Source organism: Acinetobacter sp. ASP199, assembly GCF_022700675.1.
Classification (GTDB): domain Bacteria; phylum Pseudomonadota; class Gammaproteobacteria; order Pseudomonadales; family Moraxellaceae; genus Acinetobacter.
Genome location: NZ_CP062182.1, coordinates 634386 through 749728, shown reverse-complemented (window position 1 = coordinate 749728; position 115343 = coordinate 634386). Strand labels below are relative to the sequence as shown.

109 protein-coding genes, 1 other RNA gene and 3 pseudogenes (2 of these 113 cut by a window edge) are annotated in these 115343 nt (G+C 43.3%); 49 read left to right on the top strand and 64 right to left on the bottom strand.

What is annotated here, in order from left to right; all coding sequences use genetic code 11:
* A protein-coding gene (locus IHE35_RS03515; RefSeq protein ID WP_180182461.1) for an IS30 family transposase crosses the window boundary here: on the top strand, positions 1-61 show its final stretch. It extends 902 nt beyond the left edge of the window; only the last 61 of its 963 coding nucleotides appear in the window; the start codon falls outside the window, past its left edge; it ends in the stop codon at positions 59-61.
* A 358-nt stretch (positions 62-419) separates the two neighbouring features.
* Here IHE35_RS03515 and bioD read toward each other — a convergent pair whose 3' ends face one another.
* The 7 genes from bioD to IHE35_RS03480 all read right to left on the bottom strand — a co-directional run bounded on the left by bioD (position 420) and on the right by IHE35_RS03480 (position 7141).
* On the bottom strand, positions 420-1070 hold the full coding sequence (gene bioD, locus IHE35_RS03510) for a dethiobiotin synthase (protein ID WP_242789327.1): 651 nt from the start codon (positions 1068-1070) through the stop codon (positions 420-422).
* Positions 1067-1819, bottom strand: coding sequence for a malonyl-ACP O-methyltransferase BioC (gene bioC, locus IHE35_RS03505; protein WP_242789326.1), 753 nt, complete (start codon positions 1817-1819; stop codon positions 1067-1069). Before bioC ends, bioD begins: the two co-directional genes overlap by 4 nt.
* A complete protein-coding gene (locus tag IHE35_RS03500; RefSeq protein ID WP_242789325.1) occupies positions 1816-2985 on the bottom strand; it encodes an 8-amino-7-oxononanoate synthase in 1170 nt (389 codons plus the stop codon). Before IHE35_RS03500 ends, bioC begins: the two co-directional genes overlap by 4 nt.
* A complete protein-coding gene (gene bioA, locus IHE35_RS03495; RefSeq protein WP_242789324.1) occupies positions 2982-4262 on the bottom strand; it encodes an adenosylmethionine--8-amino-7-oxononanoate transaminase in 1281 nt (426 codons plus the stop codon). The genes IHE35_RS03500 and bioA overlap by 4 nt, the downstream gene beginning before the upstream one ends.
* Before the next feature lie 72 nt (positions 4263-4334).
* Positions 4335-5072 (bottom strand): alpha/beta hydrolase, encoded by a 738-nt coding sequence (locus IHE35_RS03490; protein WP_242789323.1) that lies wholly within the window; start codon positions 5070-5072, stop codon positions 4335-4337.
* A 91-nt stretch (positions 5073-5163) separates the two neighbouring features.
* Positions 5164-6153, bottom strand: a complete 990-nt coding sequence (gene bioB / locus IHE35_RS03485; protein WP_008305604.1) for a biotin synthase BioB — start codon at positions 6151-6153, stop codon at positions 5164-5166.
* A gap of 505 nt (positions 6154-6658) precedes the next feature.
* A complete protein-coding gene (locus IHE35_RS03480; RefSeq protein WP_242789322.1) occupies positions 6659-7141 on the bottom strand; it encodes a VOC family protein in 483 nt (160 codons plus the stop codon).
* 276 nt (positions 7142-7417) lie between these two features.
* Between IHE35_RS03480 and IHE35_RS14695 the strand changes: the two are divergent.
* The 4 genes and pseudogenes from IHE35_RS14695 to IHE35_RS03465 form a co-directional block, all read left to right on the top strand.
* Positions 7418-7575 (top strand): annotated as a pseudogene (locus IHE35_RS14695) (MFS transporter); the annotation flags it as partial.
* A 505-nt stretch (positions 7576-8080) separates the two neighbouring features.
* The gene (gene hppD, locus IHE35_RS03475; protein WP_242789321.1) at positions 8081-9142 is read left to right on the top strand and encodes a 4-hydroxyphenylpyruvate dioxygenase; all 1062 of its coding nucleotides are present in this window, start codon (positions 8081-8083) and stop codon (positions 9140-9142) included.
* Positions 9143-9314: 172 nt separating this feature from the next.
* A complete protein-coding gene (locus IHE35_RS03470; RefSeq protein ID WP_242789320.1) occupies positions 9315-10715 on the top strand; it encodes an amino acid permease in 1401 nt (466 codons plus the stop codon).
* Positions 10716-10744: 29 nt separating this feature from the next.
* On the top strand, positions 10745-11971 hold the full coding sequence (locus IHE35_RS03465) for an amino acid aminotransferase (protein WP_242789319.1): 1227 nt from the start codon (positions 10745-10747) through the stop codon (positions 11969-11971).
* A 218-nt stretch (positions 11972-12189) separates the two neighbouring features.
* Here IHE35_RS03465 and IHE35_RS03460 read toward each other — a convergent pair whose 3' ends face one another.
* Entirely contained in the window at positions 12190-13011 is an 822-nt protein-coding gene (locus tag IHE35_RS03460; RefSeq protein WP_242789318.1) for an IclR family transcriptional regulator, read from the bottom strand.
* 188 nt (positions 13012-13199) lie between these two features.
* Here IHE35_RS03460 and fahA point away from each other — a divergent pair, with 188 nt between their 5' ends.
* The 7 genes from fahA (at position 13200) to IHE35_RS03425 (ending at position 19658) form a co-directional block, all read left to right on the top strand.
* Positions 13200-14483 (top strand): fumarylacetoacetase, encoded by a 1284-nt coding sequence (gene fahA / locus IHE35_RS03455; protein ID WP_242789317.1) that lies wholly within the window; start codon positions 13200-13202, stop codon positions 14481-14483.
* A gap of 20 nt (positions 14484-14503) precedes the next feature.
* Entirely contained in the window at positions 14504-15142 is a 639-nt protein-coding gene (gene maiA / locus IHE35_RS03450) for a maleylacetoacetate isomerase (protein WP_242789945.1), read from the top strand.
* Between the two features lie 20 nt (positions 15143-15162).
* Positions 15163-15738 (top strand): VOC family protein, encoded by a 576-nt coding sequence (locus IHE35_RS03445; protein WP_004893350.1) that lies wholly within the window; start codon positions 15163-15165, stop codon positions 15736-15738.
* Positions 15739-15761: 23 nt separating this feature from the next.
* A complete protein-coding gene (locus tag IHE35_RS03440; protein ID WP_242789316.1) occupies positions 15762-16463 on the top strand; it encodes a CoA transferase subunit A in 702 nt (233 codons plus the stop codon).
* A 2-nt stretch (positions 16464-16465) separates the two neighbouring features.
* Complete coding sequence (locus tag IHE35_RS03435) at positions 16466-17113, top strand: CoA transferase subunit B (protein ID WP_242789315.1); 648 nt, start codon at positions 16466-16468, stop codon at positions 17111-17113.
* Between the two features lie 692 nt (positions 17114-17805).
* The gene (locus IHE35_RS03430; protein WP_242789314.1) at positions 17806-18537 is read left to right on the top strand and encodes a Fic family protein; all 732 of its coding nucleotides are present in this window, start codon (positions 17806-17808) and stop codon (positions 18535-18537) included.
* Positions 18538-18917: 380 nt separating this feature from the next.
* Positions 18918-19658 carry a phosphatase PAP2 family protein gene (locus IHE35_RS03425; protein ID WP_242789313.1) on the top strand — a complete coding sequence of 247 codons (741 nt, stop codon included), beginning with the start codon at positions 18918-18920 and terminating at the stop codon, positions 19656-19658.
* A 44-nt stretch (positions 19659-19702) separates the two neighbouring features.
* On the opposite strand, the gene IHE35_RS03420 is transcribed toward IHE35_RS03425, so the two are convergent.
* From IHE35_RS03420 to ssrA, 4 genes and pseudogenes are all read right to left on the bottom strand, one after another.
* Positions 19703-21319, bottom strand: coding sequence for an alkaline phosphatase D family protein (locus IHE35_RS03420; RefSeq protein WP_242789312.1), 1617 nt, complete (start codon positions 21317-21319; stop codon positions 19703-19705).
* A gap of 25 nt (positions 21320-21344) precedes the next feature.
* On the bottom strand, positions 21345-22607 hold the full coding sequence (locus IHE35_RS03415; RefSeq protein ID WP_242789311.1) for an OprD family outer membrane porin: 1263 nt from the start codon (positions 22605-22607) through the stop codon (positions 21345-21347).
* 144 nt (positions 22608-22751) lie between these two features.
* Positions 22752-22964, bottom strand: a pseudogene (locus IHE35_RS03410) (Arm DNA-binding domain-containing protein); the annotation flags it as partial.
* A 183-nt stretch (positions 22965-23147) separates the two neighbouring features.
* Positions 23148-23508, bottom strand: a transfer-messenger RNA (tmRNA) gene (ssrA, locus tag IHE35_RS03405).
* Positions 23509-23638: 130 nt separating this feature from the next.
* Here ssrA and glpK point away from each other — a divergent pair.
* On the top strand, positions 23639-25123 hold the full coding sequence (glpK, locus tag IHE35_RS03400; RefSeq protein WP_242789310.1) for a glycerol kinase GlpK: 1485 nt from the start codon (positions 23639-23641) through the stop codon (positions 25121-25123).
* 52 nt (positions 25124-25175) lie between these two features.
* Here the strand turns inward: glpK and IHE35_RS03395 are convergent, their stop codons facing one another.
* Positions 25176-25667, bottom strand: coding sequence for a thioesterase family protein (locus IHE35_RS03395; protein WP_004893342.1), 492 nt, complete (start codon positions 25665-25667; stop codon positions 25176-25178).
* 107 nt (positions 25668-25774) lie between these two features.
* Between IHE35_RS03395 and hemB the strand changes: the two genes are divergently transcribed.
* Together hemB and thiO are read left to right on the top strand one after the other, a co-directional pair.
* Positions 25775-26788 carry a porphobilinogen synthase gene (hemB, locus tag IHE35_RS03390; RefSeq protein WP_242789309.1) on the top strand — a complete coding sequence of 338 codons (1014 nt, stop codon included), beginning with the start codon at positions 25775-25777 and terminating at the stop codon, positions 26786-26788.
* An 83-nt stretch (positions 26789-26871) separates the two neighbouring features.
* Entirely contained in the window at positions 26872-27993 is a 1122-nt protein-coding gene (thiO, locus tag IHE35_RS03385) for a glycine oxidase ThiO (RefSeq protein ID WP_242789308.1), read from the top strand.
* Here the strand turns inward: thiO and IHE35_RS03380 are convergent.
* Positions 27964-28884 carry a TIGR01777 family oxidoreductase gene (locus tag IHE35_RS03380; protein ID WP_242789307.1) on the bottom strand — a complete coding sequence of 307 codons (921 nt, stop codon included), beginning with the start codon at positions 28882-28884 and terminating at the stop codon, positions 27964-27966. The genes thiO and IHE35_RS03380 overlap by 30 nt on opposite strands.
* A gap of 180 nt (positions 28885-29064) precedes the next feature.
* Positions 29065-29520 (bottom strand): ABZJ_00895 family protein, encoded by a 456-nt coding sequence (locus IHE35_RS03375; RefSeq protein WP_242789944.1) that lies wholly within the window; start codon positions 29518-29520, stop codon positions 29065-29067.
* A 519-nt stretch (positions 29521-30039) separates the two neighbouring features.
* Between IHE35_RS03375 and IHE35_RS03370 the strand changes: the two genes are divergently transcribed.
* The 3 genes from IHE35_RS03370 to IHE35_RS03360 are packed head-to-tail and all read left to right on the top strand — an operon-like array spanning position 30040 to position 36017.
* A complete protein-coding gene (locus IHE35_RS03370; protein ID WP_242789306.1) occupies positions 30040-31290 on the top strand; it encodes an exonuclease SbcCD subunit D in 1251 nt (416 codons plus the stop codon).
* Positions 31291-31299: 9 nt separating this feature from the next.
* On the top strand, positions 31300-34905 hold the full coding sequence (locus tag IHE35_RS03365; RefSeq protein WP_242789305.1) for an AAA family ATPase: 3606 nt from the start codon (positions 31300-31302) through the stop codon (positions 34903-34905).
* Positions 34906-34910: 5 nt separating this feature from the next.
* Entirely contained in the window at positions 34911-36017 is a 1107-nt protein-coding gene (locus tag IHE35_RS03360; protein WP_242789304.1) for an acyltransferase, read from the top strand.
* A 35-nt stretch (positions 36018-36052) separates the two neighbouring features.
* Here the strand turns inward: IHE35_RS03360 and IHE35_RS03355 are convergent, their stop codons facing one another.
* Positions 36053-36739 carry a YggS family pyridoxal phosphate-dependent enzyme gene (locus IHE35_RS03355; RefSeq protein WP_242789943.1) on the bottom strand — a complete coding sequence of 229 codons (687 nt, stop codon included), beginning with the start codon at positions 36737-36739 and terminating at the stop codon, positions 36053-36055.
* 123 nt (positions 36740-36862) lie between these two features.
* On the opposite strand from IHE35_RS03355, the gene IHE35_RS03350 reads away from it, so the two are divergent.
* A complete protein-coding gene (locus tag IHE35_RS03350; protein WP_163168563.1) occupies positions 36863-37900 on the top strand; it encodes a type IV pilus twitching motility protein PilT in 1038 nt (345 codons plus the stop codon).
* 26 nt (positions 37901-37926) lie between these two features.
* Positions 37927-39048 carry a PilT/PilU family type 4a pilus ATPase gene (locus tag IHE35_RS03345; protein WP_242789303.1) on the top strand — a complete coding sequence of 374 codons (1122 nt, stop codon included), beginning with the start codon at positions 37927-37929 and terminating at the stop codon, positions 39046-39048.
* 76 nt (positions 39049-39124) lie between these two features.
* On the opposite strand, the gene fur is transcribed toward IHE35_RS03345, so the two are convergent.
* Positions 39125-39562 (bottom strand): ferric iron uptake transcriptional regulator, encoded by a 438-nt coding sequence (gene fur / locus IHE35_RS03340; RefSeq protein ID WP_004811125.1) that lies wholly within the window; start codon positions 39560-39562, stop codon positions 39125-39127.
* Between the two features lie 112 nt (positions 39563-39674).
* Here fur and bamE point away from each other — a divergent pair, with 112 nt between their 5' ends.
* Positions 39675-40073 carry an outer membrane protein assembly factor BamE gene (gene bamE / locus IHE35_RS03335; RefSeq protein WP_004811126.1) on the top strand — a complete coding sequence of 133 codons (399 nt, stop codon included), beginning with the start codon at positions 39675-39677 and terminating at the stop codon, positions 40071-40073.
* A 109-nt stretch (positions 40074-40182) separates the two neighbouring features.
* Here bamE and IHE35_RS03330 read toward each other — a convergent pair whose 3' ends face one another.
* The 9 genes from IHE35_RS03330 to IHE35_RS03290 all read right to left on the bottom strand — a co-directional run bounded on the left by IHE35_RS03330 (position 40183) and on the right by IHE35_RS03290 (position 49483).
* Positions 40183-40509, bottom strand: coding sequence for an RnfH family protein (locus IHE35_RS03330; protein WP_242789302.1), 327 nt, complete (start codon positions 40507-40509; stop codon positions 40183-40185).
* Positions 40509-41588, bottom strand: a complete 1080-nt coding sequence (locus tag IHE35_RS03325; RefSeq protein ID WP_242789301.1) for a hypothetical protein — start codon at positions 41586-41588, stop codon at positions 40509-40511. Before IHE35_RS03325 ends, IHE35_RS03330 begins: the two co-directional genes overlap by 1 nt.
* Positions 41589-41727: 139 nt before the next feature.
* A complete protein-coding gene (locus tag IHE35_RS03320; RefSeq protein ID WP_242789300.1) occupies positions 41728-42183 on the bottom strand; it encodes a bacteriohemerythrin in 456 nt (151 codons plus the stop codon).
* A gap of 276 nt (positions 42184-42459) precedes the next feature.
* A complete protein-coding gene (locus tag IHE35_RS03315) occupies positions 42460-43308 on the bottom strand; it encodes a class II glutamine amidotransferase (protein WP_048881344.1) in 849 nt (282 codons plus the stop codon).
* Positions 43309-43578: 270 nt separating this feature from the next.
* Positions 43579-44487 carry an acetylglutamate kinase gene (argB, locus tag IHE35_RS03310; RefSeq protein WP_242789299.1) on the bottom strand — a complete coding sequence of 303 codons (909 nt, stop codon included), beginning with the start codon at positions 44485-44487 and terminating at the stop codon, positions 43579-43581.
* A gap of 10 nt (positions 44488-44497) precedes the next feature.
* Positions 44498-45919: a phosphomannomutase/phosphoglucomutase gene (locus IHE35_RS03305; RefSeq protein WP_242789298.1), complete on the bottom strand. Its 1422-nt coding sequence runs from the start codon at positions 45917-45919 to the stop codon at positions 44498-44500.
* 237 nt (positions 45920-46156) lie between these two features.
* A complete protein-coding gene (dut, locus tag IHE35_RS03300) occupies positions 46157-46609 on the bottom strand; it encodes a dUTP diphosphatase (protein ID WP_242789942.1) in 453 nt (150 codons plus the stop codon).
* A gap of 46 nt (positions 46610-46655) precedes the next feature.
* Positions 46656-48695: a UvrD-helicase domain-containing protein gene (locus IHE35_RS03295; protein ID WP_242789297.1), complete on the bottom strand. Its 2040-nt coding sequence runs from the start codon at positions 48693-48695 to the stop codon at positions 46656-46658.
* A 134-nt stretch (positions 48696-48829) separates the two neighbouring features.
* A complete protein-coding gene (locus IHE35_RS03290; protein WP_242789296.1) occupies positions 48830-49483 on the bottom strand; it encodes an OmpA family protein in 654 nt (217 codons plus the stop codon).
* A gap of 250 nt (positions 49484-49733) precedes the next feature.
* Here IHE35_RS03290 and IHE35_RS03285 point away from each other — a divergent pair, with 250 nt between their 5' ends.
* The 6 genes from IHE35_RS03285 to IHE35_RS03260 all read left to right on the top strand — a co-directional run bounded on the left by IHE35_RS03285 (position 49734) and on the right by IHE35_RS03260 (position 54385).
* The gene (locus tag IHE35_RS03285; RefSeq protein ID WP_242789295.1) at positions 49734-50657 is read left to right on the top strand and encodes an acyltransferase; all 924 of its coding nucleotides are present in this window, start codon (positions 49734-49736) and stop codon (positions 50655-50657) included.
* 19 nt (positions 50658-50676) lie between these two features.
* Positions 50677-51744 (top strand): preprotein translocase subunit SecA, encoded by a 1068-nt coding sequence (locus IHE35_RS03280; protein WP_242789294.1) that lies wholly within the window; start codon positions 50677-50679, stop codon positions 51742-51744.
* Positions 51745-51902: 158 nt separating this feature from the next.
* Positions 51903-52622, top strand: coding sequence for a septum site-determining protein MinC (minC, locus tag IHE35_RS03275; RefSeq protein ID WP_242789293.1), 720 nt, complete (start codon positions 51903-51905; stop codon positions 52620-52622).
* A 65-nt stretch (positions 52623-52687) separates the two neighbouring features.
* A complete protein-coding gene (minD, locus tag IHE35_RS03270; RefSeq protein ID WP_242789292.1) occupies positions 52688-53500 on the top strand; it encodes a septum site-determining protein MinD in 813 nt (270 codons plus the stop codon).
* A gap of 2 nt (positions 53501-53502) precedes the next feature.
* Entirely contained in the window at positions 53503-53775 is a 273-nt protein-coding gene (gene minE, locus IHE35_RS03265) for a cell division topological specificity factor MinE (RefSeq protein ID WP_242789291.1), read from the top strand.
* A gap of 322 nt (positions 53776-54097) precedes the next feature.
* Positions 54098-54385, top strand: a complete 288-nt coding sequence (locus tag IHE35_RS03260) for a PA4642 family protein (protein WP_242789290.1) — start codon at positions 54098-54100, stop codon at positions 54383-54385.
* 68 nt (positions 54386-54453) lie between these two features.
* On the opposite strand, the gene IHE35_RS03255 is transcribed toward IHE35_RS03260, so the two are convergent.
* Positions 54454-57597, bottom strand: coding sequence for a DNA translocase FtsK (locus tag IHE35_RS03255; RefSeq protein ID WP_242789289.1), 3144 nt, complete (start codon positions 57595-57597; stop codon positions 54454-54456).
* Positions 57598-57858: 261 nt separating this feature from the next.
* On the opposite strand from IHE35_RS03255, the gene trxB reads away from it, so the two are divergent.
* The 3 genes from trxB (at position 57859) to IHE35_RS03240 (ending at position 60473) form a co-directional block, all read left to right on the top strand.
* Entirely contained in the window at positions 57859-58821 is a 963-nt protein-coding gene (trxB, locus tag IHE35_RS03250; protein ID WP_242789288.1) for a thioredoxin-disulfide reductase, read from the top strand.
* An 83-nt stretch (positions 58822-58904) separates the two neighbouring features.
* A complete protein-coding gene (gene aat, locus IHE35_RS03245) occupies positions 58905-59636 on the top strand; it encodes a leucyl/phenylalanyl-tRNA--protein transferase (protein WP_242789287.1) in 732 nt (243 codons plus the stop codon).
* 21 nt (positions 59637-59657) lie between these two features.
* Positions 59658-60473, top strand: a complete 816-nt coding sequence (locus tag IHE35_RS03240; RefSeq protein WP_242789286.1) for an arginyltransferase — start codon at positions 59658-59660, stop codon at positions 60471-60473.
* Between the two features lie 34 nt (positions 60474-60507).
* Here IHE35_RS03240 and rimI read toward each other — a convergent pair whose 3' ends face one another.
* The 7 genes from rimI to IHE35_RS03205 form a co-directional block, all read right to left on the bottom strand.
* On the bottom strand, positions 60508-60966 hold the full coding sequence (gene rimI / locus IHE35_RS03235) for a ribosomal protein S18-alanine N-acetyltransferase (protein WP_242789285.1): 459 nt from the start codon (positions 60964-60966) through the stop codon (positions 60508-60510).
* Positions 60967-61070: 104 nt separating this feature from the next.
* Positions 61071-61952 carry a metal-dependent hydrolase gene (locus tag IHE35_RS03230; RefSeq protein ID WP_242789284.1) on the bottom strand — a complete coding sequence of 294 codons (882 nt, stop codon included), beginning with the start codon at positions 61950-61952 and terminating at the stop codon, positions 61071-61073.
* Between the two features lie 350 nt (positions 61953-62302).
* Complete coding sequence (tuf, locus tag IHE35_RS03225) at positions 62303-63493, bottom strand: elongation factor Tu (protein ID WP_242788647.1); 1191 nt, start codon at positions 63491-63493, stop codon at positions 62303-62305.
* A 92-nt stretch (positions 63494-63585) separates the two neighbouring features.
* The gene (gene fusA / locus IHE35_RS03220) at positions 63586-65721 is read right to left on the bottom strand and encodes an elongation factor G (RefSeq protein ID WP_242789283.1); all 2136 of its coding nucleotides are present in this window, start codon (positions 65719-65721) and stop codon (positions 63586-63588) included.
* A gap of 130 nt (positions 65722-65851) precedes the next feature.
* The gene (gene rpsG / locus IHE35_RS03215; protein ID WP_064096978.1) at positions 65852-66322 is read right to left on the bottom strand and encodes a 30S ribosomal protein S7; all 471 of its coding nucleotides are present in this window, start codon (positions 66320-66322) and stop codon (positions 65852-65854) included.
* 179 nt (positions 66323-66501) lie between these two features.
* Positions 66502-66876, bottom strand: a complete 375-nt coding sequence (rpsL, locus tag IHE35_RS03210; RefSeq protein ID WP_092617921.1) for a 30S ribosomal protein S12 — start codon at positions 66874-66876, stop codon at positions 66502-66504.
* 169 nt (positions 66877-67045) lie between these two features.
* A complete protein-coding gene (locus tag IHE35_RS03205; RefSeq protein WP_242789282.1) occupies positions 67046-68548 on the bottom strand; it encodes an EcsC family protein in 1503 nt (500 codons plus the stop codon).
* Between the two features lie 276 nt (positions 68549-68824).
* Here IHE35_RS03205 and IHE35_RS03200 point away from each other — a divergent pair, with 276 nt between their 5' ends.
* Complete coding sequence (locus tag IHE35_RS03200; protein WP_242789281.1) at positions 68825-70054, top strand: beta-ketoacyl synthase N-terminal-like domain-containing protein; 1230 nt, start codon at positions 68825-68827, stop codon at positions 70052-70054.
* Positions 70055-70077: 23 nt separating this feature from the next.
* Positions 70078-70530, top strand: a complete 453-nt coding sequence (gene hemJ, locus IHE35_RS03195) for a protoporphyrinogen oxidase HemJ (RefSeq protein ID WP_242789280.1) — start codon at positions 70078-70080, stop codon at positions 70528-70530.
* A gap of 59 nt (positions 70531-70589) precedes the next feature.
* On the opposite strand, the gene IHE35_RS03190 is transcribed toward hemJ, so the two are convergent.
* The 5 genes from IHE35_RS03190 to IHE35_RS03170 form a co-directional block, all read right to left on the bottom strand.
* A complete protein-coding gene (locus IHE35_RS03190) occupies positions 70590-71879 on the bottom strand; it encodes a hypothetical protein (protein WP_242789279.1) in 1290 nt (429 codons plus the stop codon).
* Positions 71880-72001: 122 nt separating this feature from the next.
* Complete coding sequence (locus IHE35_RS03185) at positions 72002-73429, bottom strand: amino acid permease (RefSeq protein WP_242789278.1); 1428 nt, start codon at positions 73427-73429, stop codon at positions 72002-72004.
* A gap of 152 nt (positions 73430-73581) precedes the next feature.
* The gene (locus IHE35_RS03180; protein ID WP_242789277.1) at positions 73582-73944 is read right to left on the bottom strand and encodes a RidA family protein; all 363 of its coding nucleotides are present in this window, start codon (positions 73942-73944) and stop codon (positions 73582-73584) included.
* 46 nt (positions 73945-73990) lie between these two features.
* Complete coding sequence (gene alr / locus IHE35_RS03175) at positions 73991-75103, bottom strand: alanine racemase (RefSeq protein WP_242789276.1); 1113 nt, start codon at positions 75101-75103, stop codon at positions 73991-73993.
* A gap of 24 nt (positions 75104-75127) precedes the next feature.
* Positions 75128-76387 carry a D-amino acid dehydrogenase gene (locus IHE35_RS03170; protein WP_242789275.1) on the bottom strand — a complete coding sequence of 420 codons (1260 nt, stop codon included), beginning with the start codon at positions 76385-76387 and terminating at the stop codon, positions 75128-75130.
* Positions 76388-76526: 139 nt separating this feature from the next.
* On the opposite strand from IHE35_RS03170, the gene IHE35_RS03165 reads away from it, so the two are divergent.
* Positions 76527-76994: an Lrp/AsnC ligand binding domain-containing protein gene (locus IHE35_RS03165; protein WP_242789274.1), complete on the top strand. Its 468-nt coding sequence runs from the start codon at positions 76527-76529 to the stop codon at positions 76992-76994.
* 89 nt (positions 76995-77083) lie between these two features.
* Here the strand turns inward: IHE35_RS03165 and lysM are convergent, their stop codons facing one another.
* From lysM to IHE35_RS03135, 6 genes are all read right to left on the bottom strand, one after another.
* Positions 77084-77590 (bottom strand): peptidoglycan-binding protein LysM, encoded by a 507-nt coding sequence (gene lysM / locus IHE35_RS03160; RefSeq protein ID WP_242789273.1) that lies wholly within the window; start codon positions 77588-77590, stop codon positions 77084-77086.
* A gap of 185 nt (positions 77591-77775) precedes the next feature.
* Positions 77776-78012, bottom strand: a complete 237-nt coding sequence (gene acpP / locus IHE35_RS03155) for an acyl carrier protein (RefSeq protein WP_004646101.1) — start codon at positions 78010-78012, stop codon at positions 77776-77778.
* Positions 78013-78098: 86 nt separating this feature from the next.
* The gene (gene fabG / locus IHE35_RS03150; RefSeq protein ID WP_242789272.1) at positions 78099-78833 is read right to left on the bottom strand and encodes a 3-oxoacyl-ACP reductase FabG; all 735 of its coding nucleotides are present in this window, start codon (positions 78831-78833) and stop codon (positions 78099-78101) included.
* The gene (fabD, locus tag IHE35_RS03145; protein WP_242789271.1) at positions 78830-79816 is read right to left on the bottom strand and encodes an ACP S-malonyltransferase; all 987 of its coding nucleotides are present in this window, start codon (positions 79814-79816) and stop codon (positions 78830-78832) included. Before fabD ends, fabG begins: the two co-directional genes overlap by 4 nt.
* A 233-nt stretch (positions 79817-80049) precedes the next feature.
* Complete coding sequence (gene rpmF, locus IHE35_RS03140) at positions 80050-80232, bottom strand: 50S ribosomal protein L32 (RefSeq protein WP_004279227.1); 183 nt, start codon at positions 80230-80232, stop codon at positions 80050-80052.
* Between the two features lie 77 nt (positions 80233-80309).
* Positions 80310-80867, bottom strand: coding sequence for a YceD family protein (locus IHE35_RS03135; RefSeq protein ID WP_004811191.1), 558 nt, complete (start codon positions 80865-80867; stop codon positions 80310-80312).
* A gap of 99 nt (positions 80868-80966) precedes the next feature.
* Between IHE35_RS03135 and IHE35_RS03130 the strand changes: the two genes are divergently transcribed.
* The 3 genes from IHE35_RS03130 to IHE35_RS03120 all read left to right on the top strand — a co-directional run bounded on the left by IHE35_RS03130 (position 80967) and on the right by IHE35_RS03120 (position 82641).
* A complete protein-coding gene (locus tag IHE35_RS03130) occupies positions 80967-81629 on the top strand; it encodes an elongation factor P hydroxylase (protein WP_242789270.1) in 663 nt (220 codons plus the stop codon).
* An 86-nt stretch (positions 81630-81715) separates the two neighbouring features.
* Complete coding sequence (locus IHE35_RS03125; protein ID WP_242789269.1) at positions 81716-82333, top strand: L-threonylcarbamoyladenylate synthase; 618 nt, start codon at positions 81716-81718, stop codon at positions 82331-82333.
* 35 nt (positions 82334-82368) lie between these two features.
* Positions 82369-82641, top strand: coding sequence for a hypothetical protein (locus tag IHE35_RS03120; RefSeq protein ID WP_242789268.1), 273 nt, complete (start codon positions 82369-82371; stop codon positions 82639-82641).
* Between the two features lie 7 nt (positions 82642-82648).
* On the opposite strand, the gene IHE35_RS03115 is transcribed toward IHE35_RS03120, so the two are convergent.
* Both IHE35_RS03115 and IHE35_RS03110 read right to left on the bottom strand, forming a co-directional pair.
* Positions 82649-83110, bottom strand: a complete 462-nt coding sequence (locus IHE35_RS03115; RefSeq protein ID WP_242789267.1) for a hypothetical protein — start codon at positions 83108-83110, stop codon at positions 82649-82651.
* A gap of 19 nt (positions 83111-83129) precedes the next feature.
* Positions 83130-83699: a hypothetical protein gene (locus IHE35_RS03110; RefSeq protein WP_242789266.1), complete on the bottom strand. Its 570-nt coding sequence runs from the start codon at positions 83697-83699 to the stop codon at positions 83130-83132.
* A gap of 450 nt (positions 83700-84149) precedes the next feature.
* Between IHE35_RS03110 and IHE35_RS03105 the strand changes: the two genes are divergently transcribed.
* From IHE35_RS03105 to IHE35_RS03090, 4 genes and pseudogenes are all read left to right on the top strand, one after another.
* The gene (locus IHE35_RS03105; RefSeq protein ID WP_242789265.1) at positions 84150-84944 is read left to right on the top strand and encodes a segregation/condensation protein A; all 795 of its coding nucleotides are present in this window, start codon (positions 84150-84152) and stop codon (positions 84942-84944) included.
* The gene (gene scpB / locus IHE35_RS03100) at positions 84941-85531 is read left to right on the top strand and encodes an SMC-Scp complex subunit ScpB (protein ID WP_076753141.1); all 591 of its coding nucleotides are present in this window, start codon (positions 84941-84943) and stop codon (positions 85529-85531) included. The genes IHE35_RS03105 and scpB overlap by 4 nt, the downstream gene beginning before the upstream one ends.
* A gap of 41 nt (positions 85532-85572) precedes the next feature.
* Positions 85573-86475 (top strand): annotated as a pseudogene (gene rluB, locus IHE35_RS03095) (23S rRNA pseudouridine(2605) synthase RluB); the annotation flags it as partial.
* A 529-nt stretch (positions 86476-87004) separates the two neighbouring features.
* A complete protein-coding gene (locus IHE35_RS03090) occupies positions 87005-87253 on the top strand; it encodes a hypothetical protein (protein ID WP_242789264.1) in 249 nt (82 codons plus the stop codon).
* 34 nt (positions 87254-87287) lie between these two features.
* On the opposite strand, the gene bfr is transcribed toward IHE35_RS03090, so the two are convergent.
* The 7 genes from bfr to IHE35_RS03055 form a co-directional block, all read right to left on the bottom strand.
* The gene (gene bfr / locus IHE35_RS03085) at positions 87288-87752 is read right to left on the bottom strand and encodes a bacterioferritin (RefSeq protein WP_004811213.1); all 465 of its coding nucleotides are present in this window, start codon (positions 87750-87752) and stop codon (positions 87288-87290) included.
* A 355-nt stretch (positions 87753-88107) separates the two neighbouring features.
* Positions 88108-89082, bottom strand: coding sequence for a 23S rRNA (adenine(1618)-N(6))-methyltransferase RlmF (rlmF, locus tag IHE35_RS03080; RefSeq protein ID WP_242789263.1), 975 nt, complete (start codon positions 89080-89082; stop codon positions 88108-88110).
* A 170-nt stretch (positions 89083-89252) separates the two neighbouring features.
* Positions 89253-91292, bottom strand: coding sequence for an NAD-dependent DNA ligase LigA (gene ligA / locus IHE35_RS03075; RefSeq protein WP_242789262.1), 2040 nt, complete (start codon positions 91290-91292; stop codon positions 89253-89255).
* 94 nt (positions 91293-91386) lie between these two features.
* Entirely contained in the window at positions 91387-92373 is a 987-nt protein-coding gene (locus IHE35_RS03070; RefSeq protein WP_242789261.1) for a cell division protein ZipA C-terminal FtsZ-binding domain-containing protein, read from the bottom strand.
* A 1-nt stretch (position 92374) separates the two neighbouring features.
* Positions 92375-95827 carry a chromosome segregation protein SMC gene (gene smc, locus IHE35_RS03065; protein WP_242789941.1) on the bottom strand — a complete coding sequence of 1151 codons (3453 nt, stop codon included), beginning with the start codon at positions 95825-95827 and terminating at the stop codon, positions 92375-92377.
* A gap of 11 nt (positions 95828-95838) precedes the next feature.
* Positions 95839-96534 carry a GntR family transcriptional regulator gene (locus IHE35_RS03060; RefSeq protein WP_163167020.1) on the bottom strand — a complete coding sequence of 232 codons (696 nt, stop codon included), beginning with the start codon at positions 96532-96534 and terminating at the stop codon, positions 95839-95841.
* A gap of 260 nt (positions 96535-96794) precedes the next feature.
* On the bottom strand, positions 96795-97604 hold the full coding sequence (locus IHE35_RS03055; RefSeq protein WP_242789260.1) for a sulfite exporter TauE/SafE family protein: 810 nt from the start codon (positions 97602-97604) through the stop codon (positions 96795-96797).
* Between the two features lie 27 nt (positions 97605-97631).
* Here IHE35_RS03055 and IHE35_RS03050 point away from each other — a divergent pair, with 27 nt between their 5' ends.
* A complete protein-coding gene (locus IHE35_RS03050) occupies positions 97632-98387 on the top strand; it encodes a biotin--[acetyl-CoA-carboxylase] ligase (protein WP_242789259.1) in 756 nt (251 codons plus the stop codon).
* A 10-nt stretch (positions 98388-98397) separates the two neighbouring features.
* Positions 98398-99144, top strand: coding sequence for a type III pantothenate kinase (locus IHE35_RS03045; protein WP_242789258.1), 747 nt, complete (start codon positions 98398-98400; stop codon positions 99142-99144).
* Here IHE35_RS03045 and IHE35_RS03040 read toward each other — a convergent pair.
* From IHE35_RS03040 to ffh, 3 genes are all read right to left on the bottom strand, one after another.
* Positions 99092-99703: an alpha/beta hydrolase gene (locus IHE35_RS03040; RefSeq protein ID WP_242789257.1), complete on the bottom strand. Its 612-nt coding sequence runs from the start codon at positions 99701-99703 to the stop codon at positions 99092-99094. The two genes, IHE35_RS03045 and IHE35_RS03040, sit on opposite strands and share 53 nt — an antisense overlap.
* A gap of 121 nt (positions 99704-99824) precedes the next feature.
* Positions 99825-100397 carry an alpha/beta hydrolase gene (locus IHE35_RS03035; protein ID WP_242789256.1) on the bottom strand — a complete coding sequence of 191 codons (573 nt, stop codon included), beginning with the start codon at positions 100395-100397 and terminating at the stop codon, positions 99825-99827.
* Positions 100398-100537: 140 nt separating this feature from the next.
* Positions 100538-101941: a signal recognition particle protein gene (ffh, locus tag IHE35_RS03030; protein WP_242789255.1), complete on the bottom strand. Its 1404-nt coding sequence runs from the start codon at positions 101939-101941 to the stop codon at positions 100538-100540.
* A gap of 138 nt (positions 101942-102079) precedes the next feature.
* Here ffh and ccsA point away from each other — a divergent pair, with 138 nt between their 5' ends.
* The 7 genes from ccsA (at position 102080) to IHE35_RS02995 (ending at position 109422) form a co-directional block, all read left to right on the top strand.
* The gene (gene ccsA, locus IHE35_RS03025; protein ID WP_242789254.1) at positions 102080-102886 is read left to right on the top strand and encodes a cytochrome c biogenesis protein CcsA; all 807 of its coding nucleotides are present in this window, start codon (positions 102080-102082) and stop codon (positions 102884-102886) included.
* 571 nt (positions 102887-103457) lie between these two features.
* A complete protein-coding gene (locus IHE35_RS03020) occupies positions 103458-103874 on the top strand; it encodes a type IV pilin protein (protein WP_242789253.1) in 417 nt (138 codons plus the stop codon).
* Positions 103875-104378 carry a prepilin-type N-terminal cleavage/methylation domain-containing protein gene (locus tag IHE35_RS03015; protein WP_242789252.1) on the top strand — a complete coding sequence of 168 codons (504 nt, stop codon included), beginning with the start codon at positions 103875-103877 and terminating at the stop codon, positions 104376-104378. It begins immediately after the preceding gene.
* Entirely contained in the window at positions 104350-104769 is a 420-nt protein-coding gene (locus tag IHE35_RS03010; RefSeq protein ID WP_242789251.1) for a prepilin-type N-terminal cleavage/methylation domain-containing protein, read from the top strand. Before IHE35_RS03015 ends, IHE35_RS03010 begins: the two co-directional genes overlap by 29 nt.
* A gap of 2 nt (positions 104770-104771) precedes the next feature.
* Entirely contained in the window at positions 104772-105434 is a 663-nt protein-coding gene (locus IHE35_RS03005) for a prepilin-type N-terminal cleavage/methylation domain-containing protein (protein WP_242789250.1), read from the top strand.
* Between the two features lie 30 nt (positions 105435-105464).
* Positions 105465-108305 (top strand): hypothetical protein, encoded by a 2841-nt coding sequence (locus tag IHE35_RS03000; protein WP_242789249.1) that lies wholly within the window; start codon positions 105465-105467, stop codon positions 108303-108305.
* 181 nt (positions 108306-108486) lie between these two features.
* The gene (locus tag IHE35_RS02995) at positions 108487-109422 is read left to right on the top strand and encodes a tRNA-dihydrouridine synthase (protein WP_242789248.1); all 936 of its coding nucleotides are present in this window, start codon (positions 108487-108489) and stop codon (positions 109420-109422) included.
* A 30-nt stretch (positions 109423-109452) separates the two neighbouring features.
* Here the strand turns inward: IHE35_RS02995 and IHE35_RS02990 are convergent, their stop codons facing one another.
* The 7 genes from IHE35_RS02990 to fghA form a co-directional block, all read right to left on the bottom strand.
* Entirely contained in the window at positions 109453-110106 is a 654-nt protein-coding gene (locus tag IHE35_RS02990) for a nuclease-related domain-containing protein (protein ID WP_242789247.1), read from the bottom strand.
* 9 nt (positions 110107-110115) lie between these two features.
* Positions 110116-110625 (bottom strand): methylated-DNA--[protein]-cysteine S-methyltransferase, encoded by a 510-nt coding sequence (locus IHE35_RS02985; protein WP_242789940.1) that lies wholly within the window; start codon positions 110623-110625, stop codon positions 110116-110118.
* Positions 110626-110735: 110 nt separating this feature from the next.
* Complete coding sequence (gene sugE / locus IHE35_RS02980; RefSeq protein WP_242789939.1) at positions 110736-111053, bottom strand: quaternary ammonium compound efflux SMR transporter SugE; 318 nt, start codon at positions 111051-111053, stop codon at positions 110736-110738.
* A gap of 644 nt (positions 111054-111697) precedes the next feature.
* Positions 111698-112384 carry a ribulose-phosphate 3-epimerase gene (gene rpe / locus IHE35_RS02975; RefSeq protein WP_242789246.1) on the bottom strand — a complete coding sequence of 229 codons (687 nt, stop codon included), beginning with the start codon at positions 112382-112384 and terminating at the stop codon, positions 111698-111700.
* 190 nt (positions 112385-112574) lie between these two features.
* Entirely contained in the window at positions 112575-113606 is a 1032-nt protein-coding gene (locus IHE35_RS02970; protein WP_242789245.1) for a M48 family metallopeptidase, read from the bottom strand.
* Positions 113607-113618: 12 nt separating this feature from the next.
* Complete coding sequence (locus IHE35_RS02965) at positions 113619-114737, bottom strand: YjgN family protein (protein WP_242789244.1); 1119 nt, start codon at positions 114735-114737, stop codon at positions 113619-113621.
* A 115-nt stretch (positions 114738-114852) separates the two neighbouring features.
* A protein-coding gene (gene fghA, locus IHE35_RS02960; RefSeq protein ID WP_242789938.1) for an S-formylglutathione hydrolase crosses the window boundary here: on the bottom strand, positions 114853-115343 show its 3' portion. It continues 346 nt past the right edge of the window; 491 of the gene's 837 nt are visible here — the last part of the coding sequence; the start codon falls outside the window, past its right edge; it ends in the stop codon at positions 114853-114855.

The following is a 115343-nucleotide window of genomic DNA, read 5'->3' as shown; positions in this document are numbered from 1 at the left end:
AGGCTGGTATACGCCTAGTGAAGTTATGGCTGGTTTTTATACTGTTGCACTTGCTGCTTGAATCCGCCGTTTTTTGAATATAAGAAATTAATTTTCATAACCCAAAGGACATTCAATTCAGGACAAGTTCAACCGCCCGCTTTTAACTGCAATTGCCGAGTAACAGAAATAATATCCTAAAGCTTAGAATCTCAACTTATTACAATGCCAGGATCAGATAGGTCATGCCATGTTCCAACTTTAGAATACTTTCCATCAGAAAGATTTATCTGAATGACCAGCCTGATCAGATCAAACAGACTTTGGCTCCAGTATTATATAAATTCACATTCTCGACAGCTCAAGTCCGGCCAACAGGAATCTGTTCTGGATGAGTTTCTTTATTGCATAGCACCCTACTACCTGGCTAAAACAAAGCTTCAGATTTGCTGAAATACCGGAATATCCAGCCACTGTGCATCCGGAAAGTTCTTTTGTAAATCTTGCTGCAAATAATGAATGGTATCCTGTGCAATAACTTCATCCTGAGCATCATTGGCATGGTTAAATGCCAGCGCATACAATTCAATCTTACGCTGCTTAAGCAGTTCCAGACTGAGCAGCGTGTGGTTGATGCTACCAAGACGGCCTGAGGTCACTAAAATCACCGGGAATTGCTGTGCAGCAATATAGTCTACAGTGAGCATTTCTTCAGTCAGTGGCACCATCAGACCACCTGCTCCTTCCAGCAAAACACGATCAAACTGTCCAGCCAGTTGCTGTGTGGCCTGTTCAATTTTTTTGAAGTCTACTGGACGCTGGTCCAAACGTGCTGCCAGATGAGGGGATGCCGGATAGCTGTAAATTTCCGGCATGGTCAGCTTTTGCTGATCTTCTGACAGCAAGCCGCAGCCCATAATCTTGCGATGCTGTTCGATATCCTCGGACAGATCGGTATTACCAGTCTGGATCAGCTTCTGGGTAATGGTGTGAATGCCCTGCTCATTCCAGATCTTAGCCAGAAAACCGGTGGCATAAGTCTTGCCAATACCGGTATCAATACCACTGACAAAATAGATATTTGTGTTCATGGGTGCTTCCGTGCTATGAGATAAATCGGGTGATAGGTCAAAGGATATTGCTGGCTGTCTGGCAGCTGGAATTGTTGATATTGCTCATAAAAAAGCTGTAAAGAAGATTTGTTCCAACGAAAACCGGCGGCTGTCGCCTGTACGCCTGTGGCTTTGATATGTTTCAGTACATCACGAGGATGTTCAAACTCCAGAATCAGATGCTGTTCCTCCTGCATCAGGACCTCATAACCACAAGATTCCAGCAGTTCAACTATTTGTGAAAGGGAGCGATATTCCAGTCCCTGCCCAGTCAGTGCCTTAATTTCTTTTAAGTTGTCCTGTGCATAGCTGGCAAAGCACAACCAGCCCGATGGATTTAAAGCCTGATGAATTTTTACCAATAAAGCTTCTAGTTGCTGCACCCATTGCAAGGCAGAACAGGACACTACTAGATCCAGCGATTGTGGTAATGGCAAAGTTTCGACATTGCCAATGCCCCAGTAAATCTGGGCATCTTCCTCAAAATGCTGTTTAACTTCTGGATAGAGATCGTTCAGGAATAACTGGTCGAAACTGTAATGCTGCAACAGCTGGCGGGTAAACAGACCTGAACCACAACCAATTTCCAGAATACGCTGTAAATGTGGTGGGACATGCGACCGCATATCCTGGAGCAATTCAATTGTTACCCGACGCTGGGCAATCGCATGCTGTTCATAGCTGGACTGGGCCTGAGCAAAACGCTGCGCAACCTGATCGGTTTTCATCGTGGTAACTCCTGCAGGACATCCAGCAACTGTTGCAGCTGTGCCGGACTGACCTGTTGATGCAGGCAAATTCGTAATCTGGAAGTATTTTTTGGCACAGTCGGTGGACGTACTGGCAGCACATAAAAGCCTTTCTGCTGTACATATTCTGCGGCAGCCACAGTTTTGGCTGCATCGCCAATCATCATCGGCACGATTTGCGAACTAGATGGACAGGCATAACCCAGGGCCTGGACGCTTTGATGGCAACGGTTGGCCAGACTGGCAAGCTGCTGACGCTCCTCCTTCATGTGTTGCATTTTCTGGAAAATAAAATGCGTCCAGGCCATACAGATGGGTGGCTGTGCGGTACTAAAAATGAGTGGACGCATGCTGTTGATCAGATATTCACGAATAACTGGATGACAAACCAGATAGCCGCCCACCGAAGCCAGTGCCTTACCAAAAGTTCCGACCAACAGGTCAATTTGATCCAGCACCTGATACTGCTCGGCACAACCTAGTCCGCGTTCACCACGCACACCAATGGCATGGGCTTCATCCACATACAGCATGACTTTATCAAACTGCTGCTTGAGTGATACCAATGCGCCAAGATCAGTTTCATCACCATCCATACTGAAAATGGATTCGGTAACGACAATAATGCGCTGAATATTTTCATCTGTCTGATACTTTGCTAAAAGCTGCTGCAGATGCCCCAGTTCATTATGCCGGTAGCGTACATAACTGGCATTGGACAGGCGGATGCCATCAATGATGCTGGCATGCACCAGCTTGTCGGCAATAATCATGGTCTTACTATCCGCCAGTGCGGGCAGAATCCCGATATTCATATGATAGCCGCTGTTAAATAGCAATACGGATCGGCCAAATGCCTGTGCCATACTGGCTTCCAGCTGTTCATAGGCCGGGAAATTTCCAGTCAGCAATCGCGAAGAGCTGGCACTCATCTGCCGCTCAGCAAGCGAAGTCAGATCAAAAAATTCTTTACGCAGTTGCAGATTGGCCGCCAGACCAAGATAGTCATTGGATGCCAGATTCAGCATCTCAACCCCATTCAGCTGAAGATAAGGCTGGCTGGAAATATCCTGCTTAAACTGGCGGTACTGGCCTTGCTGTTTCAAATCATCCAGTTGCTGCTGAAAATGTGCCAGATGCTTCATGCTCTTGCTCCCATTGCCTGAATCATCTCGCACATATGCGTCAGTAAAGTTTGAAGTTGTTCCTCAGAAATCACAAATGGCGGCATCACATAGACCAGTTGGCCAAAGGGGCGAATCCATACACCACGGCGTACACATTCTGCCTGGAAGCAGGCCAGATCAACAGGTTGCTGTAGTTCTACCACGCCAATCGCGCCAAGAACGCGGATATCCGCAACCTGTGGCAATGCATTTAATGGCTGTAAATGGTCTTTTAACCGCTGTTCAATCTGTTGCACGCTTGCCTGCCAGTCCTGTGACAGCAAAAGCTGGGTGCTTTTGAGTGCCACTGCACAGGCCAGCGGATTCGCCATAAAGGTCGGGCCATGCATAAATACCCCGGCTTCACCGCTGGAAATGGTTTCTGCGACATGTGCAGTTGTCAGTGTGGCAGACAAGGTCATATAGCCGCCGGTTAACGCCTTACCCAGACACATGATATCCGGGCTAATAGCTGCATGTTCACAGGCAAACAGTTTGCCACTCCGACCAAAACCAGTCGCGATTTCATCCAGAATTAACAGAATATGGTAACGGTCGCACAGCTGACGTACCTGGCGCAGATATTCCGGATGATACAGGCGCATGCCGCCTGCCCCCTGCACGATCGGCTCAATAATCATGGCTGCGATCTGTTCATGCTTTTCTGCCAGCAGCTGTTGCAGTGGCTGGATATCTTCCGCGTGCCATTCACCGTCAAAACGACTTTGTGGTGCCGGAACAAAATAACGGTTCGGCAGACTGGAACCAAAGATCTGGTGCATACCCGTCACTGGATCGCAGACTGACATGGCATTCCAAGTATCACCATGATAGCCGGAACGTGTAGTCACAAAATTGCTTTTCTGTGCCTGATCACGGGCATGCCAGTATTGCACTGCCATTTTTAAGGCTACTTCCACAGCCACCGAACCAGAATCGGCATAGAAAATCCGATCCAGCGGCTCTGGAGTAATTTCGATCAGCAGTTTGGCCAGATCAATCGCCGGCTGATGGGTTAGGCCACCAAACATGACATGTGACATGGATTGCAACTGGGTCTGCACCGCCTGATTCAGCTCTGGATGGTTATAACCATGAATCGTGCACCACCAGGATGACATCCCATCAATCAGCTGCGTGCCATCTTCCAGCTCAATTACAGCACCATGTGCCGCCCTCACCTTGTAACAAGGCAAGGGATGGGTCATGGAAGTATATGGATGCCAGATATGCTGCTGATCAAAAGAATCGTGCACGGAAAATAACCTAAACAATAGCGCTGTCCTGATCTTAACGGTTTAATTCTGAAATGAACATCCAGTGGAGATTCAGATGTTTTTTGATTCATAAAGATCTGGTAAAAATTGCAAGATTGGCTCAATGACCAAACTGGTATCGAACAGGATGGCATCATGCGCAGCCGTAATTTTTACAAAGTTCAGATTTCCTGCTTTTATATCTGCAATATTTTGTATAACTTTGCAGGGAACTAGCATATCTTTTTTAGAATTTATAAATAGCATCTTGCCCGGATAGCTTTTTAAGATCTCTACCAAATTCAATTGTTCTAAAAGATAGAGATGAGCCTGCTGATAGGATAAATCAATATTTACCAAGTGCTCCTGTAAATATTTTGCCCGTTCCCGTGGCGCAGCTGAACCTAAAGTTACCAATGTACAGAAGCGTTGCAGAGCCTGTTGAGGTTGTGACATCACCGCATGTTTAAACTGCTCATACTGCACTTTGGGCATAGCATGAGGCCAGTTTTCTTGCGCCACAAAGCAAGGATTGGACATACAGGCAATTACGGGCTTGGCTATTTGTAGCTGCTGATAGATTTCATGAGCCAATAACAAGGCGAGTTGTCCTCCAAGTGACCAGCCGATCAGTAGATCTTTATCGGCTGCAGCCTGTACTTTTTCTGCCAGTATTGCTGCATTATTCGGGTCAAAGATATCCCAGACTTCGATCTGATGCTGTAGTGTTAACTGCTGTTCTAGCTGCTGTACAAATTCATTCAGCACCTGAGTACCCAGTCCCCAGCCACTGATGAGCAGAATTTTCATCAATCCTGTTCCCTATTTTTTTGTTGTCATCTATTCAATAAAAAAGGGACCGATTTCTTTCGAAATGATCCCTGATATACAGCTGCAAAATTTAAGCAGGCTGCATGGCATCCATAGCGAGCTCACGACCAGTTTTCTTCGGTGCTTCGGCTTTTAATCCCAGCTTGGCAAACAGGGCTTTGTCCTTGCCTTCACCACTATTCGGTGCAGTCAACAATTTATCACCGGAGAATAAGGAGTTAGCACCTGCCATGAATGCTAGGGCCTGATCCGAATCAGATAGAGATTCACGGCCTGCAGACAAACGAATATAGCTTTTTGGCATGATGATACGTGCTACGGCAATCGTCCGAATCCAGTCAATCACATCCAGTTTTTCCACATCGGCGAGCGGTGTTCCTTCGATTGGCACCAGCATATTGATTGGCACCGATTCCGGATGAATTGGCATAGTCGCCAGTTCAAACAATAATCCCACACGATCCTGTTTACCTTCACCTAAACCGACAATCCCGCCACTACATACATTGATCCCAGCTGAGCGAACATGGTCCAAAGTATTTAAACGATCGTCAAAAGTTCGGGTACTGATGACATTGGCATAGTATTCACGCGAAGTGTCGAGGTTATGATTGTAATAGTCCAGACCAGCATCTTTTAAACGTTCAGCCTGGGAAGCATTCAACATCCCTAAGGTCATGCAGGTTTCCATACCCAGTTTTTTTACTTCCTGAATCAGTTCCAGTACATAAGGCATATCGCGCTCATGCGGATTCCGCCATGCTGCGCCCATACAGAAACGGGTCGATCCTGATTCTTTCGCCTGCTTTGCTTCAGCAATGGCTTTTTGTACCTCTACTCTTTTTTCAATTTCCAGATCAGTATCGTAATGGGCAGACTGGGAACAGTATTTACAGTCTTCCGGACAACGACCGGTTTTAATAGAGAGCAAGGTGCTGACCTGTACGGTATTGGCATCAAAATGCTCACGGTGAATTTGCTGTGCCTGAAATAGCAGATCCATCAGTGGTTGATCATAAAGTGCCTGAATCTCGTCACGCGTCCAGTCATTGCGAATCATAGTCTCAACATCAATGTTAAAAAAGAATGCAGAAATAATACGCGGTTTTTTAAAAAATGGTTTAGCCTTTTCTATCAAAATTTGAAGGAATGGCGCTAATTTATAAGCTGAGCTTTTCAATCAATTACAATTGTATGCTGCAAGATTTTATGATTTAAGCTGCTTTAATCCTTATTATTTATATATAAAAATTATAAATAAAATTCTCAATTTCTGTCTTGATAAAGATTAATAATGAATTTGCAACTTACTCACTATCAAGCTCCCAAAAGCCAGTAAAACCAAGCTTATGGCAGAAAATTTAGAACCCTTGGCTCTAAAAATCCAAGGGCTTTTTTATAAAAGTATTGTTTAACTCAAGCTGACAATTCATTAAAGTTTAAATCTGAGTCGGTACAAATAAAAAGCGCGAGATTTTTAAAATTTAGCTCAATCTATGTCTATTCATAAAGTGACTCGCTTCATCGGAAACATCAGATATATAAGCTGTATCAGTCCACATAACTTAACCACGAACCGCTGCCTGAATTATTGCTACATCAATTTTCTTCATTTTAAGCATGGCATCAAATACCCTTTTTGCTACTGCAGGATCTGAACTGTAAGATGCTTCAAGTAAAGCCATGGGGATAATCTGCCAGGAAACTCCCCATTTATCCTTACACCAGCCGCATTCACTTTCTTGCCCATTATTGTTCACAATCGCATTCCAGTATCGGTCCGTTTCTTCCTGATTTTGTGTGGCCACTTGAAAGGAAAAAGCTTCATTATGCTTAAATTCTGGTCCACCATTTAAACCAATACATGGAATACCCAATACCGTAAAATTGACTGTAATGACATCTCCCTTTTTTCCTGACGGATAATCTCCAGGGGCAAGGACTATTGCCTCTACTGACGAGCCTGGAAAGGTTTGCGCATAAAACCGTGCAGCCTCTTCAGCATCGTGATCGTACCAAAGGCAGATGGTATTTTTTGCAATATTCATGATCTCACCTCTGCGTAGAGATTAAGAGATGACGCATTTGTTTAGCCATGCTTTACGCTTTTGAGTGGCTAAACAAATTTATCTGTGCATTCTATATTCGACCTAAGCTGGCAAAACGCCAGTTTCTTTATTGTGTTTTTATTCTTCGAATTGTAATAGCAGGTATTTCTTGATCTGCTGCACATTTTATAAAGTGCTTTGTAGCTGTTCTAAGCCACTAAAATGTTTATAAAGTTGTCGAGGTCCAAGTCGACAATATGCCTTGCTTTTTCATTTGCGCTGATTACAGACCGCTACTTTGAAAATACCTCAATCGGTCGGAAACCCCATTTCTATCATCAATGCGGTGGCCGGGGTAATTGGTGTTTTCCTACTGTATAAAGGCTGCCTGTATCTATCGTGAAAATATAGAAGTGGAAAAACTGACAGATTAAATTCCTTCCCCACAGTAAGGCCCTCAATTATTTAAGGGTTTTTTCTTTCTTTGTAGAAAATCAATTTAAAACCAAGTTCTGCATATTTCAATTTTTCAGTTTCTTTTCCTAGAAACTTGAGCTCAGCAAGCCTTACAAAATAGCTCGTTTAAGACGACTTAGCCTTACAAAAAGCTACATTTACCGTGCATTAATTTCCTGGAATTATCCAAAAAATATTTTTTATGAATAACATTAATTTATGTTATAAATTAACCCCATATTTTACTAAATTATTTATTACGTAATTAAATTACGTATTGAATAATATTCAAGATCCAGTATGATGAGTTAAATTCCTTCTTTTTCTTGTGTGCATCAGGAATCGATGCAGTTCAGCAAGTCAAAGAAGTCAGGCAAACGGATTTGTCTTCTCAATATAAAACGGCAGTCATACCTCCGTAGAGCCTGAACAAGACAGTAAAAGATGAGCAATAGGATTGCTTTTAAATAATGAGGATGTTGTATGAATGAATTAGCCAATCCATTAGAACTGTGTGGATTCGAATTTATTGAATTCGTCTCTGAAGATGGCCAGCTGGATCCTGTTTTTCAAACCATCGGATTCACAAAAGTGGCGAAGCATAAATCGAAAAATGTTTACTTATGGCGCCAAGGTAATATTAATATCATTCTGAATTATCAGCCTGAATCATATGCAGCATATTTTTATAAAGAGCATGGCCCTTCTGCCTGTGCAATGGGATTCCGCACCAAAAATGCTGCGAAAGCCTTTCAAAAAGCAATTGAAATAGGTGCCGAGCCAATTTACAACAAAATTGGTCCAATGGAGCTGAACATTCCGGCGATTAAAGGCATTGGCGGTTCTCCAATCTTCCTGGTGGATTGTGACATTTACCAGAATGATTTTATTTTCTTTGATAACGTTCCATCCCGTCCACTGGGTACAGGTTTAAATGAAATCGATCATTTAACCCATAATGTGTATAAAGGCCGTATGCAGTACTGGTCAGATTTCTATGAAAAGATTTTCAATTTTCAGGAAATCCGCTATTTCGATATTAAAGGTGAATACACAGGCCTGACTTCTAAAGCCCTGACAGCACCAGACGGCAAGATCCGTATTCCACTGAATGAAGATTCAGATAAAGGTAATGGTCAGATTGCTGAATTCTTAAATGAATTTAATGGTGAAGGCATTCAGCATATTGCCTTTATTTGTGATGACCTTCTGGAAACCTGGGACAAGCTTAAAGCCTTAGGTACCACGTTTATGACACCACCGCCAAGCACCTATTATGAAATGCTGGATGAGCGCTTGCCAAATCATGGTGAACCGGCAGATGAACTGCAAAAACGCGGCATCCTGCTGGATGGTAATACCAAAGACGGTAATAAACGCCTGCTATTACAGATTTTTTCTGAAAATATGATTGGTCCGGTGTTCTTTGAGTTTATCCAGCGCAAAGATGACGATGGCTTCGGTGAAGGGAATTTTAAAGCCTTATTTGAATCGATTGAACGTGATCAGATCAAACGTGGCGTTCTGGACATCTCGAAAGCCTGATCTTTGATTAAAATATACCGATGCATATAGTGTCATATGCATCGGTATTACTGCCTCTGTTTCAACATATACGCTTATATAAAACTTAAGATTCTGCACCGATGACGGTATAAAAATAATAAAGCCCATCATCACTGTTCAGTACTTAATCTCACATGGATGATGAATAAAAATGCAGCATATTGAACAAGGAAACCTGAAAAAGGGTTTAAGTAACCGGCATATTCAACTTATTGCACTGGGTGGTTCCATTGGTACCGGCCTATTTCTCGGCATCTCACAAACCATCAAGCTGGCCGGACCTTCCGTTATTCTGGGTTATGCCATTGCAGGCTTGATTGCTTTTCTAATGATGCGCCAGTTGGGTGAAATGATTGTACATGAACCTGTCAGCGGTTCTTTTAGCCATTTCGCTTATAAATACTGGGGCAAGTTTGCCGGATTTATGTCTGGCTGGAATTATTGGGTACTGAATATTCTGGTCTGTATGGCCGAATTAAGCGCTGTCGGCCTGTATGTGCATTACTGGTGGCCTGAAATCCCAACCTGGGTGTCTGCGCTCGGCTTCTTTATTTTCATTAATGTGATTAATTTGCTTCATGTCAAATTATTCGGAGAAATGGAATTCTGGCTGGCGATCATTAAAGTCGGTGCCATTATTGCCATGATTGCTTTCGGCAGTTATTTACTGGCCAGTGGCAATGGTCACAGCCAATCCAGTCTGGAAAATTTATGGCAATTGGGTGGCTTCTTCCCAAATGGGATTATGGGTCTGATTATGGCGATGGCCATGATCATGTTTGCTTTTGGCGGTATTGAACTGGTCGGCATTGCAGCGGCAGAAACAGATAACCCGAAAAAAACCTTGCCTAAAGCAGTGAACCAGATTGTTTACCGTGTTCTGTTATTTTATATCCTGAGCCTAGTGGTGATTCTATCGCTTTATCCTTGGAATATGATGGCGCAAGGCGGTAGTCCTTTCGTGCTGATTTTCGATTCACTTGGTAGCCAGACAGTGGCCGCAGTTCTGAATTTTGTGGTTTTAACCGCAGCGATTTCGGTTTATAACAGTACTAATTACTGTACCAGCCGCATGCTGTTGGGATTAGCTCAACAAGGTAATGCACCCAAATTTTTAGCTAAAATCAATCAGCGCGGTATTCCGGTCAATGCTGTTATGGTCTCGGCATTCTGTACGCTCCTATGTGTCTTGTTGAATTATCTGGTGCCAGAAAAAGCCTTTAGCATGCTGATGATGCTGGTGGTCGCAGCCATTGTGATTAACTGGGTAGTAATTTCCTATACTCATTTAAAATTCAAGACCTCAATGAACCGCATGCAGACCAAAACAGATTTTCCAAGTGTGGCTTACCCATTCACTAACTATTTATGTATCGCATTTATGGGCGGTATTCTGCTGATTATGAGCAGCACCCCGGATATGCGTGTTGCTGTCATCATGATTCCAGTCTGGATTGGTATTCTCTCGGTTGCCTACTTCTTTAAGCGCAAACAGGAATCTCAGACGGCTATGTTAGACAGCAGCAAAATTAGCACATTACCAGAAGCGTAATCGCTTATTGATTAGATTAGGATAGATTCATGTTTCAACATATTGATACTTATGCCGGCGATCCGATTCTCTCTTTAATGGAAGAATTCAACAAAGATCAGCGTAATAACAAAGTTAACTTAAGCATCGGCCTGTATTACAACGAAGATAATATCGTGCCGCAGCTAGACTCAGTGCAAAAAGCCTATACTTACCTGACCCCTGACTATAATAAAGTTCGTGTTTACTTGCCGATGGATGGTCTGAACAGCTTTAACCAGGCTGCACAGGAATTAATTTTTGGAACTTCCAGCCCTGCCCGCGAGCAAGGCCGTGTAGTTACGATTCAGACCTTGGGCGGCTCAGGTGCGCTAAAAGTCGGCGCTGACTTTTTGAAAAAATATTTTCCAGAATCTGAAATCTGGGTGAGCCAGCCGACTTGGGAAAACCATATTGCCATCTTTAATGGCGCTGGTATTCAGACCCATTTCTATCCTTATTATGATGCAGAAACCAATACCGTTAATGTACCGGCGATGCTGGATTGCTTAAAACAGCTGCCAGCGCAGAGCATCGTGCTACTGCATCCCTGCTGTCATAATCCGACCGGGGCCGACTTACAGCCACATGAATGGGATCAGGTGATTGAAGTTTTAAAAGCCCAATCTTTAATTCCTTTCCTGGATATGGCGTATCAAGGTTTTGGTCAAGGGCTGGAACAGGATGCCTATGCCATTCGTGCACTCGATCAGGCCGGAATGAACTTCATCGTGAGCCATTCATTTTCCAAAATCTTCTCTTTATATGGAGAACGTATTGGTAGCTTAAGTTTTGTCTGTGATGACGCTACAAGCGCACAAAATGTTTTAGGCCAGTTAAAAGCTACAGTTCGCCGGATTTATTCGAGTCCAGCGGCCAATGGTGCGCTATTGGTCAGTCAGGTGTTAAATAATCCTGAACTGTTTCAGCAATGGCAGGCTGAAGTTGAAGAAATGCGCCAGCGTATTTTACGTATGCGAGGCTTACTCAAAGAAAAATTGTCTCAGGCACTACCAGAACTTGATTTCAGCTACCTGACCCAGCAACAAGGCATGTTCAGCTATACCGGCTTAACTGCTGAGCAAGTGGATCTGTTAAAACAGCATTACGGTATTTATCTGGTCCGTAGTGGCCGGATGTGTACAGCGGGTCTGAACCTCAGCAATATTGATTATGTTGCAGAGTCGATGGCTGCGGTGATCAAAATGCAAAATGAAGCTGAACCGTTGATTGCTTAAAAATAATTAAGTTGTTAGAAGCCTTCTAGCTTAAGTGCTGGAAGGCTTTTTTTATGAATAATGATTTGATCTTTTTAAATAAAAATAGGGTCAGATAAGGCTCTTTGAACCGTACCGGGTTTGTCGGAGAGTCAATATTTGGATATAAAAAAGATCCAGTACCCTATCAGGACTGGATCTATGTAATGACTATAAATTGTATGTAATAGAAGAAAGTATTAGACAGCCACCTGTGGATTAAACAAGGCATCAATCTGTTTTTGAATCCCTAGCAGATAATCAATAGCCTGTTGCATCTGATCTGCTGGCAACTGGTCTTCTGTTCCGATACAGGTAATCACATGATCAAGCTGTCGGCTGAAGTTATATACCGGAATGGCCACTGCATGGATGCCCGCCATCATATCACCGGTCACTGACGCATAGCCCTGCTGCAGAATTTTCTCTTTAAGCTGCAAGAATTCTTCCCCGTTCGCAGGATATTGACCTGCTTTAGCGCTACTCGCCCACTCTTTTTCCAGCAAAGGCTTGATGATGTGTTCTGGCTGAAGGCAGGCATGTAAACGACCAGTTGCTGACTTTAGCAAAGGCATACGCGAGCCGACCCGGGTAATAATATTAAATACATGATTGGATTCAAGCGACTGAACCACCACCGCACCATCAGCAAACCATTTGCTGACATGAATACTGCAATTTAAATGCTGCTGAATCTGCATAATATATTTTTGGGTTAATTCCAGCATATCGGTACGTTTTAAGGCATTGACCCCAAATGCGTGAGCACGCTCACCCAGGCTATAACGCCCGTCACTGAGCTGCTGGGCATACCCTTTACGTATCAGACTGACCACATAGCGATGCACTTTTGCAGGATGCATAGACAGGACTTCTGACAGCTCTTTTAACATCATCGGTGCATTATGTTCAGTCAATGCATCGAGTACAGTTAATCCTACTTCTAGAGACTGCACCCCTCCCTGTAATTTTTCTTCCTCAACGCTCATCGTTTCATCCTGCATATACGCATTAATTTTCATGGTTCTATCAAGCCATTGTACTACTGAAATCAAAAATCTTGCTCAGCCAAATCTGATTCCAGATTCAAATCATAGCCGCATTTTAACAAATTTACATTATTCATAATCAAATTATTTATTGCGTAATTCAAAAATATAAGTATGATTCTGTATAGAACTTAAATTTTCCACGGAAAGGATCCCTATTTATGACGACACGTTTAAAGTCATTTGTCGACATCGCTCCTGATTCAGATTTCCCTTTAGAAAACCTTCCTTACGGTATTTTCAGTGATGAACAAAACGCCCAACCGCGTGCCGGGGTGGCACTTGGAGAATGGGTAGTTGACCTGGCGGTATTGGAAGCAAAGGGTTATTTAAATCTGGAACAAGTTCAGCAATTTTTTAACCAGCCAACCTTGAATGCTTTTATTGAGTCAGGTAAAGCCAACTGGTCTAAAGTACGTATGGAATTACAAAAGTTACTGTCAGCCAATCATGCCGAATTGCGTGACAATCAGGAACTTCGTGATCAAGTTTTCTTTAAACAGTCAGACGTCACAATGCATCTGCCGGTGTATATTCCAGGCTATACCGATTTCTATTCATCCAAAGAGCATGCCACCAATGTCGGCTGTATGTTCCGCGATCCGAAAAATGCTCTGTTAGCCAACTGGTCAGAACTTCCAGTCGGTTATAACGGTCGTGCCAGCTCCGTAATTGTCAGCGGGACAGAGATCGTGCGTCCATCTGGACAGATCAAATTACCGGATTCTGATCGCCCAGTATTTTCAGCATGTCGCAAACTCGACTTCGAACTGGAAACCGGCTTTATTATTGGCAAACCAAATAACTTAGGTGAGCCCATTGCAATTGAAAATGCCTGGGATCATATTTTTGGTATGGTTCTATTCAATGACTGGTCTGCACGTGACTTGCAACAATGGGAATATGTGCCTCTAGGGCCGTTCAATGCCAAGACTTTTGCCTCTTCGATCTCGCCATGGATCGTGACGTTGGAAGCACTTGAACCGTTTAAAACCAGTTCACCTGATCAGGAGCCAAAACCGCTGGCTTATCTGCGTGAAGATAACAGCAGCAATAGCTATGACATTAACCTGTCTGTTGAAATTCAGCCTGAAAATTCTGACCAAGCTGATGTGATCTGTGAAACCAATTTCAAATATATGTACTGGTCAATGGCACAGCAACTGGCTCATCACACCATTGCCGGCTGTAATGTACAGGTTGGTGATCTGATGGGTTCAGGCACGATTTCCGGTCCTACGCCAAATTCTTATGGTTCATTACTGGAAATTACCTGGAATGCCACCAAACCACTGACTTTGTCGAATGGTGAACAGCGTACGTTCATTCAGGACGGCGATACCGTGATCATGAAAGGTCATTGTGAAAAAGATGGCCTGCGTATCGGTTTCGGTGCTGTGAGCGGCAAAATCCTGCCAGCGATTAATTTCGGTTTTACTGAATAGTCCGGGGTGAGCTTATGACCATGCAACTGTATACCTATTTTCGGAGTTCAGCCGCTTACCGAGTTCGTATTGCACTCAACCTGAAAGGACTCGAAGCAGAACATATCCCGGTTCATCTGGTGAACAATGGCGGCGAACAGCATAGTGAAACATTTCGTCGGGTCAATCCGGGAGAGCTGGTCCCTGCATTGATTGAAGATGATTTCACGCTGACCCAGTCGCTCAGCATGATTGAATATCTGGAAGAAAAATTTCCAGAAACTCCCCTGCTGCCCAAGGATTTGCAACAGCGTGCCCTGATCCGGGCCTTTAGTCTGAATATTGCCTGCGACATTCATCCCTTAAATAACCTACGTGTACTTCAATACCTTAGTAAAACCCTGAATGCCAGCGATGAACAGAAAACCGAATGGTACAGACACTGGGTTATTACCGGCTTAAAAGCACTTGAAGCTCAATTGACACATTCAAATGGACAATTCTGTTTTGGAGATCAGCCGAGCCTTGCAGATTGCTGTCTGATTCCACAAGTATATAACGCCAAACGTTTCAATATCGATCTTTCAGATTTCCCAAAAATTGAATCGATTTATACCCATTGCAATTCACTGGACGCTTTTCAAAAGGCTGCACCCGAAGCACAACTGGATGCAGCATAAAAACATATAAGGATATAACCATGACCATTCAAATCGAAAAAATTCACCATGTCGCCTACCGCTGTAAAGATGCCAAAGAAACCGTAGAGTGGTACAAAAAAAACCTGAACATGGACTTTATTCTGGCTTTTGCTGAGGATCATGTCCCATCTACCAAGGCTTTCGATCCGTATATGCACCTGTTTCTGGACGCAGGTAATGGCAATGTCTTGGCCTTCTTTGAACTGCCAACCCAACCGGAAATGGGCCGTGATGAAAATACCCCGAAATGGGTACAGCACATTGCCTTAAAAGTGAAGGATCGCCAGGCATTAGTTCAGGCCAAAGAACATCTGGAAGCCAATGGCGTGGATGTACTGGGCATTACCAATCATGGCATTTTCCATTCGATTTACTTCTTCGATCCAAATGGTCATCGCCTGGAACTGGCTTATGATGATGAAAAAGCACACCAGAAAATTGCCATGATTACCGAAGCAATGAAGTATGACATGCTGGAACAATGGAGCAAAACCAAACGCGCACCTTCACATACACACTTCTTGCATGCGGATGAATTAGACCAGAGCGCTCGCGAAGCCAAGATGGATGCTTAAATTTTTAAAGGAAGGGATTTCTGATGAATAAAGTCATTGCGAATGCTCAGGAAGCTTTAGCGGATATCGTGGCAGATCATCAAACACTGGCGGTCGGTGGATTTGGTTTATGCGGCATTCCTGAAGCACTCATAGAAGCCTTAAAAAATACCGGTGTCACCGACCTCACCTGTATTTCCAATAATGCGGGGGTGGATGACTTTGGTTTGGGTAAATTGTTGCGGACCAAGCAGATAAAAAAAATGATTTCTTCTTATGTCGGTGAAAACAAGGAATTTGAACGTCAATATTTAAATGGTGAGCTAGAAGTAGAGCTGACGCCCCAAGGAACACTGGCAGAAAAACTGCGTGCGGGTGGTGCTGGAATTCCCGCTTTCTACACCCAAACCGGTGTCGGCACATTGGTTGCTGAAGGCAAAGAAGTCCGTGAATTTGAGGGTAAAGAATTTATCCTGGAAAAGTCATTAACCGCAGATGTGGCACTGGTCAAAGCCTATAAAGCAGATAAGGCCGGCAACCTGGTCTTCCGTAAAACTGCACGTAATTTTAATCCTGAATGCGCCATGGCCGGGAAAATCACTGTGGCTGAAGTTGAACAGATCGTAGAGATTGGTGAACTTGATCCCGATGATATCCATCTGCCTGGAATCTATGTGAATCGCATTGTCGTTAATGCTTCACCAGAAAAACGCATTGAACAGATGACCTTAAAGGCGGGAGCATAATCATGGCTTGGACTCGAAATCAAATGGCTCAACGTGCCGCACAGGAACTTGAAGATGGGTTCTATGTCAATCTTGGTATCGGTTTGCCAACACTGGTGGCCAACCATATTCCGGACAATATCAACGTCTGGCTCCAGTCTGAAAATGGCCTGTTAGGCATTGATGAATTTCCAACTGTAAAAACCGTTGATGCAGACCTAATTAATGCAGGTAAACAGACGGTGACTGCCCGTAAAGGTGCTGCCTTCTTTTCCAGTGCGGATTCCTTTGCCATGATTCGCGGTGGGCATGTCAATATTGCGATTCTGGGAGCAATGGAAGTTTCCGAAACGGGTGATCTGGCAAACTGGATGATTCCAGGCAAGAAAGTCAAAGGTATGGGCGGTGCCATGGATCTGGTAGCCGGTGTGCAGAAAGTCGTAGTCCTAATGGAACACATGGCTAAAGATGGTGCCTCGAAAATCGTTCCTCAATGTACTTTGCCACTAACAGGTAAAGGTGTGGTCAACCGGATCATTACGGATCTCGGTGTCATGGATATTACTTCACGCGGAGTGGTTCTGGTAGAACTGGCTCAAGATGTCACGCTGGAGCAGATTAAAGCTGCAACTGGGGTGGAGATGATTACGGATGCACTTGAAGCTGCCTGATCTGCTTCTACTGAATAATCAAAGCAGCGAAGCTGCTTTGATTATTCTTATGAAATATTCCTTTAGCATCGTAATTACATTGAAGGTAAAGAATATTTTTCTATAATATTCATGTCCTTGCCATAAAATTTAAAAATTCCAATAAAATTTTATGAATGTAATTCACCTTATTTGATCAAATAAAATTATCTTTATTTCTATATTCAAATAAATTTGCGGAAGAACTAATTTTTTTTGGTTTATAGTTTTTTCATTAAGCTCAATAAAACTTATAAAATTTAAGATTCAGAACTATTCACACACTAATTTATATTGAAAGTGATCACTAAAGATAATGATGATAATAAAATTTTAATTAGTAGAAACAATACTCAACAAAAAAGCTACTTATATAAGCAACTGATTTATAAGAAGAATTTTGGTGAAGGTGGCGTCATTTGAACTCAAAATCTAAACATCTAATTTTAATAAACTTTTCTATTATTTAAAAAATTCTGTACCCATTTTGTACCCAAATTAGATTTAGTGCATTGAATACCAAAACTAATTTTGCTCAAATCCATATTTAGGATTAGAACTTGTGTACGCATTTTTACATATTTCACAGAAATAAAATGTGACGATATATCATTACATTTTTTGCTATTTCTTTTTCATGTATCATTCATTCCAACATACTCAGGGATAAGGTCATGTTTGAAACTATTGACGATTTGAAGACAAAGTTAGATCAGCATCGTCCTCTTTCCCCTACAATTGTAAAAAATCTACAAGAAGACCTTATTGTCCGTTGGACATATCATTCGAATGCGATCGAAGGCAATACACTTACCTTGCTTGAAACAAAGGTTGTCCTAGAAGGTATTACTGTTGGTGGCAAAGCATTACGAGAACATTTCGAGGCTATCAACCATAGAAATGCCATCTACTATGTTGAAGATATTATTCGTAAAGAGGAACCATTCTCTGAATGGCAGATTCGAAATATCCACCAACTCATTCTAAAAAATATTGATGATGAGAATGCAGGTCGCTATCGTCAACAAAATGTTTTAATTTCAGGTGCTACAACTACTCCACCAGACTACACACTGCTAAATGACAAAATGGCTCAGCTAATCGATTGGTACAATACAGAAGCACATAAGCTTCATCCAATCGAATGTGCTGCTAAAGTACATGCGGATTTTGTAGGTATCCATCCATTCATTGACGGCAATGGACGTACATCACGTCTATTGATGAATCTCGAATTACTTAAAGCTGGTTACCCGCCATGCGTTATCACTGTTGAAAATCGCTTAGCCTACTACGAAGCTCTAGATCAATGGATGGCTTATGGAAAAACTAAAGCTTTTATTCAATTGGTTTCCGAAGCTGTACTAGAGGGATTTAAACCTTATCAGGTTGTATTAGGAATTTAAAATCTACTTGTACCATAGCTTGTAAAAAAAACACTAAAACCTTAGGTTTGAACAAATATTTCTATCCTACGAGGCATAGCGAGGAGTAGATTTGGTTTGGCGATTAAATTCTACTCTCTCGCTATTTTTTTTTGCACACTAAATGTCAACAGACCACCCTATAAGTTTTCTTCTTTTTAGGTCTTTTTATTGGACTTCTTTTGATATCTACCATAACTATATCCCAATCTATCTATACTTTTCGACTGTAGGTAAATTTTTCGATAAATTCAAAAATACTGCTATGCAATTTTCATCAAAAGTTCTTTAAATTGTCATTATTCATTCAAATTTATCCATTATGTTATTGTCGCACTTACTTTTAGCGAAGCTTTAAACCAATGAAATTAAATAAATTCTTTAAATTATCTTGCATGCCCTTATTCACATTCGCCCTCCTCAGCCCGTCACTTTACGCAGCAGATGATTCATACTTAACACCCCATCAAGCCCCGAATAGCTTATTAATATTGCCAGAACCACCTGCACCTTCAAGTGCTGGATTTATACGTGATCAATCCATATTCAAACAGATGCAACTTGAACGAAGTGAAGCGAAATGGAAACAGGCTGCAATCGATGCAGATGTGTCTAATGAGCATCTTGGAGTGCCCTTTTCAGAGGCGTTTGGATTAGAGATCAGTGAAAAAAATACACCCATCTTATTTAACTTACTGAAGAAAGTTAAACGAGATAGCCGCTATAGCACTCAAGATGCCAAGAAACATTATAATCGTAAACGACCATTTGCTCATTTTGGTGTCAAGACATGCACGCCTCATGAAGAAACGAGCTTAAACCAAAATGGTTCCTATCCGTCAGGTCATACTACCATTGGCTGGACTTATGCACTAATTTTGGCAGAAATTCGTCCTGACCGTCAGAATGAGATTTTTAAACGTGGTTTTGATTTTGGTCAAAGTCGTGTCATATGCAATATGCATTGGCAAAGTGATGTGGATGCAGGACGCATTACAGGTGCAGCACAGTTTGCTCGCTTACAAGCAGATCCAACATTCCAAGCTGATATAGCTAAAGCCAAAATTGAGGTACAGCATTTATTAAATAAAATATTAAAATAAATCAAAGTGAAAAATGCCTGCTTAATGCAGGCATTTTTATATATTTATACTTTTTTCACCATTGGCTTTCCATATTCCACTTCAAAACGAGCAGCAACTGAAAGTTTCCCTCCTGGCTTTTCAACAAAATCGAGCACATTCAAGTCTGTTCGCATATGATCTTTAAAGAAATCTAAAGTTTGATAACCCCGCTGATCGTTAATAAATTTGATATGCGGATTTAATTTTAGAACATCTTCTTGACCTGGACGTATCGGTTGGCCATCACCGGTTGAAGTAATTGAAGTGGTTAAGAACTCAGTCGCGATTGAAGGTGACTGGTAATTGTTTGGATCACTAGGAATATTAGCAACAAAATATTGATGTAAATCGCCTGATAGAATCACCGTATTTCCATGTGGAGCATTGTCACGTATAGATTGTATGAGACGTTCGCGTGCGTAAGGATAGCCATTCCAAGTATCCTTTCCAAAATAGGCTTTACCTGATTTGTTATAACGTACCCATGGCATCACTTGAATTTGCTGTGCAAGTACATTCCAACGTTTATCGTGACGCATTTGCTTTGCTAGCCATGCTTCTTGAGTTTTTCCAAGCATCTGTTCATTTTTATGATTTCCTGTACTGCAATATCCTTGTTGATCCAACCCTTGCTCTAACTGTACTTTTGAACACAGGATCGCTGAACGATATTGACGAGTATCTAAGATATTCATACGCAACATTTGTCCAAAATCGAGTGTCCGATATGCTGTGATATCTGGACCATTTGGTTTTTGTGCTAAACGGACTGGCATATATTCATACCATGCTTGGAATGCTGCAGCACGACGTAATAAGAAAATTTCTTTTGTAGCGCCTTTTTCTTCTAAATCTGCTGCCCAGTTGTTATCAACCTCATGATCGTCAAAAGTCACAGCAAAAGGAGCTGATGCATGTGCAGCTTGTAAGTACGGATCTGAACGATACTGTGCATATCTCGTTCTATATTGAAAAAGAGTTTGAATTTCAGGCCCAATGTGCTTCCGTGCAGGAAGAGAAACACGTAAGTTACCTATAGCACGTCCGCCTCCTTTACCTTCTGGACCTTCATAAATATAATCTCCATAGTGGAAGACAATATCAAGATCTTCTTCCTTACTCATATAGTCATAGGCAGTGTAGTAGCCTGTTTCATAATGTTGGCAACCCACAACAGCAGCACGGACTTTTTCAGGCATTTGATTGGCACTTGCCGTTGATTTCGCTGTTCCTGTCGGGCTTTCATATCCCCCCATCAAGAATCTGTAATAATAACGCGTGTGTGGAGCTAAATTTTTGACTTCCACATGAACAGTATGATGTAAGTCAGGATGTGCTTGTGTCTCACCCGTTTGTACAATTTTTTTAAAATTTGCATCAAGTGCAATTTCCCATGTGACCTGAACTGCTTTATTTGGCATTCCACCATCAACGGAAAGTGGATAAGGTGCAATACGTGTCCAAATCACAAAACCATCAGGCCACGGATCACCAGATGCTACTCCTAATTGAAATGGACTAATTGGAAATTTTGGATTAGCCCAAGTTTTCACTGGGCTTAAACCGGATATGAGGGCAAGTGAAGTTAATCCCGCCAATCCTAATAAAAATTGTCGACGATCTGTATTAAATTGATTCATTTTTTATTTCACATTAAACTTGTAATTAAAATAAAGGAAGGCTGTAGGTTAAATAGATGCGCGTTTGCTCTTGTTCCGTCCCAGTACTTTTCTTAAATTTTCCATATTGGGCGGTAAAACCTAAATTTTTCAGCTTACCTTGTGGGACTTTATAGCGTAGGGTGTAATCAATCTCCGATTCTGTTGCACAGCCACATTTACCGAAATCACGGCCTTTTACTTTTATAAAAGAAACATTTAAACCTTTAAGATATTGATCTGTGAAATCATATCGGTAGCCATACCAAGTCGACTTTTCACCCGCATTGGTAAAGTTCTGTAGCAATCGGTTAGTAGGTAGATAAATAAAAGTGCCTTCAGCACCATTACCTAATCCACTCTGGTTCATATGTAAAAAATCACCATTATCTCCAATTTTTTGTGCACCAAACTGAACTTGGTGATTTTTAATTTTATACTTAAAATCTATACTTGCCGTTTGGTTATCCACTTTAGCACCGTAGCCTTTTTCACCCCGCTCATTGGCACCGGTTGCTTGAGTATCAAATAGTCTCAAATCTGTATTAAGACTTTGGTTTTCAGTGATCTTAAATTTATACTTGGCACCCAAAAATTGCTGTACATAAAAGTCATCCAACTCACCTATATAGTACTGTAGGGTCAAATCTTTAATGGGTTTCCAATCTGCACCTGCATATAGAAAGCCATCACTTGACTCAGTTGCACCTTTAATGGATAGCTCAGATTTATCGCGTGATGTTCGAGGAATAGCCTCTGTAATATAACCAGTCGTTATATTGAGACCTTTAATTTCTTTTGAATTGATTTGAGCTCCCATATAAGAAGATTCAAGTAATCTTGCAAAGCTTCGACTCAAAATTGGAAGATTTGGGCGTAATTCACCAACCTTTAACTCAGTATCACTATATTTTGCTTTTAAAGTTGGATATGCTCTCGTCCAATAGTTTGTAGGACCACCATCTTCCTCTAATGGGAACATCAATGAGTTTTTAGCTTGATCTTTACTACCGTCTAAGCGTATACCAATTGCAGCACTCGCATCTAATCCTAGTCCAACTTTACCTTCCGTATAACCAGACTGATATATCAATTCAATCCCCTGTCCCCAGACAGTAGAATCTTTATTGGTAGGTGATTGATCTTGATCAAAGTAATAATTTTTAAAATTAATTTTAGCTTCACTATCTTCTATAAAATTTGCATGTGCAGTTCCTATTATTCCAATTGATAAACATAAAGCATTGATAAATATAATATTGCAATTCAAAACACAACCTTTCACTTGAACTAGAAATTTTGAAATACCATATATACTAAATATGAACCTTATCTTTCAGATTGATGAACTTTGCATGACATATAAGTTAATTTTTTGGCGTAACTCTAGTTCTATGCTTATTGAACCGTACCGGGTTTGTCGTTGGTTCTCAAACCAATCTTCAGCCACTTCCTTAAAGTACGGACCTAAAGATTCGGATTGACGCTGACCATGAACGGTATAACGAACATTCCAATATTTTTGGCCAGCAGGTGTGACAAGTAGTGATAAGCCATTCTCATCAGAGAGGCGATAACGCTTTTCTTTGGGTTGAGCTTTTCTACATTCTGTATCTGTAAGTTTCATCTGTATTTACCCTATTTAGCACTAAAAATAATTGGGTAAATTTTCCCAATAATTACCCATGGAAGGCAAAAATTGGGTCACACAGCTTAGGACAGGATTGGACAATACAGCCAATAAAAAAGCCTTTAAACATTGAGTTTAAAGGCTTTTTTATATTCAGTCGAACATCTCTGAATGGAATTTTGGTGGAGGTGGCGGGAGTTGAACCCGCGTCCGCCAACATTACGCTCGAGAATACTACATGCTTAGATATCGTCTATTGATTTAGCTCTTTGTGACCCGACGAACAGGGTACAAATCGCGATCCTTTAAGATTTAGTACGAAACCCCAAGGCTTGATTTCATACGGACTTGTGTGCGTTCGCTTCAGTCGGGACCCCTAACCACAAGTATTCAGGGATGCGGACAAGCTGCCCTTAGGCAGCTAGAGCGTAAGTTTCGTCGTTTGCGACTATTAAAATGCAAATTTTATTTACGAGAGAAAATGCGCTCTCGGCATGCATCTATGAGTTTCATCATCAGCGTCGAAGCCAAGAACACCCCCAAAGTACAGAGCAATCATAGCATAACTGGTAAAAAATACGATGCATTTTCTACACAAATACACTTTTGAATGCGCCTGATTACATAATTGCGCTAATATTTAAAAATTCAAGTCAGTATTTAAAAAAATTATGAGCTATTTATTGGCCCTTGATCAGGGAACGACGTCTAGTCGTGCAATTATTTTTAATGAACATGGACAGGTTCAAGCGACAGCTCAAAAAGAAACACATATTCAAACTCCTCGTTCGGGTTGGGTCGAGCAAGATGCCTTAGAAATTTGGACTACCCAAATTGGTGTCGTTCAGCAAGCGATCGCTTCTGCGGGAGTTCTAGCAAAAGACATTAAAGCGATTGGACTCACCAATCAGCGTGAAACGACTGTTGTGTGGGATCGCCGTAATGGCAAGCCCCTTGCGCCGGCGATTATCTGGCAGGACCGCCGTGCGACAGAATGGTGTAATCAGCTGATTCAGCAAAGCCTGATGGATCAGGTACAACAAACAACCGGTCTACGCATTGACCCCTATTTCAGTGCCGGAAAGCTGGTCTGGTTATTAGAAAATGTCGATGGACTACGTGCGCTGGCAGAACAGGGACATGTCGCTTTCGGTACGATCGATAGCTGGCTGATCTGGAATCTGACCCAAGGCGCTGAACATGTGATTGAAACCAGTAATGCTTCCCGTACCATGCTGATGAATCTGCAAACTCAAAGTTGGGATGAAGGCCTACTGGATCTGTTTAATATTCCAGCTGCAGTCCTGCCAAGAATCATCAGCTCTGATTGCCATATTGCAGATACGGCACCTGGTTTATTAGGTGCTACCATTCCTATTACCGGTATTTTGGGCGACCAACAATCTGCCCTGTTTGGCCAATCCTGTTTTGAACCCGGTATGGCAAAAAACACTTATGGAACCGGCTGCTTTATGCTGTTTAATACTGGTCATGATATTCAACTGAGTCAGAACAAGCTGCTTTCCACGCTTGCTTGGCAAGCACAGGGTCACACGACCTACGCACTGGAAGGCAGTATCTTTATGGCGGGTGCGGTGGTGCAATGGTTACGGGATGGTCTGGGGATTATCCAAAAAAGTTCAGATGTAGAAAAACTGGCCTGTAAAGTTCCAGATACAGACGGCGTAGTTTTGGTACCTGCCTTTACTGGTCTCGGTGCACCGCACTGGGACAGTGAAGCACGTGCTTTACTTTGTGGGATGTCACGCGGTACCAATAAGTCCCATATTGCACGTGCTGCTTTAGAATCTATTGCCTTTCAAGTATCCGATATTCTGACTGCAATGCAATCTGATATTGCTCATCCTTTAAAAGAACTCCGTGTCGATGGTGGCGCAAGTTCAAATGATATGTTGATGCAGTTCCAGGCTGATCTGCTGAATGTCCCTGTGCTACGTCCAAAAATGCTGGAATCCACCGCTTGGGGGGCAGCAGCGATGGCCGGTTTAAAGTCCGGAGTTTTTTCCAGTCTGAATGAAATTTCCCAGTCCTGGCAACTGGATCAGGCCTTTGAACCGAAAATGCAAAATGATGAACGTGAAGCACACTTGGCCAAATGGCAAAATGCTCTGAAGCGGGCCAAATCAGACCTATAAACCATAAAAAAACCGCTGATTCCTCAGCGGTTTTTTTTAATTATCTCAGCTTCTAGTAAGCATAAGATGCAATCGCAGTCGCAATCGGTTTAGCCTCATCATTAATCAGCGTCATGCGCATCGTGCATCCCTTACGCCCCAGACGTAAGGTTTCCGCACGTGCAGTAAAGTATTTGCCACGCCCGGGTGCCAGATAGTCGACACGCATATCCACAGTCGCCAGACGTGAAACTTTTTTGCTGGTTTCTTGCATATCTTCAGGGCTGGCTTTTTTGTACAGCTCACCCATTGCGGTAATTCCACCAATACTATCCAGAATGGTGGCAGCCACACCACCATGTAAAATCTGGAATGCCACATTGCCAATCAGATCCTTCTGCATTTCTACATATGCTTCAATCTGTCCATCCACAACGCGCATTTGCATACCGCAATATTGGTAGAATGGTGAAGCATTAAAAGCATCACACAACTGGTTGAATAGAACATCCTTATTCGAGCCTAAATCAATATTTCCTGTCCAACTTTTCTCTGCTACCGTCATAGTTTGCTCGAATAACCTTGATTAAATAAAAAAATGTATCCATTTGCCCTAAATGCAAATTAAGGCACTACAATACCTATAGTTTAATATTGATCAATGAGATTTTTATGACCTATACGTTCAATCGTCCCGCGTTTCCTGCAACTCGCATGCGTCGTATTCGTAAAAATGAACACCTACGCTCAATGGTTCGTGAAACGCATCTCTCGGCTGATCATCTCATTTATCCAGTATTTGTTTTACCGGGACAAAACCAGACTCAAGACGTGCCAAGTATGCCAAATATTCAGCGCCTTTCGGCAGATCTGCTGGTGAAAAAAGCTGAACGCCTGCTTGAGTTGGGTGTCAGCAAACTAGCGCTGTTTCCGGTGACGCCACAAGAAGACAAAAGTCTGACTGCTGAAGCAGCATGGCGTGAAGATGGTTTAGTGCAAACCACAGTTCGCCTGCTGAAAAAAGAATTACCAGAAATGGTACTGATTACCGACGGCGCATTGGACCCTTATACCACGCATGGTCAGGATGGCATTATCGATGAAACTGGTTATGTCTTAAATGATGAAACGGTTGAATGTCTGATTAAACAGGGCTTAAGCCATGCCGAAGCCGGTGCAGATATCTTTGCACCAAGTGACATGATGGATGGCCGTATCGGCGCGATTCGTGAAGCTTTTGAAGCCAATGGTCATATCTATACGTCTATCATGGCCTACTCTGCCAAATATGCCTCCAGCTTCTACGGCCCCTTCCGTGATGCAGTAGGTTCTTCAAGCAACCTGAAAGGCGGCAATAAATACAATTACCAGATGGATGTCGGCAACCGTGCTGAAGCCCTGCATGAAATTGCTTTGGATATTCAGGAAGGTGCGGACATGGTCATTGTAAAACCAGGCCTACCGTATCTGGACATCGTGCGTGAAGTCAAAGATACCTTTGGTATTCCAACCTTCGTGTATCAGGTCAGCGGTGAATATGCGATGCTGGCGGGTGCAATCCAGAATGGCTGGCTATCTGACAGTGTAATTCTGGAATCGTTGATGAGCTGCCGTCGTGCCGGTGCAGATGGCATCTGGACCTACTTCGCGGAAGAAGCTGCAGTAAAACTGAAAGAAATGAAATAGTCTGGAATGCCTTTCTTGATTCAAGGAAGGCATTTTTTTGGTTTTTGGTTTAAACAAGATTCGAAAATAAGGGTTAAAACCTGATGCATATTGCCATCATCGGTGCAGGGATTAATGGACTCATGACTGCACTGGAGTTGATTGAACAGGGCTGTTCAGTAACGATTCTGGATCAGCAGCAGGCAGGAAAAGCTGCCTCTTGGGCCGGTGGCGGTATTCTTTCCCCGATGTATCCATGGCGTTATCCGCAGGCAGTCAATGCCTTGGCCAAATATGCCAAACCGCTATATCAGGACTGGAATAACAAATTAAAACCAGTTACTGGCATTGATTTTGAAATTCATGAAACCGGCATGCTGATCTTTGATGAAGAAGATTTCGACATTGGCTATCACTATGCTGAAAGACATCATGAGCCGATGCAGCAAGCGCTTTATATCGAGCAGGAACAGATTGAGCAGATCAATCCGCAGGTTTCATCCGAATTTAAACATGCCTTGTACTTCCCCCACATCGCCAATGTGCGTAACCCTCGCCTGCTACAATCGATTAGCTGTTATTTAAAACAGCATCCACAAGTGAGCTGGCTGGAACACACCCCGGTAAGCCAACTGAAAATTACTGCGGATCAGATTACAGCGGTACAGACTGGGGATGGCGAGTGGATTGAGGCAGATCAGTTTGTGTTTAGCACTGGCGCATGGTCAGGACAATGGTCGCAGCAGCTAAAAATAGATATCCCGGTGCATCCCGTACAGGGGCAGATGGTGTTATTTAAAACCCCAGAACACTGGTTACCTACCATGTGTATGAATCAGGTCATGTATCTGATACCACGTCAGGATGGGCATATTGTTTGTGGCTCCAGTATGCGCGAAGTTGGTTTTAATACCACCCCTGCTGCCGAGATTCGGCAGAAAATTCTGAATGCCTGTTTTGAAATGGTGCCAGAACTGGCAGAATTCCCAATTGTGCAAGAATGGGCTGGCTTACGCCCCGGCTCACCGCAAGGCATTCCCTATATTGGTCAGCTGCCCCAATTGAAAAATGGCTGGGCCAATTTCGGTCACTTTCGCAATGGACTATGCATGGCGCCTGCATCAGCTTTATTGCTGAGACAGCTGATATTCGGACAATCTACTTTAGTGGATGCACAGGCCTATGCACCGGATCAGTTACAGCCTTTCACTGCGCTTGCCCACTAGATCGGTGAGTGCTTCCTTGATGGTTGGAAACTCAAATTCAAAGCCAGCCTCTTGCAGTGCTTTAGGCCGGACATACTGACCATTTAAAATCAGTTGTGACTGCTCACCCAACATCCACTGCATCATATTGCCAGGCAAAGAGAATAATGGTTTACGCTTCAGTACCTCTGCTGCCGTCTGGCTAAAATGCAACTGACTGGTTTTCTCAGGTGCAACCACATTAAAGATCTGAGCGGTGGTTTTTGCATGCAGCAGGAAATCCATGACGTTAAGCAAATCCTGGATATGCACCCAGGCAAATGGCTGCCGGCCACTACCGATTCGACCCACCAGATTCATTTTGATTGGCATCAGCATTTGTGGCAAAAAACCACCTTTTCTGCCCAGCACCACGCCAAAACGCATGATCTTGGTATTCTGATCAGTATAGGATAAAGCCAGCTGCTCCCATTGCGCACAGAGCTGGGACATAAAAATCTGTTGGGGTGCCGCTTCTTCTGTATACACCTGTTGCCAATGCTCTTGCGGATCAATACCGTAATAGCCCACTGCGGATGTAGACAAAATACATTTCGGGAAAATCTGATTCTTTTTTAAAAATTCATAAAGTTGACGGGTCGTGTCTAATCGGCTCTGCAAGAGAATCTCTTTACGCTCGGCAGTCCAGCGCTCTGCACCGATATTTTCACCCGCCAGATTAATGACATAATCAATCTGACGGGTACGCAGTTCATCAAAATCATTGATCCAGTGAAAATCCGGATGCATTTCCAGCCGATGGCGCTCACGGGTCAGGCCAATGACATGACAGTCTAGTCCGAGAAAGTGTTTGACCGCGTACTGGCCAATAAAACCACTTGCTCCGGTAATGAGTACGACAGGCTTATGCATTGTTATTCAGTCGCTATTCTTATTAGGTCTCCAACATTGTAATGAACTGCTCTGCCTTTGGAGTTATCAAAAGATACCATTCATCATAACGACATAGAGCAAAAGGTATTAAGCCTGAATATTGGGGGTATTTCAGGCTATTTTTTAGACTAAAGTTCTAGGTACTGATGTTCAAATTATTTATTGAGAATTACCAAACATTTTGTTGGCCATACGTTGAGCCTGATTTCCATAGAACCAGTAAGTGAGCAGATATAATGGAATCGCAATCAATAAGAACATGATCACGACCACGCTCATAAACTGCGGTTGCTGAAGATACAGCATAAAATCCTGCCAGGCATTGGGATTGGAACGGGTTGCGACCAGAATTCCCAATAATAAAAATGCCAGGTTATACCCCCAGAAAATCAGACTGAATCCTAAAGTGATTTTTTTACGTTCGGCTTGTGTCGGTGCCCGACAGTTCTGACGAAGAAATTTAAATAATACCCAGATCATGGCTACCAGATATGGCACCATGGTCAGCACTGCTCCCATTCCCATCGGCATCAAGGCTGCAATCACCCCGCAAATACAGGTCATCACAAAACAGATTAAAAAAAACCAGAGAAAATAGCGTTTTAGCGGCGCCATAGCCATCACTCACACAACAGGATGCTGTCAGTATAAAAAAAAATGAGTTTTTTTTCATTGTATTGTCAACCAATGCTGAAAAGCTGACGTTATATAGGGTACAAGGTCACCAAATTTGTACCGGCATCCACAAATCTGTTTGATCTTTGCTAAAGCAATAAGACTCGTGTGCAGCAGAAAGTTTTGAATAGCAGCCAAAATTTTCTTAAACAGCATACTTTGACCGACGATTTCACCATCACTCGAATCGTCGGTCTTTATTTTTTGGGCTTCTAAATTTTTATTCCTTATTGCTTCAGTTTAAACATAGATAAAAAACAAGAAATTAAATTGCCTTATTAGGGGCAGATAGAAAGTAGTTGCCCAACCCGATACTGGTTTTCTCAGATCGAGCTCACTATACTGATATTTTTCATCCAGACGAAAACGATCATTCCTGCTTCGGAAGTAAGATTTTTGCTGGTTTCATCCATGCTTTTACCCACTTCGGGTGTTTAAACTTTTATAGGCTCAGGGGACATGGCAGTTCATTTTCTACATACATCAGATTGGCATTTGGGGCAGTTTTTCCATAATCATGATCGTGAATTTGAACATCGCCAATTTCTCAGCTGGCTGCTGAAACAAATTAAACAAAAACAGCCAAATGCCCTGCTAATTGCAGGCGATATCTTTGATGTCATCAATCCGTCCTCCAGCGCTCAGAAACAGCTTTATCAATTTTTAACCAGTGCCCATGCACTGGCACCGCACATGCAAACCCTGATGATTGCCGGTAACCATGATTCAGGTTATCGCATCGAGCAGGTTGAGCCTTTTCTTGCCAAATTCAATGCACGTGCAGTCGGTGTCATCAGCCGCAAGGAAAATAATCAGCTGGATCTGGATCGTCTGATGGTGCCGATTTATAGCCCTGAACAGAAAATTGTAGCCTGGTGCCTGGCCTTGCCTTATCTGCGTAGTGCCGAAATTACCGGACTGAATGAACATACCAGCAGCAATCAAAGTGCAATAGCCTATTTACACCAGCAACTGATTGCTGAAGCACGTGCGCGTCAACAGCCAGATCAGGCGCTGATTCTGATGTCACATGCGCATATGCAAGGTGGAGAAACTTCGGATTCTGAACGTCCGATTGTAGTGGGACATGAAGAAGCCTTATCGACGGTGCTTTTTGAAGATGGTATTGATTATGTCGCGTTGGGGCATTTGCATAAGCCGCAGAAAGTCGGTCAGGAACATATCCGCTATAGTGGTTCCCCGATTCCGCTGTCTTTTAGTGAACTGAATTATAAACATCAGGTCGTAGAGGTACGAATTGACCCGATGCAGTCAGATGAACAACGCTTTCAATATGAGCCTCTGATCATTCCACGCACTGTAGATCTGCTCCGGATTCGTGCCGACCTCAATGATCTGATTGACCAAGTCAAGGCCTTGCCGAATGGTGAAATTGAACAGCTGTTTGCACGCCATTTCCTGGAAATTGAATACACTACCACTGCGCCTCCCCCAGTAGATCTCAGACAGCAGATTGAACAGGCTTTGCCGCCAAACCGTTACCGACTGCTACGTATTTCCCGGATTTATCAGCAAGTAGCGGACTCAAGCACGCACATTTCTAAAATTGATCTGGCGCCTCCGACCCCGGAATCCCTGTTCGTCAACCTCTGGGAAAAGATGGGTTATGATCCAGATGACTCGGTAAAGCGTGATTTCCTGCAGCTGCTACATGAAGCCCAGCAAGATATTGATGTGCAGCAGCCATAAGGAAATGCCATGAAAATTTTACGTTTGAGTTTAAATAATCTGGCTTCTCTGGCGGGTAGCCATGATATTCGCTTTGATGATAGCCCGTTAGCACATGCCGGCCTGATTGCCATTACCGGTAAAACTGGTGCAGGTAAATCTACCTTGCTGGATGCCATGTGTTTGGCACTGTATAACGAAATTCCACGTTTAAAAGGTGCGACTGGCAGTCTCAAAGATACGGGTGGACAGGATGTTTCCATCAAAGATTCTAAAAATATTCTGCGTCGTGGCACAACCACCGGCTTTAGTGAACTGGAATTTATTGCGCTGGATAGTAAACGCTATCTTGCCCGTTGGGAAATCCGCCGTGCCCGCAATAAAATTGATGGCAATTTAAAAGTCGACCGTTATATCAAATGCCTGGATGATGACACCACACTTACACAGAAAATATCCGAAGTTACGCCGCTGATTGAAAAACTGATTGGACTCAGCTTTGAGCAGTTTACCCGTGCTGTCCTACTTGCCCAGTCTGAAGTGGGAGCCTTCTTAAAAGCCAAAGATCATGAACGTGCAGACCTGCTGGAATATTTGACCAATTCACAAATTTTCAGTGAGGTCAGTAAAAAAGCGGCAGAAAAATTCAGTGAAGTAAAAAATAAGCGCAGTGATCTGGAAAAGCTGATTGGGCATATTGAAATTCTGTCCGAAGAAGATATGAACGCCTTACAACAGCAACAGACGGCGCTGTCTTTACAATTACAGAATCTTCAGCAATCTGAAAAACTGCTGGAAAATGAGAAAAAATGGCATCTGGACCGTCATAAGCTGTATGCCGAAGTCCATGCTAAAAAAGAAGTGTATGACGTCCAGCTGGATGCCATAAATAAATCTGCAGGACAGCAACAATTACTGGAACAGCTGGATGAATTCCAGTCTATCCGTGATCAGTTTATTCAGCGTTCCCATTTAGAACCGAAAAAAATTCAGATTCAGCAACAACAGGCACAATTCACCCTTGAATTTGAGACGCTAAAAAAACGCTTTACTGAAGAAGAAACTAAACTTACAGGCTTACAGCAACAGCAGCAAAAATTTCACCAGCATTTAGACCAGATCAAGCCACATCTGGAAGCAGGCTTAAAGCTGGATCATGCCATCCATACGGTATCTGAACAGTATAAAAAAATAAATGCGGAGCAAAGCCAGTTTCAAGCGACTCGCCTGCAACCTTTAGAACAGCAGTTAGCACAACAACAATTGGCCTTAAGTCATACTCAGGCTCAACAGCAGCAGATCACTCAGCAGTTAACCCAATCAGAATTTTTAAGTGTTTTTGATCAGGAACCTCACGCAACCCTGCAACGTATTCAAGACTATTTACAGCAGTCTCAACAACTATTGCAAAACAATCCTGAAAGTCTGAATCAGCCTTTGTCTGAACTGGAAAAAACTGTTGCCGAATTATCTGCCAAGCTCAATCACTGGATCCAGCAACATCAAAGTATTGAACAGTTAGATCAGCAACTTAAATCTGTTCAGCAGACACGCCAACAGCATCATACTGAACAACTCCAGCTTGATGTTCTACAGCAACACTTGCAACAGACTCTTCAGCAATCTCAAGAGTCAGAGCAACTACAAACTTCTATAAATACCCAGCAACAGCAACTGCAATTATTGCAGGATGCTGAACAAAAGTTGCAGCAACAGATTCAATCCGAACAACATGCTTATGAACAGCTGGAGCAGATTTTAGCCCAGCAACGTTTGTTATATACGCAAAGCGTGCAGGAACTGCGTGCCCAATTAAAACCTGATCAGCCCTGTATGGTGTGTGGCAGTCATGCACATCCTTTTGTTCAGGGACAACATGAGCTGCTGGAACAAAGCCTGCACCAACTCCAGGAACAGCAATTACAGCAAGCCAAACAACAGCTCGATCAGCTGCTTCAAACCCAGCAACAGAAATGGATTGAAATCTCAAAGCTGCAAACTGTGATTGAACAGCAACAGCAGCGCGTGAAAGCATTACAACAGCAAATTCAGCAGCAACAGATTGCATGTACAACTCAGCTGGCGACTTTAGGGGTTATTGCTGATAACGAAAACGATTTAAATCATTTAACCCAACTTTTAAAAGATCACAAAAATGGCAACTTGCAGCAGATTGAACAGTTGCAACAACAAGAACAGCAGTTACAGCAGTTATTACAGCAATGGCGTCAGCAGCAACAGCACTTGCATCAACTGCAATTGGTTCTGCAACAGCGCGCACAATTGGCCCAGTTCATTCAGCCTATCATCAATGTATTACCTGAGCATTATTCATCTCAGGATCCAATAAAATGGTTATCTACACTGCAGCAACAGTTACAACAGCGTATGCAACATTTAGGTGCGCAAAAGCAATTGGAAGCTGAGCTGCAAGCACAGCAACAAGCAGTTGATAAAACCCAATATCAGCTGCAAGTTGAACAGCAGAACTTTGCTCAATGCCAGCAGTCTCTGGAACATCTCATCCAGCAAGGTAAAGACCTGCGCCAGCAACTAGCCGAATTGACCGAGCAATATGCAGGACAAGTATATCGGGTGGCTGCAGAGTGGCAGATGACTTTGGATCAGCAAACCAAGGCCTTGCAACAGCAACTGGAAATCCAGCGACAACAAACCAGTCAGGCAGAAAAACAGCTACATCAGGCCGATCTTAAGCTACAGGATTTCATAACCCAACAGCAGCAGCTTGATCAGCAGCTTGAGCAATATCAGCAGAGTATTCAGGCTTGGCAGCAAGTCCATCCACAGGTGAGCACAGAACAGATTAGCCAATGGTTAGCTATCGATCTCGCCAGCCATCAGCGTATCCGTCAGGATCTGGCCAATCAGAAACAGGCATTGGAAAATGCCAAAACCGCATGGCAGTTACTCGAAGAACAATATCAGGTGCATTTAAAACTACAGCCTGAACATGAATTTGAGGACATTGAACAAAAACTTGCTGTGCTGATACAGGAAAAGACAGCAAAACAAGAAGCCCTGAATGAGACCGATGCCAAACTGCGCATGAATACCAACAACCAAAGCACGTATACCAAATATCAGCATCAAATTGAGCAGATTAAGGCTGAAGAATATCGCTGGGGCCGGATTTATGACTTAATTGGACATAAAGAAGGTACCAAATTCCAGAAAATTGCTCAGGAACATCATCTGGATATTCTGGTTGAATATGCCAACCAGCAGCTTCAGCCTTTGGCTCCACGCTATCAGCTGTACCGTATTCCGAACAGTCTGAGTTTGGCGATTATTGACCTGGATATGAACAGTGAGGTCCGCCCCGTACTTTCCCTGTCCGGTGGGGAAACTTTTCTGGTATCACTGGCATTAGCCTTAGCCATTGCCAACATGGCCTCTGGTTCGATGAAGCTGGAATCGCTGTTCATTGATGAAGGTTTTGGTACGCTCGACCCAGCGTCTTTACATATGGTGATGAATGCACTGGATCATCTGCAAAGCCAGGGTCGTAAAGTCGTGCTCATTTCGCATGTTCAGGAAATGCATGAACGGATTCCAGTCCAAATTCAGGTTAAACCAGTCGGCTCTGGCGCCAGTACCATTCAGATTATAGGCTAGCGCACATGAATATGACTTCACGCAGATTTTCAGCTGAATTCAGCTTACAACTGGAAAGCTTGCGTGGAGTGAGTGCGATTGTGGTGCTATTCAGTCACTGCTTTCAGGCGTTTATCGCCCCTTTTGATTTAACCCTCTATTCCTGGGTTCGGCTGCTGGGTCAGGCCGCGGTGATGATGTTCTTTGCTTTAAGTGGTTATCTGATCGGAACCTCTATACAAAATAATATCCAGCAAAACAGCCAGTTTAATCTGTCTCACTATATCCAGCAGCGCTGCCACAGGATTTTGCCGCCTTTCCTGTTTGCCCTCGCTCTGACCTTGATCTTATATATTCTGGCACCTTATTTCTTTAGTTCTCATAGTCATCAGTTTCAGAACAGTTTTGGCATAATGATTCGCACCACCTATAGTCTGGAGTGGGACAATTTTCTGGGTTCATTATTCTTTTTAAATGGCTTTGTGACGCCCACCCTATCTGCCAATGCGCCATTATGGAGTTTAAGTTTTGAAGTCTGGTTTTATGTGCTGGCAGGCTTTTTGCCTTTTTTAAAACACTCCGCTATTGCCAGACTCGGTTTTGCTTTAGTGTTCATTACACTTACAGCCCTTAACCCCCAGTTTTTGATTTATTTTCTTTTATGGTTGACAGCCTTTGCCAGTTCATTTGCTCATATTCAACACTATGTCTTAAATCATTTAAATTCACTTAAACTGGGCTGCTTGAGTGTGGCCTTTTTTATTGCCTGTATGGACGCCTATAACTTTCATATCATCGATCAGGTCAAGATTTATCGTGGCAACTATTTTGTGCCATTTAACATGTTGATGGGATTGGCTTTTGTCTGCTGGCTGATTCAACTGCAACAACAGCTCAGTCACTATCAACCGGTCTGGATAAAGTCCGCGAGTTTTTCCTATACCCTCTATGTCACTCATTTTCCTTTACTGCTGTTTATTTTGGGCTGCTTTCCACAAAGCCGTGCTTATGGTCTAGGGGGAGCTGTTCTGGCTCTAGTTGCGACTATGCTGGTTTTAGTTCTACTGGCTAGCTTAATGGCAAAATTCCTCGAACCACAAAAAAGAAAAGCGTTATCCAACTCAATGCCATAACGCTTTTTTTTAACAATCCTGAAAATACGGATCTGTTAATCTTTTTTAGGACGTGTACCAAACAAGGCTGTGCCGACACGCACCATGGTTGAACCTGCGGCAATCGCTTCGGTCATATCGCCTGACATCCCCATACTCAAAGTATCCCAATCCTCAGGTTGAGCATGTCGCGTTTTAACCGCTTCGAACAAAGCCTTGGCATCGGCAAAAGCCGCCGTATTATGTGGCGCCGGAATCACCATCAACCCGCGCAGACGTAGTTTAGCTAATTGGCTGATTTGTGCTACCAGATCCGCTACTTCTTCTGGCTGACAGCCATCTTTAGTATCCTGCCCGTCGATATTCACCTGAAGACAGATATTTAGGGGTGCTTGATCATCTTCACGCTGACTGGACAGACGTTCAGCAATAATCAGACGATCTACCCCATGTACCCAGTCAAACTTTTCTGCCAGATGCTTGGTCTTGTTCCGCTGAACATGCCCAATGAAATGCCATTCAATCTCTAGATCCTGCAACTTTTCAATTTTATCTAGCGCTTCCTGTAAATAGTTTTCACCAAAACTGCGCTGTCCGGCTGCATACATTTCCGCCAACATTTCTGCTGGATGTGTCTTTGAAACAGCCAGCAGCTGCACGGTCTGTTCATCACGACCAGCCTGCTGACATGCAGTGTGGATTTGGGCCAATACCTGATCTCGTGCGAGTTGCATCATTTTCATTGACGGAGTTCTCATTTCGTTCATGTTTTTTTCCCTTGCTCCCCAACTAAGTGTTGGTTAAGCTGTGGGAAAGCCTTATTATTCTATCAAAATAAATAACATTTAAATGACTCTGGGGACTTTATGGACATTACAGAATTATTAGCATTTTCTGCTAAAAATGGCGCGTCGGATTTACACTTGTCTGCGGGGATGCCACCACTGATTCGTGTTGATGGTGAGGTTCGTCGTATTAACCTGCCTGCTCTGGAACACAAAGAAGTGCACAAGCTGGTTTACGATATCATGAACGATAAACAGCGCCGTGACTATGAAGAAAATCTTGAAACTGACTTTTCCTTTGAAGTTCCTGGCGTGGCCCGTTTCCGTGTCAACGCATTTAACCAGAACCGCGGTGCCGGTGCCGTATTCCGTACCATTCCATCTAAAGTCCTGACCATTGAAGATCTGGGCATGGGCCAAATCTTTAAAGATATCTGTGAATATCCACGTGGTCTGGTGCTGGTGACAGGTCCAACCGGTTCAGGTAAATCAACGACGCTGGCAGCGATGCTGGACTATATTAATGATAACCGTTATGACCACATCCTGACCGTCGAAGATCCAATCGAATTTGTACACCAATCAAAAAAATGTCTGATCAACCAGCGTGAAGTGCATCGTGATACCCATGGTTTTAATGAAGCATTACGTTCTGCATTACGTGAAGACCCAGATATTATCCTGGTCGGTGAGATGCGTGACCTTGAAACCATCCGTCTAGCGCTCACCGCTGCGGAAACTGGTCACCTGGTGTTCGGCACCCTGCATACCACCTCAGCGGCAAAAACCATTGACCGTGTGATTGACGTATTTCCGGCAGAAGAAAAAGACATGGTTCGTGCCATGCTGTCTGAATCACTACAAGCGGTTGTTTCACAAACCCTGCTGAAGAAAAATGGCGGTGGTCGTGTGGCTGCACATGAAATCATGATCGGTATTCCTGCAATCCGTAACCTGATCCGTGAAAACAAAGTCGCTCAGATGTACTCTGCAATTCAGACCGGTGCCAACTATGGTATGACCACACTGGATCAGAGCCTGAAAACACTGGTATCTAAAGGCGTGATCAGCCCACAAGTTGCACGTACTGCTGCTAAACAGCCTGAATCATTCTTATAAAAAATTAATTTTATTGGGGTTTTATCATGGACTTTAACGGCTTACTCAATTATATGGTAGAGAAAAAGGCTTCGGATCTGTTCATCACAGCCGATGTCGAACCCTCTATCAAAGTTAACGGTCAGATTGTACCGATTGGTTCAGTAAAATTGCCGGGGCCGGCTGTGGGACAACTGCTGAACTCGATCATGAGCGAAAAGCAGCGTAAGGAATTTGCCGAAACGCGTGAATGTAACTTCGCGATCAGCACTCCGGACAAGTCCACGCGTTTCCGTGTCAGTGCTTTCCAGCAGCGTGATGAACCGGGGATGGTGCTACGTCGGATTGAAACTGTGATTCCCACCATGGATGAACTCAAGTTACCGCCAATTCTGAAAGAACTGGCGATGACCAAACGAGGCATCATTATTTTTGTCGGGGCAACCGGTACAGGTAAATCAACCTCGCTGGCATCTTTGGTCGGTTATCGCAATGAAAACTCCAAGGGTCATATCATTACCATTGAAGATCCGATTGAATTCATTCACCAACATAAGGGCTGTATTATTACTCAGCGCGAAGTCGGGATCGACACAGATTCATTTGAAATTGCCCTGAAAAATACCCTGCGTCAGGCACCAGATGTGATTCTGATTGGTGAGATCCGTTCACGTGAAACCATGGACTATGCCATTGCCTTTGCAGAAACCGGTCACCTGGTCTTTGCCACGCTGCATGCCAACAACGCTAACCAGGCCATTGACCGGATTATTCACTTCTTTGAAGCAGACCGGCATAACCAACTGTTTATGGACCTGTCTTTAAACATGAAAGCCATTGTGGCGCAGCAGCTGATCCCAACCATTGATGGTACAGGCCGTCGTGCCGCAATTGAGATCCTGATCAACTCACCTTTAGTTTCAGATCTGATCCGTAAAGGTGATGTGCATGAAATTAAAGACTTGATGAAGCGTTCGCGTGAACTGGGCATGCAGACCTTTGACCAGGCACTGTATGACCTGTATAAGGCCAAACAGATCAGCTACAAGGATGCGCTGAAACATGCCGATTCTCCGAACGATCTACGTCTGCAAATCAAGCTAGCAGAAGAAGGCGGTGCACATCTAATGAATGCCGGCAGCAATATTACCTTTGATGGACAATCTTAAGATTAAATCATAAACCTCATATAAAAAAACAGGCTTCAAATGAAGCCTGTTTTTTTATGTCCAAGAAAACCTGGCATTATTTTTTACGATAAGCGTCCTGACATTCAGGTTCATCACAGTAACCATACAGATTCAGTGAGTGGCCTGTTAATTCAAAGCCGAATTTTTTCGCAACTTCGTGCTGTTCATGTTCAATTACGTCATTGGTGAATTCAACAACTTTATTGCAGTTTTGACATACCAGGTGATCATGGTGATCATCCTGCATAATTTCAAATACAGAATGATTATTTTCAAAGTGGTGACGCTGAATAATGCCTGCTGCTTCAAACTGTGTTAACACACGATATACAGTTGCAAGACCCACATCTTCCCCTTGATCGAGTAAAGTCTTGTAGATATCTTCCGCGCTTAAATGGTGCTGACGTGAGTTTTCTAATAGTTCTAATATTTTAATTCTAGGCAGGGTAACTTTCAGTCCAGCTTTGCGTAAATCTTGATTTGAAATAGGCATGTAAAAAGGTCTCTCAACAAAATTAAAGTTGGAATATGCAACAAAGTTTAGATGCAGTATGATCTATCCTTGGATCAAATGCATCATAATTAATTTGGGATAGTGTAGCAAAATGCAAAAAATCATGTTGACGTTATTCGTCACTTCATTGCTCGTCGGCTGTTCGACCTTAGGTGTGTACAAAGTTGATATTCCTCAAGGAACACCTTTAACTCAAGCACAAGCCTCTAAAATCCAGGTGGGAATGAGCCACCAACAAGTCCGCTTCCTACTTGGCAGCCCAACAGTGACAGATCCTTTAAATCCATTACGCTGGGACTACATCTACAATTATACCCCAGGAACCTATGCTAAAAAAGCCAACATTCCTGCTGCACGTGGTCAGCACTTAAAAATCTACTTTAATCCAAACGGTATTGTGGAACGTATTGAAGGTCTAGAAACCATTCCAGCGTCACAACCCGGTTTACCTGGTTCGAAAGAAGCGATTCTGACAGCGCCACCACTATAATCGCTTTTCCATAAAAAAACCCCTGTATTTCTAGGGGTTTTTCTAATTAACTGCATAGGTTTGTCAAATTAATGGCATTTTGCTGTTTTTATGAAGCATTTGATCAGCTTCAGGATTGCCACAGCTTCGATCGGTTACCTTTAATGTAACGTCCTACAGGATTTTGCGCTGCACGTTTACGACGTATATCCTTAGGATTAATGGTCAACGCACGGTAAATTTCTACTCGATCCCCAGCATTTAAAAGCTGTGCATGATCCTGCAAGTGCACGCCAAATATTCCCAGATTTAAAGATTCAGGCAATTCCACCTGATCGCGGATGCCGCTTGCAGCAATCGCATCCAGTGCAGTCATGCCCTGCTGAAATGGCACTGCAATATGAAACTGTTGCTCAGGGGCAGCATATGCCACCCAAATCAACGCTGACTGATTCATCAGAACCACTGCCCTAACACTGCAATAATCGCAACAACGATCGACACGGGTAATACCACTCGAACTGCAATTCGCCAGATGTTATAGAATGCTTCCGAACTGAAATTCATTGATTTACGAAGATGACTGATTTTCATGATCCAGCCGGCAAACAAGGTATAGATCAGACTGATCACCAAGCCCCATAGGATTAGCAAACTATTAAAGACCGGCGTGATATTTGGAATCAACCAGACCAGTGTCGCAACCGCTACAATTGCCCATTGAATAATGACATTGATCTGACGCTGTTGCAGCTGCTCACGTGCCATCTGTAACATCAGTGCAGCCGCAACTACAATCGCAGCAACCAAGGCAAATGCAGGTACTTCAGCTTTTACCGCGAAGAAACCAAAAGCAATCACTGCAAGCAGTTGTGCAATCCAGATCGGTAATACAGTTTTGGTCGCAACATCCTGCTGCTTCACCGCAGCCAGACTAGACTGCCAATACAGCCCCATACCTAAACCACTGGCAACCAGTGCCAGGACCGTTGCATTGCCCCATTCAGAAAACTGTAACGGAGTGACTTGCCATTCAGGCAGTGCTGTACCCATGACATTAGCAAGGATTAAAGATGCGATCACGCCAACTGTCGTAATTCCCACCAGAATCAGACGCGGAATTAAAGACAGGAGCAAAGCTATAATTGCTAATCCAGCCAGGATCAACGGTTGTTGTACTTCAATATTGGCAATCGACACCACATTGGCAGCATGATTCAGCATGGCACCAGCAAGGAATGGAATAAACACCACAGCCAGCCAACCGACAATACGCCAGCGCTGCGAACTGTCTGCCTCACGGGTCAGACTCGACAATGCCTGTAATGCGGTCGTTTTGGAACGTTTCGCTAAAGCAATTTCCAGATAACAAACTGGAAGCGCCAGGATCAGCATTGTCGCCAACCACAACATCCAGAAATCAAGCTGACGATCAATCTGAATACCTGTTATTGGTGCGAGGGTCGCAATAATAAGAAAGGATAAACAAAAAGCCATCAGAGGCGATAACCATTTTGACATAGTATTGTCCTGCATGATGCATTCCTATAAAAATCTAGCGCTATTTTGCCTTGCATAGCGGTGAAAATCAAAAACAAAAAGCAAACCACCCGAAGATGATTTGCTGCGCAAAATGATCATTAGACTTTAATTTTTGTTATAGGGGAAAATTACTTTATGAGAAAAAACGAGCGAACCAGTTTTTGCCCTTTTTCTTTTCTTTTTCTTTGATCAGGCCGATCATATTTTCCTTCACCGCATCCACATAATCCGCGTCATCATGCTGAATATGGTTGATCAGCCATTTCGATAATACTTCATGTAATTCAGCTTCAATCGAATGTCCTATTTCAAAACGGTCACGATAGGATTCAATTTTCTTGATGAACAGATCATGCACACGTTTATGCGGAACACGATATTTATAACCCGCTTCTTCCTGAAGTGATTCTTCAAAAGTGAAATGCGATTGTGTGTAATCGATAATATTTTCTAGAATTTGCTTAATACGCGCACGATCTGTATTGACATCAATTTCGTCGATTTCATTAATATAATCGAGAATTCGTTTATGCTGATCGTCAATCACATCGATACCAGTATTGTATTCTGGAACCCATTTCATCTTCATTACGACCACCTATAAATATTGAGGATTTATCACATAAATTAAAGCATATAGATTATTGATTTAAATAAAAATAAAGTGAATTAGTCGGCTTTAGAGCTAAAATTGTATTTTTCTTGTTAAGTGTTTGTTATACATAATTAAAAATAATTTATTCCGAGCAAAAAGATCAGATATTAATTAACCAATAAGAGCTATAAGCTATTATTAATCTTTGCTTTTTACATGACTATTAAACAAAAAAGACAGCACTTTTATACTGTCTTTTTAGTTTCGAGATTAATACTGATCTGCACGTGTCACCCGTTTTAGCGAAGGATCCAGTCGCTCACGTTCCAGACGTTCCACATGGGTTAGTTGAGAACGTACTTTTGCTCCATGCTGGAACAGAATCATCTCACCGGGCTGAAAGGCAGTCCATTCTTCATTCTGGGTCAATGGCTCCGTCGTAATCACCGCGACACGATCCTCGGGTGTAGTCACCTGGCTAAAATCGACTTCAACTTCGATATCAATAAGTTGTGCAGGCTTAAACGGATATTCACGCACCAGCCAGTGTAGCTTGGTAATGGCATAGGTAAACAGCGCCTGACCATTGGACAAGCAGAAATTAAAAGTACCATGCTCGGCAATGGATGGCGAAATCTCGGTCAGTAGATCAAAGATCTGATCCTGTTTCGGTTCATGATAACCAAAGCGCTTTACCAGCTGATCGAGCAGATAACAGAAAGCACGTTCACTGTCGGTATTACCGACTGGCGTAAAACGGCCTGAGAGCTCTGGAAAGAAATTATGCAGATCACCATTATGCGCGAAGATCCACTGACGTCCCCACAGCTCGCGACTAAAAGGATGCGAATTTTCCAGATTAATTTTACCCTGAGTCGCCTTACGGATATGCGCAATCACATTCCTGGATTTGATTGGATAATTGCGGATCAGCTCGGCAATCGGTGATTCAACCGCAGACTGGTTATCGACAAATAAACGGCAGGCTTTGTCTTCAAAGAAAGCAATCCCAAAACCATCGGCATGATCTGAAGTAATCCCTGCGCGCTGGGAAAAGCCTCGAAATGAAAAGGTAATATCCGTCGGTGTCGCACAATTCATTCCAAGCAGCTGGCACATAATCTTCATTCAGGTATCGGGGTATTTATGCAGTTATTGTGCATGAGTCCATAGGGCTTTTCAAATCTTGATCCATTCAATATTATGCGCTAAAAATGCTAAAGAATGCTTTTTTATGCTTTATTTTAGAAAACAGATCAATCTGGCTCAAGCTATTTTTTGAAATGACGATGTTCTACTAAGGAAAAATTATTCGTATTTCAGAAGATAAGACCTAAAAATAAAAGGCATAAAAAAGAGCCTCAACTGAGACTCTTTTCAATCATTGAATTAATGATGGGCTGACTTTACACGGTTGGTAATCAATGTACCCACACCATGATCAGTAAAGATTTCTAGCAGGCTGGCATGCGGTACACGACCATCCACAATATGCGCACTCACCACACCACCTTTCACCGCATCAAGCGCACAACCCACTTTTGGAATCATACCACCGTAAATGACTCCAGTTTCGATTAAACGGTCGACTTCTTGTGTGCTTAAACCTGTCAGCAAATTTTTATTTTCATCCAATACCCCTGTGATATTGGTCAATAAAATCAGCTTTTCTGCACCCAATGCTTCAGCGACTTTACCGGCCACCAAATCTGCATTGATATTATAGGTATTGCCTTCTTCATCCACACCTAGTGGTGCAATCACAGGAATAAAATCGCTATTGGTAAACATTTCCAGTACGTCAGTTTTGACACCAACCACTTCACCCACCAGACCTAAATCAATTTTCTGGATTGAACCATCTTCTGCTGTTTTTTCCATCAGCAGTTTTTGTGCACGGATCAGGTTACCATCTTTACCGGTCAAACCAATGGCACGTCCACCATGTTTGTTGATCAGATTAACGATGGATTTGTTTACGCTCCCGCCAAGCACCATTTCAACGATTTCCATGGTTACAGGATCAGTAACACGCATGCCGTCAATACGTTCAGATTCACGGCCCAGCTGTTTCAGCATAGAATCGACTTGAGGACCGCCACCATGTACTACGATCGGATTCAGACCTACAGTTTTCAGCAACACGATGTCACGAGCAAATGAACTCTCCAGCTCAGGATCGGTCATTGCGTTACCGCCATATTTCACCACTAGGGTTTTACCCGCAAAGCGTTGAATATACGGCAAAGCTTCAGTCAGAATTTGTGCTTTGTCGATGCCTGTCTGTTGATTTGGCATTCGCCTCTCCTTATTGAGCATCTAAAATATCTTGGGCGATCGCTGGATAGCGGTCACGTAACATCGAAACGAACAGGTGACGAATTTCATTCAGGCGGCTCTGATTTTCCGCATCAAAACGCACTGTGAAGTATTCACCTGTATTGGATGCTCGAATGATGCCAAAACCATCATCAAAATCAAGACGTATACCGTCAATTTTACTAATTTGCGCGTTTAATTTACCTGATTGTGCTTCAACAAAGTCAAGTAATTCTAGTGGCTTAATCTGATGCGTCGAAATATAGAGGTCTTCAGTACCCGTACGTTTGGGATAACGTGCCAGTGCTTCTGCCAGTGTCTGTCCAGTTTGATCCAGATACTCCATGACTCTGAGTGCCGCATAAACACCATCATCATAACCGCCGCCACGGCCATCATTGAAGACATAGTGTCCGGCATATTCACCACCGAAAATTGCCTGTCCTTTAGAATTCGCCAGATACTTCCGCAGGAAAGAACTTCCTGTGCGGATCATGACCGGCTTAGCACCCAGCGCTTGTACCGTATTACGAACGAGGGTAGAACATTTCACATCAAAGACAAATTCTTTATTAGCCTGATCTTTAAGACAAATTTCAGCACATAGGCATAACAGCTGATCAGCCGTAATCACCTGTCCTTCCGCATCGATAAGTACCAGGCGATCGCCATCACCATCTAGGGCAATTCCAATGTCGGCTCCTGTTTCTAAAACCTTTGCTTTTAACAGCTGCAAATGAGCTTCCTGAGACGGATCCGGCGCATGATCGGGAAAATGACCGTTCGCTTCAGTTCTTATTGTCGTCAGATCACAGCCTAGCTTGTTCAACACCAAAGCCGCGCAGCGTCCAGCTGAACCATTCAGACCATCCAGCACGACCCGATAACGGCGTTTCAGCTGAATATCATTGAGAATGGACTGCTGATATTTGAGGCAATATTCTGGAATAATCTCATGCTCAATCCAGTCTACCTGTTGCAGTTGCTCTGAATAATATTTTTGAGCTTCCTGTCCTACTGCCTGAATCATTTCAGGACATGGGGGTTGATTATCAATCAACCACTTGATGCCATTATCTTCTCGTGGATTATGGCTCGCAGTGATCATGATGCCATTACCATCAAATTCACGTGACGTGTAATACAGCATCGGACTAGAACAGCAGCCAATAATTTGCGCTTCAATCGCATAATACTGGCTTAATATGCGTTGAATAATATGGGCATAGGTCGGACTCGATAGCCTCGCATCATAACCAATTGCGACACGTGTCTGTCCCGCAGCTTGATACTGCTGGGCCAAGCCATGTGCAATGGCATTTACCATGCTGACATTGAGTAAACTAACCTTACCGCGAATGTCATAAGCACGAAAGATTTGCATGGGGAATGGATGATGCATGAATCCCATAGATCGTAATTTCACTGCTAAATAGGAGAATATAAGTTCAGAAATCAGGTCTAATCACCATGATGTGAAACTTTAGTTTTTTTGTTCTAGGACAACGTACTTTTAGCTGATTTCAGATAAATAATCAATTTAAAAAATATAACGAATGGATAAATGCTAGCTGAAAAACGGGATAAATCTTATTCTATCAACCCTTAAAAAAGCCCACATTTGATTGAATGTAGGCTCTTTTTTAAATTAGTTCTTGCCAGTATGACCAAAGCCGCCTGCACCACGCTCAGTGGCTTCAAACTCATTCACAATATCGAACTGTGCTTGAACCACTGGGACAAGTACATACTGTGCCAGTCGTTCACCTGGTTCCAGGCTAAATGCAGTCTGACTGCGATTCCATACCGAAACCATGAGTTCGCCTTGATAATCCGAATCAATCAGACCCACTAGATTACCCAGTACTATGCCGTGTTTATGACCCAGACCAGAACGTGGCAGGATCAGGCCCGCAAATGCAGGATCTTCGATATAAATAGCCAGACCAGTTTTCACCAGAACTGTTTGACCTGGTTGAATCACGGTGGTTTCGTTCACGCATGCACGAAGGTCGAGTCCTGCAGAACCTGTGGTTGCATAATTTGGCATAGGCCATTCATTGCCAAGGCGTGCATCAAGGACTTTCACCTGTACTTTCATCATTTTATTCCTGTAGAAAAATATCAATAGATTAATTACTTAAATTTTAACGCTTAATCAGTGCGCGCAAATTATCCAGATAATGTTGTGCCTGCTGTTTCGGATCAATATTGCCAGCCAGCTTTTTCTTGCGACCCAACCATTCCAGCTCATCTTCTGGCAATTCATCCAGGAAGCGGCTTGGCGTCATCTGCTTCATCTGACCACCGGCCTTACGCTGCTCAGCCAAGGTAATCGTCAAACCCTGACGGGCACGGGTAATGCCCACGTACATCAGACGGCGTTCTTCCTCAACGGTTTCTGCCGCGATCGAGTTTTTGTGTGGCAGAATCTCTTCTTCCAGACCAATCAGATAGACATAAGGGAATTCCAGACCTTTAGACGCATGTAAGGTGAGCAGATTAACCTTGTCAGTATCTTCCGCTTCCTGTTGCTGTTCCAGCATATCCAGCAGCACCATTTTACGGATCACACTTTCAATATTCTTTTCATCCACATCTTCAGCACGGTTAATCAGGCTCTGGATACTGCTATATAGAACTTCAATATTGTCGAGCTTGGTTTTTTCCTGCGCCGGGGTTGCTGCCGATTCCTTGATGTAGTCAATATAGCCGGCTTCCACCATCATCTGGCGGATAATCGGCACTGGTTCATCATCATCCAGCAGATTGCGGGTAAAGTTATTGATGAAGTCTGCAAATTCGGCCAGCTGAGTCGTGGCTTTCTTTGGCATCGCCATGGTCAGACGCTGGTCAGCTGCCGCAGCCAAAAGCGATAGATTATTTTCCTGCGCAAACAGACCTAATTTTTCCAGCGTCACCGGGCCGATGGCGCGTTTCGGTGTATTGATGATACGCAGGAAGGCACTGTCATCTTCCGGGTTAATGATCAGACGCAGGTAACTCATGACGTCTTTGATTTCGGCACGCGCAAAGAAAGACTGACCTCCCGAGAGCTTGTAAGGAATCTGCATCTGACGCAGCTGGGTTTCCAGAATACGTGCCTGAAAATTCCCGCGATACAAAATCGCGTAGTCTTTCCAGTTTTTACCATTCATCAGCTTATGCGTAATGAGATCTTTCACCACGCGTTCGGCTTCATCATCATCATTACGGCAAGTGATGACACGGATCACTTCACCATGGCCTTTGTCTGACCAGAGTTTTTTATCAAAGATATGCGGATTATTGCCAATAACGGTATTCGCCGCTTTTAGAATACGACTGGTTGAACGGTAGTTCTGTTCCAGCTTGATGACTTTCAGATTCGGGAAATCCTGTTGTAACAGCGCCATGTTTTCCGGTTTAGCACCACGCCAGGCATAGATCGACTGGTCATCATCACCTACCGCAGTGAACTGGCCCATCACGCCCACCAGCAACTTCACCAGAATATACTGGGCGGTGTTGGTATCCTGATATTCATCCACCAACAAATAACGCACACGGTTCTGCCATTTATCACGCACTTCGGCATTTTCCTGTAGCAAACGCGTTGGCATCACAATCAGGTCATCAAAGTCGACGGCGTTATAAGCACGCAAGTTACGTTCATACAATTGATACAAATGTGCAAACTGGACATCTTCCTGAGTTTCACAGGTGGTATGGGCCTGCTCTGGCGGAATCAGATCGTTTTTCCAGTCGGAAATCATTTTCATCGCTTTTGCGATCAGTTCCTTGCTTTCTGCGCCGGATAAATTATCACGGTGCATCAGGTCCATCAGAATACGCTTGCAGTCATCTGCATCCAGAATCGAAAAATTATTTTTCAGCGGTGTATGTTTAAGTTCTAAACGTAATAGATTTAGACCAAAGGTATGGAAAGTCGATACTGATAAGCCTTTACCTTCCTCACGGGTGAGCAACTTACCCACACGCTCTTTCATTTCACGTGCGGCTTTGTTGGTAAAGGTCATGGCAGTAATACGGTGTGCCGGAATGCCACAATGCTTGACCAAGTAGGCGATTTTTCTTGTGATTACTGAAGTCTTACCTGAACCCGCACCGGCAAGCACTAACAAGGGTCCTTGAGTGTATTTCATGGCTTCAAGTTGCTTGTCATTTAACTGACTGGCGAGTGACATAGTGCTTCCTCTTCTAGATTCGGCTCCGATTATAGTCGGCTCAAGCTCAGTTTCCTAATTGAAAATTCATTTTCCTGCATCATATTTCAGACATAAAAAAACCACCCGAAGGTGGTCTTTTTGCAATTCAGATCTTACTGAACAGCATATACCGCAATCTCAACACGACGGTTTTGTTCTTTACCCGCTGCAGTTGTGTTGTCTGCGATTGGGTTCGCTGAACCTAAACCTTGAGCATTAATACGTGTACGTGCTACGCCTTGACCAGCAAGGTAGTTCGCAACAGATTGCGCACGTGCTTGAGACAATGGCAGGTTGATTGAATCATTACCAGTGCTGTCAGTATAACCAGTTACCAAAATACCGCTTTGGCTATCTTCAGTTAGAACTTGAGCAACCTTGTTCAATGTTGCATAAAAGTTTGGTTTGATATTTGATTTGTTGGTATCAAATGTAATCGCGCCTGGCATTACTAGGTTGATCGAACCGTCTGGATTACGGTTTACATCTACACCTGTACCTGCTGTAGCTTGACGTAATTTTTTCTCTTTATTGTCAAGGTAAACACCCGCTGCACCACCCACTACTGCACCAATTGCAGCTGCACGGTTGTTTTGACGGCTAGTGTTTGCATTGCCTTTAGAAATACCATAACCCGCCGCAGCACCAATTACTGTACCTAAAGCTGCTTTGTCGTATTCAATACCACCAAGGTTATTACCAGTAGTTTGACAACCTGTAAGTGCTACCGCCCCTGCTACAGCTGCTGTAATTAACAATGCACGCATCGCATGCCTCCTTAACTTGTTTTGTTGTATTTGAAGAATAATGGTCAATAATTCAATTAATAACCATATCTGATTTGTTAATAATAAATCTTTTCGTAACTATTTGTAATGTTTATGTGTAACCAAAACGGTTAACTTCATCACATTTCCTCCATAGTTCTCATTCGGCACTTTTCTATTTCAGATTGAGAACGTATATTGTTAATAATATGACAAAATTTAGTCGATTTTCAGCTTAGGACAGGGTTATATGTCGTCGGAAAGTAAAAAACAACCTATATTAAAAAAAATTGCACGTGGCCTGACAGTGACTTCAGTAATGACGGGAAGCACCTTTTTCCATGGACCGCCAGTACTGGCTTTGGGTCTGACCAAACTAGTCAAAAAGTCATCTAAAATTGATGAAACCAATATCAAGATTACCAACAGCTGGCTTGGCGTAAACAACTGGCTGATTGAAAATGTCCTTAAAAATACCCAATGGACCATTAGCATCGATGAATCTCTGGATCTGAATATGCAGGGGCGCTACCTGATGAGCTGTAATCATCAGAGCTGGGTCGACACGACGGTTAATCAATACTTCGGCTTAACCCGTATGCCATTGACCCGTTTCTTTACCAAATGGGAACTGATCTTTATCCCATTTGTCGGACAGGCATTTAAAATCCTCGGTTTCCCGATGATGAAGCGTCACACCAAGGAACAGATTGCCAAAAATCCTGCGCTAAAAGACCGCGATATGGATGAAGCGCGTAAATCCTGCCAGCAGTTGCTGAGTCAGCCATTTACCCTGCTCAATTATCTGGAAGGTACCCGTTTTACCCAGGAAAAACATGACCAGCAACAGTCCCCGTATAAACATCTGTTAAAACCAAAAGCCGGTGGCTTGGCACTGGCATTGAATATTCTGGGTGACCGTATTGATGCATTTGTAGACATGACCATCGTTTATCCGGACGGTGTACCAGGTTATGGTGAATTCTGGCTGGGCGAAGTACCCCGTATTGCGGTAGATTTAAGAAAGATTGAACTCCCAGACTGGGTACTGGGCGGTAATTATGAAGAAGATGCTGAATACCGCGAGCATTTCCAGCAATGGGTTCATCAAATATGGACTGAGAAAGATCAGTTAATTGAGAAAATGAAGCAGGATCTGGCTCGAGCAGCCTGATGTACTGATCTGAGAGACTATGAAGCCAACTCCCCCAAAAACCAGCTCTAGCGCCTTTAAATTTTTCCGTGAAGGGACTTGGGGCTGGAAGGTCGCCCTGGCCTACGACATCTTTATGATGGTGTTAATCGTCATCAACCTGTTATGCCTGAGTGCCAATGCCATTTTAATGAGCGACTTTGGGCAATGGTTATTCGATTTCATACGTCTGCCTGAAATCCTGCAATTCTATAAAGCTGAACTGCGTCCCTGGGTGATTATTACCGAAGGCTGGTTTACCACCTTCCTGATTGGGGAGTTATTGGTGCGCTGGCTGATTGCCATGGTCTTGCGTCATCATGCCCGCTGGTGGTTCTTCCCCTTTATTCACTGGTATGAAATTCTCGCGATCCTGCCGCAATTCCGTTTTCTGCGTCTGCTCCGCGCAGTGGCAATCGGCTACAACCTGCATAGCCACGGTTTCAAGGTCATTCCATCGAGCTGGTATAAGCGTGGCAACTTCTATTACAACCTGATTATGGAAGAGCTGACCAGCCGTATTGTGGTTACCGTACTGGACGGAATTAAACGCGAACTGACCTCTAGCACCACACATCGTCAACTGATTGATGATCTGGTCGAGCATCACCGTCAATTATTTGCCACTGCTTTGGCAGATATCCTGCAAGAAACCTTAGGCAAGGAATTACAGGCACAGCGGTATATGATTGCCAAAAACGTCGGCCAGGTGGTGAATAAAGCCATTGAAGATACGCCTGAGCTGACCCAGTTGCTACGTCTGATACCAATTGTCGGTAGCCGCATCGAACAGCAGATTCAAAGTATTGGTCAACGCTTGGGAGAAAATATTACCCAAGGACTGATCGATCCATTTACCCATACTGATTACAGTAAAGATAACCCAACTTTTGCCATGATTTCAGAAAAGATCAGTCAGATCCAGATTGAACAAAATCCAAACATCGACAAACTGGTGGAGTCGGCTGTTTTTGAAACACTTGAGGCGATCCGCAAACAGGTCAAAATTAAACAGTGGCAGCAGATTTTGGAAGAAAATGAGCAAAATCAGCGTTCAACATACCTCTAATTCGGCATGAATAATGCTATTCTTTTTTATGGAATCTGATCGCATAAAAAAATAACCTGGATCGCTAGAGAATTAACGAAATTTGTTCTAGGATTTGCACTATTTACAACATTGCTTCGACATAAAATTTTATAAGTCAGAAGTATTAAGGAAGAACTATGGCTGATATACGGATTAAGGGCAGAATGGTCAATGCGATTCGCATTACCCTTGAAACAAATGATCATGATGCGATCCGCCAGCAATTAGCACCCAAATTACAAGCTGCATTTCCACCGGGCACCCTAGTGGTGATTGAAAGTACTGTCGAGCAGGAACTTATTGCGCTTATCCAGCTGTTGATCAGTCTGGATGTGCAACCGATGGCAGTGACTGAAGGTCCGCTTGCAGATCAGGCGCGTGCAATCCAGTTCCCGGTATTGCCGCCTGACCGTCAGCTGCAGGAAATCAAGGCAACCAAAGAACAGGTCATTGAAGTCAAACCTGAAGTTGTTAAGTCAGATGCCGGAACAGAAGAAGTTAAGGCAGCCCCTGTCATTGCTCATGTGACTTCCTACCATGATGAAATTCTGCGTACCGGTCAGTGCATTGTGCAGCATCATGGCGACATTATTATCAGTGCCAGCATCAACAGCGGTTCAGAAGTGATTGCCTCTGGCAATATTCATATCTATGGCAGTGCCCGTGGTCGTGTGATTGCTGGTGCAGGTGGCAATACTGCGGCCCGCATTTTCTGTCATGCACTGGAAGCAGAACTGATTTCTATTGCAGGTACCTATTGTGTTGCAGACGACATTCCACCGCATGTGGTGAAAAAGCCTGTGCATATTTACTTGAATGATCAACTAGAGCTTGTATTTGAAGCTCTAGAATTTTAATGTATAAATAAACACCAAAACCCTATGTTAAATAGGGAATTTAAACCATAACAGGAGTGGATTCGGTGGCGAAAATTGTTGTCGTAACGTCAGGCAAAGGTGGTGTAGGTAAAACTACAACAAGTGCATCTTTTGCAACAGGTTTAGCCCTACGTGGCCACAAAACTGTTGTTATCGACTTTGACGTGGGTTTACGTAACCTTGACTTGATCATGGGTTGTGAACGCCGCGTTGTTTATGATTTTGTGAATGTTTTAAATAACGAAGCACGATTACAACAAGCGCTTATTCGCGATAAGGATATTGAGAACTTATATATTCTGCCAGCGTCTCAAACACGTGATAAAGAAGCCCTCACTGATGAAGGTGTGGCACGTGTAATGGATGAACTGTCGCAGGAATTTGACTACATTATTTGTGATTCACCTGCTGGGATCGAACGTGGTGCCATCATGGCCATGTACCATGCTGATGAAGCCATCATTGTAACTAATCCTGAAATTTCTTCAGTACGTGACTCTGACCGCATCATTGGTATGCTCGATAGCAAGACCAAGAAAGTGGAACAAAACGAAGGTCGCATCCGTAAACATCTGTGTATCACACGTTTCAATCCAGAACGTGCAGATAAACAAGAAATGTTAACGATTGACGATATTTCTAAAGATATTTTACGTGTACCAACACTTGGCGTCATTCCTGAATGCCCTAGCGTTCTTCAAGCGTCTAATGAAGGGAAACCGGTCATTAACTTTACCGAATCTGCAGCGGGTCAAGCGTATGATGACCTTGTTGCTCGTTTCCTTGGAGAAGAACGCCCTTATCGTCACATTGAAGTGAAACCGAAGGGTTGGTTAGCACGATTATTTGGAGCGTAAACATGGCAGGATTTTGGAGTAAGCTTTTTAGCAGCGAAGAAAAACCAACGAGCGCTCAAACCGCAAAAGATCGTTTAAAAGTTATCGTTGCCTCTGAACAAGGTCTTGGTCGTCGTTTAAGCCAGGACAAAATTGATCAAATGAAAAAAGAGATCATGCAAGTCGTGAACCGTTATGTGCGCGGTGTAGACGAACAGCATATTCAAATGCAGGTCCGTTCTGAAGCGAATATTGAAATGCTTGAAATGAATATCAATTTACCTGAAGAACGATAATCTGATTTTTGATTAGTCAAGCAAATTGATTCAAGGCAGAATATGAGGCCGGATTAGTAAACTTAAAGCACTGCTTTAAGGCTTTACCCGGCCGCAAGATGAGAAGCTATGCTTCGAGTTAGCTGGAGTAGTAAACTTAAAGCACCGCCTGGCCCAGTCGCAAAACGAGAATCTATGCTTCGAGTGGACAGGGCGTACAAAGTTTACTTTACCCAGCTGCAAGATCATCAGTTTAGCTTCTAGGTAGACAGAGAACATTAAGATATCCTGTTACTTGCGTACTCATATTTTTCATTTTAAAAATTACCTCAAGGAGCTTGTGATGGCATTGTCTCAACCGGCAACGTTTAACGAAGAATGGTCAGATGAGCGTGTATTTGCCTATCTCACTCAATTACCTCCTGCAGGCGTAAATGCAGACTTTCATGTGCTTTATCATGCTTATAAACACATGCGTCCTTTTGACTATGAACGCCTGTTGACTCAATTCGTTGCAGATGGTCGTGACGTCAATGCGACTAACCCTGAAGGTGAACGCATTCATGACGTGATTGCAAAATTCCCGCGTCATAGTGCTGAGTTCCTTGAAGTATTAGCCAAGTTTGCTTAAAACTTTGCTTATACAATAAAAAAAGCCTGCTTTATGCAGGCTTTTTTTTATTGGTGGAGATTCTGAGCTTAAATCAGAATCTCACGCTTACCATTCGCGCCCATCGCGCTCACCACACCGTTCTCTTCCATCTGGTCAATGATTCGGGCAGCACGGTTATAACCGAGGCTAAACTTACGCTGTAGCGACGACGTAGATGCCTTACGGGTTTCTAATACGAACGATACACACTGGTCATAGAGTGGATCACGGTCAGAAGCACCATCACCACCATCTTCAAAGCCACGACTTGTAGGTTCTTCATCAAATGGAGTCAATATCTCATCCACATAGTTCGGTGCACCACGCTCACGCCAGGCATCACAAATACGGTTAACTTCATCATCGGCAATAAAAGCACCATGCACACGTTCAGGCTCAATTTTACCTGGGCCAAGGAACAGCATATCACCATGACCCAGCAGGTCTTCTGCACCACCCGCATCCAGAATGGTACGCGAGTCGATTTTCGAGTTTACACGCAGTGCTACACGCGTTGGGATGTTGGCTTTGATCAGACCGGTAATGACATCCACCGATGGTCGTTGAGTTGCCAGGAGCAAGTGAATACCCGCTGCACGAGATTTCTGTGCCAGACGGGTGATCATTTCTTCCGCTTTTTTACCCACCTGCATGATCATATCCGCGAACTCGTCCGCGACAATCACAATTGATGGCAATGGTGTCAAACGTGGTGCACGTTCCCCGGCCACCGATTCACTGGCTTTCCAGGTTGGATCAAACAGATCTTCCCCATTGGCAATTGCTTCTTCCACCTTACGGTTATAGTCGCTGAGCTTGCGGATTTTCAGGAAAGACATCAGCTTGTAACGACGTTCCATTTCATTGACACACCAGTTCAGTGCACTTACTGCATCTTTCATATCAGTAACGACAGGTGTCAACAGATGTGGAATATCGTTATAGTTCGCCAATTCCAGCTGTTTTGGGTCAATCAGGATCAGACGCAATTGATCAGGCGTGTACTTGAGCAGCATCGACAAGATCATCGAGTTCACTGCGACCGATTTACCGGAACCTGTGGTACCGGCAACCAGCATATGAGGTGCTTTGCCTAGTTCAGTAATCACCGGATTTCCGGAAATATCTTTACCCATCGCCATTGAAAGAATGGCATCCGAGTCTTCAAATTTCGGGGTTTTCACCAGCTCGATTAGGCGTACCATTTCACGGGTGCTGTTTGGCACTTCAATCCCGATATATGGCTTGCCTGGAATCACCTCGACTACACGTACCGACGCCATCGACATGGAACGTGCCAGGTCACGGGAAATATTAGTGACTTTTGAGGCTTTCACACCTGGTGCCAGATCCAGTTCAAAACGCGTCACCACAGGACCCGGTTGTGCTTCGACCACTTTGGCCTTGACGTTAAATTCCTGAAGTTTAATTTCTAGCAATTCAGACAGACGTGATAATTGCTCTTCAGTGAAGTTCACTTTTTTATTTGGGTCGACTTCATCAAGCAACTCTAAACCCGGCAATGGCGATAAATCTTTACGACGTTCAGCCACTTGCATCGCACGTGACAAAGGACGCCCCATCGAGTCAGTCAGTGGTGCATCAAAATCAAATTCATCTTCTTCTTGAGGAGCACCCGCAGTTTCATGCCAGGCTTCAATGAATTCTTCTTTGGATAATGCTGCTTTCACTGCATCACTGGTATTTTGCTGATTTGTATTTTGTTGAAGAGCTGTCTGAGCAGTCGAGTTGCTCTCAGGTGTAGACACTTCTATGCCTTGATGCTGAATCGGCGCCTGGACAAAAGCAGAAGATTGCGCATAGCTCGAAGCCCGAACTGGCTTTTCCGGCTCAATATCTTCGACCAGTAGATCATCCAGATCATCAAAATCAGCTTCAAGCCCTGTGTTACGTACCGATGGTATAGAAGCAGGAGTAGCACTGATGCCTGTCGCCACAGCTGTAGTCGCTACCACCGCTTTCGGCAAATCTTCAACAATTCTTAAAGCTGGCTGTTCAGTTGATGCCTGGGCAGTGAATGGGCTATGCACATCCGTCGCCGTTTTCCCGGGCGGTACAGCTGCCAGCAACTCGTCAAAGATTTCATCATCATCCCAATCCAGACCTTTTTTCGTGGTCACAGAAGCTACAGGTGTTTCTGTTTTGAGATGTGCCTTGATTTCCTGAATTGGCGCAACCGCTACAGGGGCGGCAGAAGTCTGCTGTTCTTCTTCCGCTGCTTTTAATAACGCATCAATGTCCTGTTTATGGCGCTGGTCTTCATCAGAATGCAATGCGCGCCAAACTTCGCCTGTGGTAATCACACGGTCTGGATCCTGAATCAGGCGATGCGCTTTTTCCAGCGTTTTTTCAAATTCTTCATCTTCCGGGCTAAGTTCTGGCTCTGGATGTTTTTTCTGTTGCGCCTGGAATTCACGATCCGCAATATCATCGAATAGGCGCTCGGCTACATGGTCACGAACTACAGGATCTATTTCTACAGGTTCATGCTCAGGTACAGGAATTACCGGCGTTGAGACGCTCTTTTTAGCAGGACTGCTGGCGATATCTTTCTTGGCCACTGCCATAGAACGATCAAACTCACCCTCCCCTTCCGGGACATTACGATAAAACAGATCCTGTAAATATGCAGGCGTTGCTTTCAGGCTGCTCCAGGTCTTATTCCATTTCACGCCAAAAGCCAAGGTAAACAGCAATACCCATAAACCCACCAGAAACACTGCCGCACCGTAGATCGTCAATAGCTGTTCAAGACTTTGACCTAACTCATAACCAATAATGCCACCAGAAGAATTATCCAGCGTATCAGCAGGGACTTCCCAGAACAGGAACATCAAGGCAGAAGTGGTCAGTAACAGGAAGAATTGTGCTGCATAACGGAATGGCCGGTTCAGGAAGCTGTGTGGCCACCAGACCTGTACGGCTTCTACGAACAGATATAATGGAATAAGCAAACTCGCCCAGCCAAGAAAACCAAACAGTAAGTCTGAGATCCATGCACCCGCAACCCCACTGGCATTTGAAACCGTCTGGGTGTCACTGGAAATGTGCATCCACCCCGGATCAAATGGCGTATAGGTCACTGTTGCAAGAAACAGATAGATCCCAAATGAGACCAAAAATAATGTCATTACTAAGCGCTGTGCATAAGCACTCGACACCGTTGTCATATACTGTCCTGTAGCCAATTCTTCATGAATGTTCTTTTGCTATTATGATTCAAAAAAACGACGCAATAAAATGCCTATTATGCACCTGTTACACGAAAAAAGATGCAGTATTGTGCAACTGCACATAGGTCTTGTTCTTTATCACTTCTATATAGCCCAAATCGATTTGGATGATCAATAATATCGACTTTAATCTCACACCACTGTTATACAGTTTCACGTATAATTCAATAAATTTCTAAATACAAAAAGGATAGCCCGATGAGCGCACGTCACTCACGACTGATTATTTTAGGTTCCGGCCCTGCTGGCTACAGCGCAGCTGTGTATGCAGCACGTGCAAACTTAAAACCGACACTCATTGCAGGTCTGCAACTTGGTGGTCAGCTGACTACGACGACTGAAGTAGACAACTGGCCAGGTGATCCTGAAGGCCTGACTGGTCCGGTATTGATGGAACGTATGCAGGCGCATGCGGAACGTTTCGGTACTGAAATCGTGTATGACCACATCAATGAAGTTGACTTGAACGTACGTCCTTTTGTATTAAAAGGCGACATGGAAGAGTTCACTTGTGATGCCTTGATCATTTGTACCGGTGCAACTGCGCAATACTTGGGTCTTGAATCTGAAGCGGCTTTTATGGGCCAAGGTGTGAGTGCATGCGCGACTTGTGACGGTTTCTTCTATAAAAACCAGAAAGTGATGGTTGTCGGTGGTGGTAATACTGCAGTTGAAGAAGCACTTTATCTGTCAAATATCGCGTCTCATGTGACGTTGGTACACCGTCGTGACAGCCTGCGTTCTGAAAAAATTCTTCAGGACCACCTGTTTGAAAAAGAGAAAGAAGGCAAAATCAGCATCATCTGGAATCACCAGGTCGATGAAGTCCTGGGTGATGCCAAAGCAGGTGTAACCTCAGTACGTTTAAAATCAACTCAAGATGACTCAACTCAAGAAGTTGAAGTTTCAGGTATGTTTGTTGCGATTGGTCATAAACCAAATAGCAGCATTTTTGAAGGTCAATTACAGCTTCGTGAAGGTTATATCCAAGTGCAAAGTGGTACTGCGGGCAATGCAACGCAAACTTCTATTCCTGGCGTATTCGCTGCGGGTGATATTGCGGATAGCGTATACCGTCAAGCGATTACCTCTGCAGGTTCAGGCTGTATGGCCGCACTGGATGCAGAAAAATATCTCGATGCGATGGGCAAGTTAGACTAAGCAGCGAAAATGAAAAAGCCGTCCATCTTGGGCGGCTTTTTTATGTATGATAAATACTGATGATTCTAAAACCAGGTTCAATCATGCAGCATCTTCCCCCTTCACAGTTCATGTTCCCCAATCCTGTAGAAGTTGATCTTGAAGGAGAAGGACTTATTTGTATTGGCGCCGATCTCACACCATCCACCCTGTTTGAAGCCTATTCGCATGGCCTGTTTCCATGGTTCTCGGAAGGTGAGCCGATCTGCTGGTGGAGCCCGGAACCACGTTGCATTATCCGACCACAGGATTATCATCCGAGTAAATCCCTGATCCGTAATATGAAAAAGTATGATTATAAAATTACCGTAAATCATGCTTTTGAACGGGTTATCCGTTCCTGTTCACTTCCTCGTGCTTATGCCGATGAAACCTGGATTAGCGAAGATATTATTCAGGGTTACTGTGACATGTTTGATGCCGGTCATGGCTATAGCATCGAAGTCTGGGATGAAGACCAGATTGTCGGCGGCTTATATGGAGTAACCATCGGACAGGGTTGTTTTGGTGAATCCATGTTCAGCACCCAGACCGATGTTTCGAAAATGGCATTTTATACTTTAATGCTGATTGGTCAGGAAAATCAGCTGCCCTGGATTGACTGTCAATTGGTCAATGACCATCTGTTGAGCCTCGGTGCCAGTACAATTTCTCGCCAAGCATACCTTAATTCGTTACAAGATGTGATAAAACGCTCGCCTATCAATTGGCAAAAGTATCAGGAGGGTGTATTTTCAAGTAAAACAATAGCGTTAAACGCGCGATTAAGTGAATGAAAATAACAGAGGGAATTTGTCATGAACTCCTATCAACCAAAATCCCTGCTGAACGATTTACAGTATTACATTACACCGCCACACGATTGCAGCTATCTGCCCAACAAGTCTGCGCGTATGGTTTTTCTCGATCCCTCACATCGCATAGATGTGGTGACGCTTTCTGAATTATCCCGTACCGGTTTCCGCCGTAGTGGCGATTTTGTTTACCGCCCTGAATGTCATCTATGCCGTCAATGCCTGTCCTCTCGTGTTCCAGTGCGTGAATTCAGCATGAACAGTTCACAGAAAAAGGCATGGAAAAGAAATCAGGACTTAAGCCTGCGCATCAGCACACCGCAGCAGGCAAATGATACGCACTATGCACTGTATGAACGCTATATCAATGAACGACATGCTGATGGCGATATGTATCCACCAAGCCGTGATCAGTTTGAAAAGTTTTTGCTGCAAAGCTGTACAGATAGCTTCTTTCTGGAATTATGGAAAGATGATCGGCTGATCAGTGTATCGACCTGCGATCTGCTCGATGATGGAATCTCTGCGGTTTATACGTTCTTTGATCCGGATGAAAGTCGACGTTCTCTCGGGGTTTTTGCAATTTTAAAGCAGATCGAACATGCTCAAAAACTAGGTCTACCTTTTATTTATCTGGGTTATTGGGTTCCACATTCTATTAAGATGAATTACAAGTCCCAGTACCTGCCACTTGAATTATTGATTGATGGTCAATGGCGCCGCTTAAACCGTTCATTAAATACGACAGAGATCGAACACTTGGGAAACTCCTTGATGACGACCCTACCCTCTGGATGGAATAATCCCATCATCAAATAAGACGGTCGTCATAAAGCAGCAGCTTTAGTCTTGTTTATTTAAACAGACTGGCAAAGTCATCGCTACATGCCTTCACCATGATGATGGCATGTTCACGTCCCCCACCCGGATTTGGATAATAATTCTTGCGCAGGTCAATCTGATGAAAACCAGACTTTTCATAGAGTCGGATTGCAGCAGTATTTGACTCACGTACTTCCAAGAAAATCTGTACCGGATTATTCTTCAGCAACTGGATTGATTCCTCTAGCAACTGAAAACCAAGGCCCTTACCCTGCTGGCTTGGGTCAATTGCCATGAGCAGTAAATTGGCTTCATCCAGCACCGGTTGCAAAATACAAAAGCCTACCACTTTACCTGCATATTCAATAATAGTGCTCTGATAAGCACTAACGGCTTCCTCGAACTGGGTTCTGGTCCAAGGATGAGATTGCACTTGTTGCTCAATCTGGGTGACCGCATCTATATCTGCTATTTGCATCAAACGAATCATGTTCGTTCATCTATCAATAAAAATCTCCTGCGCATTATAGAAACTTTATGCTGAAAATCGAGTAAAAAAAAGAGCGATCTCAATCGCTCTTTTTTAGTGTCAGATTAAAGACCGAGTTTGCCTTTCCAGTGTGCCAGCAAACTGTGTGTATCATGGTCATTTGGATGAAAACCTGGCTTGAAGTACATGGCCATTTCACGCCCCATACCGGTAATTACACCTTTGGATGGGCTATAACCATATTGGTAAATATCCTTGAGGGCTTCCAGATTTAACTGACGATCTTCTTTCAGCAGGCGCATAACAAAATAGCTTTGTACAAAGAACAAAGTCAGCATAGCAATCACCAATGAACTGGTACGTAACAGATATGACTTTAAACCTTTGCCAAACATACCTTCAAACACGTCATAAGCCACGGCTTTATGCTCATTCTCTTCAATGGCATGCCAGAGCCACATGGTTTTCATGGTGTCATCTTTCATCAGTTCCTGAATATGACTATTGCTCAGCAGCTGAGAGGCAATGGTCGCAGTGAAATGTTCAAGTGCAGTCGTTGCAGTCAGATCTACCATTTCCTGAGTAATTCTCACAGGTTTAACCAATTTAGCCATGACTTTACGCGTGGTTTGAATGACTCTATCAGTATAACGATCTAGGGTATCAACATCATGACCATATTTTTGTGCTGAGGCATTAAAGCCGACATGTTCCTGGGTGTGCATCGCTTCTTGCCCAATAAAAGCAGAGATCTCTTTTTGCAATGCTTCATTATCTTTGAGCTTGGGATGGTGATGTACCGCACGTACACTGTCGATAAAGAATTTTTCACCTGCAGGGAATAAAGCTGACAATGCGGTCATAAAATGCGTCAGCCCGGCTGAACCATTCATCCAGTATTCTGGAACCTGATCAAAATCAAAGTTCATGCGACGTACAGGAAAACTTGCACCGGCACGATTGGTAATTTTTACTTCAGCATTCATACCACTGCTCCTTTTAGTCAATCCTGACATTATTGATTCATCTTATGATTGTTATATTAGGCAAAAAATGATCGATGATCTTTTCCAATAAGGTCAGTGAAATATCACTTAAGGACATGAGGAGGAATAAAGCATTGCTTTATTCTGACGCAAGAGAAATAAAGCACAACTTTATTTCGGCACAAGAGAAATTCAACTCGGCTTTGTTAGAGGTAATAGCAAATGTTTTGTGAAATCCTTTTTACAACGCAAGAATAACTTATGATGATGAAATCACATCTGTTCTAAAAAAATCGCCAGACATAAAAAAAGCGTCCCAAAGGGACGCTTTTTTTCACACAATCAGATGATTATGCAGTAACTTTAGCAACTACACCAGCACCAACTGTACGACCGCCTTCACGGATCGCAAAACGTAGACCTGGGTCCATTGCGATTGGGTGGATTAGCTCTACTGACATCTCAACGTTGTCACCAGGCATAACCATTTCAACGCCTTCTTTAAGCGCGATCGCACCAGTTACGTCCGTAGTACGGAAATAGAACTGTGGACGGTAACCGTTAAGGAATGGAGTATGACGACCACCTTCTTCTTTAGAAAGTACGTATACTTCTGCGTCGAATTTAGTGTGCGGCTTGATTGTACCTGGTTTAGCAAGTACTTGACCACGTTGTACGTCTTCACGCTTAGTACCACGAAGAAGAACACCACAGTTCTCGCCCGCACGGCCTTCGTCAAGAAGTTTACGGAACATTTCAACGCCAGTTACAGTTGTTTTAACTGTGTCTTTGATACCAACGATTTCAACTTCTTCGCCTACTTTAACGATACCAGTCTCAACACGGCCAGTTACTACTGTACCACGACCTGAGATTGAGAATACGTCTTCGATTGGCATCAAGAATGCTTGGTCGATTGCACGTTCTGGCTCTGGGATGTAAGAGTCAAGCGCTTCAACAAGAGCTACAACTGCAGATTCACCGTACTGACCAGCATCACCGTTAAGTGCAAGAAGAGCAGAACCACGGATAACTGGAGTGTCATCACCTGGGAAGTCGTAAGTAGAAAGAAGTTCACGAACTTCCATTTCAACCAGCTCAAGAAGCTCTTCGTCGTCTACAAGGTCGCATTTGTTCAAGAATACAACGATGTAAGGTACACCTACCTGACGAGAAAGAAGGATGTGTTCACGAGTTTGTGGCATAGGACCATCAGTCGCAGCACATACAAGGATCGCGCCGTCCATCTGAGCAGCACCAGTAATCATGTTTTTAACATAATCGGCGTGGCCCGGGCAGTCTACGTGAGCGTAGTGACGAGTTGGAGAATCGTATTCTACGTGAGAAGTATTAATTGTAATACCACGTGCTTTTTCTTCTGGTGCAGAGTCAATTGCAGCGTAGTCTTTCGCTTCACCACCGAATTGCTTCGCACATACAGTTGCAATCGCAGCTGTTAAAGTTGTTTTACCATGGTCAACGTGACCAATTGTGCCCACGTTAACGTGTGGCTTATTACGTTCAAACTTAGCCTTAGCCATGAGATCTTCCTTTTTTAAACTACTCATGCAGGATCACTGCATGAGCACTGGATTTTAACTATGAATTAGTTGGGCTTATAGTAATCGAAAGATTACTCGTCGTCACCTTTTTTACCGCCAGACTGGAACTTAGCGATGATGCCTTCAGCCACGTTACGTGGAGTTTCAGCATATTTAGCAAATTCCATAGAGTAAGTCGCACGACCTTGAGACATAGAACGCATATGAGTTGCGTAACCGAACATCTCAGAAAGTGGAACTTCAGCACGGATTGCTTTAGTACCGCCAGGTAGATCGTCCATACCTTGAACCATACCACGACGACGGTTTAAGTCACCCATGATATCGCCCATGTAGTCTTCTGGAGTTTCTACTTCAACTTTCATGATTGGTTCAAGAAGAACAGGATCTGCTTTCATGAAACCGTCACGGAAGGCATAAGAACCCGCCATTTTGAACGATAATTCGTCAGAGTCGACATCATGGTAAGAACCGTCGAACAATGTCGCTTTGATGCCAACAACTGGGTAACCAGCCAGGACACCATTCTTCATACGTTCTTGGATACCTTTGTCAACCGCACCGAAGAATTCTTTCGGTACTACACCACCAACAACTTCTTCAGCGAATTCGTAATCTTTTTCAGATTCAGGATCCATCGGTTCTAAACGTACGTATACGTGACCGAATTTACCTTTACCACCTGTTTGACGAACGAATTTACCTTCTTGTTCAACAGATTTCTTGATTGTTTCACGGTAAGCAACCATTGGTTTACCAATGTTCGCTTCAACGTTGAACTCACGTTTCATACGGTCAACAATGATGTCAAGGTGAAGCTCACCCATACCAGCAATAATTGTTTGACCAGACTCTTCGTCAGTACGTACGCGGAACGATGGATCTTCTTTTGCCAAACGACCTAAAGCAACTGACATTTTTTCTTGGTCAGCTTTAGTTTTAGGTTCAACTGCAAGTGCAATTACTGGCTCTGGGAATTCCATACGCTCTAGTGTAATTACGTGGTTTTCGTCACATAATGTATCACCAGTAGTCGTGTCTTTAAGACCTACACATGCCGCGATGTCGCCCGCACGAATTTCTTCGATGTCGTGACGGTCATTTGCGTGCATCTGTACGATACGGCCTACACGTTCACGTTTCATTTTCACTGGGTTGTAGCATGGGCTACCTGCTTTAAGCACACCAGAGTAAACACGTACGAACGTTAAGTTACCTACGAATTTGTCGTTCATGATTTTGAACGCAAGCGCAGAGAACGGAGCATCATCAGACGCTTCACGAGAACCTTCAGTTTCGTCTTTGTCGTCTAAGATACCTTTAATTGCTTCAACGTCAGTTGGCGCAGGTAAGAATTCAATAACAGCATCCAACATACGTTGAACACCTTTGTTTTTGAACGCAGAACCACAAAGCATTGGTTGGATTTCGTTAAGCAATGTACGCGCACGAAGACCAGCAACGATTTCTTCTTTAGTTAACTCGCCTTCTTCCAGGTACTTGTCCATGAGTTCTTCTGATGCTTCCGCAGCAGCTTCAACCATGTTAGTACGCCATTCATTAGCAGTATCAACTAAGTCAGCAGGGATCTCACCGTATTCAAACTTCATACCTTGAGACGCTTCATCCCAGATAATCGCTTTCATTTCGATAAGGTCAACAACACCCTGGAAGTTTTCTTCAGCGCCGACTGGAACAACGATTGGCACTGGGTTACCGCCAAGACGTGTTTTAACTTGTTCAACTGCACGGAAGAAGTTCGCGCCAGTACGGTCCATTTTGTTAACGAACGCAATACGAGGCACTTTATACTTGTTTGCTTGACGCCATACAGTTTCAGACTGAGGTTGTACACCACCTACAGCACAGTAAACCATACATGCACCGTCAAGAACACGCATAGAACGCTCAACTTCGATCGTGAAGTCAACGTGTCCCGGGGTGTCAATTACGTTAATACGGTGTTGTTCGAACTGGTTGCCCATACCTTTCCAGAAGCATGTTACAGCTGCTGAAGTAATGGTAATACCACGTTCTTGCTCTTGTTCCATCCAGTCCGTTGTAGCTGAACCTTCATGAGTTTCACCTAACTTGTGGCTCTCACCTGTGTAGAACAGGATACGTTCTGAAGTGGTTGTTTTACCAGCATCAATGTGCGCTGAGATACCAATGTTACGGTAACGAGAAATTGGGGTTTGACGAGCCATGATCTCTTGCATTCCTAAATTTTGTTGTTTAAAACAGGACGCTTTAAGTTGCTAGCAACTTAAAGCGCTTTGATAATGATTGGGTGAAACCCATATCATCACCGTCCTGATAAGGGCCTGTTTTATTTGCTTAGAAACGGTAGTGAGAGAATGCTTTGTTGGCTTCAGCCATACGGTGCACATCTTCACGTTTTTTAACCGCTGCGCCTTTACCTTCAGATGCATCAAGCAACTCACCAGCAAGACGTAAAGCCATAGTTTTTTCAGAACGCTTAGCAGCAGCATCTACTAACCAACGCATAGCCAATGCAGTACGACGGGATGGGCGTACTTCCATAGGTACTTGGTATGTAGCACCACCAACACGGCGTGCTTTTACTTCAACCATAGGACGAACTTTTTCAAGCGTAGCTTCAAAGAATTCAACTGGGTCTACTTTAGATTTTTCTTGAACGCGGTCTAAAGCACCGTAAACGATACTTTCAGCAATAGACTTTTTACCATCTTGCATTACGTGGTTCATGAATTTAGCGATTGTTTGGCTACTGAATTTAGGATCCGGAAGGATTTCACGAGCAGCGACTACGCGACGTCTTGGCATTTTAAACTACCTATAAATATGACACTTCAGGTTTATCCAGCATTTGTACAAAGTGTCGTGTACCTTTAGCTGGCCTTACTACACGTCGCTTGAATTTCACAAAATTAAATGCAGAAATCAGACAAGCGAGACGATAAAGGATTGCAGTTCTAGCGAACCAAGAGCTAATTCTTAACGAATTATTTCTTAGGACGTTTAGCACCGTATTTAGAACGTGCTTGGTTACGATCTTTCACGCCAGCACAGTCTAAAGAACCACGAACGGTATGGTAACGTACACCTGGTAAGTCTTTAACACGACCACCACGGATAAGAACAACACTGTGCTCTTGCAGGTTATGGCCTTCACCACCGATGTAGCTTGATACTTCAAAGCCAGAAGTTAAGCGAACACGGCAAACTTTACGCATTGCTGAGTTAGGTTTTTTAGGTGTAGTTGTGTAAACACGTGTACAAACACCACGACGTTGTGGACAAGCCTTCAACGCAGGAACTTTTGATTTTTCAATCAAAGTCGTACGACCCTTACGGATCAACTGATTTGTTGTTGCCATTTGGCAATTCTCCCGTTAATAAAAAGCCCCAAAAAACTACTACTTTTTGAGGGCATGCAATTGTAAGTCAAGATGCAAAATTGGTCAACAAGATACAAGCAGGCAAATGCACAGCCGCTCTTGCTTACAATTGCCCAGTACTTTCATATCTTTACTATTTTTCTACAGATCAATCTGTACCTTTTGTAACATCTTCCGTCGATTTTTTAGCAGAAGATTTTGTCGCTTTTTTTGGCTTTTGCTGTGCATTTTCTGTGTTTACTTCACTCTGATCATTTTCAGTATCCGATGCAGCGACTTCAGCCTCGTCTGTGACATCTCCCTCAGCTTCTGCCTGTGCAAGCGTGTCTTCGATATCTTCAGGTGCAGGCTCACTCAGTGCAGGTTGTTGTACATGCTTATCTGCAACAGGTTTTACCAATTTATCGGCCAATGTATCCAGCCCTTCACTGACCTCTTCATCTTTAGCTTCATCTGTGACTTGAGAATCTGTCTTTTTCAGCACTTTGACTTGAGTAATATGTTCATTCCCTTCAATCGGAATGTCTTTATCTAAAATCAACTCGTCACTGGCACGACCGTCCTTCTTGATATTTTCCAGCAGCTTTGGTGCAGCCTGTTGCAATAATGCTTTAGATTTTTCATAAGCCTCTAAAACAGAAGCGGAGCTGTCACGATGCTGTAGCAGATATTGACGTGCATTCGAGAACACATCTTGCGCTTTCTGATTGACATCATCGACAAAACGGCGGCTATAGACAGCCCCTACCCCAGCACCCGCCAACGGCACCAATTTAGACAATTGTTCAATCAGGGAAACTTTCGGTATATGGCTCATCCATTCCCATTTCGACTGACCATCTTCCTGATGCAGGAATTTACGCAGCAGCTCGGTATCATTACTTGAACCCAACATGGCTTGTAGCTGGGAAATATCATGGGTTTTTAAAGTAGCGCCTAGCGCTCTTAAACCCAACAATACAGTTTGCTTTTCTGCAATCAGACCCAGATCAATCTGACGGAAGATATGCTGCACGATATCTTGATCTTCTTGTTTACTTAAATCAAAACCATAAGAACGGCCGACCTGATAAATAGTACGTAGTGCCAACACCAAAGATGCAGGAATATCAACTGCAGTACCAATCACACCGGTTGCACCTGAAAATGCACCTTGAACTGCAGCAATCCATTTATTCTGCTCACCCAAAGCTTGAGAAATACGTTTAGAACGGTCGACATCCTGAGTGAGTTCTTCCAGATCACGTACGCCCGCTTCATCCAGAATGGCATCTACAGAACTGATCTCATTGGTGAACTGATTGAGATGGTCAAAGAAATAGTCTGACACTTTTTCGCTAAACTTTGGCGAAATGAAATGCGTCACATTATTGACTGTATTGAAATGACGGCCAAACAGTTGACGCGACACACTCGGCAGATGTTCACGCAACATCTCCTGTGGATTGTCATATTTTTTTGATTCAAATGGACTCTTGGCTTGAGCTGCACCATTGACCACCTTTTCTACATTCAGCGCCTGTGTGACCTTCGAAACCGAATCAGGTGCAACATGGTTGAGTAGATCCAAACCTGTTGTACTGAACTTTTTCGCCACTCCAAACGCACTGGATACGAAGCCATTTGATTGTTTATTATTGGTATTTGTCATTCCTTACCTCAGCGTGCACGTGCTTGTATTTTGTATAAATACTAGGTGCTAGCAGCGTTTATCTCAACCTTATTCTGTTTCATTTAGTAATCTCTCTGTGTAGGAATCTCTATTCGAATGTACAGCGTACTGGGCATAACATTTGCCATAAGATTTCAAAAATCTTTCTGTTATGATGTTCCTCATTGTGAACAATGGGTCAGCACTATATTTAACGCTTGATGAAAATGCTAAATATCTCCCCTGACCATAGAGATGAACTATAAGGATCTGTAGATGAAACGTGTTGTCATCACTGGTATGGGTATTAACTCATGCATCGGAAATACATTGGAAGATGTAACTCACTCTTTACAAAACGGGATTTCAGGCACACGTTTAAATCCAGTCTATGCTGAACTGAACTTTAAAAGTCATGTCAGCGCAGCTGCTGAGCAGGATTTTGACAATATCGACCGTCGTGCAAAACGCTTTATGGGCGTTTGTGCCATGTATGCATACAACTCTGCGATGGCTGCACTTGAACATGCAGGTTTAACACCTGAACAAGTCGGTGGCAACCCACGTTATGGTATCGCGGGCGGTTCAGGCGGTAACTCAACCGCTTCTGTAATTGAAATGAATGAACTGCTTGAAACTAAGGGTGCACGTAAAATTGGTCCATTTTTCGTACCACGCAACATGTCGAATACGATTACAGCCAACGTTGGTGTAGCACTTAAACTACAAGGTATTGCACATTCAATTACCAGCGCATGTGCAACTTCTGCTGATGCGATTGGTTATGCCTATAACCTGATTCAATTGGGTAAACAGGACTTGATGCTTGCTGGTGGTGGTGAAGAAGATCACTGGTCTCAAAGCTTGCTGTTTGATGCGATGGGTGCGCTGTGTTCGAAATACAATGACACCCCTGAAACTGCATCTCGTCCATATTCAGCAGACCGTGACGGCTTCGTGATTGCTGGTGGTGGCGGTTTCGTGGTACTTGAATCATTGGAACACGCACAAGCACGTGGTGCGAATATTCTGGCTGAAGTTGTGGCTTACGCTGCGAACTCGGATGGTGCAGACATGGTTGCTCCATCTGGTGAAGGTGCAACACGCTGTATCCTGATGGCGCTAGACGAAGCAAAACAGCACGGTGTTGAAACTATTGATTATGTGAATACTCACGGTACTTCAACTCCTGCTGGTGATGTAACCGAGCTTCAAGCAATGGCACGTGCATTTGGTGAAGATAAAGTTCCACCTCTAAGCTCAACCAAGTCTATGACAGGTCACAGCCTCGGTGCTGCAGGTGTACAGGAAGCAATTTATTCAATCCTGATGATGCATAATGACTTCATTGCACCAAACATCAACGTGACCGAGCTGGATGAAGGTGCGAAACCATTTGATATCGTACTTGAAAAACGCGACACAAAATTGAATACTGTAATGAGTAACAGTTTCGGTTTTGGCGGCGTAAATGCTTGTCTCATCTTTAAAAAATGGGAAGGCTAAGCCGCCCATTTTAGGGTGACTTGATGGATGCTCCTTCTGATGCTTTCCTTTGGGTAAAAGCATTACATATTATTGCCGTGGTCTGCTGGTTTGCTGCATTGTTCTACCTGCCACGGCTATATGTTTACCATGCCATGAGTGAAGATGCGGTCAGCCATACACGCTTCCAGGTCATGGAACGCAAGCTGTATCGCGGCATTATGTGGCCAGCAATGGTTGCAACCCTCATTACGGCGCACTTTTTAGTAGATTGGGGTGATGCTACACGTCACTACCATGAAGCGCTATGGTTCTACCTGAAAGTGGGTTTGGTGGGTTTACTGGTGATTTACCACTTGGTCTGTGGCTATTACCGTAAAAAACTACTCGAAGATGCACATTACAAGTCACATAAGTTTTGGCGTTACTTTAATGAAATGCCAACACTGATTTTATTTGCTGTGGTGATTTTGGTGGTGGTAAAACCTACCTTCTAATTCAAATGGCAAAAATAAAAAAATCCCCGATCATTCGGGGATTTTTTATGTCCGAGATTCTAGATTTTTACACAGCTGTCATGCTTCAGATTTAACTCAGGCAATTTATGTTTCGGATATGGTAGTTCTATACATAACTTTCCTTCTTTCTGAAAATAACGGCGTCCTTCGGAGTTTTGATTCAATACCTTCAAGTCTAGCGCTTCCTTACTTAGCGCATTAAAGGAAAGAATCTTATTATTCAGAATATGATTCATCAGCAGATATTTTTCAAAATTTGGCCTACTGACCTGAGACAAGATCTGCCCTATCGCATTTTTCAGATGCCATTTAGAACGTGGCAAATCTTCAATTCCTGAAAATCGTTCTTTCAGTTCAACATAAGGTGTTTCTGAAATTGTCCAGTAGACTTCATATTGTGCTGCTATTGCATTAAAGGTCTTATTGGGTAAATACAACCATTCGAATTGCAAAGAACGAACTTCAGACGAATGCGGTAAATATTGAGTCAATAAATAATCTCCCGTCAATTCATTTTGCAGACTTGTTTTTAAACCTAGCTGATTTGAATTCAGATTTTTAAGCTGAATGGGATTATTCTCATTTTTTTGTTCTACGCGAATCAAATCTACCATTTGACTAAGCCAATTCTGCATTAGCATTTTTTCAATCAGCGATAAACGATTGTGAGTAAATTCTAAAGCCTGATGAAATTGCTGTGCATAAGGCTGTACTTTGCTACCTGAATCAAGTTGAATTTGAACCAGTTTTAGTAATTGTAAAGTTCGAATATAGCGATAATCAGGCCCGCTTGCCTGTGGTGAAATCACCAATGAAACATAATCTTTGCGTCCCAATAAATCTGAAAACCGCGTTAAAGGAATACGCTCATGTTCTAGTAACGATTGTAGAGATTTTTCATGCTCTGCTACCAGCATAGAAAATTGCTCTGGCGAATCGTTCAAACTCAATTGCAGATTTTTCATTAACTGAATTTCATCTTCAGAAAAATCGTCTCGGCTAAGTTGGCGATTTAATCCCGAGTCAATCTCATGATGCTCACCAGCATTCTGATCTCGAATATAGCTTGCCCACTCCCGATGATAGCGATAACGTCCCAACGCATAAGGATTAACCTCATCTTTGGCATCAATTCCCAATAAATAGAAATATGGATGTTGCTGAATATTGGCTCTATAAATTAGATCTGGCTGGATAATTTTTTTTGCAGTATCAGTTAAAGGTTCATCTGTGCGCATCCATGTTGCAGCAAATACCAACAGAATGGCTATCCCTATGACAATAACAATCAACCATAACCAAATTTTATATTTTGTCTGCCCTATCATGTATAGACCCTTATTTTTAATAATAAATTTTTTAGATTGTAATAATTAAGAATAACATTCACAAACAATTCTCATCACAATAAAAAATCCCCGGCCAGTCGGGGATTTTTTATTTCTAAAGTTTACATCTCTACCTGAAGTTTACGTACCCGTGGCAGATATAGCATACGGTATGTCACTGCCAGAATCAGTAGCCACAATGGACTGATCATCAAAGCTTTAAGCGTATCCGGTTCCAGACTCAGAATGACCAAAGCAAAGAACAGGAATACTAATACGATATAAGACATCCATACCCCACCCGGCATTTTAAAAGTCGAAGCTGTATGCTTTTCCGGTTGCTTTTTACGGTAACGGATATAGCACACCATGATAATACTCCAGATACTGATAAACAGGATCACACACAGGGAACTCGCCAAGGTAAAAGCTTCCATGGTATTGGGTACAAAGTACTGAAATGCTGCACCCAGTAAAATAAAGGTACAAGAGAACATCAAGCCTTTTGCTGGTACTGCACGACTCGACAATTGTGCCAAGGCTTGTGGTGCCTGCCCTCCACGTGCCAAACCAAACAGCATCCGGCTAGTGGAAAACACGCCACTGTTCATCGAAGACATCACTGATGATAAGACCACGAAGTTCATGATAATCGCCGAAATTGGAATACCCGCATATAAAAACAGGCTCACGAATGGGCTTTGATCCGCAGGAATCTGGCTCCACGGGGTTACCGCCATAATCACCAACAGTGACAGGACATAGAACAGGATGATACGGGTTGGAATCGCATTCACTGCTTTAGGTAGATTCTTTTCCGGGTCCTTGGTTTCAGCCGCCATAGTACCGAGAAGTTCCACCCCCACAAAAGCAAACATCGCGATCTGAAAACCTGCCAGGAAGCCGGTTACACCTTTCGGAAACATGCCATCTGACCAGACATGACTAAAGCTGGCTGTCGCACCGCTTGGCGCCTGAAAACCGCTAAAGACCATATATCCACCGACAAAAATCAGGCCAATAATTGCCAGAATCTTGATCAGGGCAAACCAGAATTCAATCTCGCCAAACACTTTTACTGTGACCAGATTAATACTCAGAATCAGTAATACACAGGCTGCACTGATCAGTGCCTGCCCCATCGGAGTAAAGGCCGTTCCTTCCGGCAACCAGAAATTAAGATAATTAATAATTGCAGCCAGATCGGCTATACCGACCAACACCCACCCCAGCCAATACGACCAGCCAATATAGTAGCCCGCCCCTGGTCCAATCAGGTCATGCGCCATATCGATGAAAGATTTGTACTGCAGATTCGACAGCAACATCTCACCGAGTGCACGCATTAAAAAGAAAAACATCCCGCCAATGATCATATAGATCAGCAGGATAGAAGGACCGGCTAAAGCAATAGTTTTACCCGAACCCATAAACAGGCCAGTACCGATACAGCCACCAATGGCAATCAGCTGGAGATGCCGATTGGACAGTTTGCGTTGCAGCTCATGTTTCGACGGCGTTGCGTCATCTTTAGAGGGTGTAGTATTCATCTTTCGTTCCTTTTTCGCATCAAGCCCTCGCTCATCTGATCGGATTACTTCCTGTAATCCTGAATGCAGATGTAGTTTCATTTAAAAAGCTAAATGATTGGGCCAGATGTCCTTACAAAATTAAGTTGGGAGATATAAGAAATCAGGGCAACTTAAGGCTGTGCTGCAATCACTGCGATTTCAATCAGCCAGTCTGGATGAACCAGATCCGCCTGAATGGTGGCACGAGCCGGCGTTCCCTGTCCTTGCAACCAGTGGATCCAGAGCTGGTTCACAGTTTGAAAATCTTCCAGGTTTTTCACGAACAGCTGCGCAGATAGCAGACGGCTTTTATCCGTGCCTGCCAGTTTCAGCAACTGATCAATTTTCATTAACACTTCACGCGTTTGACCACTAATATCCTGGCTGGTGCTATCCGGCACCTGTCCTGATAAATACACCGTCTTGTTGTGAATAGTGACAGCACTCATCACCTGATTGCTGCTGATACGCTGGATATCTGTATGTTCCGTCATAAATTCGTCCTCTTCATTTCTTCCGTTTTTGCTAAATATTTAATTTTCAGGTTTCGACCTGCACCGGCACGCGTGCAGTAATGGCGCACATCAACTCATAGCCAACCGTTCTTGAGCCAGCAGCCACCTCATCGATTGGGAGAACTGTGCCGTGAACCGACCTCCCCCAAAGCACCACTTCACTACCAATGTTGGTTTGAGGAAGTGCAGTCAGATCAACAGTGAGCATATCCATACTGACCCGACCAATCGTCTGCGTTCTGACACCATCTACCAGCACTGGTGTACCCGTCTGACTGATGCGCTGATAACCATCGGCATAACCACAGGCTACGACACCAATACGCATTTCATGTTCTGCAATAAAATTGGAACCGTAACCGACACTTTGACCAGCCTGAATATGCTGAATCGCAATGATTTCACTACGCAAACTCATGCCTGGTTTTAAGTTCCAGTCATCAATGCTATGGGCTGGATAATCAGGCGAACTGCCATAAAGCATGATGCCGCTACGTACACTGTCAGACTGGATATTGGAATGATGGCGTAAGATCGCCGCACTATTACTTACGGAGGTTTGACCTGCTAGGGGCGCTGTAATTTGCTGGAAAAGAGAATATTGGTACTCAATACCTTCCTGACCAAAGCGCTGGCCATCGGCATCCGAGAAATGCGTCATATGGGTAATGGAACGGACATTTTCCAGCGCCTGGAGTTGCTTAAAAATATCTACGTATTCATGTGCCTGAAAACCCAGACGGTTCATACCGCTATTGAGCTTTAAATACACATCAAATTTTGCATCTGGATTGATCTGCTGGAAGTGCTTTAACCACTCAATTTGATGCTGACTATGCACACTAAAATTGAGGTTTAAATTCGCACAGACTTCCAAGTCATCGGCAGCAAAAATACCTTCTAGCAATAAAATTTTACCTTGCCAGCCTATTGCTCTTATACATTCTGCTTCAGCCAAATCCAGCAAGGCAAAACCATCTGCCGATTGAAATGCAGGATAAACCCGCTCAATGCCATGCCCATAAGCATTGGCTTTGACCACAGCATATACTTCAGCATTCGGAGCAGAGGCTTTGGCAATGTTCAGGTTATGCTGCAGTGCATCTAAATGCACCACAGCTTGAATTGGACGTGGCATAGATTCTTCCTTGAAACAGCAAATTTACGCCGCGTGTGAATAGCGCCCGAGTGACAGCCCTTCCGTGCTAATCTCGGTTTTATGATTTAGCACAATATCGCTGATCAACTTGCCTGAACCACAGGCCATGGTCCAACCTAAAGTGCCATGTCCGGTATTGAGGAACAGATTTTTAAAACGCGTTGCGCCAATAATTGGCGTACTGTCTGGCGTCATTGGACGCAGACCGGTCCAGAAGCTCGCTTCTGCCAAATTACCGCCCGGAAATAATTCCTGAGTCACCATTTCCAAAGTGGCACGGCGATTATCTTTCAAGTTATGGTTAAAGCCACTTAACTCAGCCATACCACCAACGCGGATGCGCTGGTCAAAGCGAGTGATGGCAATCTTATAGGTTTCATCTAGCACCGTAGATTGCGGTGCAAAATTGGCATCAACAATTGGAATCGTGAGTGAATAGCCTTTTACAGGATAAACTGGTAAATCCAGATCCAGCGGTTTCAAAAAATCACGTGAATAACTACCAAATGCCAGCACGTATTTATCCGCTGTTAATACCTGACCATTAACAACAACACCTTTAATTTCATCACCTTCAGTGAGCAGATGCTCTACATGCTGGTTAAACTTGAACTTTACGCCCAATTCTTTGGCAACATTGGCTAAGGCATTGGTAAATAAATAGCAATCACCGGTTTCATCATTGGGTAAATGCAAGCCGCCGACCAATTTATCTTGAGCATGCGCCAAAGCCGGTTCAACTTTTGCCAGCTCAGCTCCCAGTAATAATTCATGCGGTACACCACATTCTTGCAATACGGCGATATCGCGTTGCACCATCTCTAACTGGGCTTCATTACGAAATACTTGTAAAGTACCTTTGGAACGATGCTCGTAGCTGATCCCTGTTTCTTTACGCAATTCACGTAAACAGTCACGGCTATATTCCGCCACACGGGTCATCCGCTCTTTGTTAATGGCATAGCTGGCTGGATTACAGTTTTTCAGCATTTGCGCCATCCAGTTTAACTGCCACATGCTGCCATCTAAATTAATCGCCAAGGGTGCGTGATGCTGGAACATCCATTTTACTGCTTTGAACGGAATGCCCGGTGCTGCCCACGGTGTCGAATAGCCCGGAGAGATTTGGCCTGCATTACCAAAACTGGTTTCTTCAGCAGGGCCAGTCTGACGGTCCAGTACAGTGACTTCTGCACCTTGCTGTGCCAGGTAATAGGCACTTGCTACACCGATGACACCACTACCTAAGACCAAAACACGCATTGCCTTACCCTCAAAATCCTTCTAGTCGATTTACCTAGTATATTTTTGGATCAATAGTGAATTTCACTGTTTTGAAGTAATATATTCAGTGAATCCACTAGATTTCTCGCGCGATTTTAAAAAATTAAGGGAATAATGAATGCGCAAATTAGACCGTATTGATCGTATGATTCTGGATATTTTGCAACGCGATGGACGGATTGCCATCAGCGAACTGGCAGCGCGTGTAAATCTGTCCACCACACCCTGTTCTGAGCGCGTCAAGCGACTGGAACGCGATGGCATCATCATGGGTTATCATGCCCGGTTAAATCCGGAAAAACTGGAAAAGAACCTGCTGGTTTTCCTGGAAATTAAACTCTCAGCCAAATCCGGTGATGTATTTGAACAGGTCGCACGAGACCTGAGTGAAATTCCTGAGGTACTGGAATGTCATTTAATTTCTGGAGATTTTGATTATCTGGTCAAAGCACGCCTGAAAGAGATGAGTGCTTATCGTCGTCTGCTGGGTAATTTATTAAAGAAACTACCTTCTTCCGCTTCCTCACATAGTTATGTGGTGATGGAGGAAGTAAAAGAAACGCTATATCTGGATGTCGGTATTTAAAGCCCTAATGACCGACAATAACAACAAAGCTCCCAAAAGGAGCCCTGCCATGAACCGTTAATGTGAAAAATCTGAAAGTTCAAAAAATATTAATGAGGAATGCGCAGGACCTGACCAGGGAAAATATCATCAGCATTTTTTAATAATGGACGGTTAGCTTCAAAAATTTTGTTGTACTGATTAGCATCGCCATAAAATTCTTTAGAAATTTTCGACAAGGTATCGCCCGATTTTACCGTGTAAAATTTACTCTCAGGCTCTGGGCTTGTTACAGTCAACTGATCATCAACTTTGGCCACATGGTCAATATTTCCAACAGCCAGAATAATCTTTTCACGATCCGCCTGATTTTGAACCTGTCCTTTGATCGTTGCCAGATCTGTCGTGCCATTATAAGTCACCGATAAGCCCGCAACTGGCAACCCAAGTGACTTGATATGACCTAATAACTTGTTGGCAATTTCTTGTGCCGATGGCTCTGCCGGAGCTGCTTTAGGTGCAGCTGCAGGTGCTTGTTCTGCAGCAGGTGTCTGTTGCGGCTCTGCCGCTGCGGTATTTTTCTTACCTATACCTTTTACAAAATCAAAAATACCCATGGAATACTCCCTTTATTGTTGTCTGATTTTTATCTCCCTATTGTTTATAGCGGAATTCACCGGAGCAAAAGTTAAGCATTGGTAAGCTTCATGTTAATGAATGTAAGTGATTACTCACCAAAACCCAGACACAAAAAAACCACCTTGCGGTGGTCTTTAGGCTTAGCAGAGCTAAGAATCAACAATTAACCAAGTTTTTTAGAAACGTAGTCGATCGCAGATTGAACAGTTGTGATTTCGTTAGAATCTTCATCAGGAATCGTGATGTCGAAGTCATTTTCGAAAGACATTACCAGTTCAACTAGGTCTAGAGAGTCAGCACCCAAGTCATCCATGAAAGATGCTTCGTTTTTAATCTCTTCGATTTTGATACCAAGTTGTTCTGCAACCGCTTGCTTAACGCGTTGTTCGATATCGCTCACAGGAATTCTCCTCATTGCTTGTGGCGTTTTTAATGCCGTTAGTTTAATTGAATCTAAAAAATTTGGAAAGTTTATACTTAAGCCCCTTAGCTCATGTATAAACCACCATTTACGTGAATTACAGTACCTGTAATGTAACTTGCCTTGTCAGAAGCCAAGAAACTTACGGCATTTGCGATATCTTGTGGATCACCGAGACGGTTTAATGCCACTTGATCACTCATTTTCTTACGAATTTCTTCACTTAACTGTTCAGTCATCTCAGTCGCAATAAAGCCTGGTGCCACAGAGTTTACCGTAATTTGACGGCTACCCATTTCTTTGGCAAGACTGCGGCTAAACGCTTCGATACCTGCTTTGGCAGCAGAATAGTTCGCCTGACCCGGGTTAGCAAAATGCGCCACCACAGAACTGATGTTAATGATGCGACCGAAACGTGCCTTGGTCATACCTTTCAGAACACGCTTAGAAAGTCGATAAACTGCTTTCAGATGGATGTTCAGGATATCGTCCCAGTCATCTTCCGACATACGCAGCAACAGGTTATCTTTGGTAATACCCGCATTGTTCACTAACGCAAGGACTGGACCATAGTTCTGTTCGATGTCAGTCACCAGTGCATCAATGGCTGCGCCATCACGTACATCTAATACTTTACCCGCACCATTTTCAGCAAATTGTGCAGATAATTTCTCAGCACCTGCTTCAGAAGTGGCAGTTCCTACCACAAAGTAGCCATCCTGAATTAATTGTTGTGCAATTGCAGCACCAATGCCGCGGCTTGCACCTGTCACCAAGGCAACTTTACGTTCCTGTGTCATGCAATTTTCCCTTCTGCCACCAATACGGTGTTCAATGCATCTTCCAGACGGGATTGAGTATCCAGTGGAAGTGCTTTTTCGATATTTGGTAAACGTTTCGCCATATTGGCAAGTACATTCCCCGGACCGCATTCCACGATATATGCAACGCCTTCGTCTTGAAGGAACTGCAGGGTTTTAGTCCACTGTACAGATTCATACAATTGTGCAGTCAGTGCCTGACGTAATGCATTTACATCTGTCGCAATTTCTGCGCCCACATTTTGTATTACAGGAATACGTGGTAGCTCAATGGCAGTTTGTTCCAAAGCCGTAGCAAACTGTTCAGCAGCAGGTTTCATCAATGAACAGTGTGATGGAACAGATACAGGCAATGCGATCGCTTTAGCACCATTTTCTTTTGCCAGCTCAATCACCGCATCGACACGATCTTTATTACCTGCAACAACGACCTGACCTTTGGCATTGTAGTTGGCTGCTTCAACCGAACCTTTACCAACTGCTGTTGCCTGTGCACAAAGTTCAACAACTTGAGCATCTTCCAGACCCAGAATTGCCGCCATTGCACCCACACCTTGTGGTACTGCATCTTGCATCAGCTTACCGCGCAGGTTCACCAGTTTAACTGCATCACCGAGACTTAAAGCACCCGCCGCAACCAGCGCACTGTATTCACCTAAAGAATGGCCAGCCAGATACTTCGGTGCTACACCACCCAGTTCCAGCCATACACGCCATAAAGCAATTGATGCAGTCAGAAGGACCGGTTGAGTGAATTCAGTCTGGTTCAGCCCTTCACCACTTTGCGCAATCTGCCACAGATCGAAGCCTACTGCTTCAGATGCCTCGGCAAATGTGTCACGTACACTACTAAACTGCTCAGCCAGTTCAGCGAGCATGCCCGCCTTCTGCGATCCCTGACCCGGGAATACAAATGCAGTTTTGGTTGCCTGAGCTGCTTGCTCGAGTTGTTTAGCAGACATAATAAAATCCTTTCAATTAAGAGGCGCTAATCTTCACAGAATTGATGAAAATTAACAGCTAAATACCACCTAACTCATTGTGGAGCGCAATTTAGCACGTAATTTTGGCTGGGGTAATTGCCAAATACAACAAAAAGCCCGACTTTATTATAGAGTCCAAAAGTTACAAACAAAAAAAGGGAGCTTAACGCTCCCAATTTTTCTATCAAGCTTGACGCTTAATACATCATCAATTATTCAGCAGATGCTTTAGCGAATAATTGACGACCACGGTAGATACCATCTTTAGATACGTGGTGACGACGATGAGTTTCACCAGTAGCTTGGTCTACAGTTAATGCATTCTCAGTTAAAGCGTCATGTGAACGGCGCATGTCACGGCGAGAGCGACTTTTACGGTTTTGCTGAACGGCCATGATGGCTCCTTACAAATATCGAAAAAATGGATCAGAACAAATTCGATTGTCTTATACGTATGAGTATAACACAAAAATTAGTTAAGTTTACCCTTCAAAGCTGCCAAAACTTCAAACGGATTGTCCCGTTTTTCTTCAACAACTTCTTCTTGAGCGGGTTGATGCTTATGCTCACAAACATCATGCTTAGGAGACAACGGCATCAACAATAACAATTCATCTTCTATGAGTGCCAGTAAATCAGCGGTGGCAGGTGCATCATATGAACCTTTCGTCGTTGCTTCACTTTCACCTAAGACGATGAAATCAGCATCCTCATCCAAGCGCTCTATCAGTGATTCGTCATCCACAAGGGCAAGATGAAAATCTGAAACGAGTTCAATCTCAACGGTTTCCAGACAACGCTGACATTCCATTGGAACCTTCGTTTCAACATGGCCATCGAGCCACACAATGCGATGATAAGCATCCATTGATAGCTTACAGTCTATGTTAATCAATTGATCATCAATTGATCCAACAGCTTCACGAGCAATACGAACAAAGCGGGATAAAGGCAGTTGACCTGACCATTTAAAGCCCTGTTCAGCCCATTTAAACGGCTCAATCTGTGCCGGAAAGGTATTTGCTGACATAATTAAGGCGGCAATTCTACAAATTCATCAGAACTCTGTCAAAGATTAAGATACAATTTTGTACTTATTTTTAGACAGACCAATTGGGTAATTTCAGTCATGCATCTGTTGCAGCCGCAAACAGAAGTGAATGTTTCATCACTCGTTAGCACACTTTCAACTCTGGATTCTGACAGCTCACTACAGCAAGTGCAACGCTTACCGTGGGCGAATTTATCGTCAGAAGCAGAACAGGTTGATTGGCTCATCTTACACTTTAATCACTGGTTTTCCCACCTAAATGTCACATTAGTCCGTGGTGATTTTGAACCAGAATATTTCCCCGCCACTGAAGATACCCCTGCCCGCATTCAATTTGCGCACGGTTTCTTTAATAGTGCTTTGCATGAGATCAGCCACTGGACCATTGCCGGTGACAAGCGTCGTCTATTGCCAGATCTGGGCTATTGGTATGCACCAGATGGTCGTACGCAGGAACAGCAGGCTTTATTTGAACAGGTAGAAATCAAGCCGCAAGCCATCGAGTGGATGTTTGCCAAAGCCTTTGGACGCAAATTCCGGGTATCTTTAGATAACCTGACGGGTGAAGGCGGCAATGGCAGCAGCTTTAAAGATAATGTCTATGCGCAGGTACAACGTTATTTTAATGGTGAAGCCAAACTACCTCGTGATGCAAAATATTTTATTGATTGTATCTGTGCCTGCACACGGAATGGCAAAAGTTTACAATCCGACGAATTTATTCGTGAAATGCTTGATTAAATTATACAAATTTACCGTTATTGGGATTGCATGTTTTTCGCAGGCAATCTCATAATAAAGTCAGCACAGGATCGGAGGCAGATTTTATGTTACATTTACGCGTACACCCAGACAACCCCCAACCACGTTTAATCAGCCAGGCAGTGGAACGTATCCGTGCCGGTGATGTGATTGTTTATCCGACCGATGCAGCTTATGCAATTGGCTGCCAGATCGGGAATAAACAGGCTATGGAACGCATTGCCCAGATTCGTGGTTTAGGTCCAAAGCATCAATACGCCATTCTCTGCTGTGACTTATCGGACATTGCGACCTATGCCAAAGTGGACAATGCCGTATATCGTTTGCTGAAAAATAATACGCCTGCTGTTACTACTTTTATTCTTCCCGCTACCAGTGAAGTACCTAAACGTTTAATGCATCCGAAGAAAAAAACCATCGGTTTACGTATTCCCAGCAATCCCGTGTGTCAGATGCTGCTTCAAGAACTGGGTGAACCACTGCTGACTTCGACCCTGATTCTGCCAGATCAGACTGATCCAATGGATGATCCATACGAGATTGAAATGCAGCTCGGCAAACGCATCGATGTATTTATTGATAGTGGGCTAGGTACATTAAGTACGACTTCTATCGTAGATTTATCCGGTGATCAGCCTGAAGTGATTCGCCGTGGTGTCGGTGATGTAAGTGCTTTTGAATAAAAAAACGTTTTAATTCAGTTTCAGGAGGAAATAAGGTGAATCTGTTTTATCTCCTTCTAAACTTAAATGAATTTCCTGCCAATCATCTGATCTACGTCAAACTGCCTTGGACGTTAGAATCTAAGGCAATTTCTATCGAAAAGAATTCTAAGCCTGACTTAAGTCTGAATATCGACAATATTGAGTACCAGTATTTTCTTGAAGTTGCGATGACAAGAAAACTGCTGAACCTTTATTCAAAAAACAATCTTTGTCTAGCAGACACCTGCCAGCGTATTATTGAATATGCCCTAAAAGAACAAACTTAGAAAATCTTTATAACTGACGCAACTTCGTAAAATTCGGACATTCCGATAAGACCTGCTTATATTCAAAAACCGGCTTCCCAAATTTATTTTGGATGGTATAGGTGGATGCAACCTGATCTTCTTCAAGCACCACGATATAAGCTTTCACCAAATCCGGCTCCTGACCTTGCAACAGGTCGACCTGCATACAACCAAGTTGTTGTACATGTTTCTGGATCTCTGTCGATAATTGATCATCCGCTAAAGTGGTTAATTTCATGTAGGTAATAATATTTGGGTACTGATTCAGAATATCTCCAGAGATGGGCAGACCACTATTTTCCAATCGCTGTTTGGTTTGTGCATCCATATGAACTTTTTTCAAAGTTTCACGTGCCTGCTGTTGAAATTCATGTTCCCAATATTTTTCAGTGCCGAAAAATAGTCCGGCAATAATTAAAAGACCAACAACAACAAATTTTATATTCATATTTTTATCCGTAGTTTTTTTAGCTTAGAGGTTGTGCAGCTTCTTCTGCAACCGATGTACTTACCGCAGGTGCGACCATGTCTACTTGCTGATTTTCTTTAGGTGGTGGGACATATTCCTCCCCTACCTTTAATGCTCTCAATCTGACAAAATTTGGACAGTCTGAAAGTTTTTGCTGATGTTGCATCATGTCTATCCCAAATTTATTTTTGACATTCATATGAAAGACAATTTGGTCTTTTTCGATCACATTTAGAACTGCAGTTCGAGACTTCTGATCAAAGTTTTGAAAAGCCTCAACAGAATCACAGGCTATATTTTTGACATTCTGCTCACTTTTCACAGAAAGTTTTTTATTTTCATCTTCAAGCCTGCGCGTATAAAAGCGAATATTCGGATACTGATCCAGAACTGAAAAGTCTACTTTTTCTCTCTGAAGGAGTGGTTTGTATTGAGCTTCTAATTCAGCAAACCTACCTGATTGAAGCTGCTGACGTGCTTGGTCTTCCAGTTGCATCATTTCATATTTTGGATAAGCCCAGAATATCCCCAAGCTGATCACCGCAACAAATATCACAATAATAGGCATATTGATCATCAGTCCAGTTTTTAGTTGTTTTATTTATCGGTATATTTTTCTGAGATATTAGAATATTTTTTAAACGATAGATATCTGTTTTTAAGGTTTATTTTCAATAAATATACTTTTTAGTTGCTGCTAAAGAATGATTTTTTCCTGATCTGAGTTCCCATATTTATCAGTGCTCATGATCAATTTTAAAGCTTGCAAACCCAACTGGAACTTCACTTCATTCCTCTGAATCCTTACTTCAGAAAGGCATCCCCGTATTCGATATGATCAAAAACCGAAGAACAGCCGTAAAAGCTACTGTTTTTTTGTATCTAAACGCATATCTAATTTATTTAGAGGTATTTTTCGAGTACACTAAGATCAACTTTTTACATGCTTTTTCTTTCGATGTGATATCGAAGAATCAGCCTTCATGCCTTTGAAAATTCGCGTGGCCAACAACTGTATATGAATCAAAGCGTCCATAATATGATGGAACCTACTCCGCACATCCGTGTTCTGGATGAATGGCAGGAGACGATTCCTGAGGATCTTTATATTCCTCCTTCAGCGTTTGAAATCCTGTTAGAGCATTTCGAAGGCCCGCTCGACTTTTTAATTTACCTGATCCAAAAAAATGGCTTCGACTTGCTGCAAGTCGACATTGCGCCGATTGCTGCCCAATACCTGTCCTATATGGATGCGATGAAGTCGCTCAATATTGAACTGACCGCAGACTATATGGTCATGGCAGCACTATTGGCAGATCTCAAATCCCGCTTGCTTCTTCCAAAACCAAAAAATATTACTGCGACGGAGCAAGATCCAAAACAGGAACTGATTGATCGTCTGGAAAATTATTTACGGATCAAGCAAGCCGCAGAACGCCTGAACCAGATGAGTGTGCTTGAGCGTGATACATTTGAGACCAATGTCAGTCTGGGCGAGTTTATTCAACCGAATGAAGGTCATAACGTCGATCTGCTGCGTGATGCCCTGCTGTGTATCTTTAACCGTCCTGAGCCGGTGATTCATCAGGTGCAACAGGAGCCGGTGCTGCTTGAAGAGCGTATTGCCTATATTGAAAGCTGCCTGGAAACTGGCGAAGTGCTTTCCTTTGCAGATTTACTCAAACCAAGCCAAGGCCGTATGGGCATGGTCGTCACCTTTATGGCGGTTCTGGAACTGACGCGCCAACAAAAAATTCAGATTATTGCTACAGGCATTGAAGCCCCGCTCGCAATTCAGGGAGCATCTTTATGACCATTGACCACAGCTCAGTCCTCACAGCGGAAGACAATTTGCATGATGTTTTAATGCAGCTGGAAGCCATCATTTTTGCGAGTGATTCAGCGGTGTCTCTGGCACGCTTAAAAGAAGCTTTTCAGGATCGATATACCAAGCAGGAACTACGTCAGTACTTGCAGCAACTGTCTATGCTGATGCATGGCCGTTCGATTGAACTGATTGAAACTGCTCAAGGTTTCCGTTTTCAAGTACGTGCGAAATATCGTAATATTATTGCTCAGACATGGCCCGAGCGACCAGCGCGCTTGTCTCCTTCACTACTTGAAACGTTGGCCGTGATTGCCTATCACCAACCGGTGACCCGGGCAGATATAGAACAAATTCGTGGTGTCACGAATAACAGTCAGATTTTGCGTTCGCTGTTTGACTGGAACTGGATTAAAGAATCTGGCTTTCGTGAACTCCCTGGAAGACCTGCGTTGTTAGTGACAACGCCACAATTTTTAAATGCGTTTGGCTTAACCAGTTTAGGCCAATTGCCTCCCCTGCAGGATGCCAAGGAAGCTTTTATGGCCCTCGATGCAAATGCACCGAAGTCATAAATAGGTGAACTGTTGATAATTATTTCTAAGGTTATGCTGTCATGAGTGAAAAATTGCAAAAGGTGCTTGCACGTGTTGGTTTGGGTTCTCGCCGTTATATGGAAGAAGTCATTGCCGCTGGTCGTGTAAGTGTGAATGGGCAAGTTGCCCAAGTGGGTGAACGTATCGAACCAGGTGATGAGCTTCGCATCGATGGTCGTAAGGTACAATTCCAGATTGAGGACGAAATCCGTCGTCGCGTGCTGATTTACTATAAGCCTGAAGGCGAAATCTGTTCACGTAACGATCCTGAACAACGTCCTACCGTATTTGATAACCTGCCTGCGATTCAAGGCGATCGTTGGGTGATGGTTGGCCGTCTGGATATTAACTCAACCGGTCTGCTACTTTTCACAAATGACGGTGAACTGGCAAATCGTCTGATGCACCCTTCCAATGAAATCGAACGTGAATATGCGGTTCGTGTCATGGGTGAGGTAACGCCTGAGCTGAAAAATAACATGCTCAAAGGTGTAGTACTGGATGATGGTCCGGCAAAATTTGAATCATTCTCTGAACTCGGTGGTGACGGGATCAACCGTTGGTATCAAGTGGTGGTAAAAGAAGGTCGTAACCGTGAAGTACGTCGTATCTTTGAATCACAAGGCCTGAAAGTAAGCCGTCTGTTACGTACCCGTTATGGCACAGTGATTCTTCCACGTGAACTGCGTACTGGCCGCTGGATTGAACTGGACAAACAGGACATCGATAACCTGGCAAAAGCTGTTGAACTTAAACCACGTCAAGGTACTGGCTTGTACGGCATGGCAAAACGCCGTTCTGAGCGTATGCAGGAAAAGCCTATGGCAGCACGCCGTGGTGGTTTCCTGCGTCAGCAGCGCCGTGACAGTGATGAACCGGCAGCGAATACTGGCCGTGAACGTCGTGAAGGTGGTTTTGGCCGTCGTGATAATAATCAAGCCGGCTCACAGTTTGGTCGTCGTGAAAACCAGAATGGTACTCAGTTTGTACGCCGTGACAATCGTCCTGAACCAGGTTTTGGCCGACGTGAAGAACGTGATGAAAATGCTCCACGTCGCCCTTATGGCCTGAACAAAGGCTTTAACAAGTTTTAATATCCCTTAAAAACGGATTAAAATAGAGTCACTTCGGTGGCTCTATTTTTGAGCTAAACATTTAGAACAACAATATAAGACAACACATATGCTTAGCTTTAAGCCCAAGGCATTGCCCATATGGACACGATTTGGTTTTCCATTACAATTGGTATTGCTATGTAGCCTCATCAATTATAGTTATTGGCAAAAGAGTAGTCCTGACCACAATCCACTTCCTTTGAGTGATCTGCAGTTTTATGCTGATCTATGACATACACCGAATATGGTACTCAATACACCTTTTAGTTATGCCACGCTCATCGTCATCAGTCTTTTTCTGATCTATCAACACTATAAACTACAACGCAGATTAGTAATGTCTACCAATGAACTGGCTTGGTATGTGAAACGCTATCGAATCCGTACTATTGTGCATTTAGATCACATCCAATGCATAGAATATATTGCTATTCCTCCACAGAATGACTCGCAACTCACATTGCTGCGTTTTCATTGCTCTAAGCAGGTGCATGACTTAGATTTAAGTCAATTTAGCCCCAAGACCCAAGCAGAAATCCGTCATCATTTAAAGCAACATTTTCCACACATGCATCATCGAAAATAAAAAATCCCGCTCAACTGGCGGGATTTTTCGAATCTTACATCTGGGACTGAATATAATTTTGCAAACCAATCAGCTCAATCAGGCGTAATTGTTTTTCAAGCCAGTAGGTATGATCTTCTTCTGTATCTGACATTTGCTGGCGTAGCATGTCACGGGTCACGTAGTCACCCTTTTCTTCACAGAGTTTCACGCCTGTTGCTAGTTTTTGACGAACTTCATATTCCAGTTTCAGGTCGGCTTTCAGGCAGCTCACCACATCTTCACCGATTTCTACATCATCACGGGTCATATTAGGTGTGCCTTCCAGGAACAGAACACGGCGAATAATAGCATCCGCATGCTGTGCTTCTTCCTGCATTTCATGATCAATACGTTCAAAGATTTTGGTCAGGCCCCAATCTTCATACATACGAGAATGGATCAGGTATTGGTCGCGAGCAGCCAGTTCGCCACCGATCAACATATTTAAATAATCTACGACTTCTGGATTACCACGCATTTTTATAACTCCCTACCTGTATGGGCTTATTATGGAGAAAATCATCTGGATTTGCAAAATAAAATTTTTGTAAATATATGATTTTTAAACAATTAAAATGAGAAGCACTTGCATTTACAGTTTTATTTGAATAAATTCCCATTTATAAAACAATATCTTGCACTCAGTACTCAGCTGAGATGAACAAAATCATAGGACTTTTAGCAAGTATTGTTTTTTGTAACTCAGATCAAAATCATGCCAACAGATCGGCCTCACATCCTCCAATCAGAAAAATTAAGCTTGTTTATTGATGATAAACAAGCCAAATCTTCGTCTGCACCGACAAACTCTGTATTCCCCAGCGAAAATAAGCTTAAGCTAACGTCCAATATGTATTTTTCCATGCTTGCTGTTGCATTGCATCTAAAAACGTCCACGCAACAAAACGACTTTCTTTTTGCCCCTGTGTCATTTTAATGGTTTTCACATCCACTGCTCCACTCTTACGCAATGCATTTAACAGCACAGGCAATGTGGTTTTCTTGGACACCAATGTACTAAACCACAAACATTGCTCAGCGAACTGTATACTCTCTTGTACCATTTGGCAGACAAAGCGTTCTTCACCACCGTCACACCAGAGTTCATTTTTTTGACCACCAAAGTTTAACACCACCTTCGTCTGATCAACCGGCTTGCCAAGTTTTCTTAATTTTTGCGTTGCTGTGGCATTTGCTTCATCTTGCGAGGCATGAAATGGCGGGTTACACATCGTCAAATCAAAACGATCTGTGGGTTTAATCACACCTTTGAAAATATTGCTTGAGTTCTTCTGCAATCGAATCTGAATCCCTTTTCTTAGATTTGGATTCGCTTCCACAATAAATTGAGCACTTTTAAAGGATGTAGAATGAATGTCTGAGCCGACAAATTTCCAACCATAGCTTTGACGCCCAATGATGGGATAGATACAGTTTGCCCCCACCCCAATATCCAAGACTTGAACTTTATGACCTGTTGGAATCTGACCTTTGTTGTTGGTACTCAACAAATCAGCCAAATAATGAATATAGTCCGCTCGACCCGGAATCGGTGGGCAAAGAAAATCTTTTGGAATATCCCAATATTGAATGCCATAAAAATGCTGAAGCAATGCTTTATTGAGCATTTTCACAGCGTGTGGATCAGAAAAATCGACTGAAAGATCGTTATATTGATTTGGGCTAACAAAAGGTGCAAGTTCCGGACAACTCTTGATTAACTGAGGAAAATCGTAACGACTGCGATGCAGGTTGCGTGCATGTAGTTCCGATTTTTGTTGCGGAAAAGTTTTCTTTGCTTGCGCCATGGGTATGCCAATTATTAACGGGAGAATAGAATCATCTGAGAAAACAGGTTCAATACCTGTCAATAGATCAATATTGTACGTGAATTCAGTTCATCATGACGATCCCCACCCAATCAAGCCATTAAAAAAGACATCCGAGGATGTCTTTTTTAATTCATGCTGAAGATCGATTAAGCAGGAAGTTGACCATACTCTTTCATTAAGGCAATAAACTGTTCTTCATTGATCACAGCGACACCGAGTTTTTCGGCCTTATCCAGCTTCGAACCAGCTTTCTCACCTGCAACCACACATTTGGTTTTACTCGACACACTGCCACTCACACGTGCGCCTAAGGCTTGTAAAAGCTGGGTCGCTTCATCTCGTCCCATAGAACTTAATGTTCCAGTTACGACCCAGCTTTCGCCATTGAGTGGTTGACGTGTTGGTGCAATTGGTGCATCCCAGTGAATACCTGCCGCCAACAGACGATCTAACACTTCCAGATTATGTGATGCCTGAAAGAAATCCAGAATCCATTCAGCGGTAATATCACCGACATCAGGCGTTTTCTTCAATGCTTCTAAATCAGCAGCTTTTAATGCCTCTAAAGTCTGGAAGGTATTTGCCAACATACGTGCCGTGGTTTCACCAACACCACGAATACCTAATGCATAAATAAATGCAGCCAATGTAGTTTTCTTACTGTTCTCAATAGAATCTATTAAGTTCTGAACAGACTTCTCACCCATTTTCTCAATTTGCAGTAGCTGATCACGATGCTCATGCAGGTGATAGATATCGGCCACATCTTTAAGCAGATTCAGGTGTAATAGAGATTCTACCCAACGATCACCCAAGCCTTCAATATCCATGGCCTTACGTGACACAAAGTGACGAATGGTCTCAATGCGCTGTGCAGCACAATAGAGTTCACCTGAACAGCGTGCCAGTGCTTCACCTTCTGGCATCACTACAGGGGAACCACACACCGGACAGTTTTCTGGCAGATGTACTTCAACTGCGTCAATCGGACGGAATTCTGGCCAGACTTTTTCAACTTTAGGAATTACGTCCCCACTACGGTAAACGCTGACCGTATCCCCGATCCGGACATCCAGACGGTGAATTTCCCCAATATTATGCAAGGTCACATTGGAAACCGTTACGCCACCCACTGCGACAGGATTCAAGCGTGCGACAGGAGTCAAAGTCCCGGTACGCCCCACCTGCCAGTCAATATTTTCAACTGTCGTCAGTGCTGCAACCGCAGGAAATTTATAAGCCGTTGCCCAGCGTGGTTCACGACTTAAAAAGCCCAATTGCTTTTGCTGTTTCAGGTCATTGACCTTGATCACCATGCCATCAATTTCAACACTGAGGTTTGGACGTTCCTCAATGATCTGCTCATAGACTTGCTGTACTTCTTCGATACTATCGCAAATGAAATGGCGTTCACCCACGGCGAAACCAAAGTGCTGTAGCCATTCCAGACTAGCTGACATCGTGGTCTGACCATGATGCGGCACGCATTGCGCAATACCGTAGGCATAGAATGCCAATGGACGTGATGAGGCAATGTTTGGATCCAGCTGACGCAAGCTACCAGCAGCGGCATTGCGTGGATTGGCAAAAGTCTTTTCACCTTTGGCTAAGTTCGCTACATTCAGTTTCTCAAAGCCCGATTTCGGCATCAAGACTTCACCGCGCACTTCCAGCAAATCAGGTACTTTACAGTGCCCTTCACATAATAGTTTTGGCAGGTTACGGATGGTTTTCACATTCTGGGTAATATCTTCCCCGGTTTCACCATCACCACGGGTTACACCACGTACCAGTACACCGTGCTCATACCACAGGGAAATGGCTAGACCATCAAATTTCAGCTCGACATCATATTCGATCTTCTGATTTGGCAAACGTTCTTCAATACGGCGGGCAAAGGCAAATAAATCTTCTTTATTAAATACGTTGCCTAAAGACAGCATTGGTACAGCATGCGTCACAGTCATGAATTTTGCCAAAGGCTGACCACCGACACGGTTGGTCGGCGTATCCGGTTGCACCAATGCTGGATATTGTTCTTCGAGGGCTTTGAGCTGATGAAAGAGCTGATCGTATTCACTGTCCTCAATCGTCGGCTGATCCATTACATAATAAGCGTGATTATGCTTGGCAATCAGTTGAATCAGCTGGCGCATTTGCGCAATGACAGTGCTTTCCTGGGTCATAGTTTCACCATAAAAAAGGGCGGAAAACCCGCCCTGTATATTCTTCAGTTTTGGCTATTATAAAAATCGAAATGTCCAGTTTCAATACAAAAACTTAGACTTCGGCAGGCTGTCCCGCACGATAATCAATGGCTTGATGACGCCAGAATTCACGCAATTGTGGGGTAAATTCCTGCTGGTTCTGATCATAGACAATACCATCCACTTCACGGGCAATCAGACGTGAAATGCTGTCCATGGTATCAAAGGCATTTTGCACATCGCTATGTGGTAATGCCAGGAAGAATGCCAGACCTTTAACCTCTTCAGTTGACAAAGTTTCCAGATCAAAGCCTTCCATACCCGTATCTGTAATCTGCAATACCGAGAATAGCAGTTTAGAACCATCTTCGCTGTAGCGATGGAAACACGCCAGCTCACCATAGCGTAGGCCGTATTTCAGCAAAACCTTCAGGGTTTTATCACCAGAGAGTACCCGGCCCTGTGGAATCACACTGAGCGATATAATCATTTCTGCATTCGCTAAAGCACATTCATCATCCACTACTTTCTGTTCATGCAGATGCGCATCGAGAATGCTACTTTCATCCTCAAAGTCAGAAATTTCAGCTTTTTCAATATTGCTGTTCAGGCTAAATTCAGCAGGCTTGGCTTCCACTACAACAGGTGCTTCAGTCTTAGTTTCTTCTTCAGCAGATGATTCTTTTACTTCAACTTTTGCAACCTCTGGTTCAGCTTCTTCAATGATTGGCGTATCCAGTGGGCTTGCAGCTTTGGCTACAGGCTGGGCTGTTTCAGTCAGTGTCGGCTCTACTTTCGCTGCTTCTTTTTGTTCTGTTGGTACTGTACTTGCAACCGTCTCTGCATTTAGGCTTGGTTCAACGCGTTGTGCTTCTGCTTCCTGTGCTGACAACTGGGCACGCACATGACGCGGAATAACCGGGGTCTGGCTGTCCGGATCAATATGTAATTCCGATTCCAATGATGGTGCTGCATCAGCAGGTTTTTTCATGATCATTCTAATGCCCAAGAGCATAATCACGACTGCTACAACAATCCCGAGAATAGTAGTGATTTCCATTTTATGCCTCCGCAGCTAAGCCGTATTCTTTTGCCTGTTCCAAATTCACTGTAACCAGTTTTGAGGTGCCCGGTTCAGGCATGGTCACACCCAAGAGATCTGTTGCCATCATCATTGCAAGCTTATTATGTGTGATGTAAATAAATTGCACTTGTTCTGAAAGCTCTTTGACTAAATTACAAAAACGCCCCACGTTCGCATCGTCCAGCGGTGCATCGACTTCATCGAGTACACAGAATGGCGCCGGATTGAGACGAAAAATCGCGAACACCAGCGCCAATGCAGTTAATGCTTTTTCGCCACCAGACAATAAAGCCAATGAACTGTTACGCTTACCCGGTGGTCGTGCCATCAGTTTTACACCTGATTGCCATCCATCTTCAAGACTTAAGCTCGCTTCACCGCCATTAAATACTTTCGGGAACAGGTTTTGCAATTCAGCATTAACCTGATCAAAAGTATGCATAAACAGCTTGCGCGTTTCCTGATCGATACTCTTCATGGCTGCCTGCAGCTGCTCGACTGTATTTTCCAGATCCTGAATCTGATGGCTCAGCTCATTATAGCGTGCTGAAACCTCTTCATATTCGTCAGATGCTGCAAGATTCACCGCTCCGAGCTTATCGAACTGCGATTGGGCTTTTTCCAGCTTGGCCTGATGCGCTTTGACCTCAATATTCAGACCAGTAATCAGTTCACTATTCAACTCTTTTAGCTGTTCAGAATAGTGCTGCAAATCTGATTTAGCTGCCTGCCAGGCTAAGCGTTTCTGTTCCAGTTCAGTCCGCAGCTTTTCATCCTGATGCTGGAACTGATGGCGCTGTTCAGTGAGCTGCTGCTGTTTGCTTTGTATCTGATTCAGCTCGACTTGCCATTCCGACCAGGTTTTTTGCAGCTTCGCCGTCAATTCCGCCTGCTGATTAAACTGGCTTTCCAGATGCGGCAGCTCTAATTGCACCGGATCGATAAATTTCGTGGCTTGTTCAATCTGCTGAATGATTTGTTGATACTGCTCTTTCAGGAATACCCGGTCTTTTTCTAGCAACTCGACTTGCTGTTTGGACTGAACGGATTGACGACGGGTAATTTCCAGTTCCTGCTGGGCGTGCTGGGTTTGCTGCTGGTGATCTTCCAGTTGCGCAGTCAGTTCATCCAGCTGAAATTGCATGGTTTTATAATTTGGTAATGCCTGTTCCAGTTTCAGGCTCAAAGCATGCAGGTCGATCTCCAGATCATCTTTCTGCATTGCGTCTTCTTCCAGCTGTTCATCCAGCTGCTGAAGCTGGTTTTGCAGCTGTTGCTTCTGCACTTCAAAAGCTTGCGCTGTACTTTGTACTTTGGCAATGTTCAGATCTAGCTGTTGTAGCTGCTTCTGTACCTGTTGCTGCTGACTGGTGGTTTGCTGTAGCTGAGTTTGCAGCGCTGTCAGCTGTTCTTTCAGTTGAGCAAGCTGTTGTTCAGTTTGTAATAATGTCGCTTCTAATTCAGCCAGCTGAGTTTCAATTTCGTCCAGTCGTATCCGGTGACTCAATGCGCCTTGACCTGCCTGACTGGCTTCATCAAATTCCAGTCCGATGACCCAGTCTGAACCGACATGGTAAGCATCCAGAGTTAAAATTGATTGTCCCGGCTGTAATTGGCTTTGTAGCTGTAGCGCCTGCTGTAAAGTTTCAACCACGGCGACCTGCTGCCATAGGGAATACTGAGGTTCTTCAATCCAGTCTGCCAGACATTGTGTATTTTCCAGCTGGATTTTGGCAGAAGATTGCTGTGCTTTCAGCTGACGTGCAGTATTTTCAAGGAAATTCTCTGAATCTGAGAGCACCTGAGCAGATAGCCATTTCGCAAGAAATTTCTCAATCAGGCTGGCATGGGCTTTGCCCTGCTTATTCAGTTTTAGCACATGCATCAGTTGCACAGTATCCGCTTTAGCTGCCGGATTAGCTTTCGCCATAAGTTGGGAAAGGTTTTTCTTTTCTGCATTCAATACTTGCAACTCAGATTTCAGCTGCATCTGTTGTTGTTGCTGTTCGCTATGTGCCTGTTTGACCTGTTCCAGCTGTTGGCTCAGTTCAGCATGATGGCTTTCTAGGCGAACCAGCTGTTGTTCAGTATCAGCTTTCTCCTGCTGATACTGTTCCAGCTCATCTTGCTGTGCTTGATTCTGAATCTGGGCGGACTGTTGCTGCAAGGTTTCTTTTTGCTGCTCGATACGAACGATATTTTTAGCTAGTTGCTCGCTTTGTGCCAGCATCTGCATCTTGCGCTGCTGTTGCTGTTCGACTTGAGTTTTAATCTGGGCAAATTGGGTCGCGACTGAAGCCTGTTGAGATTTTAGTTCCTGCAAACCTTGTTGCTGATTCTGATTTAAGCCTTCTTGTTGCTGCAACTGTGTGGTTTGATCTTCTAGCTGTTCCTGTAAAGTATCTAATTGCAGCTCAATCAGCTGCAGACGTTCTTTGGTTTGTGCTTTTTGTTGTTCAAGTTGCACCAGACTGGTTGAGTTTTGCTCCAGCAGAGACTGTTTCTGCTTCAGGTTTATTTCCAGTTCAGCCAGCTTTTTCTCGGCCTGTTGCCATTCATTTTGTAAGGGGGTGGACTGCTGGATCAGACGCTGAAACAGCTCACTGGTTGCTCCCAGATCGTGCTCAACCGTGGTCAGTTCAGAACGTACTAACTTGAAGCTGTCGCCTAGCGTGTTCATCTCAACGGTATATTCTTCCTGCAAGCGTTGGCTTTGCTCGCACTGGAATGACAGGATTTCAATTTTCAGGGTACGGATCTGCCCTTCGAGTTCTTTATATTGAATCGCGGTTTCGGACTGGCGTTTTAAGGTTTTTAGCTGGGACTTGAGTTCGGAAGCAATATCTTCTAAACGAGACAGGTTCTGGGTGGTATGTTCCAGATGCTGCATGGTTTCGCGACGACGGGCCTGATAGCGCGATACGCCTGCGGCTTCTTCGATATAAACCCGCATTTCCTCTGGCTTGGCATCGACCAGTCGGTTAATCATGCCCTGTTCGATAATGGCGTAGGAACGCGGTCCCAGACCGGTACCCAGGAAAATATCAGTGATGTCACGACGGCGGCATTTGGTACCATTCAGGAAGTATTCAGACTTGCCATCCCGGTTGACCTGACGACGTACTGCCAATTCATTATAGGCATTATAAGCACCGCCAAGTTTGCCGTAGGTATTTTCAAAGCGTAGCTCTACACTCGCCACACCCACTGGCTTACGCTTCGCAGTTCCGGTAAAAATGACGTCTTGCATGCTGCCGCCACGTAACTGGCGCGCACTCGACTCCCCCATCACCCAGCGAATTGCATCTATGACATTGGACTTGCCACAACCATTGGGCCCCACAACGGCAGTCCGGTTATCTTTAAAGTGTAAAGTTGTACTATCGGCAAAAGATTTGAAGCCGGAAAGTTTTAAACTGCTTAAACGCATAATGTCCTGATTTAACGGCGCGAGCGTCTCGCCCACGCAAGTTCAATTTGTTTCATCCGTGTTAGTGATTCCAACACAAGGTTGCGCAAGTGTCGACAAAAATCTTCCATAAATAAAGTGGCCTGATGTGATTTTCGGCTCAGAATTGCATCAGTGACCAGCTTAAACAGATCAAAAGATTCCTGTAACTCACGCTTGGAAATATTCAGGGTTAAAAAGTAACTGCGTCGCAGTGAAGGCAGTAGCTCATGGTAGTAACGCATCAGATAGGGATTGCCAACCATGTCCTGCTGCTGCGCCAGCCCCTGAAAGATCAAATCATAAAACTTTTCGGTGTGACCTTGGCGGGTTTCCGCTTCTAGTTGTTCTAATAATAGCTGAACACGCTCTGCCTCATGCGGGCGCCAGGTTTCAGCCATACGCTGTACGATCTGACCGAGCAGAAGACAGCACATTTCAAACAGGGCACGAACTTGCAGTGCAGACATTTCCGAGACAATGGCACCGCGGCGTGGATAGATTTCGATGAGCTGGGTACGTTCCAGCAACAATAATGCTTCGCGTACAGAACCACGACTGACATCAAGTTCTGATGCAATTCTCAGTTCCTGGATCCGCTCACCTTCGACGAGCTCACCACGAATAATCTGTTCACTGATATGCCTGGCGATCTGCTCAGACAAGCTGTTTGCTTTTTCCTCGTGCATGGCCATCCTGTCTTTATTTTTATTGATGCAGTTCTTGTCATGCTGAATGACTTTTCATTTATTTAACTTATTTTATTAAAGGAATGCTTTGACATTGTCAGACAATATTCTGTCTATGCAGCCAACCAGCCTCTATATAAACCAGCTTAGCGGTTATTTATTCTGTTTTTTTATTCTCTTATCAGCATAAATATATTGATCAAATAAAAAAAGAGAGTACTTAAACTCTCTTTTCTGAAATCTGCATTAAATAAATTACCTTACAGAAAGGCACTGACACCCTGATAAATAAAATAGCTACCGACAACGCTTAATAAGGCCGCAAAACATTTCTTTAGCATGACTGGTGACAATAAATGCGCTACCTTTGCTCCCACTTTGGCAGTAAAAAAACTCATAATACTAATACCAATAAAGGCATATACATGAATATAACCAATGGTATTCGGTACCGGAACATCGGATTGCTCACCAAACCATATAAATCCGAGCGCTCCGGCAATCGCGATTGGTAGTCCACATGCAGCTGAAGTCGCCACTGCTTTTTGCATCACCACACCACAGCGGTTTAAAAATGGCACCGTCAGACTACCGCCACCGATACCAAAAATCGCAGAAGCAACCCCAATTCCTGCTCCAGTCGCCATTTGCTTTGGCGTGGAAGGCAAAGTACTGGCTGGATCCATCTTGACATGGGCACGGCTAAACATTCGCAAAGCCACCCATACCGCAAAGAAACCGATCAGAAGCTGCAAGCCCTGACCCGGTAAATAGTCGGCAATGCCTGCACCGAGAAACGATCCAATGACCAAACCAGGTGCCAGATTACGGAAAACAGACCAAAGTACTGCACCTTTGAGATGATGTGCCATGACCGAACTGATTGAGGTCACAATAATCGTCGCCAAAGAGGTTCCCACTGCCATATGCATGATGACACTTGGATCGTACTGGAGCTGGGTAAATACAATGTACAGAATTGGCACAATAATCAGGCCACCACCGACTCCAAACAGGCCTGCGGTGAAACCAGCAATTGCACCAATCAACAAATATATGATTAACTCCATAACGACATTTACCACGTTTAAATTCAGATGGATGTAGAAACTCGCGAACTGCAGCAACTACTTAAAGATGCAGGACAACTTCCCGAAGTCCTGTTACTGAAACCAGTCACCACTTCAACCAATGATGATGTCCGGGACCTAGCTCAAAAAGGTATTCGACAGGTATTGGTCAGCAGTCGTACTCAAACTCAGGGCCGAGGCCAGCGTCAGCGCCAATGGATTTCTCCAGAAGGTAACATCTATTTAAGCACATTGCTGAATACAGAGATACCGATAGATGGCCGTCTCGCGCTTGAGGTTGCGCTTAACATTCTGCAAATGCCTAGCTTGCAAGGGCTTGATCTGCAAGTGAAATGGCCAAATGATTTATATAGCCAGAATGCCAAATGGGGCGGCATTCTGGTGGAGCCAATCTCTGCCTATCAGGCGGTGGTGGGTGTGGGAATTAACCTGACGCCGATTGAAGTGGAACAACTCGATCAGCCGATCACCTCACTATCTGAACTTGGCCTGGCTGCAGTGACACGCAACCAGCTCATTGCTGAACTCTATCTGGCTATTCAACAGGCGGGGCAATGGTTTAATCATGGTAGCCATAATCTGGCAGCACGCTTTAATCATCATGCAGCGTTCATTCAACAACAGGTTGAATTGACCAATCCGCAGGGACAATATGGGGGTACCTTTGCCGGTATTCATAAAGATGGTGCGGTGCAAATTGCGACTGAATCTGGCATTCAGGTTTTTTATCAAGGGCAATTACGTTTAAAGACTGGCAGCTAAGGCAAGATTAATGAAAAAATTATGGCTGGATATTGGCAATACACGTCTTAAATACTGGATCACGGAACAAGACCGTATCATTGAACATGCGGCTGAAATGCATCTACAGTCTCCGGCGGATTTACTGCTGGGTCTGATTCAACACTTTATAGGATCAGGTCTGCATCAGGTGGGAATCTCTTCTGTACTAGACAAGCAAAATAATGATCGTATCCTGAAAATTCTAAAACGCCTGAATGTTCCAGTGATTTTTGCCAAAGTTCATGCCGAATATGCAGGCCTGATCTGTGGTTATGATGATCCGGCTCAGCTCGGGATTGACCGTTGGCTACAGGTATTGGCAGTTGCGACATCGAAGACACAAAACTATTGCGTCATTAGCTGTGGTACCGCTCTTACCATTGACCTGGCTCAAGGGCAAAAGCATCTGGGTGGTTTTATCCTGCCAAACTTACACCTACAGCGGGATGCTCTGATTCAGAATACCAAAGGCATTAAGATTCCCGATGCTGCTTTTGAGGAGCTGAGCCCGGGCCGCAATACCATTGATGCTGTACATCACGGCATTCTGCTTGGGCTACTCAGTACCATTGAAAAGGTATTGAGTGACTTTCCTGCCCAGCTGATTCTCACGGGTGGAGATGCACCACTGTTTGCACAGCATTTGCAATCCTTCCAACCCGTGATTGAACCTGACCTGTTACTTAAAGGCCTGCAGCATTTTGCAGCTCATTTAGACCACACAGCCGCTGGATGACGTCCAGTAGCTGTGGGAAATCTGCATAGCCATCAGTTTTTTCAAAATGTCCTGCCTGCAAGACTTCAAAAATCTGGGTATTGAGAAGTCGATGGGCAAGACTTAAGGACATGGCAGTGGGTACATGTGGATCATTATTAGAAATATACATGACGCCATGCTTATAGCTTTTGGCAAGTGTTTTGAAGTCCAGTTTTACACTGTGCACCAGATCATTCAGTTCTGACCACATGACCAGTGGCTGATCAAAACCTGCCACCAGCACCACCCCACGAATAGCTTTACGGTGAGTCAGATAGTGCTGTTCTACAAATTTCAGCACACTTAGACAGCTCAACCCATGTGCCACCAGAATGGTGTCTGAATCCATTTTCGCAATCTGCACTGCCAGGCTTTGTTGCCAGTCTTGCATTTTCGGTTCTAATGGATTGGCTAACATGATGCGCTTGGCATCAATACCGATTTTTTTGACTTGTCGACTCAACCAAGGATACCAATGGTCATTAGAGGTCGACTGATAGTCATGAATAATATAAACGTTCCCTGATTTATTTGTCATCGCTGTATACTTATACTAATTGTTAAAATAATAATGCCCCTGACTCATTGTTTTACAAAGCTTTCAAGCAAATTTCCAGCCCACTGCTATCCATTTTGTAAACTTTATCTTTCAGCGTCAATCACGGTTGTTGACGTATCAGATTTGGCTCAATACTTTGCCAGACTTCGGGCAGTTCAGTACAGCCTTGCGAATCAATAAAATGACCAAAATGCTGCGCCTTAATCACTTTTGCATCCAGACTCTCTGCCTGCTGCAGACTGAATTTTGGCGCTACCCGATCATCGCCTTCAGAGTAAATCATCACTCGCTCCTGAATCTGCTGCTTCAATAACTCAAAGTCAATTTGGGCAGCATCAATAAATGGATTAACTTCTTCCAGGCGTCCAAGTCGCCCATTAAAACCAGCGATTAGCATAAGTTGCTTGATCTTCTGCTGTTTCAATGCATGGGATAAATAATGCAAAGCCGCAATTGTGCCTAGGCTGTGGGCAATAAAAATACTGTTCTCATCAAGGCCATCAATTTGCTCCTGCATCTGCTTTTGCCAGGTTTCCAGACGAGGTGTAGTAGAAGGATCAAGTCGTAAAACTTTTAGGCTCACATGTTCTTGCCTGGCTTTTTGCTGAATCCAGGGATACCAGTTTTCATCTGGACTTGCCGTATATCCATGTACCACAATCACTTGCGTCATTTCATTACTCCTGTCTTGGAATTTTTTAAAGAGTCTGCCTGAGCTGGCTGCAGGATTGGGTAAGTAAATGTATGCTTTGATTAAACTGTCTATCTTAAAAATCAAAAAGGCGCATGAAGCGCCTTTTTTAAACACAGAACTTATTTCTTGTCGTTGCCGCCGAACAATGGGCCCATACCACCACCGCCAAATTGTTTCTGCAGACCACCGAGTGATTTCATCATTTTTGCCATACCTGATGGATTGGCAAATTTCTTCATCATTTTCGCCATCTGGGCATGCTGCTTGATCAGTTTATTCACTTCAGCAACATCCATACCACAGCCTGCTGCAATACGCTTCTTACGGCTTGGGTTCATCAAGTCAGGGTTACGACGCTCTTTCACAGTCATGGACTGGATGATCGCTTCCATTTTCTTGACCTGCTTTTCAGGGTTGGCTTGTGCAATTGCATCCTGAAGGCCAGCACTGTTCATCCCTGGAAGTTTATCCAGGAAGCCCATCATGCCGCCCATCTTGTTCATTTGCTCAAACTGCATCAGCATATCTTCAAAGTTGAAGCTGCCGCCTTTCTGCAGTTTTTTCGCCATTTTCTCGGCTTTTTCTTTGTCGATTTTGCGTTCAACTTCTTCGACTAGAGAAAGCACGTCACCCATACCAAGAATACGCTGTGCCACACGTTCCGGATGGAATGGTTCAAGCGCATCCAGCTTTTCACCCATCCCCAGGAACTTGATTGGCTTGCCGGTAATCGCACGTACAGAAAGTGCCGCACCACCACGTGCATCACCATCAGTTTTGGTCAGGATCACACCAGTCAAAGGTAAAGCATCGTTAAAGGCTTTTGCTGTATTCGCCGCATCCTGACCGGTCATGGCATCAACCACAAACAGGGTTTCAGTTGGGCTAATCGCAGCGTGTAACTCTTTGATCTCATCCATCATGTCATCGTCGACATGCAGACGGCCTGCGGTATCGACAATCAGAACATCAGCAAACTGAATTTTTGCCTGTTCAATCGCACGGTTGGCAATATCAATTGGACGTTCATTGGCATTCGATTCAAAGAAAATCGCACCGACTTCACCCGCAACCGTTTGTAGCTGCTTGATCGCCGCTGGACGGTACACGTCGGCAGACACCATCGCTACTTTTTTCTTTTGACGTTCTTGCAAGAAGCGCGCAAGCTTCGCAGCAGTGGTGGTTTTACCCGCACCCTGCAAACCAGCAAGTAGCACAACCACAGGTGGTTTTGCTGCCAGGTCGAGGCTCTCGTTCGCCGCGCCCATCATCTTGGTTAATTCGTCATAAACAATCTTGACGAAGGCCTGGCCTGGAGATAACTGAGTCATCACTTCCTGGCCCAATGCTTCTTCCTTAACTTTCGCGATAAATTCACGAGTTACAGGTAACGCAACGTCGGCTTCAAGAAGTGCCATACGTACTTCACGTAACGTATCTTTAATATTGTCTTCGGTTAGCTGCCCTGAGCCAGTAACATTTCTTAAACTCTGCGTGAGTCGTTCTGTTAAGGTATCAAACATTGCAAAATCCGCTTAAAATAGCCGTGAGCAAAAAATTGTTTCTTAAAATAGAAAATTTATGCATAGAATGCTATAGGATACTGTAGTTCGCATCGAATTTATATAAATGAATATTCATCACCCTTAAAAAGGTTAGACATGGTTAGCCTCCCACTGGTTTATACAATTCTGGCATTAGTCGCCTATACCGCATCTTTCTGGTATTTGTTTGTTCATTTAATGTCGAAACGTATTCCAAATCAGTGGTTTGTCGGTATCACGGCTGCACTGGGCCTGGTATTACATGGCATGGTTCTTTACGGTGACATGCACACCCCGATGGGGATAAATTACGATGTCTTTGTTCTAGTGTCGTTTACTTCCGGACTGATGCTTTTACTGAGTCTGGCTTATAGCACCTATCGTCCAATTCTGCCGCTAAATCTGATTGGTATTCCTGTTGCAGCGACTGGCCTGATTTTAGGCTTTACTTTTACTCCGCAAGCTAAAATCATTGTGCAGAACTCACTTGGTCTCGATATTCATATCATCCTGTCACTATCCGCCTATGCAGTGCTGCTGATGGCTACCATTCAGGCCGTTATTCTGCGTTTTCAGGATCGTGAATTGAAAAAGAAGCAGAAGCGTCTGTGGGTTAATTTGCTACCTTCCTATCAGGATATGGAATCACTGCTGTTTGATATGCTGATGACCGGCTTTGTCTTGCTGACTATTGCCTTAGGTTTCGGCTTCTTTACCATTGATGATTTCTTCGCCCAACATCTGTCACATAAAACCGCATTCAGTATTATTTCCTGGCTGGTCTATGGAACTTTGCTAATTGGTCACTGGAAATTTGGCTGGCGTGGACAAAAAGCGGTACGTTTTACTCTCATCGGTTTTGGCTTACTCGCAGTTGGATTTATTGGATCCAAGTTTGTGCTGGAAATGCTGTTAACCGTTTAATTATTTTGAAATACTGCTCTATCGTATCTCCTTAAGGCATCTCTATTGATAAATTTTAATTACTAAAATTCGCTTAAAAAACGAAATCAAACGTCATAAAAATCAGCTAAAAAACACAATATTTAATAGACAATTCACTATAAATATAATTTATGGTTAAGCACTATCATATCTTCAAAAGCTAAAAAACCATCAAAAAATATCAAGATCAATCACAAAATTAATGAGAAAAAATAACACCTTTCACGCTTTAATATGTGTAATTCTTAGCAGAGTATTCTAAAAACAAGTCTATTTCTTGGTCAAATTTTATGAGTTGTGTAAAGATAAATTAATTAAAAAAACTTAAATAAAATTGATTAATAACGTTTAACCAGTTAACAAAATATTCACTGACTTATAATTAAACTATGGAAATTCAAAAAATATTTAAATTTGAACATGTGTTTGGTTTTGCACTTTGTCGTAGAATAATGACACTTTATCATGTTCAAGTTGTTGTACTTGAGTAAACATTTTAATCTTAAATATACAAACGAAAGTGCTAGATTGCATTTCTTGGAGGTCGGGGATGAAGAATAAAAAAGGATTTACTTTAATTGAACTTATGATTGTGGTCGCTTTAATTGCGATTCTTGCCGCAATTGCATTACCAAGTTATCAAAATTACGTTACACGCGCAAAAATTAAAGAAGCGCAATCGAATTTAATTGCCTTATCTCTTTCAGCAGAAAATGTTTATCAAAGAACACTAAGTTATCCAACATCATCACCAGCCACAACAACAACGGCAGCGACAAAAGCATTATTTAATTCATGGAACCCAAGTTCAGCTGACTTTAAATATACGTATCTCTCTGATGGAGCAACCTATACCTTAACGGCAACAGGCGAAACAAGTACCAAAGTTAGCGGCTGTACACTGACATTAACGAATGCAGGGGTACAAGGTGGTCCAGGCTGTAAAAGCATCACTGGGTGGTTATAAATGAAATTAAATCATCTAAAAAAACAACACCCCGCACAATCGGGTTTTACGCTCATTGAGTTGATGATCACCATCACGGTGATGACGATCATTTTGTTTATGGGCAGCTCACTCACCAGTGCCTGGATTGATCAAAGCCAGGTCAATAATGCAACCTCAAGCATTCAAAGTGCGATTTCTCAAGCAAAAGCATTAGCACTTCGTAATACCAATAATACTCCACTAACAGCTGCTGCTGCTTCAGCATGTTTAACAAGTACCTCATCACAAAATGTTATTAAAGTAGTGCGCGGTGAATGTGCCTCAGCGACCGCTTCTGTCCAGGAAATGCCAATTTCCAATCGTATTACCATTAAAGAAAACCCCAATTCGAGTGATCAAATTACCTGTATTTCATTTAACTCGATTGGCGTTGTCGTTCCAGTATCAGGTTGTTTGACGTCCTCAAACCCAACGTTGACTATAGGAAAGAATAATGAAACAGCTACGATCATCATTCGTTAATCAACGTGGTTTCACCTTAATGGAATCATTAATCGCCTTAGTACTTTTTGCCATTATTATTTTGGGTAGTGGGACTGCAATCAAAAGCATGCTAACAACTCAAAAAGAAATGAACGTTGGTTTTATTGTCGTGAATGAAATGCAAAAAAGACTACAACAGGCACAAGACAAAACTGATACCTCAGGCATGTGTGCTCGAGTTTCTACAGATAACTTTACTGTGGCTGGTAAAACCTTCTATATCAGCTGCTCTATAGCAGAAATTACAGTATCGACCACTCAAAAATCAGAATGGCCGGTGCTTGCTGCAAGTCATGTTTCACTAAGCATAGCGCAAGCTTGCGCAGCAGGAACGTCATTGCATGAGTCTTGTTTTGTGGTAGGGAGATAAGCATGAAAAAGAATGGTTTTACCATACTAGAACTTCTCGTAGGCTTAGTCGTTGCCATGCTCTGCATGATCATGATGCTGATGACCTTTAAACAGATTTCTAAAGTCAGTTTAGAGTCATCTTTAGATGCAGAATATGACACTCAAGTTCAATTAGGCATGCTTGTCCTACAAAAAGTCATTCAGAATGCAGGCTATGGTTCGGGTAATGCTGCTGATATCGCTGTTAATGCCGACAACAATACTTTGTATTTACGTTTCACCCCGGATCTTAGCTCACCAAATGTAATTACGTGCCAAGCATTAGTATACGAGAATGATCTAGCAAATAAAGAATATAAACTTTATTTAGTGACAAATAATAATTGCCGAAAATCAGTTGATGGAATTTATGAAGCGTATTCAAACATTGCTGCTAATGAAGTTTGGGATCATTCGACAAATACGAAAAGTCCACTTATTAGTATAAGAAATAAAGAGATCACTTTATCTACACCAGCTGTATTTACATTTAATCTTCAAAGTATACCAGGTGGTAAAAAATGTACCCCTTATGGCATTAGTAAAGACAACCCATCTGGTACTAAGTCTGTGACAATTAAAGCCCAAGGGCAATATATTACCGAAAAGCAAATTCAATCCTTGATTTGTTTGAATAATATTTAATGCTAATTAACCTGAATGTGAGGATGAGCAATGCATACATTTAAAAAACAACAAGGCATGGCAACGATTCTTTTGGTATTGCTCATTGGAATCACAGTCATGTTAATTACAGCATCTGTTGCACGAGCTTTAATAACTAAAAAAGAAGCTGCAACTGCAGCCCATGCACAAACCAATGCACAAATTCTAGGTTGGGCGGGTGTGAGTGCTTTTAGGGAATTTCTGGTTCAAATTGGGGGAAATTCTTTTGAAGGCTTAAATATCTTAAAAGCGCCTAATTATAAAAAGACTTTAACTGATGCCAATGGCAATAACGTTACTGCTAAAAATATTATTGTCACAGGCTGTGAAACTGCAACTGCAGCCTGTTCTGTAACAGCTGACATTTCTGCAAACAGTACAAATTCAAAAGCGGCCACTACTATCAGAGTTGTTTACAATCTTACCTTAACGCAAGGTACGGTGGCTGTCAGTACCATTAATTTTGGCGGAAAAACTGTTTTCTCTGGTTTAACAACCATTAAAGGGGAGAGTCCAAACTCTAAGGTAACTTTAAATGTTGATGGTGACCTCACGTTAAATCTTTTATTTAAAACTGAAAATCTTTCTGAATTAAACATTAATGCGACTGGTGATGTTTATATTGATTGTGGCCACCAAAACTGTGGTGATGCCATTATTAACGTAAAAAGCAAGGGTAAAGTCACACTTTTAACAGGTAAGAATTTTGGCAATATTGAAGCACTTGGCCCTGTATTAGTTGAAACGGGCGCGAAAGCCCAAAATATTAAATCTAATAGCGAAGTGAAAGTTATTAGCGGAGCAGAAGTTCAAAACATTGAAACTATGGGTGACGTGACATTAAGCACAGGACAAGCACAGAATATCAAAGCTCATGGTTCAGTGAGTTTATCCTCCTCGACCGCTAGTAATATTGAATCTAGGGCCTCGGTGACTTTAACCTCCTCTACTGCTAGCAATGTAACTTCTAATGGAAATGTTATTTTATGGACAGGAAGTAGCACCAAAGATATCACTGCAAAAAATAAAGTAGAAATTCACACTAACACTCAAGCTGGCAATATTAAAGCGGGGGGAGAGGTATCAGTAGCTGGTATTAATTCAATAGCTAAAAATATTGAAAGTATGGGTGAAGTGAAATTAAGCACAGGAGGCAAAGCACAGAATATCAAAGCTCATGGTTCAGTGAGTTTATCCTCCTCGACCGCTAGTAATATTGAATCTAGGGCCTCGGTGACCTTAGATACAAACTCTACTGCTAGCAATGTAACTTCTAATGGAAATGTTATTTTATGGACAGGAAGTAGCACCAAAGATATCACTGCAAAAAATAAAGTAGAAATTCACACTAACACTCAAGCTGGCAATATTAAAGCAGGGGGAAATGTCTTAGTGACGGGTGCTGGTGCACGAGCGGATAACATCGAGAGTCTAGGCGAAGTCGAACTTTCGATTGCAGGAGCAAAAGCACTTGATATCTATGCTAATAAAGTTGTATTGGCAGTTACCGTTTCTGCAAACAATGTATATTCAGTTACAAACATCGTAAATGAAATAAATACAACTACTTCTGTTTCAAACAGAGCCGAAAGTATCAATCGTAATAGTAGTATTGCTACAACAAAATTAGCTGATCTACAAAATTATCTTGCTTCTATTAATCCAACAGTTGTTATAAACAATATTAATATTAATATTAATGAGGTTATTTTAGATCTCATTTTTAATAATAATGTAGATGTAAGAGTATATAAAAATGATGCTAATTATATCTTCACTTCAAATGGTGGGTTTGACCGTGTTTTTCTGAACCACTTAAAAAATAAACACAATACCATTACTTATATGTATAAAAACAATAGCCAATATGCTATTGAAACGGATGGAACCGAATCACTTATTAATTCCGAAGGTTTTTCAATTGGAGATTACACTCTCAATGGCAAAACCTATACTGGTGCTATCTGTCTCACTGTAGTTGAAGGTAAATGTACAAGTGAAATTATTGGTTATCTACCTCGTATTAGTGTAAGTAAAACATTAGGTATCGATGATGATTATAGTTATGGTAAGGTACTAAATAGATGGCGCGTTCGCTCTATTTCAGACCCATCTACAATTGATAATGCAACACTTGCACCAGGAATTATGTATTTTGAAGGGTCACTCGAGTTTGCAGGTGGTACGACATGGCGTTCAGATAGTTTGACAAATGCGTACACAAACAGTTTCTTAGCTGAAGGTGAAATTTGGTCAATTGCCTTCTCTCCACGCATATATGCACCTCATGAAGTCATTCGTGAAGGAGCTGATAAAGTTTCTCTGATTTGTAATCGTCGATTGAAACATGCGAATAACAATACAGATCTTAACATTGCAAATACCTCGCCTACTACATTATCGGATCGATATTTAATACCGACTAATTTATGTAAGAGCGACGACGAATTCCTACATGATATGAGTAAAAATGAAGATGGAACTCCCAAAAAAGTTATAATAGATGGGAAAGAAATGAATAAATTAGATTTAGGTAATATTGCTTTTATGGCTAATGAACAGATTCATATGGGAGCATGTACACGTATTTATGGTGATGTTTTTAGTCGTAAAGGTATTACTACTTCAGCCGGTTGTGGATTTACAGAAAATAAAAACCAAATTGTAGGCTCTATTAATACTCAAGGCGAAGGAAAAAATGGAAATACAATCAATAACCATGTTTTAGGTGGATCAACTTTTGTCCTTCCATCTCAAAATACAGGTGGTGTTGGTAGTGGCAGTGGCTCTAGTGCAGGTACTGGATTAAAGGTACAAAATTTAGATATTAAATGGTCTAGATATTTATAAATCACTAAAAAAAGCCAATCAATTAATATTTGATTGGCTTTTTTTACAAGTACAAATTTAGATTTGGATAATATTTTATCTTCTAACTCATTTTCTCTTTATCATTTAATGTCTTGTCTTATATAGACAACAAACCTAAAAAAACGTATAACACCGTTTTTCTCATTCACAGGTGAACACGTTGAAACTTGTTCTTGCACCCATGGAAGGCTTAACTGACCCGATTATGCGTGATGTGCTGACATCCGTCGGGAGCTTTGACTGGTGTGTGACCGAGTTTATTCGTGTCACGGATTCGGTACTACCCGATCATATCTACCATACCTACTGCCCTGAACTATTGAATGACGGTAAAACTGCAGCAGGGACACCCGTACATGTACAATTTTTAGGAAACAATCCTGAAATGTTGGCTGCAAATGCAGTCAAAGCTGCTGCACTAGGCGCACCTGCCATTGATATGAACTTTGGCTGTCCAGCCAAAACAGTGAATCGACACCGTGGTGGCTCTGTTTTACTTGATGAACCTGAAGTGGTGTATGAACTGGTTAAAGCGGTGCGCGATGCCGTTCCTGCTCATATTCCAGTTTCCGCCAAAATGCGTCTAGGCTATATGGATCGGAACTTCATGCTAGAAAATGCGCATGCCATTGAAGATGCAGGCGCAGCATGGGTTACAGTGCATGCACGTACCAAAGCCGATGGCTATACCCCTCCTGCATTTTGGGATCAGCTACGCCCTATTCGTGAAGCATTGAAGATTAATGTCATTGCCAATGGTGAAATTTGGAACAATGCCGATGCCAAACAATGCCAGTTAGAATCGGGCTGTGAAGATTTGATGATTGGCCGCGGTGCAGTCACCACTCCAGATTTGACCCAATGTATCCGTAAAAATAGTGATGATCCCCTGATTAGCTGGAATGAGCTGCTCGGCCTGCAAATCCGTTTCCTGAATGGTTCGTATAAAAAAGAAATGAATATGGTGGGACGTTACAAGCAGTGGCTCGGGATGATGTCTAAACATTATCCTGAAGCGAAAGCGCTGTGGGATGAAGTGAAACGGGTCAAACCACTGGAAGAAATTACTGAAAAGCTCAAAGCTGCTCAGCATTAAGCTAATAATCCCTGAGCTTTTCAGGTTTTTTTATTTGACCTGTTTGCGCTGCTTTAAGCCCTCTACATGCTGGCGATTGGTCTGCCGAGATTTCTCCAGCATGACATTCTCAAGATGCAGCTGAATCCGTTTAAGTTTGGTTTCGGAAATTACTGGTTCCTGAAAGCTTTTCACATAATCGGTCCAGCTAGCGCTACGGAAAACATTGGCTGGCATCGCGGTCTTAAACTCAGCTTCTGGCATAAACACCACCAGTGAATGAATATATTCCGGACTTAAAATATCTGCCAGAATCTGTTCTAGCACTTTGACGTGTTTATAGTTCTGATGCAGTGGATTTTGAAATTTATAGCTCTGTTTATAAAGTTTTTGAGTCCACATTTTTTGACGTTCACCACCAAAAATCCAGCCTTTATAGTTTTTGGTCTCAATCACAAATAGCCCAAATGGGCTTAATAGCAAATGATCAATCTGGGTTGTCGTCCCTTGCCCATCCTCAAAGGTCAGGTCATTCAGCAAGATATAATGCGGCTGTTGAAGATAGAGTTTGACATGCACAGCAACGGCAAACTCACCGAATTTCCCCTTAAGATAAGGCTTAAACAGCTTGAATAAAGCGGCGAAGGAAAATAAAAGCAACAGCCACCAGAAATTTTCAATGACTGGGGCAAGCACTGGATTCATTTTAACTGGTCAGATTTTTATTAAGATAGAATATATCTTACTTATTTTTTCAATATTTAACAGGATTTCCTTACGTTCCAGCCCACCAGCAAAACCGACCAAAGTGCCATTGCTACCAATCACACGATGGCATGGAGCAATAATCGAAATCGGATTGCGACCATTGGCAGCACCCACGGCGCGAACTGCTTTCGGATGACCAATTTCCAGGGCAATGTCACGATAGGTTCGAGTTTCTCCATAAGGAATATTCAGTAAAGCCTGCCAGACACTTTTCTGAAATGGTGTACCGACAAAGTCTAACGGCACATCGAAACAGCTACGCGTACCAGCAAAATATTGCTCTAACTGGTTTTTGGCCCTAACCAGAATAGGATGCTCAGGATCTTCCACCAAAGTTGCCAGCTTGACCCGGTTCGGCTTTTCACAATCCCAGAGCACCGCAACCAGCGCCTCGGTACTTGCCACTAATTGCAATTGGCCTACGGGTGAATCCATATAGATATAGCTTAAGTTCATGTCTTCACCCTGTTGCATTGCCATGGAATTATTATTTTAACGCAATGATCAAAAGGAGGCTCATATAAATAAATACTGAAACACTTACGTTCTGGTGCCCTATACAAACTTTAAGAAGATGACAGCTTCATCAACACCAGACCGGAAATAATCAAGACAGCCGCCAGCATGCGCATGGCACTCGCGGGTTCTCCCAAAATAAAAATCCCAATCAGAAAAGAACCCACTGCACCAATTCCGGTCCAGATGGTATAGGCGGTGCCTAGAGGTAGCGTACGCATTGCGTAAGCCAACAGCGCAAAACTTAGGAACATGAAAAAAATAGTAATAATGCTTGGGGTCAGCTTGCTGAAACCTTCCGATAGCTTCATCGAGTAAGCCCATACCACCTCAAAAAGACCTGCCAGTATAAGTAAAAACCAGGCCATATGCCCTCCTTCATAAATTAAGAAGTCAGGCCGTCCTGACGATTTTTCCTGAGCAAAAGCAATATTTTGCATCAAGGGAGGTCGTTCCTCCTAAAACTGTGAGATTGTATAAAATCACTTGTAAAAATACAGCGCAAATTACAAAAGATGACTGTATGAGATGCAACTTAACTCAGCTTAACTCAAGCACCCAAGACACCCTTCCGAAAAATGGCTACTTTAGACACACAGTTGAGAACAAAGCGGAGTTCTCACTCACTTTAAAAATGACAACAAAGTGCTCAAGCACTGCTCCAAAACAACAAGTTTGTCCACATCAAACAATTAAGTTATGCACATGAATTAAATTTAAAATTGTTCGGAGAAGTTACACAATGAAACACGAATTTAAAATAAGTTGATCACTTTTTATAAAGCTTGATTTATAAGCATCGGTGAATAAAACACCAGAATTTGTAAGTCTTTCAAAATAGAAAAAGAACCCAAATTGAGTTCTTTTTATACATATTTTGTATAATGCTTAAACAACCAAGCTACAATTGATTACAATTTATGCTGGATATCCATAGGGTTACCCACATAGATATCCATATACTTATCCATAAAGTTATCCACAGTTTGCTGTGAATAACATAAAATTCCGATCAGACAGTGACTTGTCCCACTTTCGCCAGTTCTGCACGCATTTCATCAATTACAGCTTTATAATCCGGCTTACCGAAGATCGCTGAACCTGCCACAAACATATCCGCACCTGCTTCTGCAATTTCACGGATATTGGCTGGTCCTACACCACCATCTACTTCCAGACGGATATCACGACCAGAAGCATCAATAATCTTACGTGCCTGACGTAATTTATCCAAAGTCAACGGAATGAATTTCTGACCACCAAAGCCCGGGTTTACACTCATTAACAGGATCTGATCTACTTTATCCAGTACATAATCAAGGTAATGCAAAGGTGTTGCCGGGTTAAACACCAGACCTGCCTGAGCACCGCCAGATTTAATCAGCTGTAAAGAACGGTCAATATGATCCGATGCTTCCGGGTGGAAAGTAATAATGTCTGCACCTGCTTCAAGGAAATCACCAATCATGCGATCGACCGGTTTTACCATCAGATGCACATCAATCGGTGCCTTAATACCATATTTTTTCAATGCTTTACATACGCCAGCCCCAAAAGTCAGGTTGGGTACATAGTGGTTGTCCATGACATCAAAATGAACAACATCAGCACCTGCTGCCAGTACATTTTCAACTTCTTCACCAAGACGGGCGAAGTCAGCAGACAAAATAGAAGGTGCAATTAAATACGGCTTGGACATGGAAGAACCTGGCTGAATATGAGATGAATACCGTATTATAACAAATTGTCCGCGTGGCTGCGCCTGTTCCGCATTGCCTTAACTGATACTTCCCTCTTCTCTAAACGATCAATGTTTGGTGACAATTGCAATATAAAAATAAAAGCCACGCTAAGCGTGGCTGTCTTGTTATAAAGCATGATGATGACAATCAGTCTGAGTGGCTGGATTCAAATGCTTTTACCGCCTTAATCCGGTCCTGTGTCGCAGGATGGCTGCTAAAGAAATCCCATACTGAGCTTTCAGTCTCTTTATCTTCACCACTATCTTTAGCCAAACGTTCCAGGAAATTGGCAAAATGAATGGTGGGGATGTGCTGAGCCTGCATTGCATTTAAAGCATAGTCATCCGCTTCAGCCTCAAAATTACGCGAATAGCTGGCACCGACCATCGCCACCGGTAAATTGGTCAACAGGTCTGAACCATCACCAGTAATCATGATTAAAATTACGCTAAAACCTAAACTGGAAAGTGCCTGTTGCAGGCTATGCCGCTGTACCAGATGGCCCTGTTCATGGGCTAGTACACCAATAATTTCCCGGTCATCCTGAGCTAGTGCGACCAGCTCATCCGTCAGGATAATCGTATTGTTTGGAATCGCCAGTGCATTGGCACCAATCGCTCCACCTTGACGGAATACTACTTTTGCCGGCTGATCTCCTGCGACCAGCTGCTGATATTGCGCTACTATCGCCTGCTGACGTGCCTTTGGCAATTTGCTGTCATCAGTCATTTTCAAGACATAACTTTCGGCTTCATCCCCCATACGTGTCAAAGTATTAGCAGGCAGATGATGAGCCACATGATAGGAAGCTGCTGGAATACCCCATTTAATCGTCGCAAAACCTAAAGCCAGTACAAAGATGATACTAAACAAAATTAGAGCTGGCGCGCGTTCCAGCTTCCAGATCGAATGCTGTACTCCCTTGTGCTGCAGATTAAACCAGTCCGGTAATTCAGCAGAAAACTCCAGACGGGCATCGTCTTTCATTTCTACCACAGGCTGAATTTTCCCCAGTGCTCCAATCAGCTGCATGTCTGCATACAGATAACGTCGCTGCTGTGCATAAGCTTCACCATAACGAATCAGCACTGATTGATCATCAATAGCAAAAACCTGTGCCGGTTGCGGTTTTGAGATAATGCCATCATAGAAAATAGCATCTGTCATCTGAGCAGACATACTTTTCTCCTGTTATAACGACACATCAATATCGAAGATGTCACTGATCTCTTCTGCCAGCGCACTATGATCCTGCTGTGCTCTGTTCATCATCATGTCTGGATCATTATGTAAATTCAGGGTTAATGATTCCACCTGATAACGATATAGACGAATCGCTGCCCATGGTGTAAGCAAACCTAAACTCAGAATACGTGCAATCCAGTTAGTCACCAGAATCCAAGTATAGTGCCATTGGGTACACTCAGTCTTGAACTGGCTACGACTGATAGAGGTATTGTTCCAGGTGGTAATAAAAATCCGGGCCTGCATCAGGGGGAAAATGATGAAAAAACCAAAGAAATAAATCGCTACAATCCAGCCGACTAGCGAGCTTAAAACTCCAGGATTGCCAAGATTGGTAAAACTGGAACCGATGCCAAAGATCATCACCGCAACCAGAAAACCCATGAAAATGAACACTGGAACATACATGGCCTTCATGTAATCGCCCCATGTGGCATTGAGCTTGAATTTCAATTGGCCTGCATAGAGATGATCAAAGCAATAACGTTTATATAGCCAGACCAGCACAGGGAAAAAGATCCCTAGGGTCAGGATATAAATCAGGATCGCTTTGATAAAGGTCCAGTAAGCTTCTTTATTGGTGCCGCCAAAGTAAAACCGCGCATTGCCAAATTTACTGTTGCGGGCGTTAAAACGTAATGTTGCCCGAATCAGCCAAGGCACTGCCAGATAAAGAATCAGCAAGCCGACCAGTGTCGCTGTAGTAGACAGGTTTGAAGCAATCGAGATGGTAAAATATAGCCCCAGCGCAATCAGACGCCCCATCAAAATTTTGGTAGGCACCCCGGTAAAGTCGAAACGGCGTCGTACAAATTCAGTATTGCCATAAAAATAACGCAGACGGCGCACCTTGGCCCAAGGTGAATACAATCCTAAAGTGACTATCGTCAGCAGGATGTTCACAATCCAGATCCCGAAATATTCACTGGCTGTACCATGAAAGTGGAAACGCTGTAATCCGCCTACACGTACAGGTCTCACTTCCGGCGTGGCCGGGATATCAGGTGGAAATGGTGGAATGACTGGAGGAATTATTGATGCGTCTATATCGCTGGTATTCTGCATAAAGTGCCTTGTTTTTATTATATAAATCTCTGCAAGCATAGCTCATGATCAGGCATGGATGCCAGTAATTTTACATCCATGCCATGAGTCATTTGCTTTCTGATTATAGCTAAAATCAGTTTTCTAGCTGTACTGCATGGAACTGCAAATGCTCATCGACAAAGCTTTGGATAAAGTAATAACCGTGATCATAGCCCTGATGTTCACGCAGGGTCAGCTTTTGTCCCGCCGCATCACAAGCCTGCTGGAATAAGGCAGGATTCAGCTGGCTATAGAACTGATCATTAAAGCCTTGATCAATCAGGATATCCGGATAAAGTGCACCTTTGGCTTTTACCAGTTCAGTCGCATCATGTTTGGCCCATTCTGCACTGTCTTCACCCAAGTAATTTGAAAAGGCCTTTTCACCCCATGGGCACTGGCTTGGGGCACAGATTGGCGCGAAGGCAGAAACAGAGACAAATTTTTCTGGATATTTAAATGCCAAAGTTAATGCACCATGCCCTCCCATCGAATGTCCAAAAATACCGATTTTGCCCGGCTGAATCTCAAACTCTTCATTCACTAATGGATAAAGCTCATTCATGATGAAGCTTTCCATCTGGA

Bases quoted from the DNA above. Each gene is read 5' to 3' on its own strand.
- IHE35_RS03070 (WP_242789261.1), bottom strand. From the start codon at position 92,373: ATGGAAATCACTACTATTCTCGGGATTGTTGTAGCAGTCGTGATTATG.
- fahA (WP_242789317.1), top strand. From the start codon at position 13,200: ATGACGACACGTTTAAAGTCATTTGTCGACATCGCTCCTGATTCAGAT.
- argB (WP_242789299.1), bottom strand. From the start codon at position 44,487: ATGCCAAATCAACAGACAGGCATCGACAAAGCACAAATTCTGACTGAA.
- bfr (WP_004811213.1), bottom strand. From the start codon at position 87,752: ATGCGTGGTAATCCAGAAGTCGTAGATTATTTAAATATGTTGATCGGT.
- IHE35_RS03305 (WP_242789298.1), bottom strand. From the start codon at position 45,919: ATGGGATTCATGCATCATCCATTCCCCATGCAAATCTTTCGTGCTTAT.
- IHE35_RS03490 (WP_242789323.1), bottom strand. From the start codon at position 5,072: ATGAAAATTCTGCTCATCAGTGGCTGGGGACTGGGTACTCAGGTGCTG.
- fusA (WP_242789283.1), bottom strand. From the start codon at position 65,721: ATGGCTCGTCAAACCCCAATTTCTCGTTACCGTAACATTGGTATCTCA.
- sugE (WP_242789939.1), bottom strand. From the start codon at position 111,053: ATGGCCTGGTTTTTACTTATACTGGCAGGTCTTTTTGAGGTGGTATGG.
- IHE35_RS03445 (WP_004893350.1), top strand. From the start codon at position 15,163: ATGACCATTCAAATCGAAAAAATTCACCATGTCGCCTACCGCTGTAAA.
- IHE35_RS03180 (WP_242789277.1), bottom strand. From the start codon at position 73,944: ATGACGGAACATACAGATATCCAGCGTATCAGCAGCAATCAGGTGATG.
- IHE35_RS03380 (WP_242789307.1), bottom strand. From the start codon at position 28,884: ATGCATAAGCCTGTCGTACTCATTACCGGAGCAAGTGGTTTTATTGGC.
- trxB (WP_242789288.1), top strand. From the start codon at position 57,859: ATGAGCGCACGTCACTCACGACTGATTATTTTAGGTTCCGGCCCTGCT.
- fabG (WP_242789272.1), bottom strand. From the start codon at position 78,833: ATGACACAGGAACGTAAAGTTGCCTTGGTGACAGGTGCAAGCCGCGGC.
- IHE35_RS03420 (WP_242789312.1), bottom strand. From the start codon at position 21,319: ATGAATCAATTTAATACAGATCGTCGACAATTTTTATTAGGATTGGCG.
- alr (WP_242789276.1), bottom strand. From the start codon at position 75,103: ATGCCACGTCCAATTCAAGCTGTGGTGCATTTAGATGCACTGCAGCAT.
- IHE35_RS03035 (WP_242789256.1), bottom strand. From the start codon at position 100,397: ATGACGCAAGTGATTGTGGTACATGGATATACGGCAAGTCCAGATGAA.
- IHE35_RS03240 (WP_242789286.1), top strand. From the start codon at position 59,658: ATGAACTCCTATCAACCAAAATCCCTGCTGAACGATTTACAGTATTAC.
- IHE35_RS03290 (WP_242789296.1), bottom strand. From the start codon at position 49,483: ATGCGTGCATTGTTAATTACAGCAGCTGTAGCAGGGGCGGTAGCACTT.
- thiO (WP_242789308.1), top strand. From the start codon at position 26,872: ATGCATATTGCCATCATCGGTGCAGGGATTAATGGACTCATGACTGCA.
- IHE35_RS03045 (WP_242789258.1), top strand. From the start codon at position 98,398: ATGAAAAAATTATGGCTGGATATTGGCAATACACGTCTTAAATACTGG.
- IHE35_RS03435 (WP_242789315.1), top strand. From the start codon at position 16,466: ATGGCTTGGACTCGAAATCAAATGGCTCAACGTGCCGCACAGGAACTT.
- IHE35_RS03470 (WP_242789320.1), top strand. From the start codon at position 9,315: ATGCAGCATATTGAACAAGGAAACCTGAAAAAGGGTTTAAGTAACCGG.
- IHE35_RS03345 (WP_242789303.1), top strand. From the start codon at position 37,927: ATGGACTTTAACGGCTTACTCAATTATATGGTAGAGAAAAAGGCTTCG.
- bioC (WP_242789326.1), bottom strand. From the start codon at position 1,819: ATGAAAACCGATCAGGTTGCGCAGCGTTTTGCTCAGGCCCAGTCCAGC.
- IHE35_RS03430 (WP_242789314.1), top strand. From the start codon at position 17,806: ATGTTTGAAACTATTGACGATTTGAAGACAAAGTTAGATCAGCATCGT.
- dut (WP_242789942.1), bottom strand. From the start codon at position 46,609: ATGAAAGTACAGGTGAAAGTCCTTGATGCACGCCTTGGCAATGAATGG.
- ligA (WP_242789262.1), bottom strand. From the start codon at position 91,292: ATGACCCAGGAAAGCACTGTCATTGCGCAAATGCGCCAGCTGATTCAA.
- tuf (WP_242788647.1), bottom strand. From the start codon at position 63,493: ATGGCTAAGGCTAAGTTTGAACGTAATAAGCCACACGTTAACGTGGGC.
- scpB (WP_076753141.1), top strand. From the start codon at position 84,941: ATGACCATTGACCACAGCTCAGTCCTCACAGCGGAAGACAATTTGCAT.
- IHE35_RS03460 (WP_242789318.1), bottom strand. From the start codon at position 13,011: ATGAAAATTAATGCGTATATGCAGGATGAAACGATGAGCGTTGAGGAA.
- IHE35_RS02990 (WP_242789247.1), bottom strand. From the start codon at position 110,106: ATGAATCCAGTGCTTGCCCCAGTCATTGAAAATTTCTGGTGGCTGTTG.
- IHE35_RS03060 (WP_163167020.1), bottom strand. From the start codon at position 96,534: ATGCACGAGGAAAAAGCAAACAGCTTGTCTGAGCAGATCGCCAGGCAT.
- IHE35_RS03050 (WP_242789259.1), top strand. From the start codon at position 97,632: ATGGATGTAGAAACTCGCGAACTGCAGCAACTACTTAAAGATGCAGGA.
- IHE35_RS02970 (WP_242789245.1), bottom strand. From the start codon at position 113,606: ATGTCTGCTCAGATGACAGATGCTATTTTCTATGATGGCATTATCTCA.
- rimI (WP_242789285.1), bottom strand. From the start codon at position 60,966: ATGATTCGTTTGATGCAAATAGCAGATATAGATGCGGTCACCCAGATT.
- IHE35_RS03500 (WP_242789325.1), bottom strand. From the start codon at position 2,985: ATGAAGCATCTGGCACATTTTCAGCAGCAACTGGATGATTTGAAACAG.
- IHE35_RS03055 (WP_242789260.1), bottom strand. From the start codon at position 97,604: ATGGAGTTAATCATATATTTGTTGATTGGTGCAATTGCTGGTTTCACC.
- minC (WP_242789293.1), top strand. From the start codon at position 51,903: ATGGCTGATATACGGATTAAGGGCAGAATGGTCAATGCGATTCGCATT.
- IHE35_RS03375 (WP_242789944.1), bottom strand. From the start codon at position 29,520: ATGGCGCCGCTAAAACGCTATTTTCTCTGGTTTTTTTTAATCTGTTTT.
- IHE35_RS03360 (WP_242789304.1), top strand. From the start codon at position 34,911: ATGAATATGACTTCACGCAGATTTTCAGCTGAATTCAGCTTACAACTG.
- IHE35_RS03280 (WP_242789294.1), top strand. From the start codon at position 50,677: ATGAAGCCAACTCCCCCAAAAACCAGCTCTAGCGCCTTTAAATTTTTC.
- IHE35_RS03020 (WP_242789253.1), top strand. From the start codon at position 103,458: ATGAAGAATAAAAAAGGATTTACTTTAATTGAACTTATGATTGTGGTC.
- ffh (WP_242789255.1), bottom strand. From the start codon at position 101,941: ATGTTTGATACCTTAACAGAACGACTCACGCAGAGTTTAAGAAATGTT.
- aat (WP_242789287.1), top strand. From the start codon at position 58,905: ATGCAGCATCTTCCCCCTTCACAGTTCATGTTCCCCAATCCTGTAGAA.
- bamE (WP_004811126.1), top strand. From the start codon at position 39,675: ATGCAAAAAATCATGTTGACGTTATTCGTCACTTCATTGCTCGTCGGC.
- IHE35_RS03260 (WP_242789290.1), top strand. From the start codon at position 54,098: ATGGCATTGTCTCAACCGGCAACGTTTAACGAAGAATGGTCAGATGAG.
- IHE35_RS03000 (WP_242789249.1), top strand. From the start codon at position 105,465: ATGCATACATTTAAAAAACAACAAGGCATGGCAACGATTCTTTTGGTA.
- IHE35_RS03115 (WP_242789267.1), bottom strand. From the start codon at position 83,110: ATGAATATAAAATTTGTTGTTGTTGGTCTTTTAATTATTGCCGGACTA.
- IHE35_RS03110 (WP_242789266.1), bottom strand. From the start codon at position 83,699: ATGCCTATTATTGTGATATTTGTTGCGGTGATCAGCTTGGGGATATTC.
- bioD (WP_242789327.1), bottom strand. From the start codon at position 1,070: ATGAACACAAATATCTATTTTGTCAGTGGTATTGATACCGGTATTGGC.
- IHE35_RS03200 (WP_242789281.1), top strand. From the start codon at position 68,825: ATGAAACGTGTTGTCATCACTGGTATGGGTATTAACTCATGCATCGGA.
- fur (WP_004811125.1), bottom strand. From the start codon at position 39,562: ATGCCTATTTCAAATCAAGATTTACGCAAAGCTGGACTGAAAGTTACC.
- smc (WP_242789941.1), bottom strand. From the start codon at position 95,827: ATGCGTTTAAGCAGTTTAAAACTTTCCGGCTTCAAATCTTTTGCCGAT.
- IHE35_RS03395 (WP_004893342.1), bottom strand. From the start codon at position 25,667: ATGACGGTAGCAGAGAAAAGTTGGACAGGAAATATTGATTTAGGCTCG.
- IHE35_RS03285 (WP_242789295.1), top strand. From the start codon at position 49,734: ATGTCGTCGGAAAGTAAAAAACAACCTATATTAAAAAAAATTGCACGT.
- IHE35_RS03185 (WP_242789278.1), bottom strand. From the start codon at position 73,429: ATGAATACTACACCCTCTAAAGATGACGCAACGCCGTCGAAACATGAG.
- IHE35_RS03370 (WP_242789306.1), top strand. From the start codon at position 30,040: ATGGCAGTTCATTTTCTACATACATCAGATTGGCATTTGGGGCAGTTT.
- IHE35_RS03190 (WP_242789279.1), bottom strand. From the start codon at position 71,879: ATGATAGGGCAGACAAAATATAAAATTTGGTTATGGTTGATTGTTATT.
- lysM (WP_242789273.1), bottom strand. From the start codon at position 77,590: ATGGGTATTTTTGATTTTGTAAAAGGTATAGGTAAGAAAAATACCGCA.
- IHE35_RS03005 (WP_242789250.1), top strand. From the start codon at position 104,772: ATGAAAAAGAATGGTTTTACCATACTAGAACTTCTCGTAGGCTTAGTC.
- fabD (WP_242789271.1), bottom strand. From the start codon at position 79,816: ATGTCTGCTAAACAACTCGAGCAAGCAGCTCAGGCAACCAAAACTGCA.
- IHE35_RS03165 (WP_242789274.1), top strand. From the start codon at position 76,527: ATGCGCAAATTAGACCGTATTGATCGTATGATTCTGGATATTTTGCAA.
- IHE35_RS03230 (WP_242789284.1), bottom strand. From the start codon at position 61,952: ATGAATGCTGAAGTAAAAATTACCAATCGTGCCGGTGCAAGTTTTCCT.
- IHE35_RS03170 (WP_242789275.1), bottom strand. From the start codon at position 76,387: ATGCGTGTTTTGGTCTTAGGTAGTGGTGTCATCGGTGTAGCAAGTGCC.
- IHE35_RS03350 (WP_163168563.1), top strand. From the start codon at position 36,863: ATGGACATTACAGAATTATTAGCATTTTCTGCTAAAAATGGCGCGTCG.
- IHE35_RS03015 (WP_242789252.1), top strand. From the start codon at position 103,875: ATGAAATTAAATCATCTAAAAAAACAACACCCCGCACAATCGGGTTTT.
- hemB (WP_242789309.1), top strand. From the start codon at position 25,775: ATGACCTATACGTTCAATCGTCCCGCGTTTCCTGCAACTCGCATGCGT.
- IHE35_RS03320 (WP_242789300.1), bottom strand. From the start codon at position 42,183: ATGAAGATGAAATGGGTTCCAGAATACAATACTGGTATCGATGTGATT.
- rpmF (WP_004279227.1), bottom strand. From the start codon at position 80,232: ATGGCCGTTCAGCAAAACCGTAAAAGTCGCTCTCGCCGTGACATGCGC.
- IHE35_RS03440 (WP_242789316.1), top strand. From the start codon at position 15,762: ATGAATAAAGTCATTGCGAATGCTCAGGAAGCTTTAGCGGATATCGTG.
- IHE35_RS03130 (WP_242789270.1), top strand. From the start codon at position 80,967: ATGCATCTGTTGCAGCCGCAAACAGAAGTGAATGTTTCATCACTCGTT.
- IHE35_RS03040 (WP_242789257.1), bottom strand. From the start codon at position 99,703: ATGACAAATAAATCAGGGAACGTTTATATTATTCATGACTATCAGTCG.
- maiA (WP_242789945.1), top strand. From the start codon at position 14,504: ATGCAACTGTATACCTATTTTCGGAGTTCAGCCGCTTACCGAGTTCGT.
- hppD (WP_242789321.1), top strand. From the start codon at position 8,081: ATGAATGAATTAGCCAATCCATTAGAACTGTGTGGATTCGAATTTATT.
- IHE35_RS03010 (WP_242789251.1), top strand. From the start codon at position 104,350: ATGAAACAGCTACGATCATCATTCGTTAATCAACGTGGTTTCACCTTA.
- rpsL (WP_092617921.1), bottom strand. From the start codon at position 66,876: ATGGCAACAACAAATCAGTTGATCCGTAAGGGTCGTACGACTTTGATT.
- IHE35_RS03465 (WP_242789319.1), top strand. From the start codon at position 10,745: ATGTTTCAACATATTGATACTTATGCCGGCGATCCGATTCTCTCTTTA.
- rlmF (WP_242789263.1), bottom strand. From the start codon at position 89,082: ATGGCGCAAGCAAAGAAAACTTTTCCGCAACAAAAATCGGAACTACAT.
- IHE35_RS03125 (WP_242789269.1), top strand. From the start codon at position 81,716: ATGTTACATTTACGCGTACACCCAGACAACCCCCAACCACGTTTAATC.
- ccsA (WP_242789254.1), top strand. From the start codon at position 102,080: ATGGTTAGCCTCCCACTGGTTTATACAATTCTGGCATTAGTCGCCTAT.
- IHE35_RS03355 (WP_242789943.1), bottom strand. From the start codon at position 36,739: ATGAAAATGATGCAACTCGCACGAGATCAGGTATTGGCCCAAATCCAC.
- IHE35_RS03255 (WP_242789289.1), bottom strand. From the start codon at position 57,597: ATGACAACGGTGTCGAGTGCTTATGCACAGCGCTTAGTAATGACATTA.
- IHE35_RS03330 (WP_242789302.1), bottom strand. From the start codon at position 40,509: ATGAATCAGTCAGCGTTGATTTGGGTGGCATATGCTGCCCCTGAGCAA.
- minE (WP_242789291.1), top strand. From the start codon at position 53,503: ATGGCAGGATTTTGGAGTAAGCTTTTTAGCAGCGAAGAAAAACCAACG.
- hemJ (WP_242789280.1), top strand. From the start codon at position 70,078: ATGGATGCTCCTTCTGATGCTTTCCTTTGGGTAAAAGCATTACATATT.
- IHE35_RS03105 (WP_242789265.1), top strand. From the start codon at position 84,150: ATGAATCAAAGCGTCCATAATATGATGGAACCTACTCCGCACATCCGT.
- IHE35_RS03205 (WP_242789282.1), bottom strand. From the start codon at position 68,548: ATGACAAATACCAATAATAAACAATCAAATGGCTTCGTATCCAGTGCG.
- IHE35_RS02965 (WP_242789244.1), bottom strand. From the start codon at position 114,737: ATGCAGAATACCAGCGATATAGACGCATCAATAATTCCTCCAGTCATT.
- glpK (WP_242789310.1), top strand. From the start codon at position 23,639: ATGAGCTATTTATTGGCCCTTGATCAGGGAACGACGTCTAGTCGTGCA.
- bioB (WP_008305604.1), bottom strand. From the start codon at position 6,153: ATGATTCGCAATGACTGGACGCGTGACGAGATTCAGGCACTTTATGAT.
- IHE35_RS03425 (WP_242789313.1), top strand. From the start codon at position 18,918: ATGAAATTAAATAAATTCTTTAAATTATCTTGCATGCCCTTATTCACA.
- rpsG (WP_064096978.1), bottom strand. From the start codon at position 66,322: ATGCCAAGACGTCGCGTAGTCGCTGCTCGTGAAATCCTTCCGGATCCT.
- IHE35_RS03315 (WP_048881344.1), bottom strand. From the start codon at position 43,308: ATGTGCCAGCTGCTTGGAATGAATTGTGCGACACCGACGGATATTACC.
- rpe (WP_242789246.1), bottom strand. From the start codon at position 112,384: ATGTCCAAGCCGTATTTAATTGCACCTTCTATTTTGTCTGCTGACTTC.
- IHE35_RS03325 (WP_242789301.1), bottom strand. From the start codon at position 41,588: ATGCAGGACAATACTATGTCAAAATGGTTATCGCCTCTGATGGCTTTT.
- IHE35_RS03135 (WP_004811191.1), bottom strand. From the start codon at position 80,867: ATGTCAGCAAATACCTTTCCGGCACAGATTGAGCCGTTTAAATGGGCT.
- IHE35_RS02985 (WP_242789940.1), bottom strand. From the start codon at position 110,625: ATGAACTTAAGCTATATCTATATGGATTCACCCGTAGGCCAATTGCAA.
- IHE35_RS03365 (WP_242789305.1), top strand. From the start codon at position 31,300: ATGAAAATTTTACGTTTGAGTTTAAATAATCTGGCTTCTCTGGCGGGT.
- IHE35_RS03295 (WP_242789297.1), bottom strand. From the start codon at position 48,695: ATGTCACTCGCCAGTCAGTTAAATGACAAGCAACTTGAAGCCATGAAA.
- IHE35_RS03480 (WP_242789322.1), bottom strand. From the start codon at position 7,141: ATGAATATTGCAAAAAATACCATCTGCCTTTGGTACGATCACGATGCT.
- IHE35_RS03090 (WP_242789264.1), top strand. From the start codon at position 87,005: ATGTCTACCAATGAACTGGCTTGGTATGTGAAACGCTATCGAATCCGT.